We start from the raw sequence: 110,699 nt of genomic DNA, 5'->3' as shown, positions 1-110,699 counted from the left end.
GTGATGACCACGGCGTTCAGGATATGGGGCGCCGCAGGGATGCCGAGGCCGCTGAAGATCTGGACAAACGGGCTGCCGTTGCTGCCGATCTCGTTCCAGGGGAAGAGGCTCATCAGGACGCCGAGGGTCAGGACATAGAAGAGCAGTACGCGGACCGGTACGGTGTTCACCGCTTTGGGGATGACCCTCTTGGGATCGGCGGCCTCCCCGGCGGTGATGCCGAGCGTCTCGATCCCACCGAAGGCGAACATCACGACGGCGAACGAGGCCAACAGCCCCTCGAAGCCGTGGGGGAACAACCCTCCGTGCTCCACGAGGTTGCCCAGTCCGGGCGCCACGGTTGAACCGCCCGCCTGGAAGCCGAAGGCGATGATGGCGGCGCCGCCGGCGATCATGGCGATGATGGCGACCACTTTGATCAATGAGAACCAGAATTCCAGCTCACCGAAGACCTTGACGCTGAGCAGGTTCAGCGCAGCCAGGAAGCAGATGATCGCCAGGATCCAGATCCAGCGGTCCACTTGGGGAAACCAGAAGCCCATGTAGATGCTGAAGGCCGTCACGTCTGCGATGGCCACAATCGCCATCTCAAAGACGTAGGTCCAGCCGGTGACAAATCCTGCCAATGGGCCGAGGTAGCGGCTGGCGTATTGGCCAAAGGAGCCCGAGACGGGGTGCCGGACTGCCATTTCGCCCAGGGCCCGCATCACCATAAATACCGCGGCACCGCCGATGATGTACGCGAGCAGGACCGCCGGGCCCGCCTTCTGGATTGCCGAGGCGGAGCCATAGAACAGGCCGGTGCCAATCGCAGAACCGAGCGCCATAAAGCGGATATGGCGGACGTTCAATCCCCGGTTCAGAACACTTGCGACAGCGGCGCCCGGCACACCCTTCCCGGGTGGGCTTGGCTCTTGCGCGCCTGCGTCGTGCCTGGCTGTTTGTTTCGGGACGGCTGATTGCTGCATAACAAGTACCTTCTCGTCATTGGGAGGGGATCGCTAACCAGCAGACCATCCTGGCGCCCGGAGTGATGAGCCTCACGGGAGCTTGGTGTCTTTCATCTCAGACTGAGCCGGACGGGTGTTGGATTCGTCAACCACTGAGTCTAGAACCCTTGACATGGTGTCTGGTTTTCTTTACATTCGGAATGTCAGGTTTGTTTTACATTCTTTGGGAACGGCGGAAACGGAATGTCCTTCGAAGAGAAGAGCGCGTGGATCATGGGGGTGGTGGCCGTGGGTTCCTACGGCGCTTACCTGGCCATCGTCCTTGGCCTGGCCGGGACCATGCCACTTGTTGATGTTCCGTATGTCGCGCCGCTGCTGTGGACCGTCGGCGCCTCCATTGCAGTGTCCATCGCCCTGCACGCCTTGATGGGCATTTTTTCGCCCAGGGACGCCGGGAAGAAGGACCAGCGCGACCGCGAAATCTACCGCTTCGGCGAGTACATCGGCCAGTCGTTTGTGGTCATCGGGGGAGTGGCAGCACTGCTGATGGCCATGACGGAGACGGACCACTTCTGGATCGCGAACGTCATCTACCTGACGTTTGTCCTGTCGGCGATCTTGGGTTCCATTGCAAAGATTGTTGCCTACCGCAGGGGGTTCCAGCCGTGGTGAAACCAACGCGGGTAACCAACTCAATCCGCCGGCTGCGGTTCGAACGGGGCGAGATGACCCAGGCGGAGCTCGCCGAGCGCGTGGGCGTCACCCGCCAGACAGTCATCGCCATCGAGCAAGGCCGTTATTCGCCGTCGTTGGAGATGGCCTTCCAGATTGCCCACGTGCTCAGCGTGCCGCTCGAGGACGTTTTCCAGTACCCGCACCGTGAAGGAGACGCATCGTGAAAGCTATTGTGCAGGACGTTTATGGAAGTGCGGACGTGCTTCAGCTCAGGGACATCCCGACGCCGGCGCCTGCCGAAGGAGAGGTGCTCATCCGGGTCCGCGCCGCCGGCGTCGACCAGGGGGTCTGGCACCTCATGACCGGGATGCCGTACCTGGTCCGGCTTTTCGGCTTCGGGTTGAAAAAGCCCAAGGTGCCGGTCCGCGGGCGGGAAGTTGCCGGCGTCGTGGAGGCAGTGGGGGCGGGTGTGACCCGGTTTCAGCCCGGCGATGAAGTGTTCGGCACCTGTGAGGGGTCTTTCGCGGAATTTGTCTGCGCCAAAGAGAAGCTTGTGGCGCGCAAACCCGCGAACCTGACCTTCGAAGAGACAGCGGCCGCCCCCATTTCTGCCGTGACAGCCCTGCAGGCCGTCCGCGACGCCGGTCGGGTCGCTCCTGGACAGAAGGTGCTGGTCATCGGGGCAGGCGGGGGAGTGGGGTCCTTCGCCGTCCAGTTGGCCAAGGCGTTCGGCGCTGAGGTCACCGGCGTCTGCAGCACCGGCAAGATGGATTTGGTCCGGTCGCTTGGAGCTAGCCATGTCATCGACTACACACGCGACGACTTTTCCCGTGCCGGCGTGCTGTACGACGTCATTGTCGATACCGCCGGCAACCGGCCCCTCTCTGTTTCGCGGAAGGCGCTCGCTCCAAAGGGAACACTCGTGATTGTAGGAGGCGAAGGCGGCGGGAACCTGACCGGCGGATTTGAACGCTCCCTCGGTGCGCCGTTCGCCTCGCTGTTCTCCGGGCAGAAGTTCAAGGGACTGGTCTCAACGGAAAAATATCAGGACCTTGAGGCCCTGACTTCCATGATCGAGGCTGGCAGCGTGAAGCCCGCCATCGAGAAGGTCTATCCCCTTGCGGAAGCTCCGGCGGCCGTCGCCTCCCTGCACGAGGGGCGGGTGCGCGGCAAGGTCGTGGTCCGTATTTGAAACGACTGCCGGCTGCACGCCCCTACCCGGATCGCGGGGTCAGGCATCGCTCCGGGCTGCCCCTTCCTGGGTCCTCCCGGAGGCTTCCCGCGCGGCGGCCTCTATGGCGGCACGGTGGGTGGCCCAGTCCTCGGTGCTTCGCGAGGTGAGGTTGGGATCACCGGGACGCTGGCCGGCGGTCCTGTCGATGAGTTCGCGCAGGATGTCGGCGTGGCCCAGATGCTGGGACGTTTCAGCCAGCATGTGGACAAGGATCTGGTGCAGTGTGACGTCGCGCCGCTCCTCCGGCCACCATGGAACAACTCCGGGGGAGTCCAGCGGCAGCGCCTCGATGGTCGCGTCGGTGTGCGCCGCGGCGAACAGATGCAGACCGACAATGTCTTCACGGCTTTCGTCGGCTGTGGCCCAGAGGTCTGCATCGGGGCTCGCGTCGTCGTCGAACCATGGGAGATGCCGCCCGCTGGGACGGCCGAAGACCTCACCAAAGTAGCCAAGCTCCATACTCGCCACGTGCTTGACCAGGCCCAGCAGGTTGGTGCCAGTGGGCGTGAGCGGCCGGCGGACATCGTAGCCACCCAAGCCCTCCAGCTTGCCCGGGAGGTTCTCCCGCCTGACACGAAGATAGTGGTGGAGTGTCTCTTTTTCGTCCATAGCGGGCACTCTACCCAACCGGCGGAGCGTCAGCCGTCAAGGTAGAACCTGGGGCCGAGAGTCGTTCCCGCAGCCAGTGAATGACGGCTTCGCCCTGCTGCTGCTGGAAAGACCGGAGGCTAGGTAGGCCTGGCGGAGGCGGTTGCCGGGCGGCATCGGTGAAGTAGCCAGCAAGGCCAGCCAGGAAGCCGTCGACGTTGGCCGCGTTGGCAGTCGTGAAGACGCTGTGGGAATGCAGGAACGCGTCGGTATCGAAGGCAGGATCGAAGACGCGAACGTTAATGAGAACCGTGAGGGCATCCACCCACGGCGCACCGATGGCAGCCCACGGCCAGTCCACCAGGACGGCTCCGTTGGTGGCCGTGATGATGATGTTGTCAGCACGGACGTCGGTGTGGGCCAGCGATGCACCGGCCACATCTTTCAGGCCCTGCTCCGCCAGATCCTCCAGCGTGTCCAGGTTCTGGAGGATCCAAGGAGCGCAGTCCTCTGGCGGATTGCGCCGGATGCGGGTCCACCCTCCAAACGGATCCGCGAGTTCCGTTTGAAGAGGGGGCAACCGGGTGAGTTTCGGCGGGAGCGGTGTCCCGGCTATCGCCAGCAGGGCGTCAAGGACCAGGTGAACCTCGACGGCGTTCCACGGCGTGTGGGGATGCCTGCCTTCCACATCGCTGAGCACCAGCGCGACCCATTCGCCGTCGTCATAGGTGCCGATCAGGGTCGGCGCTGGAAGCCCGGCGGGAAGTGCGGCTGCAACGGCCGCCTCCTTCCGATGGATTCCGGGCGAGTGCTCGTTCAGTTGCGGACTGACGGCTTTAACGAAGGCGCGCCGGCCGGCGGCGGTGAGGACCCGGTCCGCAGTGCCGGGAGAAAAGCCTCCCCGCTGGCCCATTGCCTCAACAACGGGGGAGCCGAGAACCCGTTCGATGCCGGCGCGCACGTGGCCGGGAAGCTCGGCCCAGCCGATCCTGGGACTCCACTCAGGCTGCACGGGAATGGCCACCTTCGCCGGGCGTCCACACAAAAGGCGTGGTGGTGGGGATTGCCCGGAATCCCAGGCGTCGAAGGACCGGCTCGCTGGCGGCGGAGGCATCCACCTGCAGGAAGGCGGTAAGGATGTCGGCGGTTGAGACCATACGCTTCAGCCTAGGGTCTTTGTCCGCACACAGGGCACTTCCCGCGGCATCTGTCTGGCATCCCGGACAGATGCCTTGCCTTCATTGCCTTCCAGGGGCCAGCTAAGGGCGCAAGCTTAAGTACGGGATCCCGGACATGCCTGAAGGATCCCGCAAGAAATACGGAGGATACGGTGGCGGTAAGCATGGAAGCAAGGGCGCAGAGCGGGCGCGAGCCAAAGGCGACTTCCAAGGTCCCCGCTGCCGAGAACACACTGCGCATCCTCAAACTGCTGGCTTCAAAGCGTGGCCCCATGGCGGCGTCGAGCATTGCCACATCCCTCGGATTGCCGCGTTCGAGCGTCTACCACCTTCTGGGGGTGATGGAGGCCAACGGCTTTGTCCTCCACCTCCACGAGGAACAGCGCTACGGATTGGGCATCAGTGCTTTCGAGCTGAGTTCGGCCTACTCTCGGCAGGAACCGCTCTCCCGCTTGGGCCGGCCGCTGCTGGCGTCGCTGGTGGACGTGATCGGCGAAAGTGCCCACCTGGCCGTCCTTCATGGGCGTGACGTGCTCTACATCGTGGAAGAGCGGGCCAAAAACCGCCCGTCGCTGGTGACCGACGTCGGCGTCCGGCTCCCCAGCCACCTCACCGCCAGCGGACGCGCTATCCTCGCGGCATTGCCGAAGTCGCAGGTCCGCGCGCTGTACCCGAACGCTGCGGCTTTCACCGCCCGGCATGAGGTGGAGGGCGCCATCATGAAGTACTCGGCGCTTTCCTCCCACCTGGACCAGGTTCGGCAGCGCGGCTATGCCACCGAACACGGGGAGGTAACGCCCGGTTTCGGCTCGATTGCTGCCGCCGTCACGGATCACGTGGGATGGCCGACGGCGGCAGTAGCCGTTACGTTCCTCGAAGACAAACTGCCGGCGGACCAATGGCCGGCCCTCGCGGCCCGGGTCCAGAAAGTAGCCGACGAGCTTTCGGTCCGAATCCACGGCCGCCCCGCCAAGTAGAACCGGTCCCGACTTTTCCCTACCCGCCTCCGCACAAAATAAGTAGCAGCAGATGTCGTTATGAGCGCTCAAAACGACATCTGCTGCTACTCAGTTGGGGGTGAAGGGGTGCGTCTGGAATCCCGGACAGTACCCCTTCGAAGGCCCTGTCAGGGCTCGCCGGGAGGGGCTTTAGTAGATATAGAACCTCTTCCAAGAACCGCGACCCCAACACTCGCCCAGAACACGAAGGAGCCCCTCATGGCACCCGCCGATTTCACTACCGGTGCCCGCCCGGTTAAAGCAGCCCGCGGCACTGAGCTGACCGCTAAGAGCTGGCAGACGGAAGCTCCGCTGCGGATGCTGATGAACAACCTGGACCCGGAGGTGGCCGAACGCCCTGATGATCTGGTGGTTTATGGCGGCACGGGACGGGCTGTCCGGTCTTGGGCTGCGTTCGATGCGATCACCCGGACGCTGGAGACCATGGAGAAGGACGAGACCCTGCTGGTGCAGTCCGGCAAGCCGGTGGGGGTGTTCCGGACGAACGAGTGGGCGCCGCGGGTGCTGTTGGCGAACTCCAACCTCGTGGGTGATTGGGCGAACTGGCCTGAGTTCCGCCGGCTCGAGGCCGAAGGCCTGATGATGTACGGGCAGATGACGGCCGGGTCCTGGATCTACATCGGTACCCAGGGCATCCTGCAGGGCACTTTTGAGACGTTCGCCGCGATTGCGCGGAAGCTGACCGGGGATGAGAACGGCACCCTTGCCGGGACGTTGACGCTGACCGGCGGGTGTGGGGGCATGGGCGGGGCGCAGCCGCTGGCGGTGACCCTGAACGATGGTGCCTGCCTGATTGTCGACGTCGACGAGACCCGGCTGCGCCGCCGGGCGGGCAAGCGTTACCTCGATGAGGTGGAAACCGATCTCGATGCCGCCATCGCCAAGGTCCTGAAGGCCAAGGAAGAGGGCCGCGGCTGGTCGGTGGGCTATGTGGGCAACGCTGCCGAGGTCTTCCCGGAGATCCTGCGCCGCCACACCGCCGGTGAACTCACCGTTGATATCGTCACGGACCAGACCAGTGCCCATGATCCGCTGTCTTACCTTCCGGAGGGTATTTCGGTGGAGGAATGGCAGCGTGAAGCGGAGGCTGATCCGGAGGGGTTCACCAAGAAGGCCCAGGCCTCGATGGCCCGGCATGTCCAGGCGATGGTGGAGTTCCAGGACGCCGGCGCCGAGGTGTTCGATTACGGCAATTCCATCCGCGATGAGGCACGCAAGGGCGGCTACGCCCGGGCGTTCGAGTTCCCCGGCTTCGTTCCGGCCTACATCCGGCCGCTGTTCTGCGAGGGCCTGGGCCCGTTCCGCTGGGTGGCGCTGTCCGGGGATCCGGAAGATATCCGCGTCACCGATGAGGCCATCAAGGAACTGTTCCCGGAGAACAAGCACCTGCACCGCTGGATCGACGCCGCCGCCGAGCGCGTCGAGTTCGAAGGCCTGCCCGCCCGGATCTGCTGGCTCGGGTACGGAGAGCGTGCCAAGGCCGGCCTGCTGTTCAACCAGCTGGTCAAGGAAGGCAAGGTCAAGGCACCCATCGTGATCGGCCGCGACCACCTGGACTCGGGCTCTGTCGCCTCCCCGTACCGGGAAACCGAGGCCATGGCTGACGGCTCCGACGCGATCGCGGACTGGCCCCTGCTCAACGCCCTGCTCAACACCGCCTCCGGCGCGACCTGGGTGTCCCTGCACCACGGCGGCGGTGTCGGCATCGGCCGCTCCATCCACGCCGGCCAGGTCTCCGTGGCCGACGGCACGGACCTTGCCGCCCAGAAACTCGAACGCCTCCTCACCAACGACCCCGGCATGGGCGTCATCCGCCACGCCGACGCCGGCTACGACCGCGCCCTCGACGTCGCCAAAGAACGCGGCGTGCGCATCCCCATGAACGAGACAAACTAACCAGGCCTCAACCCCCATCGGTTGCTCCGTAACCGCCCTTAAGGACTCTCAAAAGGGCCCTTGCGGAGCAATCGATCCCCAGAAGTAGGAATCATGACTGTCACAACGCAAGCACCGCTCACCGTCACCCTCGGCTCCAGCGGCGTCACTCCCGAGGACGTCGTCGCCGTCGCGCGCCACAACGCCCAGGTGACCATCTCCCAGGACGCACTGGACACCGTGGCCAAGGTGCGCGCCCACATCGATGACCTCGCCCACAGCGAAACCCCCGCTTACGGCATCTCCACCGGCTTCGGCGCCCTGGCCAACCGGCACATCCCCAATGACCTCCGCACCCAGCTGCAGAAGTCGCTCATCCGCAGCCATGCAGCCGGCATGGGCCCGGCCGTGGAGCGCGAAGTTGTCCGCGGCATCATGTTCCTGCGTGCCAAGACCCTCGCCTCCGGCCGCACGGGCGTCCGTCCCATAGTCCTGCAGACGATGGTGGACGTCCTTAACGCGGGCATCACGCCAGTGGTCCGGGAATTCGGCTCGCTCGGCTGCTCCGGCGACCTCGCCCCGCTTTCCCACTGCGCGCTGGTGCTGATGGGCGAAGGGCAGGCTGAAGGGCCCGACGGCGTGACGTACGGCGGGCGCGGGGAACAGACTGTCGCCGTGCTGCTTGCTGAGCACGGCATCGAGCCGGTTACCCTGGCCGAGAAGGAAGGCCTGGCGCTGGTCAACGGGACCGAAGGCATGCTGGGCATGCTCCTGATGGCCATCGCGGACCTCCGCCAGCTGCTGACGACGGCGGATATCACCGCAGCACTCAGCGTCGAGGCCCTGCTGGGCACGGACCAGGTGTTCCTGCCTGAGCTGCACGCGGCCCTGCGCCCGCACCCGGGCCAGGCGGCGAGTGCGGACAACATGCTGCGGGTCCTGTCGAACTCCCCAATTGTGGCGTCCCACCGTGTGGGCGATTCGAAGGTCCAGGACGCCTATTCGCTGCGCTGCGCCCCTCAGGTGGCCGGCGCCGCCCGGGACACTGTGGACTACGCCGCCCTGGTGGCGTCGCGCGAACTCGCGGCCGCCATCGATAACCCGGTGGTCCTGCCGGACGGGCGGGTCAGTTCAAACGGCAACTTCCACGGCGCACCCGTGGCCTACGTGCTGGACTTCCTGGCCATCGCTGTGGCGGACCTGAGCTCCATCGCCGAGCGCCGCACGGACCGGATGCTTGACCCGGCCCGTTCGCACGGGCTGCCGGCCTTCCTAGCCTCAGATCCGGGCGTCGATTCCGGCCTGATGATCGCCCAATACACCCAGGCGGGGCTGGTCTCCGACAACAAGCGGCTGGCAGTTCCGGCTTCGGTGGATTCCATTCCCAGTTCCGCCATGCAGGAGGACCACGTCTCGATGGGCTGGCACGCGGCCCGGAAGCTTCGCAAGGCGGTGGAGAACCTCCGCCGCGTTCTGGCGATCGAACTCGTGACGTCAGCCCGGGCCCTCGATATCCGCACCCAGCTATCCGGCGGGGAACTGGTTCCAGGCCCTGCGGGCAGCGCGGTCCTCAGAGCCTTGAGGGCCGTCGTCGAAGGCCCTGGCACCGACAGGTTCCTTTCTCCGGAACTTGAGCTGGCGGACCTTCTGGTCGCCTCCGGCGATGTCATTTCAGCGGCCGAATCCGCCGTCGGAAATCTAGCCTGACGGGGAATATTGTTCAGTCTGGCTTAGCTTCCCGTGCGCGTAGCGAAATATGTGGCGACACGTACATTTGAGCCGCGGGAAGTGTAGTAGAACTGAAGATGTAGTGAAAGTCACATCAAAGAGGCTGTGGCAGCAGAACGCATACAAAGGGGTAGAAGTTCACATGAAAGCACGTGGGGCAGTCCTAACGAGGCGCAATGCCCATTCGGCCACCATCTCGGACTGGAGAACACTCCGGCCTGGGGTTCGGGTGGAAATACTCAAGCATGCACATGTCATTGCGACCGGCGAAGTCGAGGAAGTGTCGGAGAGCGGAAACGTCCTGTGGCTGGTGCAAGCCGGTCCGTCCGAAAAACAGCTCTTCCTGAAGTCTGACGGAGTGCAGGTCCGCCGGAGCTAAACCCCCATACGCGGGCAAGTCCCCGCCGTTTGGCGGCCCCTGAACAGGGGCAGGCCGGAGGGCGGGGACTTTCTGTGTTTCGGGGCTTCTGTCTTTAAGGAATGCAGTACTGCAGAGCTAGGCTGCGATGTTCTCGTAGGTCTCACCGAAGGGAACGGACTCGTCGAGGGCTACGGTGTAGCGGCCGGGGTGCAGGCGGGTGACGAGTATGCCGCAGGCGGCATCTTTTGCCGCAGTCTCGATCAGCGTGGCTACAGCGGTGTCGAGTCCTGCGTGGACTTCGTCGGCCGTTGAGAACTCGAGGTCAATAGAGCGGAATTCCGCTGTTTCGACGGCTGGGAACTCGGCCAGGCGGCGTTCGAGGGTGGCGGTAGTCATGTGCGTGTCTTTCTGTGGTTCGTGCCGGGGAGCGCAGTCCATTCTACCGGCGGCCCCCGAAAATGTCAGATGACTGGTGTTTTCTACGCTGGATAGCGCTTTCCCCGAGGGCTAATTCTGCCATGGAGCAGCTGCTACGGCCAAAATTCCATTCGGAAGGGCCCAGGGGCAATGCAAAAATCCGAGGCTTGTCCGCAGGACCGCGCCACGAAGGCGGGAACTGCGGACAAGCCCCGGATCAATCGGAGCTTCGGCCAAACCGGCCCTAACTGGCCTTGACCGCCAATACCGGGCAGTCCGCCTCCAGCAAAATGCGCTGGGACGTGCTGCCCATGATCAGCTTGCCCACCGGAGTGCGGCGGCGAAGGCCGATCACAATCAGATCGGCATTGTGCTCCTCCGCGGCATCGAGGACCTCCGCTGCCGCGTCATGCCCACGGACCGGCTGCTTGATCACGTGGTCTATTCCCTGGGTGGCCAGACGGTCCTCGATGCTCTGGATCTCCGGCTCCTGGGCGTATCGGTTGTCCACCAGGGCATCGCCCTTGGAGGAGTTGATCACCAGCAGCGTGGTGTTGTTCTTACGGGCTTCGAGGATGGCTTGCGTCAGCGCCGCTTCGCCCTCGGGTGTCGGGACGTATCCCACAACGATCGTCATGGTGGCTCCTTGTGGTCAGTTGTCTGTGTCTTGGTTGGTGCTTGGTGGTCTTTGCTGATGGTCCTGCGGCAGTGGCCGGCGAATCAGCCGTCTGCGTCTGCTGGTTCGTTTCCGCGGGTGGCGTTTGGGGACAGGAGGCTGGTGGCCGGACGGTTGCGGCGGTACAGCTTGTACAGCAATGGCCAGAGCAGGATGATCGCGATGAGGATGTAGGTGCCCACGGCGATCGGTTCGCTCCAGAGACCGGCGGGGTCGCCCGCGCTGAGCTGCAGGCTCTTGCGCAGCTGGCCCTCGATCCGCGGCCCAAGGATCACGCCGAGGATGAGCGGCAGCACGGGGAGCCCGAAGCGGCGCATCATGAATCCCAACGCACCCAGGGCCAGCAGGAGCACCAGGTCGAACGCCTGCAGGTTCACCGAATAGGCGCCCAGCGTGGCGAAGAACAGGATGCCGGCATAAAGGTAGGGCCGGGGGAGCTGCAGGAGCTTGGCCCACAATGGTGCCAGCGGCAGGTTGATGAGCAGGAGAAGGAAGTTGCCGATGAAGAGGCTCGCGATCAATGCCCACACCAGCGGTCCCTCGTTGGAGAACAGCAGGGGTCCCGGCTGGATGCCGTAGGAGGTAAAAGCGGCCAACATCACGGCAGCCGTGGCGTTGGTGGGCAGGCCCAGGGCAAGGAGCGGGGTCATGGTGCCGGCGGCCGCCGCGTTGTTGGCTGCTTCGGGTCCGGCCACGCCCTCGATGGCGCCCTTGCCGAATTCCTCGGGGTGCTTGCTGAGGCGTTTCTCGGTGACGTAGGACAGGAACGTGGGGATTTCGGCGCCGCCGGCCGGGAGTGCCCCGAACGGGAAGCCGTACGCCGTTCCACGGAGCCAGGGCTTCCAGGACCGCTTCCAGTCCTGCTTGCCCATCCATGGACGTCCAACCGGAATGATCTGCAGCGGGTTACGGCGCAGGTGAGCGGCTACCCACAATGCCTCGCCCACCGCGAAGATGGCCACGGCCACCACCACGATGTCCAGGCCGTCAGCCAGCAAGGGCTGGCCGAAGGTGAGGCGGCGCTGACCCGTCACGGAATCGATTCCCACCAGGCCGATCGCCAGCCCAAGGCCCAGCGAAGCAAAGCCCCTGAGGCGGGATGAGCCAAGGACGGCAGTCACCGCCAGGAGGGCCAGCAGCATGATGGCGAAATAACTGGGTGCTCCGAGGCTGACGGCAAAATCCACCACAATGGGGGCACAGACGGCCAGCAATGCGGTGCCGATGGTGCCGGCCACGAAGGAGCCGATGGCCGCCGTCGCCAGCGCCTGGGCGGCCCTGCCCGCTTTTGCCATCTTGTTGCCTTCGATGGCCGTCACCACCGACGACGATTCCCCCGGCGTATTGAGCAGGATAGAGGTGGTGGAGCCGCCATACATGCCGCCGTAGTAAATGCCGGCAAACATAATGAAGGCGCTGGTTGGTTCCAGGGCATAGGTGACCGGGAGCAACAGGGCCACGGTCATGGCCGGTCCCAGGCCCGGGAGGACGCCGACGGCGGTGCCCAGGAGCACACCGATCACGGCGTAGAGGAAATTCATCGGGGTCAGGGCGGTGGCGAAACCGTCCATCAGGGAGGAGAAGACATCCATCAGAGAATCCCTTTCAGGAGGCCTGCGGGCAGCGGAATACCGAGGCCCAGGTAGAAGCCGTAAAAGGTGATCACTGAAAGGACCACGGAAATGATGCCGTCTCGCACATAGTGCCGGCTTCCCAGGGCCCAGGCGCTGCCCCAGAACAGGACAGTTCCGGAGATGACCCAGCCCGCCCAGTCGATCAGCAGGATGTTGGCCACGAAGGCTCCCACCAGCGGAAGGACTGTCTTCCAGTCCGCGGGGTGGGTGAGGTCAACGTCCTCGCCGCCTTCAGCCTCGCCCTGCCCGCCACGCAGCACGTTGATGGCCAACAGCACTGCGCACACGAGGAGGACGGCGGCCACGATCAAGGGCAAAGTCTTCGGCCCTACGGGGTCGGACTGGGAGTACGGAGTTGCCAGGGCAAGGGCGTCGACGAGGACGATGACGCCCACCGCCCCGAGCAGGAGGGCTACCCCCAGCTCGGAGCGGCCTTTGAGCCTGGCGGCCAAAGTTGGTGAGGAACTCACGCCAGGCCTAGCTTCGTGAGGACGTCCGCCACCCGCTTATCCTGCTCTGCCAGGAAGGTTTCGAATTCTTCGCCCGTAATGAAGGCGTCAGTCCAGCTGTGCGTCTTCAGCGCTTCCTTCCAGGCGTCGGTGCCGTGCATCTTTTCCAGGGCGCCGATCAGCTTGGCCTTGTCGTCATCGGTGATGCCCGGAGGAGCCACGATCCCGCGCCAGTTGGTGAACACCAGGTCGATGCCGGATTCCTTCAGCGTGGGGGCATCCACGCCTTCGAGCCGCTTCTCACCGCTGGTGGCCAGGACGCGGACCTCACCGGACTGGATCTGCTGCAGGTACTCACCGGCACCGGATGCTGCGAAGCCCACTTTGTTGCCGAGGATGGCAGGAAGGAGGTCACCGCCGCCGTCGTAGGAGACGAAGTTGACCTTGGTGGCGTCGATGCCCACCGCTCCCGCGAGCTGCATGGGCAGCAGGTGGTCAGGGCCGCCGGGCGAGGAACCGCCGCCGACGCTGATGGAACCGGGATCAGCCTTCCACGCGGTGACCAGGTCATTGATCGTTTTGTACGGCGAATTCTTGTTGACCATGATGGCCCCGGGCTCTTCGATGAGCTTGGCCAGCGGCGTTGTGGCGGTCAGCTTGGACTCGGACTTGTTGGTGTAGCTTGCGCCCACCACCCCAAGGCCCATGAGCATGGTGAGGTCGCCGTTGCCCTTTTCGTTGACGATGCGGGCCAGGCCCACGGTGCCGCCAGCGCCGGCGAGGTTGAAGACTTCGGTGTTCGTGGCGACCTTTTCGTCGTCGAGCACCTTTGCTGCGACGCGGGCGGTGGTGTCGTAGCCGCCACCGGGCGTGTTGGGGACCATGATCTTAAGATCTGTTACCGGGCCGGCTGCGGCGCCGGGGCTGGAAGTGCTGGTGGAGCTGCCGCCGGTGGCACCGCAGCCGGTGGCCATCAGGGCGATGCCGGCGGCGACGGCGGCGATTCGCAATGCGCGGATCTGGCGCATGGTGTTCCTCTTCTCATGAAAACTGATCAGCAGGGGCTGACTTGTAATTCCGATGCTAGGCCCGGGCGTGACGGGGGTCACTCTTGTGTACGCAGAGAACGTTAAGTTCATTGCGTTCACGTTTCGGACTTCCCTCCGTTGTCCCTCCCTTGTCCCTCCGGGGGCCATCAGAACTCTGCAGCGGGCATTGTTCAGGTAGCCTGACCTGCAGAAGACCCACCACCAGAGGAAAGAACCACAGTGACTCGACGAAGAGGAATGTCCCTCGCGGGGCAGTACCTGGTTCTGCAGTTGCTGATCGTCCTCGCTGTCCTCGTTGCCGTGGTGGCCATCTCGCTGGCCCAGTCGGCCGCGGCTTTCGAACGCACCGAAGGGCGCCGTGCGCTGTCCGCCGCCGAAGCGCTCGCTGCCAGCCCGACGGTCCGCGAACTGCTTCCTGCCGCGGAGCCACGGGCGGGGTCAGCCCTTCCCGCCGTGGTCGAGTCGGTGCGTACTGTGTCCGGCTCCTCGCACGTAGTGCTCGCAAAGCTGGACCGCACCGTCGTCGCTTCCTCCGATCCCAGCCTGCTGGGCCGGCAGATGGAGCTCGGCCCGAGCCGGGTCATGGACGGCCGCTCGTGGACAGGTGTTGTGTCCGGGTCCGGTACCCAATCCCTGTCCGCGCACGTGCCGGTCCTCGATGACGCCGGGAAGATGATCGGCATCGCCTCCGTCAGCCGCGACTATCCCTCCACACTGGAGCGGCTGGGGGACGCCGTCCCAAATCTCCTCACGTATCTGGGGGTTGCCAGCGTCCTGGGGGTGGCCGGTTCGTTGCTCCTGTCCCGCCGGGTGAAACGGCAGACCCTGGGCATGGAGCCCAGCGAAATTACCGGGCTGGTGGAAAACCGCGAGGCCATGCTCCATGGCTTGAAGGAAGGGGTGGTCGCCCTGGACCCGCACGAGCGCATCACCGTGGCCAATGACAGCGCCCGGGCGCTGCTCGGCCTGCCAGCGGACTGCGTTGGAAAGAGGGTGACGAGCCTTGCCGTGGAGCCGGCACTGAAGGAAGTCCTCACCCGCGAGCAGCCCGGAGCGGACCAGCTGGTGCTCGTCGGTGACCGCCTGGTGGTGCTGAACCGCGTTCCCATCAAGTCCCGCGGCCGGGACATCGGATCCGTCACCACGCTCCGTGACCGCACGGAGCTTTCCTCGCTGGAACAGGAACTGGGCGCCACGAGGACCGCCACGGACACGCTCCGCGCGCAGGCCCACGAATTCGCCAACCAGCTGCACGTGATCTCCGGGCTGATCCAGATCGGTGAATATGACTCGGTGGTGCAGTTCGTCAACGGCGCCACGCTGGACCGGACCCGGCTCAACGACGAGGTCACCAGCCGGATCCAGGACCCGGCGCTCGCTGCCCTGCTTATTGCCAAGTCCAGTCTCGCCACCGAACGCGGTGTCTCACTGCAGCTAGACCCGGAATCCGGCCTTGCCCGCGTTGACGACGAGCTTTCGCGCGATCTCACCACCGTCGTCGGGAACCTCGTGGACAACGCGTTCGACGCCGTCGCCGGGCTTCCGGAGGCAGCCGTCAGCGTGCACGTGGAGGACACAGCCGACGGCGTCACGGTCACCGTACGGGACACCGGCCCCGGTGTTCCCGGCCGGGACAGGGACGAGATCTTCCGCCAGGGGTTCACTACCAAAACACCCGGCCCGGGCGGCAGCCGCGGCTTCGGACTGGCGCTCTCGCGGGTGGTTTGCCGTCGCAGCGGCGGCGACCTCACCGTGGACAATGACAAGGGGGCAGTTTTCACCGCACGCCTGTTGCGGGCGCACGCGAGAGGTACACAGCCATGATCAAAGTCCTGATCGTCGACGACGACTTTATGGTGGCCAAGGTCCACGCGGGCTTCATCCAGCGCACTCCCGGGTTCGCCGTCGTCGGGGTCGCCCACACCGGTGCGCAGGCAGTGACCGAAACCGAACGCCTCCAACCTGACCTGGTCCTGCTGGATATCCACCTGCCGGACATCAACGGCCTGGACCTGATGCATCAGCTGCGCGACGTGGCTCCGGAGCTGGACGTGCTGGTGATCAGTGCCGCCCGCGAGGTGGACACTGTGCGCAAAGCCCTCCGCGGCGGAATTGTGCACTACCTCATCAAGCCGTTTTCGCAGACCGACCTGCAGGAACGGCTGGAGCACTACCGCAGCGCGTATCACGGCCTGGACTTGTCCAAGGATGTGGCGGAGCAGTCGGACGTCAACCGCGTGTTCGGCCTGGACCGGACCGAGCGGCCGCTGCCGAAGGGGTGCAGCGTCGAAACACTCAAGCTGGTGGAGGCGGCGCTGAAAGAGGCCGACGGCGACCTGTCCGCCGCGGAAGTGGCAGTCCAGCTGGGCACATCGCGCGTCAGCGCGCGACGTTACCTGGAATACCTTCACGACGAAGGCGTGTTGGAAGTCCGGCTCAAATACGGCGTGGGCCGGCCGGAGCGCAGGTATGTGCTGAAGGCCTGAGTGGTTGGGCCTAGCGCTCGCCGCCGGACGTCCGGCCCGGAAGGAATTCCGAGGGGAGCTCCGCCACGGGGATGATCACCATGTCCTGGACCTTCCAGTCCAGGCCAATGCAGGCCTCCCGGGCAGCCTCCAGCTGTTCCAGGCTTGGCATGCGGCCCCTGGCGGGGACCACAAACGATTCCACGTGGAACACGTGGCCCTCATCCCGAATCCGCGACTCAGCCGTCTCCGTCCAGTCCAGGCCACGGAGGTACTCGTCCAGCCGGTGCCCGAGCGGGTGCGGTTCGGCGTCGTCGTACGTCCTGGCCCGCTTGTCCATCAGGGCCGAGATGGCTGCCCGCGTGTTGCGGACGCCGTCATGCAGGATGCTGAAGGAGATAACCAGGGCTGCGGCGTAGTCGGCCCACCACAGGCCAAAGCCGATGCCCGCCACGCCCACGGCGGCGGCGGCCGCGGTCATCCAGTCCGCCTTGTTCATGTCAGCATCGGCAAAGAGGACTTTGTCGTGGAGTTTTTCGGCGAGCTTCATTTTGACCCGCCCGAGGAAAACCGGCGGGACCGCGGTGAGGATCATGGCGCCGATCATCATCCATCCCAGCCAAATGGTCTGGCCGAAGAAGTCGAAACCGCCGATGGTGGGGTGCTCGGCGCTGAGGAGTCCCATTCCGGAATCCACGATCAGGTAGGCGCCCATGACGGTCAGTGCCACGGCGGCCACCACATGGGCGATGCCCACCGCACGGTGGAATCCGTAGGGGTGCTCTTCGTTGGGCTTCCTGCGGATCACCTGCGCCGCCACCAGGAAGGAGATGGGTGGCAGGAAGGACAGGACATCTTCCACCCAGGCGGCCTTCATGGCCTGCGAGTTGCCCAGGACGGCGAAGACCAGCGCCGTGGACGCGGCCAGGAAGCCGATGGTGATCCACTCGAACTTCACGGCCTTGCGCAGGGCTTCCCTCTGCTCCTCGGGCAGTTCCGTGTGTCCGAAGCGCACGGGGGCGCCCTTGACCATGGTCATCGCTGCTCCTTCGCTTCCATCAGGAACTTGTCGAGTTCCAGCAGGAACGCATTCTCGCCCAACGGCACCAGCATCACGTGCTTATGAAGGGAGTCGCGGCTGTCACGGGATTCCGCGTAGACCCGGGTCAGCCCGCCGTGCTGGGCCCACGGGGTCTTGTCGTCGAGGCCACCGATGACCAGGTCCAGCTGCCCATGCTTGAGTTCCTCGGCCAAAACGTGTTCGGTTCCGGGCACCCAGTCAATGTCCGCACCGAGCCTGGCGGCGAAGTCCCGGACCAGGTCCGCGTCCGTGCCCTGCACGTCTTCGCCTGAAATTTCCACCCATTCGCCGTTTTCGCTGGCACCCACGCGCAGGGTGCCGTCCACCACACGCTCCAGCGTTCCGGCGGGATCCGCCGGATACGTTCCGCAGCCTGCCAGTGCCAGCGCGGAGGCCAGTACCAAGGCAACTTTGCTTCCCAATCGTCGCATGCGGGCTCCTCAGATAGGCGTCGTCAACTCCATTAGACAGCCTACTTACCTTTCTGTGCCACGGAACCGTTTTGCCACAGCACGACGGGCAGCCGTGCGCTGGGCCGCAGTGCATTGGGCCGCAGTGCTTTAGGCCGCAGGGGAGGTCAGCGAAGCAGCGTGTTCACTAACCTGGCGGCAACTTTCGCAGTCCGGCCGTCGACGTCGAAACCCGGGTTCAGCTCGGCCACGTCGAAATGCAGGAGCTTTCCGCTGTCCGCCACCTGCCGGCACACCGCGCTGATCACCGGCAGGGGCACTCCATAGGCGGCGGGCGCGCTCACGCCGGGAGCCACCGACGCCGGCAGCACGTCAAGGTCGATGGTCAGGTACAGCACGTCCACGCTGTCCAGGAACTGCGCAACGAAAGCCCCTACCCGTTCGCCGGAGCAGTCCTCATCCAGCAGGTACTCCACACCCAACCGCTCCGCCGTGCCGAAAAGCGCCCGGGTGTTGTTCGGCTCGGAGATCCCGACGACGGCATAGCGGAAGTCGCGCCCCGCGGCAGCTTCCGTCCGGGCCATTTGGAGGAACGGCGTGCCGGAGCTGGGCAGCGGTTCGTCCCGGAGGTCGAAGTGGGCGTCCAGGTTCAGGACGCCCAGACGCCGGCCGCCACGCACCGCATCGGAGCCGGTCACCCCCAGATAGCTTGCAAAGGCGGTCTCGTGCCCGCCGCCCAGCACCACAGTGAGCCTGCCGGCGTCGATCATGGCGGCAATAGCTCGCCCGGCACGGGCCTGGCCCGCCTCCAGCGCGCCGTCCGCAACCACCACGTCCCCGGCATCGGACACCGCACGGTCCACGTGGAAGGCCAACGGTGCCAAGGCAGTTCGGATTGCTGCGGGGGCGAGGGCTGCGCCGGTCCTGCCCTTGTTGCGCAGCACGCCTTCATCGCTCGCGAATCCGAGGAAGACGGCGGGTCGCGGGGCATCAGCCGGCCCCCGGAGCTCTGCTGGCGTAAGCGAGGCCGCACGGTTAACCGAACCATCGGCGTCGCCCTGCATATACGGCGACACCGCCTGCCACCACCGCCGATGTTCGCCGCCATCGCCGTCGAACCGCCCTGTCCAGGGCTGCGGGGGAACGTCGATGGTGAGTGCGGGGAGTGCCATGTTTCAAGCTCATCGCATGCCAACTGCGAAAGCGAGCCGGACCGCCGTCGTAATGTCTGTAATTCCGGAATTGAGGTTTACCGGGGCACCGGACCCAGCGACGCCGGCTGCTGTGGCGGCGGGGTGTGGCGGCGGGGGTGCGGCGGCACTGGGGCTAGAGTGGAGCAATCCCTCACATGGGTGCCCCTGTCCGCGGGCAGGGGCCGTGGCAGTTACACCGAGTGCAATGAAGCAGGCCGGAACACCATGTTTGAAGCGCCCAGCATCCTCTTCGCCGTGGCAGGCGCCGCGGTTTTTGTTGCCGCAATCCTCCCCAAGCTCCTGCGCAACGCGCCTTTCTCCATGCCCATGGTGTTCCTCGGCGCCGGGATGGCGGCCTTCTCCCTGATACCGGGCCTGCCCGATCCGGATCCGATCGTGCACAGCGATCTTGCCCTGCACCTCTCGGAGATCTGCGTCATCATTTCCCTGATGGGCGCGGGCCTGGCCCTGGACCGGCCCGTAGGGCGCCGGAACTGGTCCACCACCTGGCGGCTCCTCGGGATAGCCATGCCGTTGTGCATCATTGCCCTGACCTTGCTGGGGCTGTGGTTCCTGGGGCTGGGACTGGGCGCTGCCCTGCTGGTGGCATCAGCCCTGGCACCCACGGATCCGGTGCTGGCCTCCGAAGTGCAGGTGGGTGAGCCGGCTGACGTACAGGAAGAAGCGGACCAGGAGGACGAAGTCCGCTTCGGGCTGACGTCCGAGGCCGGCCTGAACGACGGGCTAGCGTTCCCGTTTGTGTACCTCGCCATCGCCATCAGCGTGGTGGGCGCGTCGCCGTCGGCCTGGTTCCCGCAGTGGATTGGCGTGGATGTGGCCTGGCGGCTGGGCGTGGGGGTCCTCATGGGTTTTCTCATCGGGAAAGTGCTGGCCCTGCTGTTTTTCTCGGCCAGCAAGGAAAGCATGCGGCTGGCAAACCACTCCGAAGGGTTCGTGGCCCTGGCGGCAACGTTCCTGGCCTACGGCTTGACCGAGATGGTTGAGGGTTATGGTTTCATCGCCGTCTTTGTCTGTGCTGTGACCATCCGGTCCGCGGAGCATACCCACGGCTACCACCGCGTGCTTCACTCCTATGTGGAGCAGCTCGAACGGCTCATGACCGTGGTGATCCTTGTCCTGCTCGGCGGTGCGATTGCCCGCGGACTCCTGGCGGGCATCGGCTGGACGGAGTTCCTGGTCGCGTTGGCGTTCCTGCTCTTGGTGCGGCCGGCAGCCGGCTGGGTCGGGTTGCTGGGCGGAAAGACCGGCCCGCGGGAGCGCATTGCCCTTTCCTTCTTCGGGATCCGGGGCATCGGCTCCCTGTACTACCTCGCGTATGCCCTGGGCAAAGGGCAGTTCTCGGAGCAGGCCGAGTGGCTGTGGTCCTTTGTGGGGCTGGTGGTGGCCCTGTCCATCGTGATCCATGGGGCCACCACCTCGCCGCTCATGAACCGGCTGGACCGTCTCCGCGAGCGAAAGGCCGTCGCGGAGTCCGGCGATGAAGGCAAGGCCCCTACTACGCCGGTGTGAGCCTTGGCTGCCTATGAGCCCGCCGTGAAGCCGCGTTGAACTACATTCCCAGCGCGGCCTCAATCGGTCCTACCGCGAAGAACAGCAGGAAGGCACCGGCCACCGCCCACATGAGCGGGTGGACATCCTTGACCCGTCCCTGCACGACGCGGATCAGGACGTAACCAATGAATCCGGCGCCCAAACCGTTGGCGATCGAGTACGTGAACGGCATCAGGGTGATCGTCAGGAAGGCCGGGAGGGCAATGCCCCAGTCCTGCCAGTCGATCTTTCCCACCTGGGACACCATCATGAAGCCAACAACCACCAGGGCCGGAGCCACGGCTTCGAAAGGCACCAGGTTGATCAAGGGCGTGAAGAACATGGCCACCAGGAACAGCAGGCCGGTGACGATGGAAGCAATGCCGGTTCGCGCGCCTTCACCAATGCCTGCGCCGGCCTCCACGAAGATCTGGTTCGAGGAGACCGAAGCGCCGCCGCCGACGATGGCGCCGAGGGCGTCCACCTGCAGGACACGGTCGACGTCGGGGATGTTGCCGTGTTCGTCCACCGTGCCGGCCTCGTTGGCCAGGCCCACCATGGTGCCCATCGCGTCGAAGAAGATGCTGAGCAGGATCACGAAGGCCAGGAGGGTGGCGGCCACGAAGCCCAAGTGCTCAAAGGCGCCGAACGGGTTGGCCTTGCCAATCAGCGAGAGGTCCGGGGCGGCCCATCCCGAGAAAGCGGGAGCAACCAGGGACCAGCCCTGAGGGTTGAACGGCTTGTCCGGGGCGACGCTGGGTCCGATGTGCAGTGTCAGCTCCAGGATTACGGAGATGACGGTGGAGGCGATGATGCCGATCAGGATGGCCCCCTTGACCTTCCGCACCACCAGGGCGATGGTGAGGACCAGGCCGAACACAAACACTGCAGTTGGCCAGCCCAGGAGCTTGCCGTCGAAGCCCAGGCCCACGGGGACCGTGGTTCCGGCGACGTCGGGGATACGGCGGACAAAGCCGGCGTTCACCAGGCCAATCAGGGCAATGAACAGGCCGATGCCCACCACAATGGCGGTTTTGATGCCGTCCGGAACGGCCTTGAACACAGCGGTCCGGAAGCCGGTGAGGACCAGGATCAGCATGGTGACGCCGGAAAGCACCACCAGGCCCATCATGTCCGGCCAGGTCAGGCCCGGGTTGGTGGCCACGGTGACGGCCACGAAGGCGTTCACGCCCAGGCCGGTGGCTAAGGCGAACGGGTGCTTTGCCCAGGCCCCCATGAGGATGGTGAGGATGCCGGCCACAAAGGCGGTCACGGCAGCCACGGCAGGGAAGCCGAGGGAGTTGCCGCTGGAGTCGGCGCCGGAGAGGATCAGCGGGTTCAGCACCACGATGTAGCTCATGGCGAAGAAGGTGGCGAACCCGCCGCGGATCTCGCGGGAGAGGTTGGACCCCCGCTCGGTGATCTTGAAGTACCGGTCCAGTGCAGAGCCTTGCTTAAGCATTAGTCCTCCGGGGGAGTCGTGGGGATAGTTGAATCCTATGGGCCGTCAGGGCGGCCGGCCGGCAAATTCGCCTAGTCTGTAAGGAAGCCAACACAAGGGAGCAGTCCAAGCATGCGTTCCATCCGCCGCCAGTTTCTGAGCGCCGTGCTCGGTTCGTTCGTCCTCGCCGCCCTGATTCTGGGACTGGCCGGACCTGCCTCAGCCCACGACGCCGCTGAATCCAGCAGCCCCGCCCAAGGCGCTACCGTGGCCACGCCACCGGAAACCGTTTCGGTCACCTTCAACAACAATCCCCTGGGCATTGGCTCGCAGTTCTCCGTGAAGGACGCGGCAGGTGCTGAGTGGGCGGACGGCGGCGTCGAGATCGTCGACAACGTGGCCTCCCAAAAGCTCAAGGCCGGCGCTCCTGCCGGAGCCTACACGGTGAGCTGGAGGGTGGTCAGTTCGGATTCCCACCCCATTGAGGGGACGTTCGGGTTCACCGCCACGGCGGCTGCCGCCGGTGCGGCACCCGGAGCAGGATCGACGTCGGGCCCTGCCGTCCCCGGCATGGCTTCAGCGCAGCCGGGCATCACCGCGAACCCGTTGCCCGCCCAGGACGCATCCCAGCCGTTCCCCTGGAGCCTGGTGATCTTCGCGGCCGTGGCCGTGGGCCTTCTGGCGGCCATCGGCATCCTCGCCAAACGGCGCCTGGCCGCGGGCGGCGACGAAGAAGACAGCCCATAGCAAGGGCGGATTGCCGCCGTCCCGGCAGGCGGGACTCCCGGCAGGCGGGACTCCCCGCGGGGGTGAGTCAGCGCAGGCCCTACGCGGGGAGGACGGCGAAAGTGCTGGTGAGCATGGTGGGTGCGTTCTCCGGGTGGACTTTCGAGGAGATCGCTTGGCCCACGGTCTTAGCCTGGCGCAGGACTTCCTTGGGCGATGGCGTGATCAGGTCGCCCACCCCCACCAGGTAGATGCCGATAGCCCGCATCGCGGCCACCAGGTTGCGTCCCACGGCAATGCCGAAATCGCTCAGCATGCGGCGCAGTTGGCTGTGGGCGCAGCGGGTGAGGACGATGTGGTCGGCAAGCAGGACGCCGGTGGGCGTGCGCACCTCCCACATGTGCGATGCCGCCCCTTCGGCCGTTGCCCCGTCGGCCATGGCCCCCTGGACCGGCGCCGGGCGGACCATGCTCAGCTGGATGGCGCGGGTGGTGTTGCGGACGTCCACCTGGTGGCTGGCCGCATAATTGCGCAGGTGGCGGAGGATTTCGTTCCGCTCCCGGAGGGAAACGGAGTCGGCTGCGTCGCAGCGTTGCAGCGAAGCGGTATTGGCCGGTTGTCCGGCGCCCAGGATGTCGAGCCCGTCCACCACGATTGAGTGCACACCCCTGCGGCGCAGTTCGGCGGCCACGGCCAAGCCTGAGAGGCCTGTGCCGATAATCACCGTGGTGGTCTGTTCGGTCCCGCCATTCACAGGCATGCTTGACACTACAGTTTCCTCCTTCGAAGGTGTGGGCAAACGCAGGCATCATCGCCATGCTCTCGCTCCGTTACCCCCAAAGTCCGGTCGCAATAGCTGGCCCGGGACGTTCTGACATAGAGCATCCCGGACCAGCAGTGCCTCGAAGACTACAGAACAAAAAGGTCCATGGATAGCCCAACCGCAAACATTCTTTTCGCGTCGAACCAGGTTTTGAATACGCTTTCCGCCGGCAGCGAAACCGGGTGTGGATAACTTCCCGTTGCAGCCCTGCACATGCTTGCTAAGAGCCTGTGGACCGAGAATAGTGAGAAGTGGAGGCAGGCTTTCCGGATCGGGTGCGTCGCTGTCCGGCAGGTGCACGCGGAACGGCCTGCTTCTGGCAGAATAGCCGCAACATCAGGCAGTATCGCGAGGAGGCGGCCCCCATGGGCGCACAAGAGATGCATCCGGACCCGGCACGGGACAACGGCGAGAGTTCCACCGCTCCTTTGGGAATCGTGGTGGGCGTTGACGGATCGGATCATGGCCAGTGTGCCCTTGTCTGGGCGGCCCGCGAGGCTGAGCGCCGTCGCCGCCCCCTGCATATCGTCACCGCATACTCCGTGCCGATCTTCGCTGCGTCCGGACTGGACGGCGGTTACGCCACCGTGGACGATTCGGTGATCCGTGAAGGGGCTGAAGCGATCGTCAAGCAGGCCTTGGACAAGGTGTCCGGCTACAACATCGATGTTGATGCCTCGGTTGAAAACGGCGACGCTTCCGGCGTGCTGCTGGAGATGTCCGAGTCTGCTGAGCTGTTGGTTTTCGGGACCCGCGGCCGGGGCGGCTTTGTGGGCCGCCTTCTCGGGTCCGTGAGCAGCGCGCTTCCGGCGCACGCCAAGTGCCCCACCGTGACGGTTCCGCTGATCTGCTCCGACCGGCTGGGGGAGACCACCGAGGACAAAAGGATCAAAGCCGAACAGGCCAAGTCCGGCCACCAGCCCGTGGAGAACGTGGTGGTGGTGGGCGTTGACGGGTCCGAGCAGGCACGTGTCGCCGTTTTGGAAGCCGCGTCCCAGGCCGAACGCCTCGGCGCAACGCTGCGTGTGGTGTGCGCGGTTCCCCAGTACAGCGGCTCGCTCGCCTGGGTCCCGGCACCGATGGACCGCAAGGCCCTCTTCGCCGATATCCGGGTCCAGCTGGATGCCGGGATGGCGTGGCTCAAGAGCCACTACCCACACCTGCCCGTGGAATCCGAACTGAAGGACGGCTCGCCCGTGGATGTCCTCGTGGAAGCCAGCAGGCACGTGGAACTTATCGTGGTGGGAACCCGCGGACGCGGCGGCTTTGCCGGCATGCTCCTGGGCTCAACCTCCGACGGCGTACTGCACCACGCGAAGGGGCCCGTCCTTGTTGTCCCGGACCGGGAGGATCCGCGGCTCGCTGACAGGGCAAGCTTCGGTCCCATCCTCGGCGCAGCCTGACGCCTGCCCCACCGCCCAAGTCAGCCGCCAGGTCAGCGGCCTAAGCCAGCGTTCTAAAGCACCGCGCTAAGCCATAGTCCAAAGACACCGCTCGAAAGCTCCGTCTCCAGACTCACGTGCAGGCCTCACGATCAGGAGGCATGGAAATGCCAGACCCCCTTGGCCCGGTCCTGGGACTGGAGCATGTTCGTTCCGCGATGGTGGCACTTGTCGGTGGAAAGGCCGCAAACCTTGGTGAGCTGATGTCCGCCGGGCTGCCCGTACCGGACGGCTTCTGCCTCACCACCGAGGCGTACCGCCTGGCAACGGCCCGCGGCGGGCAGGGCCTGCAGGGGGACGGGCAACAGGAACAGTCCGCCGGGCGGTCCCTGGCCAGCGTCCACCAGGCGCTGAACGAGCAGGCTCGGAACCGCCGTGCACGGAACGGCCAGGCTGGGAACGGCACAGCCCATGGCGACCTGCCGGTACTCGCCGCGCTGGCAGGGCGTGCACGGGACCTGATTGGAGAAAACCCGGTGCCCCGTGACATAGCCGCCGCCATTGGGGAGGCGTACGCGGCGCTGGGAGAGAACGTGCCTGTTGCAGTCAGGTCCTCGGCCACAGCCGAGGACCTTCCTTCCGCCAGCTTTGCCGGCCAGCAGGACACCTACCTCAACGTGGTGGGGGCCGCCGCCGTCGTGGAAGCCGTCCGGAACTGCTGGGCCTCGCTCTGGACCGACCGCGCCGTCAGCTACCGCGCCGAACTGGGCATAGACGCCTCCACCGTTGCGCTCGCCGTGGTGGTGCAGCGGATGGTGGACGCCACCACGGCAGGGGTGATGTTTACCGCCAACCCACTGACGGGCCGGCGGCAGCAAGCAGTCATCGATGCCAGCCCGGGCCTCGGCGAAGCCGTGGTCTCCGGCTCGGTCAACCCGGACCACTTTGTGGTGGACCCCAGCACGGGGCAGGTCCTCGAGCGGCGCCTGGGGGACAAACGCCTGGTGGTGCGCCCGCTGCCCGGCGGCGGAACTGAAACCCTGGACGTGCCCAACGCGGAAACGGACGCCTGCCTGACCGACAGCCAGGCGGCCGACCTTGCCCGGCTAGGCCTGCGGGTCGAGCAGCATTTCGGCTTCCCGCAGGACACGGAGTGGGCCATCGACCACGATGGCAGGCTGTGGCTCACGCAGTCGCGGCCCATCACCACCCTTTATCCGCTGCCGGAGAGGGCAGCTGCCCGGGCCGGAACCCGCGTGTACCTGTGCTTCAGCCTGGCCCAGGGCCTCACCCGCCCCATCACGCCCATGGGGCTGGCCGCTTTCAGGCTGATCGCCTCGTCGGTGGCGCGGGCCGCCCGCTTTGACGTGCCGGATCCCCGCAACGGTCCGCCACCGTATGTGGAAGCCGGGCAACGCATTTACTTCGACCTGACCACGGTGGCCCGCAGCACCACTGGCCGGCGGATCGTTCCCCGGGTGTTTGACGTGATGGAGGCCCGATCAGCCGCGGTGCTACGGCGCGTGTTCGAGGACCCTAGGTTTTCGGTGACCAACAGGACACCGATCGGCCTGCTCCGGCACGTGGTTCCGGCGGCAGTGCACGCCCGGGCACCTGAGACGCTCCTCCGTGCCCTGTTCAGGCCAGAAGCCGCACTCCGGCGGGTGAACCGTTTTTCCCGCGAGTTCGGGAAATCCCTGGAGCTCGGGCCCGGGGCCACGCCTGCGGAGCGACTCGAACACGCCGAATTCCTCCTCGGCAACCGCCTCTTCCCGATTGTGCCGGCAGTGCTTCCCCTCCCGGCCCTGGGGTTCGCCATGCTGGGACTGACGGGAAAGCTGCTGGGCGGCCACCGGTGGGACGATCTCCAGAAGGTGCTGCGGGGGCTGCCCAACAACGTGACCACCGAGATGGACCTGGAATTATGGCGGCTCGCCACAGTAGTCAGGGACGACGGCAGATCCTCCGCCGTGGTCAGGAACCAGGCGCCTGCGGCGCTGGCAGAACAATACAGCGCCGGCCAGCTGCCGGCCGTCCTGCAAACCGGCCTTGCCCGTTTTATGGACAGATACGGCCAACGGGCGGTGGCGGAGATCGATGTCGGTATGCCGCGTTGGTCCGATGACCCCACGCACATCCTTGGGGTGCTGGCCAACTACCTCCGGCTGGAGGATTCCTCGCTGGCACCGGACGTGCAGTTCAGCACAGCCGAGGAGCAGGCGAAGGAAACCGTGGAGCGCCTGGTGGCAGAAGCCCGGAGCCGCGGCCGGCTCCGCGGCATGGTGGTGCGTGCAGCGCTGCGGCGCGCCAGGCTTTTCGCTGGCCTGCGCGAACTGCCGAAGTACCAGATCGTGGTAGGCCTCGCCGAGGTGCGCCACCAGCTTCAGCAGGTGGGGGCGGCACTCGCCGCAGCCGGAAGCATCGCCGATCCGGACGACATTTTCTTCCTGGATTTCAGCGAGGCACGCCAGGGGCTCAACGGACGAAAGACAGGGGCGCCTGGCGGTGACAACGCTGCCGACGGGCAGGACCTGCGCAGCCTCGTGAGACGGCGGAGGGAAGCTTACGCCCTCGAACTGGAACGCCGCCACGTGCCCCGGGTGCTCCTTTCGGACGGTACTGAACCGGAGGCCGTGCCGTCGGGCGGTCAGGGCGCCGCACCAGCGGTGCCCGGGACGCTCAGCGGCAGCCCGGCGTCCGCGGGCACCGTCAGCTCGACCGCGCGGGTCATCCTGGACCCGGTGGGCGCCCATCTGGAACCGGGGGAGATCCTCGTGGCGCCGTCCACGGACCCCGGCTGGACGCCCTTGTTCCTGACCGCGGGCGGCCTGGTGATGGAAATGGGCGGCCCCAATTCGCACGGTGCCGTGGTGGCGCGGGAGTATGGGATCCCGGCCGTGGTGGGTGTCCCGGACGCCACCATCCTGCTGTCCAATGGGCAAAAAATCACGGTTGATGGCGCTGCCGGAACCGTGGTCCCCGGGTAGCCATTGCGCCAAAGACGGGTAGTGTACGGCGCCGTTGGCAGGCGTAACCTGAACCTATGGGCTCCAAGGATGGGGTGTGGTTTGAATGAACCGCGCATGGTTGCGGTGGGTTCCCGCCGCCGCAGTACCGGCCGTCATTGCCGCCGGAGTGCTGGCGGGTTCTATCCCCGCACGCGCAGGGGACCCGCTGCCTGAGAAAACTGCGGCGCAGGTGCTGGCCCTGCTCGGCGAACACCAGACAAAAACCCTCTCCGGCACCGTAGAGCAAACCTCCGAGCTCGGCTTGCCGGAACTGCCGGAGACCGGTCCGTCGTCCGGACCGGCGGCGGCCGGGGGAGTAGCCTCGATCGCCGAACTACTGACCGGCCAGCACACCGCGAGGGTATACCTGGACGGTCCGGCGAAGGTCAGGATCCAACTCGTGGACCGACTCGCGGAGCGCGACGTCATCCGCAGGGACAGCGAGGTCTGGTTCTACAACTCAAGGGACAACTCGGCCGCGCACCTGACGCTTCCGGCCTTCGCCCGGGACCTGCCCCTGCCGGCACCGCCGCCTGAACCGAAGCCGTTGCCCGAACCGCAGGTTGACCCTGCACCGCCGGCCCAGGACCCCGCCGCCCCGAAGCCACCCAGCCCACCGGACAGCGGCACTGCACCTGACATGCCTGTGCCGATGCCGGAGTACTCCGTTCCGACGCCGGAGGAGATAGCTACCAGGCTGCTTGCCGCTGTGGACAGCACTACCCAGGTCACCGTAGGAACGGACGTCGAAGTCGCCGGACGGGCGGCCTACAACCTAGTGCTCGAGCCCCGGACGCAGGGGACCCTCGTGGGACAGGTTGCGATCGCCGTCGATGGTGAAACGGGACTGCCGCTGAAGGTATCGGTGACGGCACGTGGCCACGCGGAACCTGCCTTCCAAGCCGGATTCACCAGCCTGTCCCTGGCCGCACCAGAGGATTCGCTCTTCAACTTCGCCCCGCCGCCCGGTGCCACGGTCAAGGAACTTCAGCTGCCGCTTCCCGGCGCCCGGCCCTGGCCGTTCACCTCGGGATTCCCGGGATCACCTGGCACGGTTATCACCCCTGATGCGCTTCTGGAGGCCGCGCCTACCCATGCCATGCCTGACGTGGCCCGGCCCACCCTGACCGGCACCGGCTGGGAGACCGTGATCGGGTTCCCGGCGCCACCAACCGGGCAAGGATCCGCGTTGACCGAATCCTTGCTGGCGGATCCGTTCCTGTCCCAGGCCGCCGTCGTCGTTCCCGGTGGACGGCTGCTGTCCACCACTTTGGTCAACGTGCTGATTACCGACGACGGGCGCATCTTCGTGGGTATGGTTCCGCCGGAGCGGCTGCAGGCCGCAGCGGGCGCCGTGGCCAAGTGACAGCCGCTGAGGGCGGCACCGCAACAGGGGCAGGGACAACCGGGGCGGGGGCCGGAAAAGGCACAGCCGGGTTGACCATCGAAACGCAGGGCCTGACCAAGCGGTTCGGCCACCAGGTCGCCGTCGACGGCGTCAATCTGGCGGTGCCCCAAGGTTCAGTGTTTGGTTTCCTGGGGCCGAATGGTTCCGGAAAAACCACCACCATCCGCATGATGCTCGGCCTCGCGGCGGCGTCGGCCGGCACCGTCAGCGTCCTGGGGCTCGACATGCCGAACCGGCTCCATGAAGTCCTGCCGCGCGTGGGAGCCCTCGTGGAGGGGCCGGCGTTTTATCCGTTCCTGTCCGGGGCCGCCAACCTGCACCGGCTGGACGCCGCGAGCCGCCACGCGCGCCCTGCCACGCGCAGGGCCCGGGTGGGTGAGGCGCTGGAGCGGGTTGGCCTGTCACATGCTGCCGGCAAGCGCGTCCATGCCTACTCGCTGGGCATGAAGCAGCGCCTCGGGATAGCAAACGCGTTGCTGTCCCCGCGCGAACTCCTTGTTTTGGACGAGCCCACCAACGGGCTGGATCCGCAGGGCACCCGGGAAGTGCGGAACCTGGTCCGCTCGCTGGCCGCCGACGGCGCCACCGTGTTCGTTTCCAGCCACCTCCTGGCCGAGGTGGAACAGATTTGTACGCACGCCGCCATCATGAGTACCGGCCGCCTCGTTGCCCAAGGCCCGCTCTCGGAACTTCGGCAGGCTGGCGAAGCCAGGATCCGCCTGTTAACACCCGACGCCGGGACCGCCTTTGGTGTCCTGGCTCGGCTGGGGATGACTCCCGTGGCTGGCAGCCCCGAAGCCGACGGGGAGGTGGTCACCGCAACGACGGCGGTCACGGCAGGCCGAACGTTCACGGCAGGGCCCGGTGGTGACGGGCCCAGTGCAGAAGTGTCCGGTGCTGAGCTGTCCGGGGCGCTGTCCGGTACTGAGCTGTCCGGTGCGCTGGCACCGGAGGAGATCGTTGCCCGGCTGGTGGAGGCCGGGGTGCGGGTGCGCGGATTTTCGGTTGAGCGCGAGAGCCTCGAAGACCGTTTCGTGGCGCTGACGGGGGAGGGGTTCGACGTTGCCCAGTAGCGTGCCCGGCGAGTTGCCCAACAGGCTTCCGCGGCGACAGTCGGGCGGTCAGGCCCGCGGAGTCTCCGAGGGCCTCACCGCACCGGACCGCGCCGCGTCCAGCATCCCACTCCTGGGTTCCGAACTGGGCGTCCTCTTCAGGCGCCGCCGAACCTGGGCCATGCTCCTGGCGCTGGCCGCGATTCCGGTGCTGATCGCCGTCGCAGTCCGGGTCTCATCCAGCGTCCCGGCGGGCCGGGGGCCCGCCTTCCTGGACCGGATTGCCCAGAACGGACTCTTTGTGGCGGTCACCGCGATGCTGGTGTCCGTCCCGTTGTTCCTTCCCCTCACCGTGGGGGTGGTTGCCGGGGATACCATCGCCGGGGAGGCGAGCCTGGGCACGCTCCGGTACCTGCTGGTGGCACCCGCCGGCCGAGTGAGGCTTTTGCTGGTGAAGTATGCCGGCGCGCTGGCTTTTTGCCTGGCGGCGCCTGTCACGGTTGCCTTGGCTGGGGCCGCCATCGGCGCGTCGCTGTTTCCCATAGGGCCAGTCACCCTGCTGTCCGGCGACGTGGTCCAGCCGCCGGAAGCTGCCCTCCGCCTGGTACTGATCGCGGCATACCTGGCGGTGTCGCTGGCAGGGCTGTCAGCGATCGGCCTTTTCCTGTCCACGCTGACGGTTGTCCCGGTGGGGGCGATGGCCGCCACGGTGGTCCTGTCAGTGGTGTCCCAGGTCCTGGACCAGCTGCCCCAGCTGGAATGGCTGCATCCATGGCTGTTCAGCCATTACTGGCTTGGATTTGGGGACCTGCTGCGGCAGCCGGTGCTGTGGGATTCCTTTGCCAGCAATGCGCTGCTGCAGGCAGGCTACGTGGCCGTGTTCGGTGCGCTCGCCTACGGCAGGTTCGTCACCAAGGACGTCCTGTCCTGAGGTTCGCTGCCCAGTGTGCCAAGCCGGTGCGGCCAGCACATGTCGCGTCGGTAACCCGTGGCGTCAGTAGCGGGCTGCGTACGGGTACAACTGCATGGCGGCCATACTGCTCAGTGAGGTGACGCCGATCCCTTCCTGGGGGTTGAGCGCCTGCACCACCTGGCCGTTTCCGAGGTAGATGGCTACGTGATAGAAGTTCGGCGCGGAGCCCCACACGAGCAGGTCACCGCGCTGGGCCTGCGAAATCGGGACATGGACCGGCGCCGAAGCGTACTGCTGCGCGGCCGTGCGTGGGAGGTACTTGCCGGCCGCGGCGAAAGACGTCTGGACCAGGCCTGAGCAGTCAAAGCCGTACGGGCCGGTGCCGCCCCACTGGTAGTAGAACGGTGCACCAACCTTGGTCATGGCCACCGAGATGGCGGTTTCGTTGGAGCCGCCTTGTGAGGGCGCTGGTGCTGGTGCTGGGGCGGGCGCTGGTGCGGGAGCAGGTGCCGGCGCTGGAGCGGGCGCTGGTGCTGGTGCGGGAGCAGGTGCCGGCGCTGGAGCTGGAGCTGGCGCCGGCGCTGCGGGCGCTGGAGCAGGTGCGGGCGCTGCGGGTGCGGCCGGTATGTTGCCTGCTGAGGCCTGTCGGGCAGGAGCCTGCTCAGCCGCAGCCTGTTCGGCGGCAGCCCGGTCGGCCTCGGCGCTGAGGGCAGCGAGCCTTGCCTCCTCACGCTGCCGGTCCAGTGCGTCAACCCGGGCCGATTCGAGGGCCACCGTAGTGTTTCGCAACTGGGCAAGCTGGTCCACCAGGACCGTCCGCTGTGCGGCTGCATCGGCCACAGTCTTGGCTTGGGCGGCGTTGGCCTGTTCGGCCTCGGTCTTGCGGGCCTCGGCGTTCCGGGCGGCATCGTCTGCTGCCCTGTTGGCGTCCTGGGCCGCTTCCGTCAGCGACGTGGCTGCCGACGCCGCGTTCGCCGCGGATTCGAACGCACGGCTCCGGCTTGCCGAGATGGCTTCAAGGGTCGCAGCCTGCCCCAGGACGTCCCCGCCGCCCGTGACGAAGGTGGTCAGGGCCGGGTTCATGCCGCCGTTGCGGTAGAGGTCCCCGGCCAGTTGCCCCACCTGCTTGCGGGTCTTGTCTTGCTCCAGCCCTGCGGATTTCGCCCGGGCGGTGGCGGCTTCGGCGGTTGCTTGCCGCGACTGAAGTTCCACGAGCGCGTCGCTGTAGGTGTTGTTTGCCTGCATCGCCGCCGCGAAAGTGAGCGCCTGGGCACGGGCGGCGTCGGCCAGGAGGCGTTCAATGGCGGTGACCTGGTCCGCCGTCGCGCTTTCACTGGCTTTTGCCGCAGCGATGTCTTCAGGAGAGGGGACCTCCGGCGTTCCCGGCACCCGGGCAGCCGGCAACGCGGCTGCAGGCAGCGCAACTGCCTGGGCCGGCGGTGCAGGGACAGCATGGGCCGGAGCCGGGATGCCTGCAAGAAGTACGACGGCGAGGCCAAGCAGGGCGGTCTTCGGACCGGATCCGGGTGAAGCCATTCGCAGAACCTCGCAGCATCGTTGGGCTGGGGAGCGAGGCCTGGTGGACGGCACTCAGTGCCCGTCTGCCGATCCCTCAGCATTCAGAGGCTACGTGAGCCATTGCACTTTGGCAACACTGGTCACATCAATAACATAAACAACACGCGCGGCCTGCGAGTGCATTTCGTGGCGGCGTGTCGTGGATGATGCCGGTTGTCCACATGGGGAGTTCACGCCATGTCCTACCGCGGCACCGGGACCGTAGCATTGGTGGCAGGACGAGTAACGGGGGGAACTGGGCATGGAACCGACATGGGGAATCGAGGGTCCTGACTTTTTGGGGTGGTACCTGACGGCGGGGTGTTTGCTGGCAGCGTCCGTCTTTCTGCTTCGGCTGTTCACCGGCGGGCTTCTTCCCCTCTACCGGAAGGTCGATCCGCATTCCCTCGCGCCGCTGGATCTGGCCTACCTTAGCGGCGGTCCGTTCCATGCTGTCTCCGTCAGCCATTGGGTCTGGACCCACCAAAGCAGCGGGCAGCCTTCAACGGAGGAACGCCGCTTCCTGGACGCCAACTGGCAAGACCCCCTGCTCCAGGCTGTCGCCGGGACGGCCAGGTACCCCGGGTCCACGCCCAAGTCATGCATGGCAGATCCGTCTGTCCAGGGCCGGCTTCGCGACCGCCACCGGCGTCTTGCCCGGCTCGGGCTGGTCCGCGGCCGCGGAGTGATGCTCGTCCTGAAGGCCCTGAAATGGGCCATCATGCTGCTTTTGGGGCTGGGAGTGGTGCGCATCATCGCCGGTATGCTCAACGGCCGGGACTTCGTCAACCTGGTGGGCGCAGTCATGGCAGGAATTTTCGCCTTTGTTGTCCTCACGGCGAAGATCCCCGCCATCACCCAGCCGGGGATCCAAGTTCTCCGTGAACTGCGGCGGGAGAACCAGGACCTCCGGCCGGACAAGACGGCCGGTTACGCCGGTGTTGCCCCCTTCCGGCTTGCCCTGGGGGCAGCGCTCTTTGGCGCCGCCGGCCTGTGGACGGCCGCGCCCGCCTACGCTTCGGCCATGGGCGTTCCCGCCGCCGGGGCTGGTGCCAGCGGCGGAACGTACTATGGGGATCCGGTCTCTACGTCTTCATCCTCATCGTCGGGCAGCGGCGGCAGCTCCTCCTGCAGCGGTGGCGGAAGCTGCGGCGGCGGCGGTTGTGGTGGGTAGCGGTGGCCTGCTTTCGCCTGGCCTGGGCATCGGCTGGCGGCCGGGGCTGGCCGAACCCATTGCGCGCCTGGCCGGCCTTTCCTTTGCCGAGGTAGTGGCCGAAAACCTGCACGATCATGGCCACGGCATTGACGTCCCGGCACCCCTGCAGGAGCTGATCGACGGTGGCCTGACCGCCGTCGCACACGGAATCTCGCTGTCCCTTGGGTCAGCCGCCGAGGTGGACCAGACCCGGCTCGCGCACCTGAGGTCGGCGGGCGAAGCAATCAATGCCCCCCTTGTCAGTGAACACATTGCCTTTGTTCGGTCCGGCGGCGAGGTCCCTGCCGGCGCACCGCACGCAGACCTCCTCGAAGCCGGACACCTGCTTCCCGTACCGCGGAACCAGGACTCACTGCTCGTGCTGGCCGCGAATGTCCGCCAAGCGCAGGCCGGCCTTGGCGTTCCGCTGGCCCTCGAGCCCATCGCGGCGCTGGCGGAATGGCCGGATAACTCCATGACCGAAGGCCAGTTCCTGTCAGAGTTGCTGGACCGCACCAGTGCGCTCCTGGTGCTCGATGTGGCCAACGTCTACGCCAACGCTATAAACAATGGGCGCGAGCCTTTGGCCGCACTCCTTGAATTTCCGCTCGAGCGGATTGCCTACTGCCACATTGCCGGGGGACAGGTGCTGGATGGGCTCTACCAGGACACCCACCAGGAACCGGTGCCCGTGGAAGTGCTGGAGCTGGCCGCAGAACTCGTTCGCGTGGCAGGTCCGCTGCCACTCATGCTGGAGCGCGACGGCAACTTCCCGCCCGAACCGGCCTTCTTTGCCGAGCTGGACTCGATCGCGGATGCCGCGGGCATGCCACGCGTCACGCCTGGGGCTGCAGCACGGGGCGCCGGCTAATGGGACCGGCGGAATCCATGGCAGGCGACGCTCCCGACGCCGAACCCGGGCTGTCCGTGGCACGTTCCGTGCTTGCCGCGCGGCAACAGGAGCTGGTGGCCGCGCTGGTGGCCCACGGTCCTGTTCCCGACGGATTTGATCCCCAACGGTTGGCCGCTGTCAGGCTGGGCCTGGCCAGGAAACGGCTCGGCGGCATCGGGCAGCATTTTCCGGCACTGGCGGCCGAAGTCCGCTCAGACCCCACGCTTTGGGAGCTGTATTTCAACTGGCATCTTTCGCACCCGCCCCGGCCGCGGGTTGGCTCCTTTGCCGACGGCGCCGCGCTGGTTGATTTCCTGGATCATGAAGGCCGGCTGCCCACGGCGGCCACTCGTGAAGCATTGATGCTGCGGATGGACACCTCGCCTGCGCCGGACGGCCGCCGGATCCCGGCCCGCTGGTTCGGTGTAAGGCAGGTGCGGGTGGGTGCAGGCCGCTGGTGGGCTGCCGGAAGCCACCGTCGCTGGGTCTGGGTGCGCGGCCCCCGCTGACCATCTGCACAGGCGCCGGATGTCCATGAGCCGTGTGTTTTCCTGCATCGCGATGCCGTCTGCCACCGGCCCGGGCCCCGCGCCGCCGGGAAGCTAGGCGTGCTGCTGCGACTCGTGCTCGGAATGGCTGGCAGGTTCAAGTTGGAACGTGCAGTGCTCGGTATCGAAGTGGGAACCAAGGCATGTGGTCAGCTTGTCCAGCAGTTGGTCCGCGCCGCGGGCGTTGAGAACCCCGTCCTCCACCACAACGTGCGCCGAAAATACCGGCACCCCCGAGGTGATGGTCCAGATGTGGATGTCGTGGACGTCGGACACGCCGTCAACCGAAAGAATGTGCTCGCGGATCATTTTCACCTCAACGCCTTTCGGGGTTGCTTCAAGGAGGACATCCACCACGTCACGCAGCAGGGTCCATGCTCGGGGCAGGATCATCAGGGCGATCACCACTGAGGCTATGGTGTCGGCGGCTTGATAACCGGTGAGCAGGATGACCACTGCCGCGACGATGACGGCGATGGACCCGAGCAGGTCCCCGAGCACCTCCAGGTAGGCGCCCCGGACGTTCAGGCTTTCCTTGTGCCCACCTTGCAGGATCACCAGGGACACCACGTTGGCCACCATGCCCAGGATTGCAGCGAAGAGCATGATTCCGGTTTGGACCTCGGGCGTCGATCCAATACGCCTGATGGCTTCGGAGAAGATGACGACGGAAATCACAATCAGGATCAGGGCATTTGCCAGCGCTGCCAGGACTTCGGCGCGCTGGTAGCCATAGGTCCGCTGGTCGCTCGCGGGGCGGCCCGCAATCCAGGCGGCCAGCAGCGCGATAGTCACCCCTGCCGCGTCAGAGAGCATGTGGCCGGCATCTGCCAGCAGCGCCAGCGATCCGGACAGGGCCGCACCCACCACCTGAACCATTACCACAGCCAACGTTATGGCCAAGACAGCAATCAGCCGTTTGCGGTGCCGGCCTGTTGCGGTCATCCCGTGCGAATGGTGGTGGTCGTGTCCCATGCCTACAAGGCTAGTCCGTGGGCTACTCAAACATGGGACCGCTAATCCCACCCGAGTTCATGCAGCCGCTCGTCGTCGATGCCGAAGTGGTGGGCAATTTCGTGGATGACGGTCACAGCCACCTCTTCGACCACCTCGTCTCGCGACTCACAGATGTCCAGGATGGGCTGGCGGAAGATCGTGATCCGGTCCGGCAGGGAACCGGCGTCCCACCAGGAGTCACGCTCCGTCAGGGGGACTCCCTCGTAGAGTCCCAGCAGGACGGTGTCCGGATCCTCATCGGGCCCGGGAACGTAGTCGTCGTCGATGAAGACCGCCACGTTGTCCATGGCCTGGGCGATTTTGGGCGGGATCCGGTTCAGGGCGTCGCTGACCGCTGACTCAAATTCGTCGTCGGACATTGAGAACGGAGGGGTCTCCTGCGGGCCGTCCGGGATGATGGGAAGTCCGGGCGGGAGGTGTGCGGGCATACTCCGACTCTAGCGGGAAACCCCTAGGCAGCGTTTCGGCGTCCGCGGGACCGACGCCTCGTGAGGCCCACGCCCACCAGGCAGACCACGCCTCCCACGAGCCCCCAGATCGTGGGGATTTCGCTGAGCACCAGCCACGAGATCAGGATCGTGGCCCCCGGCACCAGGTAGGTAGTGGCGGCGAGTTTGCCGGCGTCGATCAGCGACAGCGCATACGCCCAGGTGGTGAAGGCGATGGCTGTGGGGAAAACGCCCAGGTAGAGCAGCCCCAGGGTTGCCGGCAGCGGGGCTGACTGCAGCTCTGAGACGAGCTGACCGGTGAACGGCAGGCAGCAAACGGCTCCCACCAGGATTCCGAACAACGTGGCCTGGCCGGCCGGGAATTTCCGGAGCACCGGCTTCTGGATGATGACGCTGACGGCGGCGAGCACGGCGGCCAGGAGGCAGAGCAGCACTCCGGCAACGTCCGTCGTCGAACCGTCCCCTGAACCCGAACCTGAACCTGAACCCGAGCCAAACGCGATCAGCGCCACGCCGCAGAACGCCACGAGACTGCCGATAATCAGCCACCGCGGGAAGCCTTCCTTGAGGAAGACGCCGGCGAGAACGGCAATGAGAATGGGAGAGACGTTGATCAGCATGGCGCTGGTGCCGGCGTCCAGCAGGTGCTCGGCGGCGTTCAGGGCAACGTTGTAGCCGCCGAACCACATCACGCCGTAGGCCAGGATCGGCCACCACTCCCGCCCTTGCGGCAGCTTCCTGGACTTCAGCAGCTGCGGCAGCACAACGGCGCCAAGCACGACGGCGGCAACCGCCAGCCTGCCCAGCGTCAGGGAGCCGGGGGAAAATGTGGGGCCGATCGCGCGGATGCCCACGAACGCCGACGCCCAAAGCACCACGGTGACGGCCACGGCCGCGATGCCGAGGGCGTTGATGCGGCTGGGGGAGGCAGAAGGCGTCGCTGAGGTCGCAGAGTTGGTGCGGGAGGTGGTTGCCATGCTGCCCAATCTAGCCGCGTCACGATAACCGCGGCTGGCGGAAATCGGCCACGTCTAGTCGAGTTCCTGCCAAAGGCGCGCGCGGGGATGGCTGGGGCCTCGATTAGGATGCGTTTCATGGTCTCAGCTGCAACATCGTCGCCGAACACCGCTAAGCGAATACGCCTCGTCATCTGGATCCTGCTGGCCGTCATCGTGGTTGGAGGCGCGGCCTGGTATGCGGTGCTGACAACGAACAAGCCGTCGCAGGATCCGCCGGTGGCCGGCAACGGGGAGGCCGGCAGCGAACAGCTTGTCCGGACTGACAGCCACCGGCTCACCACTCCGGCGGCGGAAAAGGCGCAGCTCGTGGAGTTCCTGGACTTCGAGTGCGAGGCCTGCCGCTCCATCCATCCCTTCGTGGAAGAACTTAAAGAGGAATTCGGCGACAGGATCACCTTCGTCAACCGGTACTTTCCCTTGTCATCGCACCCGAACTCAGGACAAGCTGCCCTCGCAGTTGAAGCCGCGGCACAGCAGGGCAAGTTCGCAGCGATGCAGGCCAAGTTGTTCGAAACCCAGGACCAGTGGCATGGAAATCCCGAATCCCAGGCGCCCCTTTTCAGGACGTTCGCCGCGGAACTGGGACTGGACCTGGCCGCATTCGATGCCGCCGTCGCGGACGACAAAACCAAGCAACGCATCCGGGCTGACATCACGGACGGGACTGCCTTAGGCGTGACCGGTACGCCCACGTTTTTCCTCGACGGCGAAAAGCTCGCCCTTAGCACCAAGCAGGAGTTCCGGCAGAAACTTGCCGACGCCGTGAAGTAGCGGAGTGGCTGCCTTTTCAGGCCGTCCGGGCCCACTCCAGAACCCGGTCCAGCGGCCAGGTGGTAATGATGCGCTCGGCTGGAACGCCGTTGCTGGCCGCCCGAGCCGCGCCGTACTGCAGGAAGTCCAGCTGCCCGGGGGCGTGCGCGTCGCTGTCAATGGAGAACAGGCAACCAGCGTCGAGGGCGAGCTGGATCAGGTCGTCCGGCGGATCCTGCCGCTCCGGCCGCGAGTTGATTTCCACGGCCACGTTGTTTTCCGCGCAGGCGGCGAACACCTTCTTGGCGTCGAACTCTGACTGCGGACGTGTCCCGCGCGATCCTTCCACCAGGCGGCCGGTGCAGTGGCCCAACACGTTCGTGTGTGGATCGCGAATGCCCGCCAGCATGCGCCGGGTCATGGTGCTCCGGTCCGACCGCAGTTTTGAATGGACACTGGCCACCACAATGTCCAGCCGGTCCAGCATTTCGGGAGCCTGGTCCAGCTCACCATTCTCCAGGATGTCCACCTCGATTCCGGCGAGGAGGGTGAAGCCGTTTTTGCCCGTGCCGGCGTTGATCCCGGCCACCACGTCGAGTTGCTCAGTGAGGCGTTCAGCACTGAGCCCGTTGGCAACCTTGAGGTTGGGGGAGTGGTCAGTGAGCGCCAGGTACTCGCGACCCAGCACCTGCGCGGCCTCCGCCATCAGCGAGATGGGGGATCCGCCGTCGGACCAGTCGCTGTGGCTGTGGAGATCACCGCGGAGGGATGAGAGAAGTTCGTTGCCGCCCTCCGCCAGCGTTCCTGTGCTGCGCTGGCGCAGGTCCTCCAGGTAGTCCGGCACTTCGCCATTCACGGCCTGGCGGATCACTTCGTACGTCCGGTCGCCGATTCCCTTCATGCGCTTGAGCCTGCCATCGTGCGCCCGCGCTTCCAGTTCGGCGGGCTCCAGGTCAGCGATGATGCCCGCTGCCTTCCGGAAAGCTTGGACCTTGAACGTGGCGGCGCGTTCGCGCTCCAGCCAGAAAGCAATTTCGTTGAGCGCGGCGACGGCATCCATCTGTACATCTTCGCCGCTTCCGGGTGCTTTGGTCAGGTGTGCGGGGGCCGATTTTGGATTATCCCGGCTGAGGCCCTATAGTTTTAGAGTCCAGTTCGGAGGAACTGCGAAGGACAAAGACTGACAGCCTCGGCTCGAAGCCTTTTCTTTTTGCTCCGAACGGGTTCTGGCCCCCATCGTCTAGCGGCCTAGGACACCGCCCTTTCACGGCGGCGGCACGGGTTCGAATCCCGTTGGGGGTACGCAAGGAACTGGTCAAGCAGGCATAAAAAGTCTGGTAGGCTGGAAGCCTTGAAAAAACGCGGTAGCGATACTGCGGAAGCAAGAAATGCAAGGCCCTGTAGCGCAGTTGGTTAGCGCGCCGCCCTGTCACGGCGGAGGTCGCGGGTTCAAGTCCCGTCAGGGTCGCTCTGATTGCCAGAAGAAATTCCGGCGGTCATGGTGACATGTCACCTAGGCTCTGTAGCTCAGTTGGTAGAGCGTTCGACTGAAAATCGAAAGGTCACCGGATCGACGCCGGTCGGAGCCACCACTGGGAAGCATCAGTTCTTCGGAACTGGTGCTTTTCTTCTTTAACGGCTGCGCTCCTTGGTGGCGCCACGGCCCCGAGTACTCGCTCCCCGCAGCTTCTCCCCGACGCTTGGACAATTCCCCCTGGAGTTTCAAGGGGATTAGTCCGTCTCGAGGGGAGTGGCCAAAATTAGCCGTTGACATGACCCAACTAACGCGCGTAACCTAAATCACACGGCGCAAGTAACGCGCGTTAGTAACTCAAGTTGCCGGTCACTGAACCGGCCCCAGACAGAAATTCCGGAGCATTCAATGGCGAACAGCACCCCACCCGCACCCGCTGCGGAGGCAGGCGCAGCCACGCGAACGACGACGGCGGTCCCCATCAACCGCGGTGTCACCATGGCGGACGTCGCCAAGGCCGCCGGAGTGTCCCGAACCGCCGTTTCCTTCGTCCTCAGCAACCGGGAAAACTCCAGCATCTCCGAAGACACCAAGCACCGCATCCTCGAAGCTGTCCAGACGCTGGGCTACCGGCCCAACGCCGGCGCGCGGGCCCTGGCTTCGCAGCGGAGTGACTGGTACGGACTGGTGACTGAGATCGTCACGGCACCCTTCGCCGTCGACATCATCAAGGGCGCCCAGGACCAGGCCTGGCTGGACCGCAGGTTCCTGCTCATCGCCCCCTCCGACCAGGCCGATGCCGTAGGACCCAACCAGGGCATGGAAGATGCCGCCGTTGAAAAGCTGCTGGAACAAAGAGTGGAAGGGCTTCTCTACGCGGCTACCTACCACAGGGCCGTGCACGTTCCCCAAAGCGCCCACGAGGTGCCCACCGTCCTCATCAACTGCTTCGACGCGGATGGGAAGCTGCCCTCGATCGTCCCGGACGAACGCGCCGGCGGCCGTGTCGCCGTCGAACGTTTGCTCCGGGCCGGACACTCCCGGATCGGTGTCGTCAACCTGGATCCTGACATCCCCGCCGCTGTCGGGCGCTTGGAGGGATGCCGCGAAGCACTCGCCGAAGCAGGGTTGGAACTCGATCCTGAACTCATCGTGTCGGGCCACGCGACGGCGGATGGCGGCTACGAGGCCGCCTGCGAAATCCTTGACAAATTTGAAGCGGGGGCAGGCAGGCCAACTGCCCTGTTCTGCCTCAACGACCGGATGGCCATGGGCGCCTATGACGCCATTAAGGAGCGCGGGCTCGCCATCCCCCAAGACATCGCCGTGATCGGCTTCGACAACCAGGAACTCATTGCGGCCTACCTTAGGCCAAAACTGACCACGGTTGCGTTGCCCTTCGAGGAGATGGGTGCGCTGGGTGTCCAGACACTCGCAAGCCTTACAGCCGGACAGCCGATCACTGCACATCAGCAAATGGTCGACTGTCCGCTGCTAGAACGCTATTCAGTCTGACGGCAAATCAACTACTGAACAGCAAACCCCAACCACACCTTCACCTTCAGCGATGAAGAGAGGAAAGAGAACTCCATCATGACACAACAGCGATTCTTCCGGCCTGCCCGGATCACGGCGGCCACCCTGGCAATAGGTGCCCTCCTGCTCACGGGCTGCTCGGCCAACCAGGGCAGTACAGGCGCCAGCGGCGGCTCGTCAGAGAGCGCACTACTCACGATCCCGCGTGAGGACATGGGCACGTTCGTCCAGAACTTCAACCCGTTCGCACCCACGTTGAACCCCATGGTGCAGCAGTCGATCTACGAGTCCCTGCTGATCTTCAACCCGGCCAATGGCGAAACCACTCCGTGGCTCGCCACGGAGTGGCAAGCAGCAGAGGACGGCAAGTCCATCACCTTCACACTGCGCGACGGTGTGAAGTGGTCCGACGGGCAGCCGCTGGTGGCCGACGACATCGCTTACACCTTCGAACTCCAAAAGAAGATCAAGGGCGGCTACGACTACCTCGAAAACGTGGCCCCCGAGGGCACCAACAAGGTGAAGTTCAACTTCAGCAAACCGTGGTCACCGGCCCTCTACGACCTGGGCCAGCTCACCATCCTGCCCAAGCACATCTGGTCCGCGCTGGCCGATCCGGAGAAGGACGCCAACGCCAAACCGGTCGGCACCGGCCCCTACACGGAGGTGGACAGCTTCCAGGCCCAGTCCTTCGTGCTGAAGAAGAACCCCAACTACTGGCAGCCGGAAAAGCAGAAAATCGCTGGCATCAAGATGCTCGCCTTCGCGGGGAACGACGGCGCCAACCTCGCCGCCGCGAACGGCGACGTGGACTGGGCCCCGCAGTACATGCCCAACATCGAGAAGACTTTCGTTTCGAAGGACCCAGATCACCGCCAGTACTGGTTCCCGGCCACGGGCGCGATGATCAACTGGCAGCTGAATACCGCCAAGGCACCCTTCAACGACGTTGACGTCCGCAAGGCCCTCAGCATGGCCGTGGACCGCGACCAGGTGACCAAGATCGGCATGAGCGGCTACGCCAAACCGGCCGACTGCACGGGTCTTTCCGGCAACTATGAAAAGTGGAAGAGCGCCGACGTCAAGGACAGCTGCACCTGGACCAAACTGGACGTGGACGCTGCCAACGCGCTGCTGGACAAAGCCGGCTACGCCACGGGAGCCGACGGCAAACGCACGCTGAAAGACGGCAAGCCTTTCGAGTTCAAGATCTCCGTAGGAGCTTCCTCGTCCGACTGGCTGTCGGTGGCCAACGTCATTTCCCAGAACCTGGCTGAGATCGGCGTGACGGCCAAGGTTGATTCCCCGGACTGGGCCGCGGTGGTAGCCAGCTATGAGACGGGGGACTTCGACTCGGGCATCGTCTGGAGCGCCAACGATCCCAGCCCTTACAAGTACTTCAACACCTCCATGGGCACCGCAACGGTCAAGCCGGTGGGGACCAAAACCTTCGACAACTACCACCGCTTCGGGGACGCCGAGGCAGACGCGCTGCTCGCCGAGTTCGCGGCGGAGGCCGACGAGTCCAAGCAGAAGGACATCGCCGTCAAACTCCAGGAGGAGTACAACGACGCCGCGCCCTTGGTGCCACTGTTTTCCGGACCGGTCTGGGGCGCCTTCAACGACACCCGTTTCACGGGCTGGCCCACGGAGGACAACCCTTACGCGACGCTCTCGGAACGCTCACCCACCACGGTCCTGGTCCTGACCTCGCTGGAACCGCGCAAGTAAGCGCGTACTAAACCGCGTACCCCCAAGAGGCCCGCGCTGCTCCTATCAACGCAGCAGCGCGGGCCCGCCATCAAACTTTCCGCAATTCCCGAATGGAGGGAAACCGTGCGCTTTATCCTGCGCCGCCTGGGTTTCTACCTGATTGCCTTCTGGGTGTCCATCACCCTGAATTTCCTGCTCCCGCGCTTTATGCCCGGCGATCCCGTCTCCCGGATGTTCGCCCGGACCCAGGACCGGATGCAGCCTGAACAGATCGAGCAGCTGCGAAAGCTGCTCGGCGTGGACGACCGGCCGCTCTGGGAGCAGTACATCGGCTACCTCCAGAACATGCTGACCGGACAGATGGGGGTTTCCATCTCCCGCTTCCCGGCCCCTGTCACCGAGGTGATCGGCTCACAGGTGGGCTGGACGCTCCTGCTGGGCGGAACCGCGCTGGTGATTGCCGCCGTCGTGGGTAACCTGCTGGGAATCCTGGCAGCGTGGCGGCGCGGAGGAGCTGTTGACTCGGCACTCCCGCCGCTGCTGATCTTCATCGGCTCCTTCCCCTACTTCTGGCTCGCCATGGGCGCCCTCTACCTGTTCGGCGTCACGCTGGGCTGGTTCCCGATCCGGCACGCCTTCAGCGACACGATCACCCCGGGCTTCAGCTGGGAGTTTGTGTCCGACGTCGGCATGCACCTGGTGCTTCCGGCCCTCACCATTGTGCTGGTCTCCCTTGGCGGCTGGATGCTGGGCATGCGCAACACCATGATCGCCACGAACGCGGAGGACTACATCACCATGGCCGAGGCGAAGGGCCTGCGTCCGGGCCGGATCATGTTCCGCTACGCCGCCCGCAACGCCATGCTGCCATCCGTCACAGCCTTTGGCATGAGCCTGGGCTTCGTAGTGGGCGGGGCACTCCTGACAGAGGTGGTGTTCGCCTACCCCGGCGTCGGCTACCAGCTGCTGGCCGCCGTACAGGGCCTGGACTACCCGCTCATGCAGGGCCTGTTCCTGACCATCACGGCCGCCGTGCTGCTGGCCAATTTCCTGGTGGACATCCTCTACGTCCGCCTCGACCCGCGCGTGCGCAGCAACTAGGACTTATCATGACCACTTCCATCGAAAACACCGCTTCCAGCCTGCCGGGCGAGACCCGCGCGGCGGATCCGCTGACCGGCAAAATGCCCGACGGCGGCACCGGACTTCCGTCCGGTGGCTCGGCCCGCAGGCCCAACCAGGGCCTGCTCCACGGCCTGCTGACCAACAAAAAGGCCATGACCGGCGCTGCCATCCTCCTGGTGTTCATCGCCTTGGCGCTCCTGGCACCGGTGCTTTACCCGGACAACCCCTCCAAGATCACCGGAATGGCGTCCCAGGAACCGGACGCTGAGTTCTGGCTCGGGACCACGGCGAAGGGCCAGGACGTCCTGGCACTCACTATCCACGGTGCCCGCAGTTCCCTTTTTGTGGGCCTGACAGTGGGGTTCGCCTCCACGTTTATCGGCATCCTGGTGGGTCTCGCTTCGGCGTACTTCGGCAAGTTCATCGACGAAGCCCTGTCCCTGACCACCAACGTCTTCCTCCTGCTGCCAGGCCTGCCATTGCTGGTGATCCTGGCCGCGTTCCTTCCCCCCGGGCTTGGCACCGTCATCCTGGTCCTGGTGGTCACCGGCTGGGCCGGCTCCGCCCGGGTGTTGCGTTCGCAGGCGCTGTCCATCCGGTCCAAGGACTTCGTGGCGGCGGCTGTGGTCACGGGTGAGCGGCCGCTGCGGATCATGTTCGGAGAGATCCTGCCCAACATGGCCTCGATCGTGATGGGCACACTCCTGGCGTGCATCATCTACGGCATCGGCGCGCAGGCCGGCCTCGAGTTCCTCGGGCTGGGTGACGTCAGCACTGTCTCCTGGGGAAACAACCTCTACTGGGCGGGAAATGAAGGGGCCCTGCTGACGGGCAGCTGGTGGGTTTTTGTCCCATCGGGCCTGTGCATCGCCCTGGTGGCGTTCTCGCTGGCGCTGATTAATTACGCGGTGGACGAGGTTACCAACCCCCGCTTGCGGAAAATCAAGAAAACCAAGCCCCTCCCCACCGGAAAGCGAGCAGCGGAATGACCGTTTCCCAGACCTCCCTTGGCTCGTCCCTGCCCGTCCTGGAAATCAAGGACCTCACCGTTAAGTACCGCAGCGACACCAGGTCCATTACCGCCGTCGACCGCGTCTCCTTCAGCATTGGCGCCGGCGAAATCTTCGGCCTGGCCGGCGAATCCGGCTGCGGCAAGTCCACCATCGCCAACACCATCATGCGGCTGCTGCGCGACCCCGCGGAGATCGCAGGCGGAAGCATCCGCTTTGGCGGCAGGGACGTACTGGCCATGGGCAAGGAGGAGTTGCGTCGTTTCCGCTGGCAGGACGTGGCCATGGTTTTCCAGTCGGCGATGAACTCGCTGAACCCGGTGATGACTATCGGCGACCAGATCGTGGATATCTACACTACCCACGCTGGCTATTCGCGTCAGGAGTCCCTGCGGAGGGCTGCCGAACTCCTTGAACTGGTCCGGATCGACCCGGCACGGCTGAAGGCGTACCCGCACCAGCTTTCGGGCGGGATGCGCCAGCGCGCGGTCATCGCGATGGCTGTGGCGCTGAAGCCCTCGCTCCTGATCCTTGACGAGCCCACCACGGCCCTGGACGTAGTGGTGCAGCAGGAGATCATGGCCCAGATCAAGGACCTGCAGCACCAGTTGGGTTTCTCCGTCCTGTTCATTACGCACGACATGTCCCTCATGGTGGAGCTATCCCACCGGATGGCGGTGATGTACGGAGGCAGGATCGTGGAAACGGCCAAGGCCAAGGACATCCACTCGGCCCCGCGCCACCCGTACACCCAAGCCCTCATGGGAGCTTTCCCACCCCTGACAGGGCCGCGGGTACCGCTGACCGGCCTGGCCGACGGCGTGAAGTTCAGCAACATCCCAGACCTCCAGGAAGAGGCGCCGGGACATTTCGTGGCCCCGGTTTCCCCGGACCAGATTGCCCAGAACCAGCCTGCCCTCGAAGGAGCACACCCGTGAGCAAGCACAGTGACACACCAGCCCCGGAGGTCCCAGCCCTTGAGGTAAGACGCCTGTCCAAGGATTTCCACAGCGGAGGCTTGTTCTCCCGTGCAACGGTGCGTGCCCTCGGCGGGGTGGACCTCAGCATCGGCAGGGGCGAAATCGTGGCCCTTGTGGGGGAGTCAGGCTCAGGAAAGAGTACCCTCGCCCGGTGCATTGCGCGGCTGGAAAAGCCGAGTGCCGGGCAGGTCCTCCTGGACGGAACGGACGTCCTAAAGCGGGACCGGTTCCAGGCGTCCAAGGAGTACCGGTCACGGGTACAAATGGTGTTCCAGGATCCGTTCGGCTCGCTCAACCCGGTCCACCGGATCGAACATTTCCTCACACGTTCCTTGACCCTTCACCGTAAGGCCGGGACGCCCGCGGGGCTTCAGACCCGGTTGGAGGAGCTGATGACCACGGTGGGGCTTACGCCGGACATGCTCAATTCCTACCCGCACGAACTCTCCGGCGGCCAGCGCCAGAGGGTGGCCATCGCCCGGGCACTGGCGGTCGAACCCGACGTAATCCTCGCCGACGAGCCCACCTCTATGCTGGACGTCTCGGTCCGGATCGGCATCCTCAACCTGCTGCGCGGACTCCGTGACCGGCAGGGCATCTCCATGCTGTACATCACCCACGACCTCGCCTCCGCGCGTTATCTCGCGGACCGCATCGCTGTGATGTTTGCCGGTGAACTGGTGGAGGAAGGCGAGTCCCTGGATTTGCTGGCGAATCCGGCCCACCCCTACACCCGGCTGCTGGTATCGGCAGTTCCGGACCCTGCCCGCACCGGATCCTACGATCCATCCGCCCGGGCGGCGCTTCGGGCGGCGGTGATGGAACCGGCGTCGTGCGAGTACGACGGCGACCCGCAGCAGCGGTGTTCAGCCTCCACGCCGGTGCGGCACCAGGTGGGCGATCCCGCCAATCGGCATTGGGTCCGATGCCACCTGTACCGGCCGACGGCCGCCGCAGCGGGCCACGCCCTGGCAACCGAACCCCTGGATGAAGTGGTTTCCGCATGACCGGCCTGTCCCACCCCCTTGCCATCGTGCCGCAGGACGAACTCGTGGCACGAGCCGAGGCGGATCCGCACAGGCCCCGCTTCCACTTTGTTTCGCCGGCGGGCTGGCTCAACGATCCCAACGGGGTGAGCCAATGGAACGGCACCTACCACCTCTTCTACCAATACAACCCCGAGGGCGCCTTCCACCACCGCATCCTCTGGGGCCATGCCACCAGTCCGGACCTGGTCAACTGGACGGACAAACCGGTGGCCCTGGAACCCTCCGATGGGCCGGACGCTGACGGCTGCTGGTCCGGGGTGCTCGTGAACGACGGCGGCACGCCCACCCTGGTGTATTCAGGCCGCCTGGGCGAACGTGAACTTCCCTGTGTGGCCGTCGGCTCACCTGACCTGCTCAGCTGGACCAAAGCCCCGGAAAACCCGGTGATTTCCGGCGCTCCCACCGGAGTGGACATCACCGCGTACCGGGACCATTGCGTGTGGCGTGAAGGCTCCGGCTGGCGCCAGCTGGTGGGCTCGGGCATCCGCGGCCGGGGCGGGACGGCCTTCCTCTATGAGTCCCATGACCTCCGGAGCTGGAACTACATTGGGCCGCTGTTCATCGGCGACGCCTCCGCCGGCGACCCCGCGGCAACGGACTGGGAAGGCACGATGTGGGAATGCGTGGACCTGTTCCGCGTGGGTCCCGGGGTGCTTGGAGATGCTGCAGGGCCGCTGGTGGAGGGGAATGCAGGACCTGACGTACTCGTCTTTTCCGCATGGGACGACGGCGACACGCGGCACCCGCTGTACTGGACCGGACGCTACGCGGGAGACTCGTACAGCCCTTGGCAGCTGCGCCGGCTGGATTATGGCGGCCGGTACTTCTACGCCCCCCAGTCATTCGCTGACGATGGGGGCCGCCGCGTGATGTTCGGGTGGCTGCAGGAGGGCCGGACGGATGGGGCCATGGTGGAGGCGGGCTGGTCCGGCGTGATGAGCCTGCCGCGGGTGGCCACTTTGGACGCCCAAGGGGAACTGGCGTTTGCGCCTGTGGCGGAGATCGAGTCACTTCGCCGGGACCACGTGCGGATCGGTCCGAGGGAGGTGGCCGGCAGCGAGGTCCTGGCCGGGGTTGGCGGGAACCAACTGGACCTGGAGCTTGACCTTGACGTGGAGACGGGGAGCGTATTCCGGCTCGGGATACTGGGCTCGGCTGCCTGTCCCGGTGGTGCCGGGACCGAGGAAACGGTTATCGAAATCCGGCGCCATGCCGGGATCAGTGGGGAATCGTTCCTGGCCTTGGACCGGTCCCGCAGCAGCCTGGACCTGTCGGTGGACAGTGAGGAAAAGTCCGGTCCGGTAACCCTGCCCGTTGGAAGGCTCCGGCTCCGCGTCCTGGTGGATCGCTCGGCCGTGGAGATCTTCGCGAATGGCAAACCTTTGACCGCCCGGGTGTATCCGACGCTCGGCGGGACCGCCGTGCGCCTGTCCGCCGAGGGAGCGGTCCGCCTTCGGCAGTTGGATGCCTGGCGGATGGAAGGGATCTTCAGCGGCCCGCGTCCGCTTTTCCCCTGACGCGCTCTCCACCCGGCCACACTCGAACATTGAGTGAACCTGGGGTGGCCGCGGCGTGACATTTCCCACGGTTGAGTATTTCGGACGAAACATTTGACTCGGCCAAACCGTTATGGCACGCGCGCGGTTGGATAGATGTAAGCGCTTGCATAAAATGTCTGACATGTGGCATTTGGGTGATGAAACACGGTTTGAAAAGCCCTCCCGGGGCTGCCTAGCGTAGAAGCAGCTCAGGAAAATAACGATTTGTCCTGCGCTACTTACGGGGCCCCACCCAAGTCCCGTTACCCCTCGATACAACGGCGTCCTCGATGACGCTGCGGTGTTGTTGGGCTCGCCGGATTATTCGAGGCACCAGGGCATACGCCCGTCTTCCACGAATAGTTTCAACTCCGCGAGAAGAGCAAAAATGCACAAGCACCCCCAAACTCCCCGGATGCTGCGGTGGCGTCCCGCTGCCGCAGCACTGGCGGCAGCTGTTGCGGCCTCGGCCTTCCTGGCCATCCCGTCAGCACAGGCCAACGAGCCGGCGGATCCGCCGGCAGCCGAGCAGATGCCAGCCCCGACCCCGGGCTTCCCCCTGCCCACCAAGCACAGCCAGCAGGCCCACGACCCGGCGTCGGACTTCACGTCCAAGTGGACCCGCGCGGATGCCAAGCAGATCATGGCGCAGAGCGACTCCACGGTCGCTCCCGGTGAAAACTCCATGAGCCCGGATGTCACCATGCCGGAAATCCCCGAGGATTTCCCCACCATGAATGACGACGTCTGGGTCTGGGACACCTGGTCCCTCACGGACGAAAACGCGAACCAGATCAGCTACAAGGGCTGGGACGTCATCTTCTCCCTCGTGGCCGACCGCCACGCCGGGTACGGCTTCGACCAGCGCCACTGGAACGCCCGGATCGGTTACTTCTTCCGCAAGACCAACGCCGATCCGGCCAAGGACAAGTGGAACTACGGCGGCCACGTCTTCGCCGACGGTGCCTCAATCGGCAACACTGAGTGGTCCGGCTCCACCCGCCTGATGCAGGGCAACCAGGTCAACGTGTTCTACACGGCCACCACCTTCTACGACGTGGCTGAGCGGAATGCGGGCGGCGGTGGAATCGCCCCGGATGCGGCCATTGCCAAGGCACTGGGCAAGATCCATGCAGATGAGAACGGCGTCACCTTCGACGGCTTCGAGCACACCAAGCTGCTGGAACCCGAGGGCAAGATGTACCAGACGAAGGAACAGAACCCGGGCTTCGCCTTCCGCGATCCGTACACCTTCGCTGACCCGGCGCACCCCGGCAAGACCTTTATGGTCTTCGAAGGCAACACCGGCGGCACCCGTGGCGAGTACCGCTGCGAGGAGGAGGACCTCGGCTACCAGCCAGGTGACCCGCACGCTGAGAACCTGAATGAAGTGAACAGCTCCGGAGCCTACTACCAGACCGCCAACGTGGGCCTGGCCGTAGCGGACAACAAGGACCTGACAAAATGGTCCTTCCTGCCCCCGATCCTGTCCGCCAACTGCGTCAACGACCAGACTGAGCGCCCGCAGATCTTCATCCAGAACGAAAACGGCAAGAACAAGTACTACCTGTTCACCATCAGCCACCAGTTCACTTACGCGGCAGGCATGCGCGGCCCCGACGGCGTCTACGGCTTCGTGGGCGACGGCGTCCGTTCCGACTACCAGCCGATGAACAACAGCGCCCTGGCCCTGGGTTCCCCGACGGACCTGAACATGCCGGCCAACGCTCCGGAAGGTCCCAACCCGCTCCAGAACGGCCGCCAGTTCCAGGCCTACTCGCACTACGTGCAGCCCGGTGGCCTGGTGCAGTCCTTCATCGACAACGTCAACGGCGTCCGAGGCGGATCCTTGTCGCCGACAGTGAAGATCAACTTCCAGAACGGCATCTCCCAGGTGGACCGCAGCTTCGGCCAGAACGGCCTCGGCCCGTTCGGCTACCTGCCCACCAACCTCCGCGTCGGCGGAGAGGGCCACTACAAGTGACCCGCGCCTAGCGGAAGCTGATCCAAAACCTTCCGCAGATGGAGGCGGGGATGTCCGGCATGGCCGGGCGTCCCCGCCTCCTGCCGTTAAGCCGCAGGCAGGGGATAGGGTTGGGAACAACAGAAGGGGGAGTGCCTGATGGAATACCAGAACCCACAACCCGATGCGGGCGTCCAAAACCATAGCGCCGGAAGTTTGGTGCCCGGCCACGGCCGGACCGTCATTTCTGAAACTGCCGTTGCGAAAGTTGCCGGCATCGCCGCCCGTGCTGTCCCGGGGGTCTATTCGCTCGGTTCCGTTCCATCGCGCGCCCTCGGCGCCATCCGGGACGCCGTCGGCAGTTCAGACCACGCGGCCGGAGTGCACGCCGAGGTTGGCGAGACCCAGGTGGCGGTGGACATCAGCCTCGTGGCAACCTACGGCACGCCCCTCCATTCACTGGCTGACCAGGTCCGGTCCTCCGTGTACCGGGCAGTCGAAGACCTGGTCGGGCTGCAGGTCATTGAAGTGAACGTCGAAATCACCGATGTCTATGTGGCTCCGCCTGTGAAATCGTCAGGTCCGGCCACCGCAGAAAGAGAGGCCCTCCTGTGAATCTGACCGTTGTGGGAATCGGTGTGGGCGCTTTCGTGGCGTTTATGTCCTTCCAGTTCGGGCTGTGGGGCTTCCTGGTGTCACTGCTGTTTATGGGTATCGGAGCCCTGCTGGGCCGCGCTGCGGAAGGAAAACTGGACCTGCGCGGCGTCCTGGATGCCATCATCGGCCGGCGCTCCTCGTCATGAGTTCGCCCGCACCGGCCCTTCGAGGCCAGGTATTTGCCGGCCACAACCGCATCAGCACGCAGGCCCTGACCAGCCTGGCGAAGGCCGCCGCAGCAGAAGCACTGGGCGTGCCTGCCCAGGACGTCCGTGCGGACTGGTCCGACGACGACGGTCTGCTGGCGTTGTCCCTCGTGGCGCCCATCAACGTTCCGCCGCTGAAGGCAGTTGCTGCCGACGCCGGTAAGGTGCCAGCCTTCGGCGGGTCCATCTGGGACCGGACCGTCGCCGCGAAGGCACGGATCCTGGCAACTGTGACGGCACTGAGCGGCGCCCGGCTGAGCCGCGTGGATATCCGGATCAGCGGGGTCCGGATCAGTGAAGGCGGGCGGGTGAAATGAGCCAACCGGACAAGCAGCCGGACCAACCGGACAAGCAGAGAATCCTCTACCGGGAGACCCACTCCTCCCGCGCTGTGGTGGCAACGCTCGTAGCAGTGCTCGTTGTGGTCCTGTGCGCTTATGGCCTCCTGGAATCAGCGGTCCACGCGATTGGCCAGCCTGCCTGGCTGATCGAACCGCAGAGGGCGGCGGAACGCATCGTGGCATTGCCTTCCGGAATTTCGCCGTTGCTGCTCGGCGCCCTGGGTGCCGTGCTTGCAATGATCGGCCTGTTTTTCCTTTTGAACGCTGTCCTTCCCGGCCGCCGTGCCCGGCATGTGCTCAATGGCCAGGGGGCTGACTGGAGCAGTCCTGCGGTGGTGGTGGACGATGAAGTCATAGCATCCGCACTGGCCCGCCGTGCCCGGCTCGCCGCCAACGTCACACCGGAACAGGTGATGGTTGTGGTGTCCCGGCGCCAGATCGTGGTGAATGTCCGCCCCACGTCCGGGGTGCCGGTGGATGAGGCGGCAGTCCTTGAGGCCGTGCAGTTCGAACTTGGCGAGATGGCGCTGGTTCCGGTTCCCGAGGTCCGGGTCAACCTGTCCTCGGCAGGGGTGATTGGCGCGTGACGAGCACCCCTGTACTGCTTAACAGGATCCTGGTGGGGATCTTGGGTATCAAGCTGTTCGTTGTTGGCCTCTTCCTGGTCCTGCTGGCCACCGTTCCGGCCGTCGCCTCGTGGTGGCAATCGTGGTCGGCGGACGCCTGGCAGGGAGTAAACCAGGCTTTCAACAACACCCGGTTTCCCGGCCGGCCCGAGAGTTGGCTCTGGATCGTGCTGGTCCTGGTGACCTTGTTGCTAATCGGACTGATGGTGGCCTGGGTGGCCCAGCAGGGCAAAGGACGCACCAATTTGCTGGTTTCAGACGACGACGCCGGAGACGTCGCCGGCGACGTGCGGATTGGGGGAGGGGTGGCCGAGCAGGCGCTCAAACACGCCCTCGCTGAACGGCCGGACCTCGCGGGCGCCACGGTGGCAACCTACGCGGTCAACGGCAGCCCGGCTTTGAAGATCCGGCTCCTCCCGCGCCAGGGAGTCGCCCCGCATCTACTGGCTGCCGAAGTGGCAAGCCTGGTTGAGGCCCTGAACGCGGTGGTTGGCAAACCCACCCCTGTGCTGATTCACATTGGCGCCGGTGCGCGGACGCGGTTCGGCCGGGCCGAACGCGTCCGCTGACACTCAGCGGGTCAGGTAAACGCTGCAGTTCGGCGGGACTTCTGGCACAGAACCTGCCGCTGGCGTTGACGTTGTCAGCGACACCGTGAACCCGGGGGGTACGGGGACTGCGGCTGACCCAAGGTTACAGAGAACCAGCACGTCGCCATTATGGAACGCCAGGACGCCATCCTGTGGCTGGTGGACGTCCGCCCACTGGAAGGACCCGGATCCAAGCCCCTGGGCGGACCGGAACGCCAGCGCCGAACGGTAGAGCTCCAGCGTGGAACCCGCGACGCCGTCCTGCCGGTCTGCGGCCAGCTCCCGGAATGACTCCGGCTGGGGCAGCCACGGTGCTACGGGCATGCGGCGGCCACTGCCGACGTCGGGCGTTGCGTTTGGGGTGCCCCCCAAGCCCGCGGTGAACGCCTCGGCGAAACCGTAACCCGGGTCATCCGCTTTCCACGGAAGCGGCACGCGGCAGCCGTCACGGCCGATCTCCGCGCCTTGAGTGCGGAAGAACGTCGGATCCTGCCGGGCTTCGTCCGGGAGCGTGGTGTGCTCGGGAAGTCCCAGTTCCTCACCCTGGTACAGGTAAACGGAGCCCGGCAGCGCCAACGCGACCAGTGTGGCGGCGCGCGCCCGCTGCAGTCCCAGGGCAGCGTCCGGCTGTTCGTCGCGGGCCCCGATGCCCTTGGGGAAGGTGGTGGGATCTTTGAGCCCGAACCGCGTGGTGTGGCGGACGGTGTCGTGGTTGCTCAGGACCCACGTGGATGGTGCCTCGACGGAAGCCGCGGCCAGGAGCGAGGCTTCAATGGCTTCCGCCATGCGCACGGCGTCCCAGCCGGCCAGGAGGAAATCGAAGTTGAACGCCTGCTGCATTTCGTCCTTGCGGACATACCGGGCCAGCCGTTCAGCGGGTTCCACCCACGCTTCGGCCACCATCATGCGATCGCCGTCGTAGGCGGCCAGCACACGGTTCCAGTCCCGGTAAATGTCGTGCACCCCCTCCTGGTCAAAGAACGGCGACGGCGGGTACACCGGCGATACGGCGCGGTGCGGTTCCTCCGCGTCGGTATGAGCGCCGGGAGCATCGCCGGGCGGGGTATGCCCGGAATCCGGCGCCGGTTCTACCGTGCCTTCCACCATTGCCGCCACGCCGTCCCAATCCGGCAGCCCGGCTTCCTTGACCATGCCGTGGGCAACATCCACACGGAATCCGTCCACGCCCCGGTCCAGCCAAAAGCGCATCACGGAGCGCATTTCCTCCTGGACCTCGGCATTCTCCCAGTTCAGGTCCGGCTGTTTGGTGTCGAAAAGGTGAAGGTACCACTCGCCGGGAGTGCCGTCCGCTTCGTCGATCCTGCTCCAGGCGGGGCCCCCGAAGATGGACCGCCAGTTGTTGGGGGCAAGGTTTCCGTCACCGGAACCAGGCACTTCGTCTTTGCCGGCCCGGAAAATGTAGCGGTTCCGCTCGCGGGAGCCGGGAGGGGAAGCCAAGGCTTCCTGGAACCACACATGTTCGTCCGAAGTGTGGTTCGGCACGAGGTCAACGATGACCTTCAGGCCGAGGTCGTGAGCAATTCGTAACATAGCGTCGAAATCGGCCAGCGTTCCGAAAAGCGGGTCAACCTGCCGGTAGTCAGCCACGTCATATCCGCCGTCCGCCTGCGGTGATTTATAGAACGGCGATAGCCAGACGGCGTCCACTCCGAGCCGTTGCAGGTAGGGCAAACGGGCTGTAATTCCGCGGAGATCACCCATTCCATCGCCATTGCCGTCGGCGAAGGAGCGCGGATAGACCTGATAGACGACGGCGCTTGCCCACCATGACTTTACCCTTGAGGCGGGGGTGGGAACGGGTGAGTGGTGCATTTGGTTCCTCTCAGGTAACTTTTTGATGTAAACGCTTGCATTTCTTCCGGCAACGTTACTAGTGTGATGGTCACCACATCAACCGCACTGCCGACTTACTTGTCACTCAGCGAGGAGCCTCAAGCATGAAAACCCGTAAATTCTTACTCCCGGCAGCAACTGCCGGCATTTTGGCCCTGACGCTCTCCGCCTGCGCCGGCGGTGGCGGCGGGGGCACCACAGGCGGCGGCGGAACCGACGCCGAAGCCAACCTCGACGGTCGCGGCCCCATTACCTACGTACAGGGCAAGGACAACAGCAACGTTGTCCGTCCGCTGATCGAAAAATGGAACGCTGCCCACCCCGACGAGAAGGTCACGTTCAAGGAGCAGACCGACCAGGCCGACCAGCAGCACGATGACCTGGTCCAGCACTACCAGGCCAAGGACCCCAACTACGACGTCGCAAGTGTCGACGTCGTGTGGACCGCGGAATTCGCCGCCAAGGGCTGGCTACAGCCGCTCAAGGACAAGATGGCTGTGGATACGGCCGGCATGCTTGAGCCCACCATCGAAGCTGGTTCCTACAAGGGCACGCTGTATGCTGCCCCGGTTTCTTCTGACGGTGGCATCCTCTACTACCGCAAGGACCTCGTCCCCACGCCGCCTAAGACGTGGGACGAAATGATGGAGATGTGCTCCATCGCCAAGGCCAACAACATCGGCTGCTACTCCGGCCAGTTCAAGCAGTATGAGGGCCTCACGGTCAACGCTTCCGAGGCCATCAACTCCTTTGGTGGCTCAGTCCTGGACAAGGACGGAAAGCCCAGCTTGAACACGGCAGATGCCAAGGCAGGCCTGGAGAACCTGGTCAAGGCTTTCGCGGACGGCAATATCCCGGCTGAAGCCATCACGTACCAGGAAGAGGAAAGCCGCCGTGCATTCCAGGACGGCAACCTGCTCTTCCTGCGCAACTGGCCCTACGTTTACAACCTGGCCACCACTGAAGGCTCCTCCAAGGTCAAGGACGTCCTGGGCATGACTGCCCTGCCGGGCAAGGATGGCCCGGGCGCCTCGTCACTGGGCGGCCACAGCGCTGCCGTCAGCGTGTACTCGAAGAACAAGGCCACTGCCCTGGACTTCGTGAAGTTCCTGGTTGAAGAGGAACAGCAGAAGTTCTTCGCCACGCAGGGTTCGCTGGCTCCGGTGCTTGGCGACCTCTACGAGGACCAGGAGCTTGTGACCAAGCTGCCGTACCTGCCGGTGCTGAAGACGTCCATCGAGAACGCCGTTCCGCGTCCCGTTACGCCGTTCTACCCGGCCGTCACCCAGGCGATCCAGGAAAACTCGTACTCCGCACTCAAGGGTGAGAAGTCCGTAGAGCAGGCTCTCTCCGATATGCAGAAGTCCATCGAGTCCGCCGGCGCAGGATCGTAGCTTAGCCATGGCAACCGAATTGGGCCCGACGCCGGCAACAAAGCCGGCGTCGGGCGGGACCCCGGTCCACCACGCGCCGAAGGGTGTGGGGGAGGACAATAAGATACTGAGCCAGGGCAAATGGGCCTCCTGGTTGCTCGCCCCCACCATCATTGCGCTGGGCATCGTTATCATTTACCCGATCATCAGCGCCGTCGTTATGTCCTTCCAGAAGGACGCCGGCCTTGACCCGGCCACCGGCCTTTTTACCGCCGGCGGCCCGGCCGGCATCCAGAACTACGTGAACTGGCTCGGCCAGCAGTGTGCCGCCCCCGGCGGCGGCACAGTTGCTTGCCCTCCCGGCACCCTGGGCGGCCAGTTCTGGAACGCTACAGCCACCACCTTCCTCTTCACTGTCATCACGGTGACGTTCGAGACCATCCTGGGCTTCTGGATGGCCATGATCATGGCCCGCACCTTCAAGGGACGCAGCCTGGTCCGGGCCGCCGTGTTGGTCCCGTGGGCCATCCCCACGGCCGTCACGGCTCAGCTGTGGCTCTTCATCTTCGATTTCCAAGGCATTGCCAACAAGCTGTTCAACGTCAGCATTCTCTGGACAGGCAGTGAATGGCCAGCCAAGTGGGCGGTCATCATCGCCGATACGTGGAAGACCACGCCGTTCATGGCGCTGCTCATCCTGGCTGGCCTGCAGATGATTCCGGCTGAGGTTTACGAAGCCGCGAAGGTGGATGGTGCCACGGCATGGCAGCGGTTCAGGATGATTACCCTACCGCTGGTCAAGCCGGCGCTGATGGTGGCAATCCTGTTCCGCACGCTGGATGCACTGCGTATGTTCGACCTTCCGTACATCCTGACGCAGGGTGCAAACAACACCACCACGTTGTCCATCCTGGTGATCAACCAGGTCAGGCAAGGGTTCAACGCGGCGGCAGCACTGTCCACCATTACGTTCATCATCATCTTCTTGGTCGCTTTCATCTTCGTCCGCTTCCTTGGAGCGAACGTTGTGGAGCAAAGCGGCGCCACAGGTAAGGGAAAGAAATGACCACGTCAACAGCGGCCACGGACCTGCGCGCGCGCCAGGATAAGGGGCGAAAGACGGCCCAGAACCGCGAGAAATGGGCACAGGGCCGTACGTACATCAGTGCCGCGGTCATCCTGATCTGGTGCCTCGCGCCTGCCTACTGGATGGTGGTGGTGGCATTCCGCGAGGTGGGCTTCACCTACGACACCTCGATCCTGCCCACGCACGTGACGCTGGACAACTTTGTCACGGCGTTCGATACCTCGTTCGGCAACCGCTTCGGCCAGGCACTCCTGAACAGTATTTTCATTGGCGTGGTTGTTACTGCCGTTTCGCTGCTCATTGGTGTGTTCGCCGCGTACGCCTTGGCGCGACTGACCTTCCGGTTCAAGTTCCTGGTGCTGGGCTTCATCCTCGGGGCGTCCATGTTCCCGGGCGTAGCCCTCATCACCCCGCTCTTCCAGCTCTTTACCAACATCGGCTGGATGGGCACGTACCAGGCACTGATCATTCCGAGCATCTCGTTCGTGCTGCCGCTGACCGTCTACACACTGACGTCCTTCTTCCGCGAAATGCCGTGGGAGTTGGAAGAATCAGCACGTGTGGACGGGTGCACGCAGGGGCAGGCTTTCCGCAAGGTCATCATGCCCTTGGCGGCCCCGGCGATCTTCACTACGGCCATCCTGGCGTTCATCTCCTCCTGGAATGAATTCCTGATTGCCAGTCAGCTCTCCAGCGATGCCACGCAGCCCGTGACCGTCGCGATCGCGAGCTTCGCCGGCGCCCAGCCGAACCAGATTCCGTATACGGCCATCATGGCTGCCGGCACCATCGTCACCATTCCCTTGGTGATCCTGGTGTTGGTCTTCCAGCGCAAGATCGTTGCCGGCCTGACGGCAGGTGCAGTCAAGTGACGGAAGGCGTTTCCCGCCCCGGCAAGTCCAAAGGGGCGGGAAACGAACGCCGGCTGGCACGCTCCGGCGAGGATTTTGACATCATCATCGGATTCCTGGGTTTCTGGGCTGTGGTCCTGGTAGTGGTCACGGTCTGGATGGAGGTGACCGGACAACCCGCACTGTGGTGGGCACTTGGCCTGCTGGCCACACTCCTGGCGATCTACGGAATGCTGCGGCTCCGCAGGAAGCTGCCGGACCGGAGGTAACGCCCCACTGTGATTCCGCGGCCGGCTGTCCCTTTTGCGCAGGTAACACTGCGAAGCAGGGCGGCGGTCAAAATACTATGGCGTGGGGGTATCGCACTAGAGCAGGGGCGTACTCCTGCAGGGAGTACATGAGGGGACACCGTGGCACGCACATCTGAAAGGTCCCAACGGGGCGGCCACAGTGGCGTCAGCATTGAGGATGTGGCAGCCGCAGCGGGAGTGTCTACAGCCACCGTCTCCAGGGCGGTGCGTGGACTGCCGCGGGTGTCACCCGCCACCCGCGAGAAGATCCTCGAGGTGGCCGGCGAACTCGGCTACGTGGCCTCATCTTCGGCATCCGGGCTCGCCACCGGACGCACCAAGACCATCGGGGTGCTGGCGCCCTTCGTGAGCAGGTGGTTCTTCTCCAAGGCCATTGAGGGCGCCGACCGGGAACTCCACGCCCGCAATTACAACCTCTCCCTCTTCAACCTGGGCGGCCACGGCAGCAATCGGGAGCGGCTTTTCAGCAAGACCATGGTCTACAAGCAGATCGATGCGCTGCTGGTGCTGTGTATGGCCCTCACCCATGAAGAACTGGACCATTTGCAAAAAATCGACATCCCGTTGGTGGTGGTGGGCGGCCACGTTGAGGAATGCGCCTATATCGGCATTGATGACTACGCCGCCGCCTCCACTGCCGTCCGGCACCTGATCGACCTGGGGCACCGTGACATTGCCCTGGTCCATGGCGACGACGAAACCGACCTGAACTTCGACGTTCCCCGGGTCCGCATCCTGGCTTTCAAGGACGTAATGCAGGGCGCCGGCCTGCCCACCCGCCCCGAATGGGATGAATGGGGGGACTTTACCGTCCGCAGCGGCCAGGAGGCTTTCCGCCGGCTGTGGGCCCGTCCCGGGGACAAACCCACTGCCATCTTCTGCGCCTCGGACGAAATGGCCATGGGTGTCATCTTCGAGGCGGCCCGGCTGGGGGTCCGCGTTCCTGAAGAGCTCTCCGTCGTGGGAATCGATAACCACGATTTCGCCGACGCAATGGGCCTGACCACGGTGGGCCAGCGCCCGGACGAGCAGGCTGAGCTTGCCACTAAGATGCTGCTGGATGAACTCGACGGCGTGACGGGGGCAGTGCGCTCCGCGGTGGCACCCCATGAACTCATCATCCGGAGAACCACGGCGCCGCCGCGGGACTAAGAAGCCCTGGCCAGCTGCCTGATGGGGATCCACCGCGACGCCAGCCGACGGTAAGCTGCCGCTGCGCCGGTCATGTCACCCTCGGCGAGGCACTCGATTCCCAGCCTGATATCCATCGGTGACTCGTCCGGATACACCTTGTCCGCCACGGCCCCATAATCCAGCTCCACCATGGAATTGACGTGAAACAGCTCAAGCCACTCCGTGAGCTGGGCGAGATCGTCCAGCATGTCCAGGTCCGGGGCCGCCAAGGCAAGGTTGGCCACAGCGTAGCGTGCCCGTTCCATGGCGTCGGTGATGGGGGCCCAGACGCGGACGGTGAGGATCCGCCCGCCGGACTCCACGACGTCCTTGCGGTCACCTTCCATAAACAGCGAGAACCAGCTGAACGGAATGCCCCAGGTTGAAGCGCGGGTATGGACCCGGATGGATCCGTCGCGGGCCTTGACGAGGTCGATGCGTTCCTGGTGCTTGTCCCGCTGTTCTTCCGGAATCAGCATTTCAGCGAGGGGGCCGTGGATGCCTTCCATCAGGGCGTTGGCTGCCAGGCCGGCCCGCAGCACCAGCTGGCTGGGGCAGTAGAGCAGCACGGGGTCCGCACCCGCACTTGACTGAGCGCCAGCTCCGCCGTCGGACGTTCCCGTTGCCGGGGCATCTTCGGGCAATGCCGGCGGCGGCACGCCGGGAGCTGTGGTGACCCGGACCAGGTCGGTGCGACCAGTGGGGAAAGGATCGCCGCCGGCCCGGGTGATCCGGCCAAGGGACGCGAGCAGCTCGGCGTTTTCCACCGCTGCGCGGGAGGCGGTGCGGGCGCCAGCCGCCCGGATGGCCTCGCGCTGGTCCTCGGGAAAGGCGTCCAGGGGTTCGTAGACGCGCAGGGTGGAGGAAAAGGGCAGGCCAGCCTGGCCACGGTAGAGGTTTCCGGTCATCGTTTCCCCCTTTCGGCGGTCCATGGCTGCAGCATCAGTCTGCCAGATCCACCAGCACGGGTGCGTGGTCCGAGGCGCCCTTGCCTTTACGTTCCTCGCGGTCGATCGAAGCGCCGGTCACCCTCGCGGCCAGTGCCGGGGAGGCCAGGATGAAGTCGATCCGCATGCCCTCCTTTTTGGGGAAACGCAGCTGGGTGTAGTCCCAGTACGTGTAGACGCCGGGACCGGGGGTGTAGGGGCGTACGACGTCGGTGAAGCCCGCCTCTTCAAAGGCATGGAAGGCCGCGCGCTCCGGCGGGCTGACATGGGTATACCTGTTGTTCACGAAGAGGTCGATGTCCCAGACGTCGTCGTCAAAGGGTGCGATGTTCCAGTCACCCATCAGGGCAACCTGTGCGTGGGGGTCGGCGGTGACGAGGCCCTGCGCGTGGGTCTTCAGGCTTTCGAGCCACTTGAGCTTGTACGGCATGTGCTCGTCGTCGAGCGACCGGCCGTTGGGGATATACAGGCTCCAAACCCGAACGCCGCCGCACGTGGCAGCCATGGCACGGGCCTCCTGGACGGGATCCTTTCCGGCCTTGCCGAATGCAGGCTGGTCCAGGAATGTCCGTTCCACGTCTTCGAGGCCAACCCGGGAGGCGATGGCCACGCCGTTCCACTGGTTCACGCCGAAGTGGGCCACCTCGTAGCCCATCCTCTCGAAAAGTTCCCACGGGAAGTTCTCGTCCTTGCACTTGGTTTCCTGGATGGCCAGGACATCGCAGTCAGTGCGCTGCAGCCACGCCTCCACGCGGTCGGCGCGGGCACGGAGAGAATTCACATTCCAGGTAGCAATCTTCACAGTCCTAACTTACCGAACTTGGGCGCCCGGCATAGCCCACGACGGCGGAGCGGTGCTGGCTATGCCGGGTCGGCTGCAAACTGCAAAGACGGGGCACTAGGGCGCGGACACGCCGTCGCCTTGCTCCTGGGTGGGCCACGTGCACGGCAAAGTGCCCCGCGACGGCGGTGCCACAGCGAATGACAGCGGGGCCGCGCGGCCTCCGGGCTTGCTCTGGAATTTAGTAGGAAGTCCGAGTATATTCGCTTGCAGAGATGACCTGGATCACAATGCGAAGGAGCATTCAGCCATGGTGCGCGAACTTTCCCATTACGTAGCCGGCCGTAGGATCGGAGGGACATCCGGCCGTTACAGCGACGTCTTTGATCCCTGCCAGGGCACAGTCCAGGCCCGCGTGCCACTGGCCAGCCGGGAGGAAGTGCAGAACGCGGTTGCCGCCGCAGAGAAGGCCCAGCCCGAATGGGGCGCCATGAACCCGCAGCGACGCGGCCGGATCCTGCTGAAGTTCGTGGACCTGGTGAACCAGAACCTGGACGAGCTCGCCACCCTGCTCTCCTCCGAGCACGGCAAGACCCTCGCCGACTCCAAGGGCGACATCCAGCGTGGCATCGAAGTGGTGGAGTTCGCGGCCGGTGCCCCGCACCTGATGAAGGGCGAATTTTCCGAGGCTGGCGGAGACATCGACGTCCACTCGCTTCGTCAGCCCCTGGGCGTCGTCGCGGGCATCACGCCCTTCAACTTCCCGGCCATGATTCCGCTGTGGAAGTCCGGACCGGCCCTCGCCGCCGGAAACGCCTTTATCCTCAAACCCTCCGAACGGGACCCCTCAGTGCCCCTGCGCCTGGCCGAACTGTATTCCGAAGCGGGCGTCCCGGACGGCGTGTTCAACGTCATCAACGGAGACAAGGAAGCCGTTGACGCCCTCCTTGAAGATCCACGGGTCAAAGCCATCGGCTTTGTGGGCTCCACACCCATCGCCCAGTACATCTACGCCACCGCCGCCGCCCGCGGGAAACGCGCCCAATGCTTCGGCGGGGCCAAGAACCACATGGTGATCATGCCGGACGCCGATCTGGACATGGCCGCCGACGCCCTGATCGGAGCCGGCTACGGCTCGGCCGGCGAACGCTGCATGGCCATTTCCGTGGCCGTCCCGGTGGGGGAGGAAACGGCCAACATGTTGGTGGCTAAACTCCAGGACCGCATCAAGGGGCTCAAAGTAGGCCACAGCTTGGCCAAGGACTCGGACTTCGGCCCGGTCGTGGCGCCGAGCGCCAAGGACAGGATTGAGGGCTACATCCGGTCAGGAGTTGAGGAAGGCGCCACCCTGCTGGCGGACGGACGCGGCCTCACCGTGGAAGGCTACGACGACGGGTTCTGGTTGGGCCCGACGCTCTTTGACCACGTCACCAAGGACATGAAGATCTACCAGGAGGAGATCTTCGGGCCGGTCCTGAGCGTGCTCCGCGCCACCGACTACGACGAAGCACTGCGCCTGTGCAGCGAGCACGAATTCGGCAACGGCGTGGCCATCTTTACCCGCGACGGTGATGCCGCGCGGGACTTCGCCAGCCGCGTGGAAGTGGGCATGGTGGGCATCAACGTCCCCATCCCGGTCCCGATCGCGTACTACACCTTCGGCGGCTGGAAGGCCTCCGGCTTCGGCGACCTCAACCAGCACGGCGCCGATGCCTTCCGTTTCTACACCAAGACCAAGACCGTCACCACGCGCTGGCCTTCCGGGATCCGCCAGGGCGCCAGCTTCGTGATGCCGGAAGGAAGCTGATGGCCGGTTTGCCAGGAGCGGAGCAGGGATCCGGTCACGAGGTCCTGTTCGAGAGGCGCGGCCATCTGGGCGTGGTCACCCTCAACCGCCCCAAGGCAGTCAACGCGCTGAACGCCGGCATGGTGGCCGCCATGCTGGATCAGCTCACCGCCTGGGCGGCCGACGACGGTGTGGCCGCCATCCTGGTGCAGGGCGCCGGGGAGCGGGGCCTCTGTGCCGGAGGCGACATCGTCGCCATCTACCGGGACATCCTCGCCGGAGGCACACAGACCGCCGCCTTTTGGCAGGACGAGTACCGCCTGAACTCCCTTATTGCCGGCTACCCGAAGCCCTATGTGGCCTTCATGGACGGGCTGGTGCTCGGTGGCGGTGTGGGGATCTCGGCCCACGGCTCCCTCCGCGTGGTCACCGAGCGGACCCGGACCGGCATGCCCGAGACCACCATTGGATTTGTGCCCGACGTCGGCGGGACGTGGCTGCTGGCGGAGTCACCGGGGGAAGGGGGTACCCATGCCGCGCTGACAGGCGCGCACCTCAGCGGCGCGGATGCCCTGTTTTTGGGCCTGGCGGACCATTATGTCCCCTCGGAGAACCTTTCCGGACTGGCGGTGGCGCTTGAAAGCGAAACCGCGGAAGCCGCCGTCGTGCGGTTCAGCCAGCCGGCCCCGCCCTCGGAACTGGAGGCACAGCGCAGCTGGATCGACCCCTGCTACGCCAGCAACGACGCAGAGGAGATCCTTCGCCGGCTCCGTACCCTGGGCGCGGATACCGGGGGAGAAGCGGCCGCGGCCACCATTGAGGCGAAGTCGCCCACTGCCGTGAAGGTGACTTTGGAGTCCCTCCGCAGGGCCAATGGATTGACGTTGGATGAAGCACTGGCACAGGAATACCGGGTGGGTCTCAGATGCCTCGCCGGTCCTGACTTCCGCGAGGGGATCCGGGCGCAGGTGGTGGATAAGGACCGCACCCCGCGCTGGAAGCCCGCCACGCTCGCGGAGGTGCGTGCGGCCGACGTCGAACGATTCTTTGCGCCCCTGGGCGACCTTGAGCTCAACCTTCAGCCAAAGGAGACCGACCATGTCTGAGAACCCCACCGTCGCCTTCCTGGGCCTGGGCCATATGGGCGGGCCAATGGCCGTGAACCTGGTCAAGGCCGGCTACGGCGTGGCCGGCTACGATGTGGTGCCCGCAGCGCTGGAGGCTGCGGCAGCCCATGGCGTCCCCACTGTGCCCGGCCCTTTGGACGCAGTGGCCGGAGCCGACGTCGTCCTGACCATGTTCCCCAGTGGCCAGCATGTCCTGGACGCCTACCGCGGGGTGGACGGACGGCCCGGACTGCTGGTGGCAGCCAAGCCGGGGACCCTGTTCCTGGACTGCTCCACCATTAACGTGGACGAGGCGCGGGAAGCCGCCTCGCTCGCCGTCGCCGCCGGCCACCGCTCGGTGGACGCCCCTGTCTCCGGCGGCGTGGTAGGCGCCGAGGCGGGCACGCTGACGTTCATGGTGGGCGGCGAAGCGGAAGACTTCGAAGCCGTGCGGCCGCTACTTGAGGTTATGGGCAAACGCGTGGTCCACTGTGGCGGACACGGCGGCGGCCAGGCCGCGAAAATCTGCAACAACCTCATCCTCGGGGTCTCCATGATCGCGGTGAGCGAGGCCTTTGTCCTGGGCGAGAAGCTGGGACTCACGCACCAGGCTCTGTTCGACGTCGCCTCCGCGGCGTCAGGACAGTGCTGGGCGCTGACCACCAACTGCCCGGTTCCCGGTCCGGTCCCCACGAGCCCCGCCAACCGCGATTACCAGCCAGGCTTCGCCGGGGCACTGATGGCGAAGGACCTCAAACTTGCACTGAATGCCTTGCAAAGCACGGGCGTGGCGGCCCGGCTGGGTCCACTCGCCTCGGAAATCTACGATACGTTTGCCGCTGAAGGCGGAGCAGGCCGGGACTTCTCCGGGATCATCACGGACATCCGCGACAAGTCCCAGGGAACCCCAAACGACGGGAGTCAGGCATGACGGAATACACGAACATCCTGGTGGAACAGCGGGGCCGCGTAGGCCTGGTCACGCTTAACAGGCCGGAGGCCCTCAACGCCCTGGACAAAGCCACCATGGAGGAGCTCGTGGCAGCAGCCACCGCCATGGACGCAGACCCCGGCATTGGAGCGGTGGTGATCACCGGCTCCGGCAAGGCCTTTGCCGCCGGCGCCGATATCAAGGAAATGGCCGCCCAAGGTTACATGGAGATGTTCGCCGCCGACTGGTTCCGCGGCTGGGAGGACTTCACGCGGCTGCGCATCCCCACTATTGCCGCAGTCTCCGGCTTTGCGCTGGGTGGCGGGTGCGAACTGGCCATGATGTGCGATCTCATCATTGCCGGTGACAACGCCAAGTTCGGCCAGCCGGAAATTAACCTCGGCGTACTGCCGGGCATGGGCGGCTCCCAACGCCTCACCCGCGCCGTGGGCAAGGCGAAGGCCATGGACATGATCCTGACCGGACGCTTCATCGGCGCGGAGGAGGCTGAACGCTGCGGACTCGTCTCACGCGTGGTTCCCGCCGAGAACGTAGTGGAGGAGGCCCTGAAAGCTGCCGAAGTCATTGCGTCCAAATCCAAGCCGGTGGCCATGCTGGCGAAGGAAGCGGTAAACGCCGCCTTTGAAACCGGCCTGGCCCAAGGTGTCCTGTTCGAACGCCGGATCTTCCACTCGCTGTTCGCCAGCGAGGACCAAAAAGAAGGCATGGCCGCCTTTACGGAGAAGCGCCAGCCCGACTTCAGCCACCGCTGACGGGCAGTTACGGAGCCACCGACAGGCATTCACGGTACGCGGCGACGTCGGCCGTCAGTTCCTCCGCCATGAGGTGGTTGTTGATCACGACGGCGGTCCATGCCCCTGCCGCCGCGGACGCCAGGACCTGGGCGCGCATGTCCGTCACGTTGCCCGCAGCCCACACGCCCGGGACGGCGGTGGCGCCGTCGGCGTCGGTCTCGAGGTAGTCGCCCACCCCCATCGGATGCGGTATCGCTGCCAGGCCCAGGCCGACAAAAGCGTTCAACCTTGCCCGGACCTGGGGTCCAACCACCACTGCGTCAACTCCGACCTCGGGCCCGCCGGCCAGGGCCACACCGCGTAGCTTGTCCTGCTCTATCCGAAGTGATTCGACGGCGCCGGCCACTACTTTGATGCCCCTGGCCGCCAGTTGCTCCAGCTCGTCCCCGGTTGGCTCGGTGAGGTCGTTCAGGAAAAGGGTGATGTTGCCGCTCCACTGCCGAAACAGCAGGGCCTGGTGGACGGACCACGGTCCGTTGCCCAGGATGCCGATGGCTTGGTCCTGCACCTCCCAGCCGTGGCAGAAGGGGCAGTGCAGCACATCCCTTCCCCAGCGCTCGCGGAGCCCGGGAATCTCCGGAAGTTCGTCCACCAGGCCGGTGGTAATCAGGAGGCGCCGGCCGCGGATCACCCTGCCATCGGCCAAGGTCACGTCGAAACCGTCTTCAGTGCTGCCTGCTGCCGCCACGGCTTGGTCCTGGAAGATGCGGACGCCGTAGTGCTCGGCTTCGGCACGTCCGATCTTCAGGAGTTCGGCCGGGCTGGCGCCGTCGCGGGACAAGAACCCGTGGACACCCTGGGCAGGGGCGTTACGCGGTTCACCGCCGTCGACCACAGCAACTGAGCGGCGTGAGCGGCCCAGCATCTGTGCGGCACTCAGGCCCGCCGCCCCGCCACCGATGATCAGGACGTCGTAGGCAGTGTCATTTTCTGTGCTCATGCCTCAATGCTCTGCGGTGGGCGAAAGAACTGGCAAGGGAATTTGCCGGAATGGCAAACTGGAGGCATGGAAGACCAATTGGACGATGTCCTTGCGGCCGTGGGTCCGCGGCTCAGGGCGCTCCGCCTCAGCAGCAACACCACGCTGGCAGTGCTCGCCGAAGCCACCGGGATTTCGGTCAGTACGCTGTCCAGGCTGGAATCAGGGCAGCGCCGCCCCAACCTTGAGCTGCTCCTGCCGCTGGCCAAAGCGCATCGTGTGCCGCTGGATGAGTTGGTGGGTGCTCCGGCCACCGGGGATCCGCGGCTGCACCTGCGCCCGATCGTCCGCCGGGGCATGACTATTATTCCGCTGACGAGGCGGCCCGGCGGTATCCAGGCCTACAAGCACATCCTGCCGGTCGGCCAGACGGAGGCGCCGAATCCCCAGGTCCACGAGGGGTACGAATGGTTGTATGTGCTCAACGGCAGGCTCAGGATGGTACTGGGCGGCCAGGACCTCGTGATGGAACCTGGCGAAGCAGCTGAATTCGATACCCGTGTTCCGCACTGGTTTGGCAGGGCGGATACGGGGGCGGTGGAGTTCCTCAGCCTTTTCGGAACCCAGGGGGAGCGCATGCACGTGAGGGCCCGGCCCGGTTCCTCCTAGACTCGTAGGAGGCGGGGATCCCCGCTTGGACAGATGGCTGCGCAGTGGAATGGGGAATTGGCATGTGGGGAACGGGCGTCGCTGACTCTGGCTCGACGGACAACCTGGGCGGCCTCGTGGGGTTCGCGGCGCGGGGGATCGAAACCCTTGGCGAATGGGGAGTGGGGCTCTTCACGCTCGCCGAAACAGTCCTTCCGCCCATTCCCAGTGAGGTCATCCTCCCGCTGGCCGGGTACCTTGCCAAACTGGGGTCCCTCAACCTGGTCCTTGTGTTCATCACCAGCACGCTGGGTGCCTACCTGGGTGCGCTTCTGCTGTACTGGCTCGGAGCCAAGCTGGGTCTTGAGCGGTCCATCCGGGGCCTGTCGAAGCTCCCGCTCGTGGACCGGGAGGATTTCGAGAACGCAGCGGTGTGGTTCCGCCGGCACGGCAGGTCGTCGATCTTCTTCGGCCGGCTGCTCCCAGGAATACGGAGCCTCATTTCCCTGCCAGCCGGAGCCTCCAACATGCGCCTGGCCACATTCAGCCTCTACACGCTTGCCGGGACCGGGCTGTGGAACGGTGCCCTGATAGGATTCGGCTGCGCGCTGGGCACGCAGTACCAGGTGATCGAGCAGTATTCGCGCTTCCTCAACTACGCCGTGTACGCCACGCTGGGCCTGACGGCGGCGTGGCTGGTGACCAGGAGCGTCCGGCGCAGCAAGGCTGCCAAACGCTAGGGCCCGTCAGTCCGTGAAATCCCCGGCGTTCCGACGGAAGCTGCCCAGGATCCGGATGAGCTGGTCCAGGTCCTCCTGGGCGAATCCCGACTGGCCGAACACTTCGGTGTTGAGCACCGCCGTCGCGCTTTTTGCCACGGTGCGGCCTTCCGCGGTGAGCTCGATCAGTGTGGTCCTGCCGTCGGTGGGATGCGGCGAGCGGGCTACCAGCCCGGCGCTTTCAAGGCGGTCGACGGCGTTGGTCACCGAGGTGGGATGGACCTGGAGCAAGGCGCTTGCCTTGTTCATGGGCAGCGCCCCGCTGCGGGCGAAGCTCAGCAGGGCCAACAATTCATAGCGTGCAAAGGTCAGTCCGAACGGTTTCAGGGCGCCTTCGATCCGGGCCAGCAGGATCTGCTGGGTCCGCATGATGGCCGTGATGGCTGCCATGGGCGCGGCGACATCGGCCCAGCCGTGTTCCTCCCAGTTGCGCTGGGCATCGGCGATGGGATCGCGCGGCAACGGGGCGATCATCCTTCAGCCTTTCGCCGGATGCGGTGACCGGCGTCGGAATGGCAGGCCAGCGCGTGCTGCGTGGAAGTCGACGGTGACTGTCATGGCGGCCCTTTCGTCAAGTGATGCGCATCACGGATATTCAACTCTGTGCAATATACTAGGACATCCAAGGGTTCGGAAGAGCGAAGGGACGTTAGCCCGTGCCGCCACAACGACGTGATGAAGGCGTTTTGGCCGCCCCGGTGGCGGCATCCACGGCCAAGCTGCCATTTCCGGACGCGGACCTGATGTACATCGTGGACCTGCTCCCCGAGACGGAGAAGGAACGCTACCTGGAAATGAGGGAGTTCCTCCAGGGCTCGGTGCGGCAGGCTTCCATCGAGTATTGGAACCGTGAGGAATTCCCGTTTGGCCTCCTTGCGCAGATGGGCAAGCGGGGCCTGGGCGGGCTGCAGACGGACGGCAGTTCCAAGCTGTTCAAGGGCCTGATGTATGTCGAAGTGGCCCGGGCAGATGTTTCCCTGTCGGCGCTCGTGGGCATCCACAACGAGCTCATCGTGGGGATGATCCACGAACTCGGCTCCGAGGAACAGAAGGACCGCTGGCTTCCGGGTCTGACGTCCTTTTCCCAGCTCGGGGCCTTTGCCCTGACCGAGCCGGATCACGGCTCGGACATTGCCGGCGGCCTGGCGACTTCTGCACGCCTGGAGGGTGACGAATGGGTCATTAACGGCGCGAAACGCTGGATTGGGGCGGGAACCATTGCCGACTTCGCGCTGGTCTGGGCCCGCGACGACGCCGACGGGCAGATCAAGGGCTTCATCGTGGAGACGGACCGGCCCGGGTACTCGGCCACCAAGATCTCCAATAAAATCGGGCTGCGGATCATGCAGAATGCTGACATCGTCCTGGAGAACGTGCGCATTCCGCAGTCCAACCTGTTGCCGGGCGCCACCGATTTCTCGAAAGCCAACGACCTCCTGCGGGATTCACGAGCCTGGGTGGGCTGGCAAGGTGCCGGCATCCAGTTGGCGACCTTCGACGTCGCCCGTTCCTACTCGCTGGCTCGGAAGCAGTTTGGCAAGGAACTGGCACGCTTCCAGCTGATCCAGCAACAACTGGCCGAAATCCTGGGCAACGCCTCCGCTGCGCTGGCCCTGATGGCACAGCTGGCCCGGATCCAGGAGGACGGCAAACTGGAAATGGTGCAGGCCGCCATGGCCAAGTCCACCTGTACCCGGCTGGCGCGCGCGTCGGTGGCCATGGGCCGCTCCATCCTGGGCGGCAACGGGATCAGCACGGATTTCGAGATGGGAAAGCTCTTCGGCGACGCTGAAATCCTCTATACCTACGAGGGCAGCTACGAAATCAACTCGCTGATTGTGGGCCGCGGTGTAACAGGAATGTCAGCCTTCGTTTAGCTGCACACGCGAAAACTCCCCCGTCAGTGCCCGAAAGCACCGAGGGGGAGTTCTCTTCAGACGTTACAGCGGGCGGATGTTCTCTGCCTGCGGGCCCTTGGGACCCTGGGTCACATCGAATTCGACTTTCTGGTTCTCATCCAGGGAGCGGTAGCCGCTGCTGGCAATTGCCGAGTAGTGCGCGAAAACGTCAGCGGATCCGTCATCCGGAGCGATGAAGCCAAAGCCTTTTTCGGCGTTGAACCATTTAACTGTGCCTGTTGCCATTGCTATTGCTACTTCCTTTGTAACCCTTTTCTGGTCCTGCTCCAACGGCAGGCAGAGACGGAGATTATCCCCCGCTGTTTCCAACCTAGGGGGCGGAGGGTGGGCGTGCAATAGCTGGAGTCATCAACTATTCAAGCTGTAACCTGCCGGAAACGGACGTTAAGGTCTCAGCAGCACCTTGATGGCCCGGCGTTCATCCATCGCTTTGTACGCTTCGGCCGCGTCCTCAAGCGGCATTTCGACGTCGAACACCCGGCCGGGGTTGATGCGTCCGGCCAGTACGTCCTCGAGCAATTCGGGGATATAGGTCCGCGCGGGCGCCATGCCGCCGGACACTGTGATGTTCTTGTCGAAGAGGTAGCGCAGCGGAATCTCGGCGCCGCCCGTGGGCACTCCCACAAAGCCCAAGGCGCCGCCGGGCCGGACCGAGTGCAGCGCCTGTTCCATGGATTCCTTGGTCCCCACACACTCAAGGACAGAGTCCGCGAGCACACCGCCCAGCAGGTCACGGACCATCGCCACGCCGTCATCCCCGCGTTCTTCCACTATGTCCGTGGCGCCGAATTCGAGGGCGAGGGCCTGCCGGTCCGCATGGCGGGACATGGCGATGATCCGCTCGGCGCCCAGCCGCCTGGCAGCCAGCACGCCACAAAGTCCCACGGCGCCGTCGCCCACCACCACAACGGTCCGGCCGGGGGAGACCTGGGCGGAGAGCGCTGCGTGGTGGCCCGTGGCCATCACGTCGGACAGGGTGAGCAGGTTCTTCCGGAGGGCGTCGTCAGGCTCTCCTGCCAGCGGCACTTTGACCAGGGTGGATTCGGCCAGGGGCACCCGGACGGCCTCGCCCTGGCCGCCGTCGATCTTTACTCCGGAGTCGTCCCGGCCACCCCAACCTGCCAGCCGGGCGCAGGCAACGGTCACGCCGTTGAGGCACTGAGGGCATTCACCGCAGCTGACCACAAACGGGGCGATGACAAAATCGCCTGCCTTCAGCGCTGTGACGTCGGCGCCGGTGTTCTCCACCACGCCGATGAACTCGTGGCCTATGGCCGAAGGACGGCGCGTGGGCTTGACGCCGCGGTAGGGCCACAGGTCCGAGCCGCAGACGCACGACGCCACCACTTTGACCACCACATCCGTGGGCAGTTGGACCGTTGGATAGTCTCGGTCTTCCACCCTGATATCACCGGGGCCGTGGATGATGGTGGCGCGCATGACTGCTCCTGTCGGGCATGGACAACGGGGATACCGAGTCTATCCCTGCGTGCTAGCGCATACCCTCCCGGCGGATGGCCGTCGCGATCGCCGCGGCACGGGTCTCCACCCCGAGCTTGGCGTAAATGTGAGCCAGATGCGTCTTGACGGTTGCCTCGGAGATGAAGAGCCGTTGGCCCAACTCCCGGTTGCTGAGCCCCTGGGTCAGGAGGCTGAGCAGCTCCGCTTCCCGGGGCGTCAGGACCTCGTCGGGATTCCTCAGTTGCTGGAAGAGCCTCGAGGCCACAGGCGCACTCATCACGCTTTTTCCCTGGACCGCACCGCGAAGGGCCGCAAAGATTTCGTCCGGCGCGGCGTCCTTGAGGAGGTAGCCCATGGCGCCGGCATCCACCGCCCGGACAATGTCCGCGTCCGAGTCGTAGGTGGTAAACACCAGGATGGGTTGCCTGCTGTTCCGCTGCCGCAACTGCCTGATGGCCTCGATCCCGTCCATTCCGGCCCCCATGGCAAGGTCCATTACCACCACCGCAGGTGCATGCAGGTCCACCAGCTCCAGGGCCTCCTCGCCGGAAGCTGCCTCGGCCACCACGTCAAAGTCAGGCTGCGTGCCCAGCAAGGCCTTCAGGCCGCTCCGGACCACTAAGTGGTCGTCCACCAGGAGGACGGTGATGGCACTCATGCGTCGTTCCGATCTGTCCTCTGCGGCAGGCGGGCCGGCACTTGTGCAGCCACGATGGTCCCCTCGCCGGGCGAACTTTCCACTGAGAATACGCCGCCCAACTGCTCCACCCGCTGGCGCATCGCCCTCAGGCCGTAACCGCCGGCGTCCGACGGCGGTGCTGCCGCCGACGGGTCGAAGCCCGCTCCGTCGTCGTAAATGTCCAGGGTGACGGAATCGGGAAGGAATCCGAGGGTCAACGATGTTGTGGCCGCGTCTGCGTGCTGCTGGATGTTCGCGGCGGCGCTCTGGACCACTCGCAGCAGGGTGTGCCGCACTTCTGCCGGGACGTCCCTCGGTTCGCCGGTGACCAGGAGTCGGGCGTGCGGGACGTACTGGGTGGCGGCTTGGTGGAGGGCCTCGGGCAGCGGCGCCGCGTCAAGTCCCGGGGACGCGAGCTCGTGGACCAGGCTGCGTGTCTCGGAGAGGTTTCGGCGCAGCAGGTCAGTGGCCTGGTTAAGGTCTCGCCGTGATTCCTGGCCGGGCCACGCACGGTCAGCGGCCTCCAGGAGCAGGAGGCTGCTGGCAAGGCCCTGTGTCACGGTGTCGTGGATCTCGCGCGAGACTCGCTCGCGTTCGGCGATGGTTCCGGCCCGGCGCTCGCTGGCCGCCAACTCTCCCTGCACGAGCGAAACCTCGGTATGAAGGCGGCGCTGCTGCGCGGCGTCGTGCTCGATCCGGTCGTAGATCAGCGTGAGCATTACGCCCACAGCCACTGGCCCCAGCAGCATCGCAAGATCCGTGCCGTCGCTGAGCCGGAAGAGCCCGACGGCGGTGGCGGCCGCCGTCGCGCCTGCCGCCACATAGCCCACGGCACCCGTGAAGGCCGTCCGGCACAGGAAGAAGATCGCGAATGAGCACCACGCAAAGCTCGGGGCGGCGATGACCAGGACTGCCCACACGCCCACCAGCACCAGCATCCATACCGCCCACGGGCGTCTCTGCCGGGCCAGCACGGCAATGACGGCGTAAAGGGCGCAGACCGCGCCCGCGAGTCCGAGGACCAGGAGGTTGTCCTGCATGCTGTGCCGCATGGCATAGCGGACGGCGGACGCCACCAGGAGTACCGCGAAGCCGAGGTGGACGGCGGTGTCGATCCGTCCGAGCCGGCCAGGCTCCGCCCCAGGTCCGGCAGGCAGGCCGGGGCCGGTGGTCAAGGTTTCACGGGGAGCATCTGGGGAAGGCATAGGGTCCGGTTCGGGTCAGGAGGGAGTTCCTATCCCATGCTATTGCCCGCGCCGTTGCTGGTCTCTCAACCTTTTGGCTGATGCTGCTGGCCTTCCGGGGGACCGGGGACCAGCCAAAGGCCCGATGCTTGTTCCGGCGTGGCTGGACAGGATGGATATGAGGCAACAGGCCCGCGGCCCAGCCAAGGTCCGGATCGAGCCACGCCAACCGAAATTCCATCTAAACCCAAGGAGAACACCGTGAAGAAGTCCACCACGTTTGCCGCCGCTGCGGCCGCAGGAGCCCTGCTGTTGACCGGAGGCCTGACCGCGGCAGCCAATGCCGGGACCAGCCAGGCGGCTGCGCCGGCTGCGGTGCCGGCCGTCGACATCCCGCAGGCACCGGAAACCGTGGTGGCGCAGAACCGCATCACGGTGGGCGCTTCTTCGAATGCCGTCAGCGCAGCCCTGGCCAAGTGCCAGGCGGACAAGCTGCCGTTCGTCACGGTGGCCCTGGTGGACAGGTTCGGAACCGTCCAGGCGCTCCTGCGCGGGGACAACGCAGCTGAGCACACCATCGAGGCGGCCAAGCAGAAGGCTTACACCGCCGCCGCCTTCGGTGCGCCCACCAGTGAGTTGGCCAAGCGCATCAACGGCACCGGACCCAGCATCGCGGACCTCCCCGGCACGCTGTTCCTCCCCGGCGGTGTGCCCCTCAAGGTCAACGGCGTCTCAGTGGCAGGCATCGGTGTGGGCGGAGCTCCTGATGGCAACCTGGACGAAGCCTGCGCCACCGCCGGCGCCGAGGCCATCGCCGCAGCGGCAGCCGCCCCGGCCAAGTAGGCTCGGCTTCATGAGGCGGTTCAGGATGTTCATTCTGGCTGGTGCTGTGGCCGGATGCCTGACTGCGTGCCAGGCCGGCCCGGGTGAGCCGCAGCGAGTGGAGGCGCCGTCGTCCGACCTGGAGAGTCCTGCGCCACCAGTTACGGCCCCCTCCACGCGGGCCGCAGCCCCGTCCGTTCCCAGCACGCAGGCCACCCCGCCAGCCCTATCTTCCGAGGCCCAGGCCCGGCTTGACCAAGAACTGATTGCCGCCGCGAAGGCCAACAACGCGGCACTGGTGCGGGAGCTGATCGGCCGGGGCGGAAACGTGAACGCCAAGGACGCCATCCAGGACTCCGCCTTCCTCTACGCCGGGGCTGAGGGATTCAACGAGGTGCTCCAGCTGACCCTGGCAGCAGGCGCGGACGTTGCGAGCACCAACCGCTTTGGCGGGACTGCGCTGATCCCCGCCAGCGAACACGGCCATGTGGAAACGGTCCGAATCCTCTTGGCCGCCGGCGTGCCCGTGAACCACGTGAACAACCTGGGCTGGACCGCCATGCAGGAAGCCATCCTGCTCAATGACGGCGGACCCAGGCAACAGGAGGTGGTCCGCCTGCTGCTGGAGGCCGGCGGGGATCCGAGCATCCGGGATCCGGAGGGCCGGACCGCCTTGGACAACGCCGAACGGCTGGGTTTTGTGGAGATCGCCAACCTGATCCGCGGCGGCGGTTGAAACAGCCCAGTTTTGGCCGGGTCGCCCGCAATTCACAGTACCTTGGCGTGCACCAGGGCCTCAAAACTGGGCTGTTTCGACGTCCGGCCTTTCTTAGACGGCCTCGAGCACGCTCACGTAGTTGGCAATACCCACTCCGCCCATGTTCTGTACCGCCGCCCGGCGCGGATTCGCCAGCTGCATGTCGCCGGCCGTGCCGGTGAGCTGCATAGCGGCGATCACATGCTGGGACACGCCCGTGGCGCCCACGGGGTGGCCCTTGGCCTTGAGTCCGCCTGAGACGTTGACCGGCAGCTTGCCGTCTTTGAAGACCCAGCCTTCTTCAAGGGCACGGGCGCCCTGGCCGGTTTCGGTGAGCCCCATGGCCTCGTACATGAGCAGTTCGGCGATAGTGAAACAGTCGTGGACCTCTGCGAAATCCAGGTCCTCAAGCCCGACGCCGGCCATCGCCAGGGCGCGCTGCCAAGACACACGCGTGGCTTCGAAGGCCGTGGGATCCCGCCGTTCGGCCGGGAAGAAGCCGTTGGCGTGGCCGAACCCCGCAAGCCGCACCGGCACAGTTGCCCCGCCGGTTGGTGACGTTGAGAGCACGACGGCGGCGGCACCGTCGGACACGGGCGAACAGTCGGTGCGGCGCAGGGGATCGGCCACCATGGGGTTCTTGTCCGAGACGGTGCGGCAGAAGTCCTCGCCAAGGTCCTTCCGAAGCTGGGCGTAGGGGTTGTCCACGCCGTTGCGGTGGTTCTTCGCGGCAATGCTGCCCAGGACGTCGCCCAGTTTTCCGTCCCCGCGTCCAAAGCGCTTGTCGTAGTGTTTCGCGACGTCGGCGAACAGGCCGGTGAAGCCTGTGGTGGAGGTCTGGCCGGCCATGTCGTAGTCCGCGCCAAGCAGCGCCGCACCCACCACGTCGGCGCCGGCATGGGTCATCTTCTCCGCGCCGATCACGAGGACCGTCTTCGCGGTGCCGGCGAGGAGGGCCTTGGTGCCCTGCTGGAACGCGGCCGAGCCGGAAGCGCAGGCGTTCTCGACGCGGGTGGCCGGGACGTTGGCCAGGTCCGGGGAGACCTGGAGCGCCAGGGATGACGGGAAGGCCAGCGGCATCATCCCGGAGTTGAACTGGCCGAGGTAGATCTCGTCTATCTGGCCCGCTTCAATGCCGGCGTTGGCGATGGCTTCGGTGGCCACCTGGACGATCAAGGACTCAAGGGTTTCGTCGGTGAGTTTGCCGAACCGGCTGTGGCCCCAGCCGGTGAGCAGGACATCCTTGCCGAACTGTTCCTTCAGGCTCATGCTGTGGCTCCTGCGTTTTCGAGCTGGACGTCGAATGCCGCCTCGGTCTTCGCACGGATTTCCTCCACGCTGACCCCCGGCGCAAGGCGCGTGAGCGTGAGTTGCCGCCCGCCGCCGTCGCCCGTTCCTCCTTCATTCTTCGGAAGGTCGAAGACGGCCAGGTCGCTGATGATCCGGTCCACGCAGCTGAGGCCCGTGAGCGGCAGCGTGCACTCCGTGACGATTTTGGCCGTGCCATCCTTGGCGTTGTGTTCGGTCAGGACCACCACCCGCGGGGTCCCGGCGACGAGATCCATGGCCCCGCCCATTCCTTTGACCATCTTGCCGGGGATGGTCCAGTTGGCGAGGTCGCCGTTGCCGGAGACCTGCATGGCCCCGAGGATGGCGACTTTCACGTGGCCGCCACGGATCATGCCGAAGGACGTGGCGGAATCGAAGATGCTGCCGCCCGGCAACACGGTGACGGTCTGCTTGCCGGCGTTGATGAGGTCCGCGTCCTCTTCGCCGTCGTAGGGGAATGGCCCCATGCCCAGCAGGCCGTTTTCACTCTGAAGGATCACGCGGACGCCGTGGGGCAGGTTGTTGGCCACCAGCGTGGGAATGCCGATCCCCAGGTTGACGTAGTCGCCGTCGTTCAGTTCCTCGGCCGCGATGGCAGCCATTTCATCCCTGGTCCAGGCCATGGGTTTCTCCTCGGGTTCAAAGTTTGGGGGCTTGAGTGTTCGTACGCGCCGGACTGCGCGGAGGGCTAGGCGGGGACGGGCTCGGAGGTCCGGGAGCGGACGGTGCGCTGTTCGATGTCCTTGACGCGCACCGAAGCCTGGACCAGCTGCTGGACGTAGACGCCGGGAGTGACAACGTGGTTGGGATCCAGCGCCCCCGGCTCCACGATCACTTCTGCCTCCGCGATGGTGACCGCACCGGCCGTAGCGACAACCGGGTTGAAGTTTCGGGCGGTGAAGCGGTAAATCAGGTTCCCGTCCGTGTCCGCGGTGTGGGCATGGACCAGTGCGACGTCGGCGCGGATGGCGCGCTCCTGAACGTACGTTTCGCCGTCGAACTCTGCCAGCGGCTTGCCCTCGGCCACGAGGGTTCCCACTCCTGTCTTGGTGTAGAAAGCGGGAATGCCTGCGCCGCCGGCGCGGAGCCGTTCGGCCAGCGTGCCCTGCGGCGTGAACTCCACCTCAAGCAGGCCAGCGAGGTACCGCTCGGCGAACAATTTGTTTTCGCCTACATAGGAGGCGATGACCTTGCGGACCTGGCCGGCTTCGATCAGGACCCCAAGGCCCTTGCCGTCCACGCCCATGTTGTTGGACACCACGGTCAGGTCCCGAACGCCCGAGTCACGGACAGCCTCGATCAGGTCAGCCGGGATGCCACTGAGGCCGAAGCCACCCACGGCGAGGGTGATCCCATCACGCAGGGCACCGTGCAGGGCGTCAGCGGCGCTTGAATTGAGTTTGGACATCTTTCTCCTCATTGAGAGTGCGTCTGCCAGGAATCCACTTTATGGACAACGGCTCTGGTTTCGAAGCGTACGGGGCTAAATCAGTGACTGTCAATGCACCAAAACCGGGAAAAATGCCGCGATTTTACAGTGTGGACTGTACGCTAGATGAAGTCCACAATATGGACGCGTTGCTGGCCGAAAGGACTTACATGAACCAGAATCCCGTGCAGGGCGCGCAGGTTGTCAGCCGCATCGCCGGGCTGCTGCGCATTGCCGGCCGCAAGCCCGAGGGCAGCCCGCTGGTGGAGTTGGTGAAGGAGTCCGCCCTCACCCGGCCCACTGTCCACCGCCTGCTGACCTCGTTGGCGGCTGAGGGGCTGCTGGACCACGATGCCCGTACCGGCAACTGGGTCCTCGGGCCCGAAATCCTGTTGATGGGGTCTGTGGCATCCGCGCGCTTCCCGCTTGAAGAGATCGCCCGGCCCAGCCTTCGCCGGCTGGCGGAAGAGACGGGGGAGAGTGCCTTCTTTTCCATCCGCCGAGGGGCGGAGACTGTATGCCTGCTCCGGGAGGAAGGCAGCTTCCCGGTGCGCTCCTTTGTGCTCCACGAAGGAGTCCGGTTCCCGCTGGGCGTCGCCTCGGCCGGAACCGCGATCATGGCATTCCTGCCGGAGAACGAGCAGGAGCAGGTGCTGGCGCGCTGGGCTGACCATGCCGGCCCGTTCGCCGAGGCACACACAGAGGAGGTTGTCCGTGCCAGCCTTGCCAGGACGCGCGAGACCGGTTATTCGGTGAATCCGGGCCTGGTCCTGGAAGGTAGCTGGGGGATGGGTGCCGCCGTCTTTGACCAGTCGGGACGTCCCGGGTGGGCGCTTTCGCTCACGGGTATCGAACCCCGCTTCCGCGAAGGCCGGCAGGAATTCCTCGGCCGGCTTTTGATGGAGGAAGCCCACCGCATCACCGGCAGGCTGGGTACGCCCGGGAAGGAACTGTTGTGACGGCCCCCGGGGCGTGCCTACGCTAGCGATAGAGTGCCGGACACCCCCTAAGGAGCCAGGGACATGAGCACCAATGTCTACTTCGAACACTACGGCGACCCGCAAGTCCTGAAAGTCGGGCCCCAGGAGCTACCGGACCCCGCCGACGGCGAGGTGCGTGTGGAGTTCCGGGCCATTGGCGTCAACCCGATGGACTGGAGGCTGGTGGCAGGACACCTCAGCAAAGTGGCGCCGCTGGAACTCCCCCAAGTGCCAGGCAGTGAAGCTGCCGGGGTGGTCACGGCGGTGGGCCCGGCGTTCGAAGGCTTCAGCGTGGGCGACGAAGTCATCTGGAACGGATTCACGGGCGGCTACCGGATGGAGGCCGTAGTGCCTGCCGAACAGCTCACACCGCTGCCCGCCGGCGTCGACTTTGAGCAGGCGGCCTGCATCCCGGTAGCCGGCGGCACCGCTTATTCGGCCTTGAAGCAGCTGGGTGTGGGCGAGGGCGATACTGTGCTGATCCACGCGGCGGCCGGGGGAGTGGGTTCCGCAGCAGTCCAGATTGCCCAAGCCTTCGGCGCGCGGGTGATAGGCACGGCGTCGGAAGCCAACCAGGACTACCTGCGCGAGCTGGGCGCGGAGGCCGTAACGTACGGTCCGGGACTGGTGGAGCGCGTGAGGTCAGCCGCCGAAGAGGCAGGTCCAGTCACTGCCGTGCTGGACGCTGTAGGGACAGAGGAATCCGTGGCTGCCACGGTTGAACTGCTTCCGGACCGGACCCGGGCGGTCATCACGGCGCCCGGCAAGCATTCACAGGAAGCCGGAATCGCCGCAGTGCAGCAACAGGAGGGGCGCATCATGGAAGTGGCGACGCTCGCAGCGGAAGGCCTGATCACGTTCACCATTGCGCACCGGTTGCCGCTGGTCGAGGCTGCCGACGCGCTGGAACTCAGCCGCACCGGCCACGGGCACGGCAAGATTGTCCTGCTGCCCTAGGGTTCCTGATCCTTGGAAACCCCGGCCGTTTAACGCGTTCCGGGTCCAACGTCATCATGGGCTTCGACCAGCCACGCCTCGATGTCGGCGTCCAGTTGGTCAGCCGCCGTGAAAGTGAACCGGTGCGTATAGACCTTCCTGGTGGTGGGAAAGCTCTGCAGCAAGGCTGGATGCTCCACTTGCCGCAGGAGATCGATGGCCACTTCCAGTCGCCCGGAGACGATGAATGCCGAGGCGAAGACGCGCCGGTCCGCCCACGCCACCTCCGTGCGGTGGACCCGCTCCTCGCACTCGCCGGCGGCAAGGACCATAGCCCGGAACCGGTGGAAAAGTTCGACGGCGGCCGGCGGCTTTCCCGCGAGGTAACGGTCGACGTCGTGGGTCATCGACGTCGTGCGCCAGGCCCGCCTAGAGGCCTGCCCGGGGTTCCTCGGGGCCCTCGTGCTTCCACCAGGTGTCGAAGATCGTGACGGGGACGGTGCGCTTGTGGCGGGTGCGCAGGTACTTTTCTTCGATCTTTTCGGCTACCTCGTCCGTCACGTCCCGGCCCTCGAGGTAGTCGTCGATCTGGTCGTAGCTGAGGCCCAGTTCGTCCTCGTCGGTGCGCCCGGGCTTGCCGTCCAGCAGGTCTGCGGTGGGCACTTTCTCCCAGACGCGGGCGGGAGCTCCGAGCTCGGCCAGAAGTTCACGGTTCTGGCGCTTGTTCAGGCCGAAAAGGGGCAGGATGTCCGCGCCGCCGTCGCCATACTTGGTGAAGAAGCCGGTGACTGATTCGGCGCCGTGGTCGGTGCCGATGACCAGGTAATTGTGCTCGCCGGCCAGCGCGTACTGGGCGATCATGCGGGTGCGGGCCTTGGTATTGCCCTTGTGGAAATCGGAAATCCCGTTGCCAACGGACTTCTCGAACTCGTCCTCGAAGCCGTCTACGGCAGCTGAGATGTTGAAGGTCCACTCGGTCTTGGCCTGGATGAAGTCCAATGCCGCCTGGGCGTCGTCCTCATCGTGCTGCACGCCGTATGGAAGGCGGACCGCCACGAAGTTCGCCTCTACGCCCTCGGCTTCCAGTTCCTCGACGGCCAGTTGGGCCAGGCGTCCGGCCAGCGATGAGTCCAGGCCCCCGGAGATACCCAGGACAAAGCCCTTGGTGTGGGTTGCCTTGAGGTAGTCCTTGAGGAAAGTCACGCGTTTGCGCACCTCCCCCACGGGATCGATCCGGGGCTGCACGCCCATTTCTTCAACGATTCTGGCCTGGAGTTCGCGCATGTGTCCCAGCCTAGCCAGCGGTGTCAATATGGCTCAACTGTGTCCGCCCCGGGCCACGCACGCGATTGACGCCCACTGCCGGTTCAGCACCCGCGTTACTGCGCCCCCGGCGCCGGTCCCGTGGAGCCACGGACCGTGAGGTGGGTAGGCATCACGGCAAGCCTCCTCGTCGTTCCACCTTGGAACGGATTCAGCTGGGACAGGAGCATCGAGACGGCAACGCGGCCTGCCTGCTCGATCGGCGAGGAAATTGTTGTCAGCGGCGGGTTGCAGAAATCTGCGCCGAAAATGTCATCGCATCCAATGATGCTCATGTCTTCAGGGACTCGGATGCCCCTTTCCCGCAGCCGTTGCAGCATGCCGATGGCCAGCAGGTCATTGAAGGCAATGCACGCCGTGGCACCCGTGCGCACCGCAGCGTCCGCGGCGGCTGCGCCGGAGGTAGTTTTCGGAATGTAAGGCCCGATCCTGTGGATCTCCAGTCCCCGCTGGGTTGAGTCCTCCTCAAAAACCTTCCAACGCCTTGAATTGGACCAGGATGTGGGCGGGCCGCTGACGTAGCAGACCCGCTGATGGCCAAGTGAGACAAGATGCTCCAAAGCCTGGATCATGGCGGATGGCGTATCGATGACCACGCTTGGCGCATCCGCTGACGCACGGTTGATAGTCACCAGTGGCTGGGATCCGGAGACCTCGGCAAGTTGCGCATCCGTTAGGCGTGAGGCCGCCAGGACGAAGCCGTCCGCCGACCGCCGCAGCTTGTGAAGTGCTTCGAGTTCCATCTCGTTGGACTCCTCCGTGTCCACCAGGAGTTGGGTGAGGCCTGCGGCCTTGAGCTGGTGCTGGGTCCCCCGGATGATGTCGAAGTAGAAGGGGTTGGTAATGTCCGGTACCAGGACAGCTACCGTGTTGGTGCGGCCCGAACTGAGGCCGCGTGCCTGCGAGCTGGGGACATAGTTGAGCCGGGAGGCGGCCTCTTCGATGCGCTCCCTGGTGTGTCGGTTGACGCGGTCCGGCTTGGACAGCGCGCGGGAGACGGTAGAGGTGGCAACGCCCGCGAGTTCGGCGACGTCCCTGATCGTGGGCATTTTCTCGGAAGTCTCCCGCCCTGGTGGTCGCTCTTCCGGGGAATCCCTGATTGCAGAGCCCATGGGGGTCCTTTCCTTGTTGCCTGCTCAAGAGTGCATGGGTTCCGATCTTGCAGGCTCTCCGTTGCTATGGCCGATGGCTCAATAAAAACATCATTGGCAAATTTTGGCAACCGCTTGCCGCAAGCGTTGCATGGTCCCTAGACTGAGGTTCGAATCGCCCGCAGTGATGTTCGCCACATGACGGTGTGGCCATGTGGGCGTCCCAGAGGAGAAAACAATGAGGTTTAGATCGTCTACCGGGATTGCGGCAGTCGCTGCGGCTGCAGCATTGGCCCTGACCGGCTGTGGGGCCGGCTCCGGAACCACATCCAGTTCAACAAACGCAGACGGAAAAGTGGATGGAACCGGGAAGACGCTCAATGTCCTCGTCGGTGTCCTGCCTCAGTACCCGGAACAGCAGAAACAATGGCAGAGCGATATCGCGGCCAAGTTCAAGGCCGAAACCGGGGCGGACGTGAAGTTTGAAACATTCGCCTCGGCCAACGATGAACTCACACGCATCCAGACTTCCGTGGTTTCGGGCCAGGGGCCGGACATCTACGGGCTTGGTACCACGTTCACGCCCACTGCTTTCGCCACCAAGGCCTTCGTGACCCTCTCCGATGACGACTGGAAGAAGGTGGGCGGCAAGGACCGCTTCAACCCTGCCACTCTCGGCATATCCGGCCCGGATGAGGACAATCAGGCAGGTATTCCGTTCGTCAGCCGCCCCTTCGTCATGGCGTACAACAAGGACTTGCTGGCGGCCGCCGGCATTGAAAAGCCCGCCACCACCTGGGACGAACTTGCTGAGCAGGCGAAGAAGATGACCAAGGACGGGACGTACGGGCTCGCCACCGGTTACAAGGACAACTTCGATCCCTGGAAGTTCATTTGGGCCATGTCCGTCCAGGCCGGCAACCCGATCGTTGACGGTGACAAGCTCAAACTGGACGATCCTGCTGTCAAGAAGGCCTACGAAACGTACTTTGGCTGGTTGACCAAGGACAAGATCGTGGACCCGGCTTCCGTTGGCTGGAGCAACAGCAATGCGGTGGCCGCCTTTGCCAGCGGCAAGGCCGGATATCTGATGATGACCACCTCAAGCTCCATTCCCACCCTTAACAACTCGGCCATCGCCGGGAAATTCGAGTACGCACTGATGCCCACCACCGCGCCGGGGAAATCAAGCCCCCAAGGCGATGGAGACGAGGCCGCGAGCATCCTCTCAGGAGACAACCTGGTGGTGGCGGACTACTCCAAGGAGAAGGACCTCGCTTTCGCGTACATCAAGCTGATCACCTCCAAAGAGGAGCAGCTGAATTACCAGAAGATCTTCGGCGACCTTCCGGCCAATGCCGAGGCCCTGGCCGCCCTGAGCGAACCGACCCTGAAGCCCATCGCCGATGCTGCTGCGAAATCCAAGGCGACGCCGTTCACAGGCGCTTGGGGAGACATCCAGCTTGGCCTGCTGAACGTTACAGTCCAGTCCATCCCGGATCTTGCAAGCGGCAAGCTCGACAGTTCAACGCTCGAGGCCCGCATCAAGGACGCCCAGACCAAGGGGCAGGCGTCCCTTGACCGGGCCGCCAAAGGATAACTCCCCATGTCTACTGACGCCTCCAACGAAGTCCGGCTTGTGGCGGAGTCCGCCGCAAGCCGGGCCTCCCGGACAGCCGCCTCCATCGCGGGTCCGCCACCTGCCGGCGAAAGCAAAGGCCGCCGCAAAGGCCTGAGTGAACGCAACCGCCCCCTGTGGATGCTGATTCCCGGCGGGACCCTGATGATCATCATCATCGTGGTGCCCCTCATTCTGGGCATCTACATGTCCACCCTCAACCTGGACCAGTACACGCTCCGCCGCTGGATCAGCTCACCGTTCATCGGCGTCGAGAACTTCGTCGAGGCGCTGACGTCCTCGCCCCTGCTTCACGCGACCTGGCTGAGCGTCAGCTACTCCCTGCTGGCCATGGTCATCACCCTGCCGCTTGGCATTGCCGCCGCAGTCGCCACGCAGAACGCCTTCAAGGGCCGCGCGGTGGTCCGGTCCATCTTCCTCATCCCGTACGTGCTTCCGTCCTTTGTGGTTGCCACGGTCTGGCGCACCATGTTCCAGCCGGACGGCATCGTGAACAAGGCCTTGGGAGCCGTGGGTATCGATGGTGGCCTGTGGCTGAACGGGCCCCAGACTTTCTGGACGCTGGTATTGGTCCAGATCTGGGCTTCCTGGCCCTTCATCTACCTGCTCGCCCTGTCAGGGCTGCAGGCTGTGGATCACGAGGTGCATGAGGCATCGGCCCTTGACGGGGCTCTGTGGTGGAACAAACTCCGCTACGTTATTTTCCCGTACCTGAAGGGACCACTCTCACTCGCGTTCCTGATCGGCATGCTGCACCACATCAACAACTTCACGCTTCCGTATGTGCTGTTCGGTGTTCCGGCTCCGGCCGACGTCGAGGTACTTCCGATCCTCACCTACGTCACCAGCTTCCAGAGCTTCCGCTTCGGGCTCAGCGCTGCCATGGCCTTCGTTTCCCTGGTGTTGATCGCCATTCCGCTGTTTGTCTACCTGCGTGCCGTCAAGCTCGACGACGCCGAGTCACCGGGAGCCAAGAAATGAGCACCTCCACCGCAACCAAGCGCCGCAATGCCGCCGCTGCAGCTGCAGTGTCCCGTCCGGGTTCCTTCCGCCAGCATGAAGTAACCCGGCTGCTGCCCGGCCCGATGCTCGCCATCATCCTGGTGTTCCTCGGTGCCTTGGTCCTGATCCCCGTGCTGTATATCTTCCTTGCCTCGGTCAACTCGGACATCGGTGTGGCCAACGGCGAATTCTGGCCCTCAAGCTTCACGCTTGAGAACTACTCGAAAATCTGGACCAGTGTGGGACTGGCCACCGGGCTCGCCAACAGTGTCCTCGTGGCAGGAGCAACAGCCGTTGTTTCTGCGGCTCTGTCCGTTTCCACCGCATTCGTCCTGGTCCGCTACAGTTTCCGGGGCCGCCTTACCATCCTGCGCGGGCTCCTGGCCCTTCAGTCGGTACCGGGAACCCTGATGGTGCTCCCCGTATTTGTGCTGTTCTCTTCGGCCGCAACGTACCTGGGCATCCAGGTCATCGGAACACAGTGGGGACTGTTCGTCACCTACCTGACATTCGCCATGCCGTTCTCCACTTGGGTCATGGTCACCTACCTTCGCGGGCTGCCCCGCGAACTGGAGGAAGCGGCGCGGATTGACGGTGCCAGCAACCTCGGCGTCTTGTTCAAGATCATCCTGCCGCTGAGTTGGCCCGGCATTGTGGTTTCCGGCATCTTCGCCTTCCTGCTGGGCTGGAACGACGTCCTGTTCGCATCCGTGATGACCAGGCCGGAAAGCCAGACCGCCGCCGTGGCACTGCAGATCTTCGGCGCTTCACAGGAAGGCGGCGCTATCCCGTTCTACGGCCAGATGATGGCGGCCGCCCTGGTCTGTGCCGCACCAGTAGTCATTCTTTACCTGATTTTCCAGCGTTATCTAGTTGGCGGGCTCACCGCCGGAGGAGTTAAGTAACCATGGTTCCAGCCACCCAGGCCCCGTGGGCCCTGTCGGGATTCGGCGATGAGATCGACGACGACCCGGCTGTGCAGATCGCAGTGTTGCAGGCCCTTGGGGCGAACCACATCGAGGTGCGAAGCGCGTGGGGCACCAACATCGTGGACCTTTCCGATGACCAGCTCGCGGCCCTGGCCAAGCTGCTTGAAGAGAAGGACATGCTGGTCTCCGCGATCGCGTCACCCATAGGCAAAGTGGACGTCAGCCTCCCGGTGGAACACGAAGTGACCCGCCTGCGCCGTGCCGCCAAAGCCGCCAAGGTCCTTCGGGCCAGGTACATCCGGATCTTTTCCTTCTACTACGGCGAATCCGTTCTGGTGGACAGCATCCGCGACGCCGTCATCGAACGGATGAGCGCACTGGCGGCGGTAGCCGAGGAAGAAGGCGTGATCCTGCTGCATGAAAACGAGAAGGACATCTTCGGTGACGTTCCGGACCGTGTGCTGGACATCATTGAAACCGTGAACTCACCCGCGCTGAAAGTCGCCTGGGACGCTGCCAACTTCGTGCAGGTCGGAGTAAAGCCGTTTGACGAGGCCTACGCAAAGCTTCGCCCCTACCTGGAGTACCTGCAGGTCAAAGATGCCTTGTTCGCCAACGGACACGTGGTTCCTGCCGGGGAGGGCGACGGCGATCTTCTACGCACCGTTGAGGCGCTCAAAGCTGACGGCTACACGGGCTTCGCATCCCTGGAGCCGCATCTGGCCGGCGCGCATGGCCTCGGAGGGTTCTCCGGTCCCACCGCTTTTGGCATCGCCGCCCGGGCGTTTGCCAAAGTCACGGCAGAAGCAGGAGTCCAGACAGCATGAACGACCCGTTGAAGATTGCCATCACCGGTTGCGGCGTCATCGGCCGCACGCACGCAGTTGCCCTGCAGGAATTTCCGGAGACGAGCATCGTGGCGTTGATCGACGCCCTCCCGGACGCAGCCGACTCGCTTGCGGACTATATCGAAGCCAGCGGGCGGCCCCGGCCGACCGTGCACACGTCCATCGAGGAGGCTTTGGGCGCAACCGACATCGACTTGGTGGCGCTGGCCACACCCAGCGGACTGCACATCCAGCAGAGCCTGGAAGTTTTGGCTGCCGGCAAGCATGTGGTCATTGAAAAGCCGCTGGACGTGGACCTGAGCCGCGCCCAGGAGATCGAAGCCGCGGCAAACGAAGCCGCACGCAGCGGCGTGGTCGCTTCCGTCATCAGCCAGCACCGTTTTGACCAGGCGAGCGTTGCCGTTGCCGACGCCGTCGCCAAGGGCCGGTTTGGCCGGCTCACGTCCGCGATCGCCTCGGTCGCGTGGTGGCGCGGGCAGAACTACTACGATTCCGGTGACTGGCGCGGCACGTGGTCCATGGACGGCGGTGGAGCCCTGATGAACCAGGGCGTACACACGGTCGACCTGCTGCTGTGGTTTATGGGAAGGCCGGTCGAGATCCATGCCCATACGGCCCGCCTGGCTCACGAACGAATCGAGGTCGAGGACACCGCAGTTGCCACTGTGACGTTTGAGAACGGCGGCCTTGCAGTCCTGCACGCCACTACTGCCGCCTACCCGGGACTGACAGTAAGGGTCCAGTTGATGGGTTCGGAAGGCTCCGCGGTGGTGGACAACGACCAGCTTCAGTACTTCCATGCCAAGGACGCTGGCGGAGCCTCGTCGGACATGGGGCTGCAAGGAGGAGGAAACCAGGCCCAGGAGGAGCTGGCCAAGTATCCCGAGGAGGACTATGAGGCCAAAGATCCGACGGTGTATCCGGCAGGGCACATCCGGCAGTACCGCGACATCCTTGGGGCCGTTGCCGAGGGCCGCCAGCCCGGAGTGACTGTCACTGACGCCGTCAATGCCCTGGCCACCGTGCGCGCCGTCTACATATCGGCCACGCTGAACCAGGCTGTCCTGTTTGAAGACGTCCTGGCGGGGAAATACAACGACCTAGAAGTCCGAACTGGCACCACGCCGACAGAAAGCGCCTGACCAGATGAAATTCTCAGTATTCACGGCCTCCACACCCGACTGGACTCCGGAAGTAGCCGCTGCCACCCTGGCTGCCCAGGGATGGGACGGCATCGAGTGGCGGATCACGGACCAGGCGGAGGCGTCTGTACCCGGTTTCTGGGCCGGCAATAACGCAACCATCCCGCTGACCGGCCTCGAAAACAACCTGGAGTGGGTTGCCGGCATCACCCGCGACGCCGGCCTGGAGTTCTCGGGCATCGGCGGCTACGCGCGATGCGACAACCACGACGACGTCGAACGTATGCTGGCGGCCACTGCCGCCTTGGGTGCCGGGCAGGTCCGCGTCACCACGTATCCGCTCGGAACCGCGGGCTGGGGGGACGAAGAGCCCAGCGGAATTCCTTATCCTGTCCTGTTTGAGGAAGCCCGGCGCGATTTCGAATGGATAGCCGAACGGGCAGCCCACCACGGCGTGAAGGCCTTGGTGGAACTCCACCATCGCACCATCACGGCGTCCGCATCATCAGCCCGCCGGCTGCTGGAGGGCCTGGACCCCAAGCATGTGGGGGTAATTCATGACTTGGGCAACCTGTTGATCGAAGGCCAGGAAGACTACCTTCCCGCCTTTGAGTTGCTGGGGGAATATCTGGCCCACATCCATGTCAAAAATGCCGTGTGGATTCGCCAGGATGCGCCTGACCCGTCCGGCGCCGCAGTCTTCCGGAATGAGTGGGCGCCGCTGCAGTCCGGACAGGGCAGCGTCTTGGAGTACTTCAAGGCACTGGCGGCACATGGCTACGACGGCTGGGTTACAGTGGAGGATTTCTCAACAGAGCTTCCACTGGCCGAACGTACTGCCGGCAACCTTGACTACGTGCGGCGCACTGCGGCGATCGCCGGGCTCACCGCCGGCGCCGGGGCACGTTGAGACCATGTCATATTCCATAGCAGCGCATCCCGACCGGCTCCTCCCTGCCGAACCCGGCGTAAGGGAGATAGCCCGGTCCCTCTATAACCGCGTGGCCGGCCTCCCCATCATCTCCCCCCACGGACATGTGGACGCAGTCACTATTGAAGAAAACCTGCCCTTCCCCGATCCCGCCGCTCTCCTGGTGACGCCGGACCACTACGTGACCCGCCTCATCCACGCCGGTGGAATCGCGATGGAAAAGTTAGGACTCGGCGGCCAGACCTCAGACTCCCGCGAGATTTGGCGCAGTTTCTCTGCCGCCTGGCCCCAGTTCGAGGGAACCGCGTCCGGCTACTGGCTCCGGCAGGAATTCGAGCACGTCTTCGGACTGCACGAGGAGCCCACCGAGGAGAACGCCGACAGGATCTACGACATGATCTCGGCCAAGCTAGGCGAACCAGGGTTCCGGCCGCGGGAGTTGTTCAAGGAGTTCAACATCGAGGTGCTGGCCACCACGGATGATCCGCTGGACTCGCTGGACAGCCATGCTGCATTGGCCGCCGACCCTGCCTTCGCTGGCCGCGTCCTGCCTACCTTCCGTCCCGACCAGTACCTCAACATCGCCCATCCAGCGTGGCAGGACAATGTGGAACGCCTCATGGCCGCGGGCTCCGGGGCTGCCGGATACACCGGATACATTGAGGCCCTGGAATCAAGGCGGCGGCACTTCGTGCAACACGGCGGGGTGTCCGCCGACCACGGCGTCCGTACCCCGGCCACCCTCAAGCTGGACCCCTCCGACGCGGGGCGTCTGTTCGAGCGCGCCCGTGCGGGGAAAGCCACACCGGAAGACTGCGAGGCCTTCGAAGCCCACATGATCTACCAGATGGCCAGGATGTCAGTGGAAGACGGGTTGGTCATGACCCTACATCCGGGTTCCTACCGCAACCACCACGGCCCCACGTTCGAGGCCTTCGGCGCGGACACGGGGCACGATATTCCGTTCGCTGTGAACTACACCGAGGCCATCCGGCCGCTGCTGCAGGACTTTGGCACCGCCAAGGACTTCCACCTGGTGCTGTTCACTTTGGACGAGACCGTGTTCTCCCGGGAATTGGCGCCGCTGGCAGGTTTCTATCCGTCTGTGTATATCGGAGCCCCCTGGTGGTTCCTGGACGCGCCCGATGCGATGCTGCGCTTCCGTTCCGCAGTGACGGAAACGGCCGGTTTCTCACGATCCTCCGGGTTCATCGACGATACTCGGGCGTTCTGCTCCATCCCGGCACGCCACGACACGTCGCGCCGGATCGAAGCCGCCTTCCTGGCGCGCCTGGTGGCCGAGCACCGGATCAGCGAAGAGCGCGCGCACGAACTTATCGTGGATATCGTGGATGCTTCCCCGCGAAGGGTGTTCAAGCTGTGAGCGCACTGCCCGTCCTTAACCGGGCGCTCACCGGCCTTCCCAAAGCGCCGGTGCGGATTGTCCATCTTGGCCTCGGGGCATTCCACCGGTCACACGAGGCGTGGTACACCCAGCACGCCGGTGACGGACCCGAATGGGGGATCGCCGCATTCACGGGGCGCAGGCCTGACGCAGCCCTGGCGCTTGCGGCGCAGGACGGCCTCTTCACCCTGATTGAGCGCTCAGGCAACGGGGACAGTTTCGAAATTATCGGCAGCGTTGCCGAAGCGGTGGACGGCGCCGACGTCGGGCGCCTCCGGGACATGGTCTCAGCGCCGGAAACCGCGATGGTCACGCTGACCATTACCGAAGCCGCGTACGGACTGGACTCCAACGGCCGCTTTGACGCAGGCGCTCCTGGGTTTGCCGGCGATCTCACGGTCCTGGCCGGCGATGCCGGTACCGGCGAAAGGCCGGCCACTCCGCTGGGCCGGCTCGTTTCAGCCCTCGCCGCCCGCAAGGAAGCTGCTGCCGGGCCGATCGCCGTTGTCAGTTGCGACAACCTGTCCGGCAACGGAGAAGTCGCCCGGCGCTCGATCATGGGACTCGCCGAGGCCTGGGACGGGGAGCTTGCCCAATGGATCGGTGCGAACGTCAGTTTCGTCAGCACTTCCGTCGACCGCATCACCCCCCGGACCACCGACGCCGATATTGCCCAGGTGCAGGATTCCTGTGGCTACAGGGACACCTCGCCTGTGGTCGCAGAGCCTTTCCGGGACTGGGTAATCAGCGGGAATTTCCCGAAGGGCAGGCCACGCTGGGAAGACGCCGGTGCCGTCCTGGTGGACGACATCGAACCGTACGAAAACCGCAAACTGTGGCTGCTGAACGGAGCGCACTCACTCCTGGCCTATGCCGGTCAGTTGCGTGGGCACACCACGGTGGCCGAAGCGCTGGAGGATCGGCTCTGCCGGGACGCGGTTGAGGCCTTCTGGGATGAGGCCGCACAACATCTGCCCGACGAAAACCTGCATATACCTGAATATCGGGAGGCACTGGTCGCCCGTTTCGGCAACGCACGGATCGCGCACCATCTGTCCCAGATCGCTGTGGATGGGTCCACCAAGCTTCGCATGAGGGCCTTGCCGGTCCTGGCAGCCGAAAGATCCCGGGGGCGCTCCGGTGCCGGCAGCGCCATGATGCTGGCGGCCTGGATCGACTATGCGGCCGCCAACGAAAAGCTCCAGGACCCGCTGTCCGAGGCCATCGGTGCGGCGAACGGGGCCCATGGCCTCGATCGGGTGGCCGCCCTCCTCAACCTCGTCAGCCATGGGCTCGGCGACGACGAACAGACCGTTGCCCTGGTAGCCGGCCTGTGCGGCACCTTCTCCAAGAACGCCACTACAACCACAACCGCCGCCCGCCTGATTTCTGGAAGGAACAGCTGAACTTCATGAAGATTGTCGCAGCAGAAGTATTCGTAACAAGCCCATCCCGTAACTTCGTAACCCTCCGGATCACCACGGAGGACGGGGTGACCGGCATCGGCGACGCCACCTTGAACGGGCGCGAGCTTGCCGTTGCCGCGTATCTGAAGGAGCACGTCGCGCAGCTGCTGATCGGCAAGGACCCGCACCGGATCGAAGATACTTGGCAGTTCCTGTACCGGTCCTCGTACTGGCGCCGCGGGCCGGTCACCATGGCCGCGATCGCCGCAGTGGACATGGCACTGTGGGACATCAAAGGCAAAATGGCGGGCATGCCGGTGTATCAGCTGCTGGGCGGGGCGTCCCGGAACGGGTTGCGCGCCTACGGCCACGCGTCCGGCGCCGACATCGAGTCGTTGTTCGATTCGGTCCGGGAGCACCTGGAGCTGGGCTACAAGTCCATCCGTATCCAGACCGCCGTTCCGGGCATCAAGGCCGTCTACGGGGTGGCCGCCCAGGCGCAGGCCTCCGGCGAGCGCTACGATTACGAGCCCGCCGGCCGCGGCGCGTTCCCGGTGGAGGAGGACTGGGACACCCGGGCCTACCTGCGCCACCTGCCCACCGTGTTCGAAGCAGTCCGGAACGAATTCGGCCCGGAAATCCCGTTGCTGCATGACGGCCACCACCGCATGACCCCCATCCAGGCCGCCAAGCTGGGAAAGGCCCTGGAACCGTATGACCTGTTCTGGCTTGAGGACTGCACCCCGGCCGAAAACCAGGAGGGCCTGCGGCTGGTCCGGCAGCACACCACGACCCCGCTGGCCATCGGGGAAATCTTCAACACCGTGTTCGACTACCAGACCCTGATCAAGGAACAGCTGATCGACTACGTCCGGGCGGCCTCCACGCACTTTGGCGGGATCTCCCCTTTGAAGAAGGTGATGGATTTCGCTGCGCAGTACCAGATCAAGTCCGGTTTCCACGGCCCCACCGACATCTCTCCGGTGGGTTTCGCCGCGCAGCTGCATGTGGGCCTGGCCATCCACAACTACGGCATCCAGGAGTACATGCAGCACTCGGACAAGACCAACGAGGTCTTCGAGCAGTCCATGACGTTCGTGGACGGCTACTTGCACCCGGGCGACAAGCCCGGCATCGGCGTCGAATTCAACGAAGAGGCAGCAGCGGCTTACCCGTACCAGCAGGCCTACCTGCCCTACAACCGCCTCGTTGACGGCACCGTCCATGACTGGTGAGGCAGTGGACATGACAAAGCATCGCATCGTCGTCATGGGCGTCTCGGGTTGCGGCAAGACCACGATAGGTGACCTGGTGGCCCGTGAGCTGGGCGTCCCGTTCCTCGACGGCGACTCGCTCCACCCGGTGGAGAACGTCGCCAAGATGGCTGCCGGAACGCCGCTCACGGACGAGGACCGGTGGCCGTGGCTCGCTACGGTGGGCAGTGAGCTCGCGGCCGCCGGGAACGGCGGACTGGTACTCGCCTGCTCGGCCCTGCGCCGCAGCTACCGCGACGCCATCCGCGCCCAGGCGCCGGACACCATCTTCCTGCACCTGCACGGCAGCAAAGAGGTGCTGGGGGCCCGGACAGAAGGGCGCACCGGCCACTTCATGCCCCCGGCCCTGCTCGATTCACAGCTGGCCACGTTGGAACCGCTCGACGCCGACGAAGCCGGCATCGTCGTCGACATCGCCTCCCCGGTGGACCAGGTGGTGGCCGACGCATTGGCGGGCATCGCAGCTGCGGAGCGTGCCGCCGTCGGAAGCTCGCCCCGCGGTGCCATTGGCACCGCGGGGCCACAACAGCAAGTGCCAGGGAAAACCGAACTTCCAGGCCAGGTGCTTGGTGGCTGAGGACACGCAAACGGGGATCCTCCCGTATCCGCCGTGACGCCCCCCGGCGTAGCGTTGGGGCATGGAACAGACGGGGTGCGCTGTTGTAGGCGGAGGGCCTGCGGGCATGATGCTGGGTCTGCTGCTGGCTCGGGCCGGGGTGGAGGTCACCGTACTCGAAAAGCACGGCGACTTCCTGCGGGATTTCCGCGGCGACACCGTGCATGCGTCCACCATCAGGCTGATTGACGAACTCGGGCTGGGCGACGCATTCCGCAGGCTCCCGCAAAGCCGGCTGAACAGCGTGGCTTTCCCCATCCCCGGCGCCGGCATGGTCACCATTGGCGATTTCGCATCACTGAAGCCCCCTTACAACTACATCGCCATGATGCCTCAGTGGGACTTCCTGAATTTCCTGGCCACCGAGGCGGCGCGCGAACCCTCGTTCACGCTCCTGATGGAGCATGAAGCAACGTCGTTAATGTTCGACGGCGGGCGCGTCGCCGGTGCCCGCTACCGGACGCGAGCCGGGACGGAAGGGGAACTGCACGCGGACCTCGTTGTGGCTACGGACGGGCGCCATTCCGTGCTGCGACGGGCCGCCGGCCTGCAGCCCAAGGAGTATCCGGTTCCTTTCGACACCTGGTGGTTCAAGCTCCCGCGCCACGCTTCGGAGAAAGGCGCAGTGGCGGGCATCGTTCCGGCCTTCCGGGACCGCGAAGCCATGATCGCGCTGTTCCGCGACGACTACTACCAAATGGGGTACCTCGCCCCCAAGGAAGACAGCGCCAGGATCCGCTCCGAGGGCGTGGACCGTTTCAGGGAACGCGTCGCCGCGTTGCGCCCGGACTTGGCGGATCGGGTGGACGCCATCCGTTCGCTCGATGACCTTCACTGGTTGGATGTGCGGCTGGACCGGCTGCGGCGCTGGTACGTGGACGGGCTGTTGTGCATTGGCGACGCCGCCCATGCGATGTCTCCGGTAGGTGGCGTGGGCATTAATCTGGCCATCCAGGATGCGGTGGCGGCGGCGGACCGGCTGGCTCCGGCACTCCTGGGCGGGCGCGTAACGGCGGAGGATCTGGCTGCCGTTCAATGGCGGCGCCGGATGCCCACCGTGATTGTCCAGACAGTCCAGCGCATCATGCACCGGGTAGTGTTCGTCCCGTTGTTCGCCGGAAGAACGCCCGGGCCGCCGCCGGCACTGCTGTTCGTTCTCCGGCATGTCCCGAGGATGCGGGGGCTCCTTCCCCGGCTCATAGCGTTCGGACCACGGCCTGAACACGCGCCCGGCTTTGCCCGCCGGCACCAGCCACGGGGCACGCACGGAAACCACTAAACTGGAGACCATGACTCCCCCTCTTGACGCCACTGCTGCACGCGCCCGCCTCCTTGAACTCATTAAGGAGCTCGCCGTCGTCCGCGGCAAGGTGATCCTTTCCAGCGGAGCGGAGGCCGACTACTACATCGACCTGCGCCGCATCACTTTGCACCACGAAGCCTCCAAGTTAGTGGGCCAGGTCATGCTGGCACTGGCGGACGACGCCGGCATCGACTTCGAGTGCGCCGGCGGACTGACCATGGGTGCTGACCCCGTGGGCACCGCGGTGATGCACGCCGCGGTTGACGCCGGCCGGACGGTTGACGCCTTTGTGGTCCGTAAGGCGCAGAAGTCCTACGGGATGGGCCGCCAGGTCGAGGGCCCGTCCGTCGACGGGCGGAAAGTGCTGGTACTGGAGGACACGTCCACCACCGGCGGCTCGGCGCTCACCGCAGTTGAGGGCGTCCGCAAGGCCGGCGGCAACGTTGTGGCTGTGGCTGTCATCGTGGACCGCGACACCGGAGCCAAGGAAAAAATCGAAGCCGAGACCGGCGTGCCGTACCTTTTTGCCTTCGGCAAGGACGAACTGGGTCTTTCCTAGTTCTAATCCGGCCGGCACCCGCCTAAACTGGTGCCGGTTGGACTGGCGCTGGGGGTCGTCCTAGTATTTGCTCAACCCTCTTCTGCAGCTATTGGAGAACGCGCCATGCTCCCACCGGAACTCCCTTTGAACACCACCGAGCAGGTCCAGAACCTCATCCTGGACAGCGCGGATTTTGAGCAGTTCCTCAACGAGCTGGCAAGGTTCTCTGCCCACCAGGTGGCAGGGGACGGCGACGACGCCCTGTGCGGCATCACCCTGCTGCGCGACCGCAAGGCCGCAACCATCGGCTGGAGCAGCGACTCCGCCCGTGAAGTGGATGAAATCCAGTACTCACTGTCGCAGGGCCCGTGCCTGACTGCCGCCGAAGAGGAACGCGAAGTGAACGTCCCTGACCTGTTCGAGGAGGACCGCTGGGGCCCGGACTACGCCAATGCCGTGGCATCCCACGGGCTGCGTTCCGTCCTCTCCCTGCCGTTCAACCTCCAGGGCGAAGCAAAGGCAGCACTGAACCTCTATTCGGACGTACCGCACAAGTTCGACGAACGCGCGGCGGCCAAAGCAAGGGGCTATACGAGGGAAATTTCGCAGGCCTTGCGCCTCGCCGTCAGGTTTTCCCTGCACACCGACAGCGCCGCCAATCTGCGCGCAACCCTGGAATCCCGCACCATCATCGACATCGCCGTAGGGATCGTGATGGCCCAGAACCGCTGCAGCCAGGACGCGGCCGTCCACATCCTCACTGAGGCGTCCAGCAACAGCAACACCAAGCTGCGCGATATCGCCAAGTCCTTGGTGGATTCCGTCGGCGGGTCCGGCACGCGCACGCATTACCAGGAACCGGGACAAGCCCAGGCGGGCTAGGCCCGCATGGCTTGTGCCGGGGTGGCTGGAAGGATACGCTTGCCAAGGTTGAGCCGTCGGCCATAGACACCCTTATTTGGAGTACCTATGGACCGCAAATTACACGCCCTCGCTACGCGTGACGTTCTCACCGACACCGTCCGGATCGATATCCGGGGCAGCCTCAATGAGGAATCCCGCCCAGCACTTGTGCAGATGATCCGACGCGTTCGGGATATGGGTATCCCTTCACATGTCCACGTTGACCTCTCCAGGGCCGCCTTCGTGGAATCATCAGCATTAGCTGGCCTCCGGAGCGATCTCAACGCCATCGACGGGGCCACGCTTCCGGGCCTGGCCAGTGGCGGTGTTTCGCTGGTTCTCACTCAGTCCGCCGACGCGGCCCCGCTGGAGGATGGCGTCAACGAGCTGTCGCTGGCCATTACCGACGAGCTCACTGAGGGCTTCGCTGACGGCGGCCAAGGGGAGGCTCCCGCGCCCATCGACGCACTGTTCGGCCGGCCCTTAGCCGAGTATTCCGACGACGAACTCCTCGCCGCCAGTGATTCGATCTTTGCGCTTCTTGATGAGCCGGAAGCATTCGCCGGCTCGGACCTGCTGGCCCGCTACAACGAAATCGGTTGCGAGTTGTCGCGGCGGAACCCGTTCGGAGGCCTGTACGACCCAGCCAGGGAGGGCCAGGCCGCCAGCTGACGCCGGAGGCCTTGCCCCGGGAGTTGCAGCAGCGGCTTCCGCTGTGCGTACGGTAGAGATGTGCCGTACAGGGGGGAAGCAGATCCGCAAGGACAGCCTGAACAGCCGGGAACTGACCATGCCCGGCTGCTGGCCGACGCCGCCAGGCTTAGGGAATTCTCCCGGCGGGGATTCCTTTGGGGCGCAGGAGCCTCCGCCTTGCTGGCCGGGGATATGCTGCTCACCCGCCGGGTCCAGTTGGAGCGGCGGGTCAACCGGATCCTGGAGGTGCCGGACGACTTCGCCGACGCCTACTACCCGGATGCCAGCTGGTTCCTGTTCCCGGGCTATAAGACCAGCTGGGAAGAGGCACAGTGGATCCTCAACGCCCTCCGCGGGGCGCTGAACAAGCGCGGCAAGCTGGCCGCCGTCGGGTATTCAAACCAAGGGCTGGACATCGACGAACTGGTCATTGCAGTCATTGAGCACGTCCGGGCGAAAAAGCTCACCAAGCTGTTTTTTTACGGCCACAGCTTCGGCGGCATGGTGGCCACGCAGGTCGCTGCAAGGCTCCGTGAACTCCACGGTGTGGAAGTGGCGTTCATCCTGCTCGACTCCAGCCCGTACAGCAAGCACGACGTCCTGGACCAGAGCTGGTTCGACGGCGTGGTGTTCCTCTATGAGCGGGGTTTCCGCGTGCCCTCCGTGCTGCGCGGCGGCTACGAGCTGGGGGAGCGGGTGATCCACAAGGACGAACGGAGCTGGCGCCAGATCCTGGACCAGACGTGGGAACAGCTGTCCCCGATCGCGCCGTCCAGTGTGCTCATCCAGTCGGAGTCCGCCTACATCTACCACTTCGACGGACTCCGGTTCGTGGAGAAGCTGGGCGGGACGAAGATGGCCTATATCGGCAACCCCCGGGACCAGACTGTGCGTTACCAGACGGCACTGGAAGCCTGGCAAGCGGCCTTCCGCTCCAACATGGTCTCCACCAACCTCCAAACGGAGGGCGCCCGGCCGGCTCACGCCAGTCCGGGCTGGAACCCCGCCGTATACAGGGCCGTTGTGGAACAACTCATGAACGAGTTCTTCCCCCTGCCCGGCGGGGGATCCCGCGTGTCGGTCTTCTAGATCTGGTTCTTCAGCTCCGCCACGGAGGTCAGGACCTGGTTCGGCCTGAACGGGTAGGAGGCGATGTCTTCCCGCTGGGTGATTCCGGTCAGCACCAGGACCGTGTGCAGGCCCGCCTCCATGCCCGCGATGATGTCGGTGTCCATCCGGTCACCGATCATGGCAGTGGTCTCGGAATGGGCGTCGATCTGGTTCATCGCCGACCGGAACATCATGGGATTCGGCTTGCCCACGACGTACGGTTCCCGGCCGGTGGCCTTGGTAATGAGGGCGGCGATGGCACCTGTCGCGGGCATGGGGCCGTCCTTGGACGGGCCGGTGGCGTCAGGGTTGGTGGCGATAAAGCGTGCACCGGCCAGGATCAGGCGGATGGCCATGGTGATGGCTTCGAATGAGTACGTCCGGGTTTCGCCGAGCACCACAAAGTCCGGGTCCTGGTCGGTGAGGATGAAGCCGGCCTCGTGCAGCGCCGTCGTCAGTCCAGCCTCGCCGATGGTGTAGGCCCGGTTTCCGGACCCGGAGCCGCGTACCTGGTCCTTCAGGAACTGCGCGGTGGCCAGCGCAGACGTCCAGATGTTCTCCTCCGGAACCTCCAGCCCGGACGCGCGGAGCCGCGCGGCAAGGTCGCGGGGAGTGAAGATGGAGTTGTTGGTCAGCACCAGGAACCGCTTGGAGGTGTCAACCCAGCGCTGGATCAGTTCAGCCGCGCCGGGGACAGCCTGGTTTTCATGGACCAGGACGCCGTCCATGTCCGTCAGCCAGCACTCGATCTCCTGCCCGCTTCGGTAAACCGCGGGTGATCCCTTGACCTCGTCTGTTTTTGCCATGCTTTTCCTCCAACGCCGATGTGCCTTGTCCGGGCTACAGTCTGTCATTCTTCAGGCCACGGAACACGTGAGGCCTGGGAAATGACGACGGCGGGCGAACGCTTTGGCCGTCCGGCCCATCGGCTAGGCTCGTAGAGGCGCCACGGTGCCCAACAGCTGCGGATCGGGGGATGTCCGCGGCAGTTGTTGTGCCGGCCTGCGCCGGCAGGTCCCCGACGTCGGAAATCACCGGGCACCGCGGGAACCGCAGGATGCCTGCCAGCACCTGAAAGGGACCGCCTTGAGCAACAACTACAGCGCGCCACCACCACCGCCCAGGGACGCCGAGGACAACCCCCAGGCTCCGCAGCCCGGCCAGCAGCATTCCCACGGTCCGTACCCGGGCCAGCAGTACCCGGGCAACGAAGACACCCAGGCACGGTACCCGGGCCAGCAGTACCCGGGCCAATACGCGCAGCCGTCGGCTCCGCAGCCGCCCCACAGCAACAAAAAGGCGCTGTTCATCATTCTGGGAGCTGTTGCCGCGGTCGTGATCGTGGCCCTCGTAGCAGTGTTTGCCTGGGTGATCCCCACTTTCGCAAAGCCCCAGTCCCAGGACACCCCGCCTCCCGTGGCGACGTCCCAGGCCGCGGAGGAAAGCGCCGCGCCGGAGGAGTCGGCCACGCCGTCGGACTCTGCCACCGCTGATGATGTTCCGGCCGGAGCCATTCCGCTGCCGCCAGGCTGGGCCGACCTGAAGGGGCCGGCGACTGTTCCGGCCGAGGGCGACGCGCTCTTCAGCCGCTTTGTCACGGGGGAATCATCCTTCCAGTACCCCACGTCGTGGACCCTCGATGACACCTTCGGGATCACTACGGACCCCACCACCGGCACGCCCATGCAGCAAAAAGCGCAGGGCACGGAGGAACGGGACGGGGACGGCATCGCCCTGGCCTACGCCTTCTTTGCGGAGGCCGAAGAGGGCAAGTACGGCAAGGAGCCCGAAAAGGTCCAGGGCGCCATCAAGGAGATCGAGGCGAAGTTCAAGGCCATGCCCGCGGCCGAATTGCCGCAGCATCTGGTGGGCCACCGGTGCACCAACAATTTTGAAACCACAACGCCTGAAATCCGGGAGTTCCGCCGGACTGCCGCCGTCGTGATCGGCTTTACCTGCCTGAACGCCCGCGGAGAAACCATCCAGGCCGTCAATCTGTTCAGTGTCACCCCGTGGGGCACGCCGCAGATGGTGGGCGTCAGCGGCCACTCGACGTACTGGGAAGCGAACCCTGACCAGCTGGAGCTGATCGCCAACTCCTACCGCGCCAACCGCTGGAAACTCGAGGGCTGACCCCCGCTAGAGTTGAAGCGTGACTGACCATCCCCAGAACCCGCCGCTGCCCGTTCCACCGCCTGAGGAGGAATCCGGGCAAAAGGCGGAGGTCGGCGTCGGGCCCTGGGAGGGCGAGGCGCCGGCGGGGGACCATTGGGATCCCCTACTGCTGGCTGACGGCGACCGGCGGAACGTCGTGGACCAGTACCGCTACTGGAAGCACGACGCCATCGTGGCGGACCTGGATTCCAAGCGGCACAACTTCCACATCGCGATCGAAAACTGGCAACACGACCTCAACATCGGCACCGTGGTGCGGACCGCAAACGCGTTCCTCGCCAAGGAAGTGCACATCATCGGACGACGCCGGTGGAACAGGCGTGGAGCCATGGTCACCGATCGCTACCAGCACGTCCGCCACCATCCCACCGTGGAGGACTTCGTGACGTGGGCGCAGGGGGAGGGGCTGGCCATCATCGGCATCGACATCTTCCCTGATTCCGTGCCGCTGGAGACCTACGAGCTGCCCAAGGACTGCGTGCTGGTCTTTGGCCAGGAGGGCCCGGGGCTCACCCCGGAAGTTCACGATGCCGCGCTGGCAACCCTTTCCATCGAGCAGTTCGGCTCCACCCGCTCCATCAACGCGGCGTCCGCCGCAGCCATTGCGATGCACGCGTGGGTGCGCCGGCACGTGTTCAACCAGCACGTGTCCTAGCCCTCTGCCCCCTGCGGGAGTGTTACCGGTCCGCGAGACGAAACACGGCGCCACGGCAGAAATGGCTAGGATGGTTCCTAGCCGACGAGGTTCACTCCAGGGCCAACCAGCCCGTAGACGAAATTCACTTTAGGAGTCAGCATGCCCATTGCAACCCCAGAGATCTACTCCGAGATGATCGACCGCGCAAAGACGGGCGGCTTTGCATTCCCTGCCGTCAACGTCACCTCTTCGCAGACGCTGAACGCGGCCCTGCGCGGCTTCGCCGAGGCAGAGTCCGATGGCATTGTCCAGGTGTCCACCGGTGGCGCTGCCTACTGGTCCGGCGCCTCCACGAAGGACATGGTGGCCGGTTCGCTGGGCTTCGCCGCGTTCGCACGCGAAGTGGCCAAGAACTACAACGTCAACATCGCCCTGCACACGGACCACTGCCCCAAGGACAAGCTGGACGGCTTTGTCCTTCCGCTGCTGGCAGCTTCCGAGGCTGAGGTCAAGGCCGGCCGGAACCCGATCTTCAACTCCCACATGTGGGACGGTTCGCACGAGCCGCTCAACGAGAACCTGAGCACTGCCCGCGAACTGCTGGCGCGCACCGCTGCCGCGAAGATGATCCTGGAAGTTGAAATCGGCATCGTCGGCGGCGAGGAAGACGGCGTCGAAAACGCCATCAACGACAAGCTGTACACCACGGTCGAGGACGCCCTGGCCACTATCGAAGCCCTCGGTGCCGGGGAGAACGGCCGCTACATCACCGCCCTGACCTTCGGCAACGTCCACGGCGTGTACAAGCCCGGTGGCGTGAAGCTGCGCCCGGAGATCCTCAAGGACATCCAGGCCCAGGTCGGTGCCAAGATTGGCAAGGACAGCCCGTTCGACCTCGTGTTCCACGGTGGCTCCGGCTCATCTGACCAGGAGATCGCCGACGCCGTTTCCTATGGCGTGATCAAGATGAACATCGACACCGACACGCAGTACGCCTACACGCGTCCGGTGGTGGACCACATGTTCAAGAACTACGACGGCGTGCTGAAGGTCGACGGCGAAGTTGGCAACAAGAAGCTCTACGATCCCCGCGTCTGGGGCGCCTCCGCCGAAGCCGGCCTGGCTGCCCGCGTGGTCGAAGCAACCAAGCAGCTCGGCTCGGCCGGAAAGACGTTCTAGGAATGTCCGATGAGTTCCGCAAGAACCTGATGGGTCCTGAGCCCACGCTCCTGCCTGCCGAGACAGAGGTCTACGCACAGCTGGACGCGGGACAGGAAGCGCTGGACCTCGTGGCCAAGCACCCTACGTCGTCGCTGTTGTGGGCTGTACTGGCGGAGGAGGCGTGGGCCGAAGGGCGCACCATCGATTCGTACGCCTACTCCCGCGTGGGATACCACCGCGGGCTGGATTCGCTGCGCCGCAACGGCTGGCGCGGCGTGGGTCCGATCCCGTGGGAGCACGAGCCGAACCAGGGCTTCCTGCGTGCACTCTACTCGCTGGGACGGGCGTCTTCAGCCATAGGTGAGGCGGACGAGCCGGAACGGATCGAGAAGTTCCTGAACGACTCGGATCCGGCAGCGAAGGCTGCCATCGAAGGCAAATAACAAGCAGTTAATGTTCGACGGCGGGCGGTCACCTTTCAGAAGAAGGTGGCCGCCCGCCGTCGTACAGCCGGTTGGGAGCAGCGTGTGCCTAGGCTTTTGCCAGGCCCGTGCGTGCCATGGCGTCCGTGTAGGCCACGCGCATTTCCTCGAGGTACTGTTCCTGCCGTGCGGGCGTGCCGGCGAAGGCGCGGCCACTTAGGGAGCGGACCTTGTAGGTCTTAAGTCCGCGGCGCCAGATCATGGGAACCTCGGTCTTGAGCAGCAGGTTGGCCAGGCGGTTGGCTTCGGTTCCGTGTGCCACGATGACCGAGGCGCGGGGGACCAGGGCAAGGAATTTGAGCAGCGGCTTGAGCCCTGCGGAAATCTGGTCAGGGGTGAACTTGCCGTTGACCTCGCCGGGAGTGTGCCACGGGTGGACGTTCCACGGCATCACGAACTCCGGACGCAGGCCCAGCTTCCACTGGATCCCCAGCATGCGGGTGGCGGCGTCGTCGTCGCCGGCGGTGATAAAGCCGGACTTGTCCGCTTCCCCGATGTTCGAGTACAGGCTGATGATGCGGCACTCGTCTACATCGTGCATCGGATCAACGTAAGGGACTTCGGTGTGGGGCTTAACGCTCTGCAGGGAATCGCACAGCTCGTTGACGGCGGCAACGTTGGGTTCGTAACGGCGGCTCAGAAGCTGCTCACGGAAAGATTCAGGTGCCAGGGCTGTCATGTAGTGCTATGTCTCCTGCGGGGCTCGGTGCTGCTGCCAATCCGGAAAATGGGCGCACTGGAGCACGCCGCAGATCCGGGATGGTTAGAAATGTGTGTGGACCGATTCCTGGTCGGTCTCTATCAGTCTAGCAAGCCCTGCGAAACGAAACGCCGGTGGGTCCTCCGGCAAATAGTGCTGGGGGACCCACCGGCGGGGTATAAGCGATCTGGTGGTGTGTCCCTTCATGCCGGCGGCGCGCGCTGACAAGGGATAATCGGGCCCCATCGGCTAAACTTGGGTGGTAAGAGCCCCGGAACTCTTGCATTGCCAGGCCGCATGTCGGGATGGCAACGCTGGTCCATTCGGGGCATTCTCATGAACGGCGCCGCACCAGCCTGCCACTTCGGTGGACGGACCGGCCGGCCCGAACGAATGGGGGAGGATCCCATGCCAGCAATCGTGATCGTAGGAGCCCAATGGGGCGACGAAGGAAAAGGCAAGGCCACTGACCTTTTGGGCGGCCGGGTCGACTACGTCGTTAAGCCGAACGGCGGCAACAACGCCGGGCACACCGTCGTCGTAGGCGGTGAGAAGTATGAGCTCAAGCTCCTTCCTGCCGGCATCCTTAGCCCCAACGCGGTCCCGATCATCGGCAACGGCTGCGTGGTGAACCTTGAGGCCCTGTTCCAGGAAATCGACGGACTCCAGGCCCGCGGCGCGGACACCTCCAAGCTCCGCGTTTCGGCCAACGCACACCTCGTCGCTCCCTACCACCAGGTGCTGGACAAGGTGACCGAGCGTTTCCTTGGCAGCCGCGCTATTGGCACCACCGGCCGCGGCATCGGCCCCGCCTACATGGACAAGGTGGCCCGCCTGGGCATCCGTGTCCAGGACGTTTTTGACGAATCGATCCTCCGCCAGAAGGTGGAAGGGTCCCTGCGCCAGAAGAACGATCTCCTGGTCAAGATCTACAACCGCCGCTCCGTTGTAGTGGAGGAGATCGTGGAGTACTTCCTGTCCTTCGCCGAGCGCCTCCGCCCGCTGGTGATCGACAGCACGCTGGTCCTTAACAACGCCCTGGATGAGGGCAAGGTGGTCCTGATGGAGGGCGGCCAGGCAACCTTCCTGGACGTTGACCACGGCACCTACCCGTTCGTCACCTCCTCGAACCCCACGGCTGGTGGTGCTTCGGTGGGCTCCGGTATCGGACCCACCCGCATCTCCCGCTCCATCGGCATCATCAAGGCCTACACCACCCGCGTTGGTGCCGGCCCGTTCCCCACCGAATTGTTCGATGAGATGGGTATGTACCTGCAGAAGACCGGCGGTGAGTTCGGCGTCAACACTGGCCGCCCCCGCCGCTGCGGCTGGTACGACGCCGTCCTGGCGCGCCACGCCTCGCGCGTCAACGGCTTCACGGACTACTTCGTCACCAAACTGGACGTCCTGACCGGCATCGAACAGATCCCGGTGTGCGTGGCTTATGACGTCGACGGCGTCCGCCACGACGAAATGCCCATGACGCAGACGGAATTCCACCACGCCGTGCCCATCTTCGAGTACTTCGAGGGCTGGACCGAGGACATCACCGGCGCACGTACCCTGGCGGACCTGCCGGAGAACGCCCGCAACTACGTGCTGGCCCTGGAGAAGCTGTCCGGAACGCGGTTCTCGGCGATCGGTGTCGGCCCGGACCGGGACCAGACGATCGTGGTCAACGACCTCATCAACGACTAGCTTTTACTTAATTACGACGACGGCGGGTCACCCTTCGTTCCAATGGAACCTGGAGGGTGGCCCGCCGCTTTGTCTTGCGCAGCGGTCAACCGCCTGCCGGGCTGTAAACCTCAGCGCTCTTCGGGGCGCCCACGGAACCGCGGCGAATCAGGCTCGCGGTCAGGGGCGGGCTCTCAGGGGAGGGTTTCCTGCCCTCAATTTGCCGGATCAACGCGGTTGCCGCGGCTTTCCCCATGTCGTACACAGGCTGGGCAATGACTGTGAGCGGGGGAGTGGTCAGGCGGGTCCACGCAAAATCGTCATACATCAGCAGCGAAACATCCCCAGGGATGGAGAGGCCTGATTCCTGGATAGCCTCCACAACGCTCAAAGCGATGAGGCCGTCCGAGGCGATGATGGCCGTGGCTGCGTCCGGACCCGCAAGCAGGTCCTTGGTAATACTCCTGATGGATTCCGCACCGCCTGCGTTGAGCCGGACCAGGTCCACGGGCTGGGTCAGGCCCTCTTCTTCGAACGCACGACGGATGCCCTCCAGCCGGTCCGAGATTTGCGAGGAGTCCAACACCATTCCGGGCACGTAGGGCCCATCGGTCCTGACTGTCGAGACGAATGCGATGCGGCGGTGCCCTGCCTCGATGAGGTACTTCGTGGACTCGAAGGAGATAGCGGCCATGTCCACGGCAAAGGTTTCAGCGTCCAAGCCCTCAGCAGCGCGATCCAGCAGAACCAGCGGGCGGCCGGAGTCCCGCACCCGCTGCAAATGCTGGCTCTCCACTGACGAGGCCGGCGCCACGATCAGGCCGTCCACGCGCTTGTCCAACAGTACTTGGACGGCCTCGACCTCCGCAGCCCTCTCCTCGTCGGTGTTGATCAGGATGACGTTGTAGCCGCCCTTCTTTGCGGCGTCGGTGATGCCCCTCGTAGCCAGGCCGAAGTGGGGGTTTTCGATATCACCCACCACCACCCCTATGGTGTTCGATTTCCCCGTATTCATGCTCCGGGCAAGCTCGTTGGGGCGATAGGACAATTCCTCCGCGGCGGCCAGGACCCGCTCGCGGACATCATCGCTGACTGCCCCGTAGTTACCGAGTGCGCGTGCGGCCTGGGCTTTGGATACGTTGGCCGCTTTGGCGACGTCGGCGACGGTGATGTCCCGACGCCTTGAACCAGTGGTGCTCATTGAGGCCTTTCGGAAGGGGGCTTGACGGCCCGTGTGGCTTGGGTTACATTTTTTACAACCCACTGTGAGTCCGGTCTCAATCGTAGCCGGTGAGACCGGACTCAGCAAGGGAATTACCCAAAGGCCTTAAGCCTCCTTCTGATTGGACAACTGCTGTGACTAAAGGACTGAACTACCGCCGCGGGGGGATCGTTGCCGCCGCCGTTGCGGCCCTCTTTGCATTTTCGGGCTGCGCCGGATCAACCCCGGCCTCCACAAGCCCGAGCGAAGAAAACCCCTACGGGCTGATTCAGCCCGGCACTATCCGGGTCGCCAGCCTGGGCGACTCGAAGCCGTACACCTTCGCCGACGCAAGCGGGAACTTCACCGGCTTTGACGTTGAACTCTTCAAGGATGTGGCTCACCGGGCAGGCGTTGACAATGTGGTCTTCACCGGTCAGGACTTCTCCGGCCTGCTTGCCGCGGTCGCCAACGGCCAGTTCGACGTTGGTGTGGCTGCTATTGGCATCACTGACAAGCGCAAGGAAACTGTCGATTTCTCTGACGGCTACCTCGCCGGTTACCTGACCGTCATCACCACCAAGGACTCCGGCATCAAAGATGCAGATGGCCTCGCTGGAAAGCGGCTCGGGGTAGTACAGGGAACACTCCAGGAAGCCTACGCAGTGAAGAACTTCACCTCCGCCAGCCTGGTTCGCTTCCCGGACAACAACACCGCCATCGCCGCCGTGAACAGCGGAACGGTGGACGCCCACTTCCTGGACTACGAGGCCGCAAAGGCTTACCAGGAGCAGCACGGCCTGGTCAGCGCCGCGGACATCCCCTCCTTCGACGCTCCGGCCGGTTTTGCCATCGCGAAGGACAAGCCGGCCTTCAAGGAGGCACTGAACGAGGGACTCGCAGAAGCTATGGAGGACGGCACCTGGAAGAAGCTTTACCAGAAGTGGTTCCCGGGATCTCCGATGCCCGAGCAGTACCTGCCCAAAGCAGAACAGACTGCTACTCCTGCCCCGAGCAAGTAGCCACAACACGCTGGCCGGACCGCCGGACTCATGGTCCGGCCGCCACCCACCGGGCGGACCGTAGTTCGCGGTCCGCCCGGGACTCACAAGCTAACTACGTCTGAGAGCAACCATGGACTGGCTTAACACCATCATCCGCACGTTTTTCGACTTCGGCGCAATGGCCGAAGTCCTGCCCCAACTCCTCGGTGTGGGGCTACTCAACACGCTCATCATCTCCATCGCCGCCACCGTCATCGGGCTGGTCCTTGGAATGATCGTCGCAGTCATGGGCATCTCACCGTCCAAATGGCTCCGGATCCCAGCCCGGATATATACGGATCTCTTCCGCGGCCTTCCGGCAATCCTTACAATCCTGCTGATCGGTCAGGGCTTCGCACGCTTCAGCCAGTCAATCTTTGGTCCTTCGCCGTACCCACTGGGAATCATTGCCTTGAGCCTGATCGCCAGCGCGTACATCGGCGAAATCTTCCGCGCCGGGATCCAAAGTGTGGACAAGGGCCAAGGTGAGGCCTGCCGCGCGCTGGGCATGAGTTACGCAAAGTCCATGGCGTTGGTAGTAGTTCCGCAGGGCATCCGACGTGTCCTGCCTGCCCTCGTAAACCAATTCATCGCCATCGTCAAGGATTCGTCCCTCGTCTACTTCCTGGGCTTACTTGTCAGCGAACGTGAGCTCTTCCGCGTGGGCCAGGACGCCGCCGTGTTGTCCGGAAACCTTTCCCCGCTGGTCCTGGCCGGCATCTTCTACCTTGTGATTACGGTCCCGCTGACACACCTGGTCAATTACTTCGACAACAGGTTCAGGACCGGTCGCCGCCGCCCGGCTGCCCCCAGCAGCGGCTTGAAAGAAGTCAAAGAACTCGACGCGGCCTCGCCGCTGATCACCGGGAGCAACACATGAGCCTCGCATCCAACACCGCAAACCCTGCCGCGTCCTCGAGCCACACCTTTCACGGCTCCAGCCTTGAACTGAAGAGCCTCACAATGGCCTACGGGGACATCGAAGTGCTCCGCAACGTCAGCCTCACCGTGGCCCCCGGTACCACAACGTGCATCATCGGGCCGTCCGGTTCGGGCAAGTCGACCCTGCTCCGCGGCGTCAACCGGCTCCACGAACCAAAGAGCGGCGACGTGCTTCTGGCCGGCGAAAGCGCCCTTAAGGTCAAACCGGACCTGCTGCGCGCCCGCATTGGCATGGTTTTCCAGCATTTCAACCTCTTCCCGGACCACACTGCCCTCGAAAACGTGGCCTTGGCCCTGTGGAGTGTCAAGGGAATGTCCAAGGCCGACGCGAGGGAGCGGGCCCGCCGCAGCCTCGCCGAAGTGGGTCTTGCTGAGCGGGCCGATCACCGCCCACGGGACCTCTCCGGCGGCCAGCAGCAGCGCGTCGCCATCGCGCGGGCCCTTGCCATGGAACCTGAGGTGATGCTGTTCGACGAAGCCACCAGCGCACTGGACCCTGAGCTGGTCAAGGGCGTGCTGAATCTCATGGCCGGGCTCGGAAAACGGGGCATGACCATGCTGGTGGTCACCCACGAGATGGGTTTCGCCCGAAAGGTGGCCGACCAAGTGGTCTTCATGGACGAAGGCGAAGTGGTGGAGGTTGGCACGCCGGCCGAACTTTTCGACAACCCACGCAGCGAACGACTGCAGCGGTTCCTTTCGGAAGTCCTGTGATGGGTAAGGTAACCGCGGCCCCACTCCGGACCGCCGTCGTTGGTTTCGGTGTCTCCGGCAAGATCTTCCACGCGCCGTTGATCGCCGCGGACCCGAAATACTCGCTGGACGTCATCGTGACGGCAAACCCGGCGCGTGCCGCCGAGGCCGCCCGGCTCTACCCGCAGGCACGAATCGTGCCCTCCCCGGAGGCGCTGTTCTCCCAGGCTTGGGACCTGGATTTGGTGGTGCTCGGCACGCCGCCGCTCACGCACCTGGAACTGGGCGCCACGGCCATCGCTTGTGGACTCAACGTTGTTGTGGACAAGCCTTTCGTCATCACAGTCGCCCACGGTGAGGAGCTAATTGCCAGGGCGTCCGACGCCGGTGTGCAGTTGACGGTTTTCCAGAACCGCCGGTGGGACGCTGACTTCTTGACGCTCCGGAAGTTGCTGCAGGAAGGAGCCCTCGGGGAGGTGCACACCTTCGAGTCACGCTTTGAATGGTGGCGGCCGGAGGGCTTCGGTAACTGGCGTGATTCATCCACGTTGGCCGAGGGCGGCGGAATCCTCCATGACCTCGGCGCCCACCTGATCGACCAAGCCATCCAACTCTTTGGGCCCGTGGAGGTGAGCTACGGGGAGACGGCGAACAACGGCCACTGTCCGCATGCTGCCGATACCGAGGCCTTCGTGTCGCTACTGCATGAATCGGGCGTCAGGTCCCGTCTGTGGATGAACGGCCTGGCCGCCCAGTCAGGACCCCGGTTTCATCTCCTCGGTTCGAAGGCCGGTTACACGAAGTGGGGCTTGGACAGCCAGGAACCGGCGCTCGCAGCCGGCATCACGCCGTCGGATCCTGCCTATGGCGTGGATCCCCAGGAGTCTTGGGGGCTTCTGGGAGTGGACGGCACAGCCGTCCCCGTTCCGGCGGAAAAGGGTCATTATCCGCGCTTCTATACCGAACTCGCAGCTTCCCTTCGGGGCGAAGGGCAAACTCCCGTGAACCCCGCCGAAGTGCTGGAAACCCTCAAAATCATCGAAAGTATTCACGCCTTCGCGTAAGCAAGGCGCGTCGCAAGCATCCGGAAACTAAAGAAAGGGAGAACTATGTCCTCCAGCGCTACCAAGCAGGTCGCCATCATCGGGGGCGGCATCATGGGCGTCTCCACCGCCGTCCACCTTCTCCGCCAAGGCGCCTCCGTGACGCTGTTGACTGAGCAAGGTCTGGCCAGTGAAGCCACGGGCCGGTCACTTTCATGGCTCAACTCAGCCGGCGAGCGTTCCACCCCCTATCACCAGCTGCGCGTTGCCGGCGTGGACAGGTACCGGACACTCTTCGCCGCCGACCCCCGCCGAGACTGGCTCCAGTTCGGCGGAGGACTTATGTGGAACGCCGCCGGGCAGGTCGAGGTCACGGAAGCCCGCCACGCCTACGAGCAGTCAATCGGCTAC

At 65.0% G+C, this 110,699-nt stretch carries 111 protein-coding genes and 3 tRNA genes (2 of these 114 running past the window's edge); 77 read left to right on the top strand and 37 right to left on the bottom strand.

Going from position 1 to position 110,699, the window contains the following annotated elements:
* Positions 1-968, bottom strand: the 5' portion of a protein-coding gene (locus ACFC25_RS08125; RefSeq protein ID WP_376044713.1) for an amino acid permease. 553 nt of this gene lie to the left of the window's left edge; 968 of the gene's 1,521 nt are visible here — the first part of the coding sequence; its start codon is at positions 966-968; its stop codon lies off the left edge, out of view.
* Between the two features lie 225 nt (positions 969-1,193).
* Here ACFC25_RS08125 and ACFC25_RS08120 point away from each other — a divergent pair, with 225 nt between their 5' ends.
* From ACFC25_RS08120 to ACFC25_RS08110, 3 genes are read left to right on the top strand one after another with little or no spacing between them, the layout of a single operon-like run.
* Complete coding sequence (locus ACFC25_RS08120; protein ID WP_337349073.1) at positions 1,194-1,622, top strand: hypothetical protein; 429 nt, start codon at positions 1,194-1,196, stop codon at positions 1,620-1,622.
* Positions 1,616-1,849: a helix-turn-helix transcriptional regulator gene (locus ACFC25_RS08115; protein ID WP_337349072.1), complete on the top strand. Its 234-nt coding sequence runs from the start codon at positions 1,616-1,618 to the stop codon at positions 1,847-1,849. The genes ACFC25_RS08120 and ACFC25_RS08115 overlap by 7 nt, the downstream gene beginning before the upstream one ends.
* On the top strand, positions 1,846-2,817 hold the full coding sequence (locus tag ACFC25_RS08110) for an NAD(P)-dependent alcohol dehydrogenase (protein ID WP_376044712.1): 972 nt from the start codon (positions 1,846-1,848) through the stop codon (positions 2,815-2,817). Before ACFC25_RS08115 ends, ACFC25_RS08110 begins: the two co-directional genes overlap by 4 nt.
* Before the next feature lie 39 nt (positions 2,818-2,856).
* Here ACFC25_RS08110 and ACFC25_RS08105 read toward each other — a convergent pair whose 3' ends face one another.
* From ACFC25_RS08105 to ACFC25_RS08095, 3 genes are read right to left on the bottom strand one after another with little or no spacing between them, the layout of a single operon-like run.
* Positions 2,857-3,468 carry a DinB family protein gene (locus tag ACFC25_RS08105; protein ID WP_376044711.1) on the bottom strand — a complete coding sequence of 204 codons (612 nt, stop codon included), beginning with the start codon at positions 3,466-3,468 and terminating at the stop codon, positions 2,857-2,859.
* A gap of 10 nt (positions 3,469-3,478) precedes the next feature.
* On the bottom strand, positions 3,479-4,459 hold the full coding sequence (locus tag ACFC25_RS08100) for a phosphotransferase family protein (RefSeq protein WP_376044710.1): 981 nt from the start codon (positions 4,457-4,459) through the stop codon (positions 3,479-3,481).
* On the bottom strand, positions 4,449-4,604 hold the full coding sequence (locus ACFC25_RS08095) for a hypothetical protein (RefSeq protein WP_376044709.1): 156 nt from the start codon (positions 4,602-4,604) through the stop codon (positions 4,449-4,451). The genes ACFC25_RS08100 and ACFC25_RS08095 overlap by 11 nt, the downstream gene beginning before the upstream one ends.
* A gap of 185 nt (positions 4,605-4,789) precedes the next feature.
* Here ACFC25_RS08095 and ACFC25_RS08090 point away from each other — a divergent pair, with 185 nt between their 5' ends.
* From ACFC25_RS08090 to ACFC25_RS08075, 4 genes are all read left to right on the top strand, one after another.
* On the top strand, positions 4,790-5,602 hold the full coding sequence (locus ACFC25_RS08090; protein WP_376044740.1) for an IclR family transcriptional regulator: 813 nt from the start codon (positions 4,790-4,792) through the stop codon (positions 5,600-5,602).
* A gap of 240 nt (positions 5,603-5,842) precedes the next feature.
* Entirely contained in the window at positions 5,843-7,540 is a 1,698-nt protein-coding gene (hutU, locus tag ACFC25_RS08085; RefSeq protein ID WP_376044708.1) for a urocanate hydratase, read from the top strand.
* Between the two features lie 93 nt (positions 7,541-7,633).
* The gene (gene hutH / locus ACFC25_RS08080) at positions 7,634-9,226 is read left to right on the top strand and encodes a histidine ammonia-lyase (protein WP_376044707.1); all 1,593 of its coding nucleotides are present in this window, start codon (positions 7,634-7,636) and stop codon (positions 9,224-9,226) included.
* 163 nt (positions 9,227-9,389) lie between these two features.
* Positions 9,390-9,626, top strand: a complete 237-nt coding sequence (locus tag ACFC25_RS08075) for a hypothetical protein (RefSeq protein ID WP_337347117.1) — start codon at positions 9,390-9,392, stop codon at positions 9,624-9,626.
* Between the two features lie 117 nt (positions 9,627-9,743).
* Here the strand turns inward: ACFC25_RS08075 and ACFC25_RS08070 are convergent, their stop codons facing one another.
* From ACFC25_RS08070 to ACFC25_RS08050, 5 genes are all read right to left on the bottom strand, one after another.
* Positions 9,744-10,004 (bottom strand): hypothetical protein, encoded by a 261-nt coding sequence (locus ACFC25_RS08070; RefSeq protein WP_376044706.1) that lies wholly within the window; start codon positions 10,002-10,004, stop codon positions 9,744-9,746.
* A gap of 265 nt (positions 10,005-10,269) precedes the next feature.
* Entirely contained in the window at positions 10,270-10,662 is a 393-nt protein-coding gene (locus ACFC25_RS08065) for a universal stress protein (protein WP_337347115.1), read from the bottom strand.
* A gap of 83 nt (positions 10,663-10,745) precedes the next feature.
* Positions 10,746-12,293 carry a tripartite tricarboxylate transporter permease gene (locus ACFC25_RS08060; protein WP_337347114.1) on the bottom strand — a complete coding sequence of 516 codons (1,548 nt, stop codon included), beginning with the start codon at positions 12,291-12,293 and terminating at the stop codon, positions 10,746-10,748.
* Positions 12,293-12,805, bottom strand: coding sequence for a tripartite tricarboxylate transporter TctB family protein (locus ACFC25_RS08055; RefSeq protein WP_337347113.1), 513 nt, complete (start codon positions 12,803-12,805; stop codon positions 12,293-12,295). The genes ACFC25_RS08060 and ACFC25_RS08055 overlap by 1 nt, the downstream gene beginning before the upstream one ends.
* Positions 12,802-13,812: a Bug family tripartite tricarboxylate transporter substrate binding protein gene (locus ACFC25_RS08050; RefSeq protein WP_376044705.1), complete on the bottom strand. Its 1,011-nt coding sequence runs from the start codon at positions 13,810-13,812 to the stop codon at positions 12,802-12,804. Before ACFC25_RS08050 ends, ACFC25_RS08055 begins: the two co-directional genes overlap by 4 nt.
* 258 nt (positions 13,813-14,070) lie before the next feature.
* Between ACFC25_RS08050 and ACFC25_RS08045 the strand changes: the two genes are divergently transcribed.
* Together ACFC25_RS08045 and ACFC25_RS08040 are read left to right on the top strand one after the other, a co-directional pair.
* The gene (locus ACFC25_RS08045; RefSeq protein WP_376044739.1) at positions 14,071-15,657 is read left to right on the top strand and encodes an ATP-binding protein; all 1,587 of its coding nucleotides are present in this window, start codon (positions 14,071-14,073) and stop codon (positions 15,655-15,657) included.
* Positions 15,654-16,319 carry a response regulator gene (locus ACFC25_RS08040; RefSeq protein WP_337347111.1) on the top strand — a complete coding sequence of 222 codons (666 nt, stop codon included), beginning with the start codon at positions 15,654-15,656 and terminating at the stop codon, positions 16,317-16,319. Before ACFC25_RS08045 ends, ACFC25_RS08040 begins: the two co-directional genes overlap by 4 nt.
* A gap of 10 nt (positions 16,320-16,329) precedes the next feature.
* Here ACFC25_RS08040 and ACFC25_RS08035 read toward each other — a convergent pair whose 3' ends face one another.
* The 3 genes from ACFC25_RS08035 to hutG form a co-directional block, all read right to left on the bottom strand.
* Positions 16,330-17,331 (bottom strand): cation transporter, encoded by a 1,002-nt coding sequence (locus ACFC25_RS08035; protein ID WP_376044738.1) that lies wholly within the window; start codon positions 17,329-17,331, stop codon positions 16,330-16,332.
* A 2-nt stretch (positions 17,332-17,333) separates the two neighbouring features.
* Complete coding sequence (locus ACFC25_RS08030) at positions 17,334-17,810, bottom strand: transporter substrate-binding domain-containing protein (RefSeq protein WP_376044704.1); 477 nt, start codon at positions 17,808-17,810, stop codon at positions 17,334-17,336.
* Positions 17,811-17,956: 146 nt separating this feature from the next.
* Positions 17,957-18,961 (bottom strand): formimidoylglutamase, encoded by a 1,005-nt coding sequence (hutG, locus tag ACFC25_RS08025; protein ID WP_376044703.1) that lies wholly within the window; start codon positions 18,959-18,961, stop codon positions 17,957-17,959.
* Positions 18,962-19,207: 246 nt separating this feature from the next.
* On the opposite strand from hutG, the gene ACFC25_RS08020 reads away from it, so the two are divergent.
* On the top strand, positions 19,208-20,512 hold the full coding sequence (locus ACFC25_RS08020; RefSeq protein ID WP_337347107.1) for a cation:proton antiporter: 1,305 nt from the start codon (positions 19,208-19,210) through the stop codon (positions 20,510-20,512).
* A gap of 40 nt (positions 20,513-20,552) precedes the next feature.
* Here ACFC25_RS08020 and ACFC25_RS08015 read toward each other — a convergent pair whose 3' ends face one another.
* Positions 20,553-21,995, bottom strand: a complete 1,443-nt coding sequence (locus tag ACFC25_RS08015; protein WP_376044702.1) for an NCS2 family permease — start codon at positions 21,993-21,995, stop codon at positions 20,553-20,555.
* A gap of 111 nt (positions 21,996-22,106) precedes the next feature.
* Between ACFC25_RS08015 and ACFC25_RS08010 the strand changes: the two genes are divergently transcribed.
* Complete coding sequence (locus ACFC25_RS08010; protein WP_376044701.1) at positions 22,107-22,721, top strand: copper resistance protein CopC; 615 nt, start codon at positions 22,107-22,109, stop codon at positions 22,719-22,721.
* 79 nt (positions 22,722-22,800) lie between these two features.
* Here the strand turns inward: ACFC25_RS08010 and ACFC25_RS08005 are convergent, their stop codons facing one another.
* Entirely contained in the window at positions 22,801-23,460 is a 660-nt protein-coding gene (locus tag ACFC25_RS08005) for an NAD(P)-binding protein (RefSeq protein WP_376044737.1), read from the bottom strand.
* 428 nt (positions 23,461-23,888) lie between these two features.
* Here ACFC25_RS08005 and ACFC25_RS08000 point away from each other — a divergent pair, with 428 nt between their 5' ends.
* The 5 genes from ACFC25_RS08000 to ACFC25_RS07980 all read left to right on the top strand — a co-directional run bounded on the left by ACFC25_RS08000 (position 23,889) and on the right by ACFC25_RS07980 (position 31,304).
* Positions 23,889-24,926, top strand: a complete 1,038-nt coding sequence (locus ACFC25_RS08000) for a universal stress protein (RefSeq protein WP_337347104.1) — start codon at positions 23,889-23,891, stop codon at positions 24,924-24,926.
* Positions 24,927-25,072: 146 nt separating this feature from the next.
* Positions 25,073-27,892, top strand: a complete 2,820-nt coding sequence (locus tag ACFC25_RS07995) for a PEP/pyruvate-binding domain-containing protein (RefSeq protein WP_376044700.1) — start codon at positions 25,073-25,075, stop codon at positions 27,890-27,892.
* Between the two features lie 85 nt (positions 27,893-27,977).
* Entirely contained in the window at positions 27,978-29,279 is a 1,302-nt protein-coding gene (locus ACFC25_RS07990; RefSeq protein ID WP_337347102.1) for a hypothetical protein, read from the top strand.
* A 71-nt stretch (positions 29,280-29,350) separates the two neighbouring features.
* On the top strand, positions 29,351-30,394 hold the full coding sequence (locus tag ACFC25_RS07985) for an ABC transporter ATP-binding protein (RefSeq protein WP_376044699.1): 1,044 nt from the start codon (positions 29,351-29,353) through the stop codon (positions 30,392-30,394).
* Positions 30,395-30,554: 160 nt separating this feature from the next.
* Entirely contained in the window at positions 30,555-31,304 is a 750-nt protein-coding gene (locus ACFC25_RS07980) for an ABC transporter permease (protein WP_376044736.1), read from the top strand.
* Positions 31,305-31,367: 63 nt separating this feature from the next.
* Here ACFC25_RS07980 and ACFC25_RS07975 read toward each other — a convergent pair whose 3' ends face one another.
* Positions 31,368-32,822, bottom strand: coding sequence for a C40 family peptidase (locus tag ACFC25_RS07975; RefSeq protein ID WP_376044698.1), 1,455 nt, complete (start codon positions 32,820-32,822; stop codon positions 31,368-31,370).
* A 283-nt stretch (positions 32,823-33,105) separates the two neighbouring features.
* On the opposite strand from ACFC25_RS07975, the gene ACFC25_RS07970 reads away from it, so the two are divergent.
* The 3 genes from ACFC25_RS07970 to ACFC25_RS07960 are packed head-to-tail and all read left to right on the top strand — an operon-like array spanning position 33,106 to position 35,439.
* A complete protein-coding gene (locus tag ACFC25_RS07970) occupies positions 33,106-34,017 on the top strand; it encodes a TIGR04222 domain-containing membrane protein (RefSeq protein ID WP_376044697.1) in 912 nt (303 codons plus the stop codon).
* Entirely contained in the window at positions 33,980-34,909 is a 930-nt protein-coding gene (locus ACFC25_RS07965) for a DUF692 domain-containing protein (protein WP_376044696.1), read from the top strand. The genes ACFC25_RS07970 and ACFC25_RS07965 overlap by 38 nt, the downstream gene beginning before the upstream one ends.
* Positions 34,909-35,439, top strand: a complete 531-nt coding sequence (locus tag ACFC25_RS07960) for a hypothetical protein (protein WP_376044695.1) — start codon at positions 34,909-34,911, stop codon at positions 35,437-35,439. The genes ACFC25_RS07965 and ACFC25_RS07960 overlap by 1 nt, the downstream gene beginning before the upstream one ends.
* A 93-nt stretch (positions 35,440-35,532) precedes the next feature.
* Here ACFC25_RS07960 and ACFC25_RS07955 read toward each other — a convergent pair whose 3' ends face one another.
* Genes ACFC25_RS07955 through ACFC25_RS07945 form a run of 3 tightly spaced genes read right to left on the bottom strand, consistent with a single transcriptional unit; the run spans position 35,533 to position 37,921 of the window.
* Positions 35,533-36,453 (bottom strand): cation diffusion facilitator family transporter, encoded by a 921-nt coding sequence (locus tag ACFC25_RS07955; RefSeq protein WP_337351795.1) that lies wholly within the window; start codon positions 36,451-36,453, stop codon positions 35,533-35,535.
* A gap of 41 nt (positions 36,454-36,494) precedes the next feature.
* Entirely contained in the window at positions 36,495-36,923 is a 429-nt protein-coding gene (locus tag ACFC25_RS07950) for a metallopeptidase family protein (protein ID WP_337347095.1), read from the bottom strand.
* Positions 36,924-36,946: 23 nt separating this feature from the next.
* Positions 36,947-37,921, bottom strand: coding sequence for a DMT family transporter (locus ACFC25_RS07945; protein WP_376044694.1), 975 nt, complete (start codon positions 37,919-37,921; stop codon positions 36,947-36,949).
* Between the two features lie 117 nt (positions 37,922-38,038).
* On the opposite strand from ACFC25_RS07945, the gene ACFC25_RS07940 reads away from it, so the two are divergent.
* Entirely contained in the window at positions 38,039-38,734 is a 696-nt protein-coding gene (locus ACFC25_RS07940) for a DsbA family protein (RefSeq protein ID WP_376044693.1), read from the top strand.
* A gap of 16 nt (positions 38,735-38,750) precedes the next feature.
* Here ACFC25_RS07940 and ACFC25_RS07935 read toward each other — a convergent pair whose 3' ends face one another.
* Positions 38,751-39,773 carry a PHP domain-containing protein gene (locus ACFC25_RS07935; protein ID WP_376044692.1) on the bottom strand — a complete coding sequence of 341 codons (1,023 nt, stop codon included), beginning with the start codon at positions 39,771-39,773 and terminating at the stop codon, positions 38,751-38,753.
* 169 nt (positions 39,774-39,942) lie between these two features.
* On the opposite strand from ACFC25_RS07935, the gene ACFC25_RS07930 reads away from it, so the two are divergent.
* The 16 genes from ACFC25_RS07930 (at position 39,943) to ACFC25_RS07855 (ending at position 53,500) form a co-directional block, all read left to right on the top strand.
* Positions 39,943-40,015, top strand: a tRNA-Glu gene (locus tag ACFC25_RS07930).
* Positions 40,016-40,107: 92 nt separating this feature from the next.
* Positions 40,108-40,181: transfer RNA gene (locus tag ACFC25_RS07925), tRNA-Asp, on the top strand.
* 48 nt (positions 40,182-40,229) lie between these two features.
* Positions 40,230-40,305 (top strand) — tRNA-Phe (locus tag ACFC25_RS07920).
* Between the two features lie 380 nt (positions 40,306-40,685).
* Complete coding sequence (locus tag ACFC25_RS07915; RefSeq protein ID WP_376044735.1) at positions 40,686-41,702, top strand: LacI family DNA-binding transcriptional regulator; 1,017 nt, start codon at positions 40,686-40,688, stop codon at positions 41,700-41,702.
* 78 nt (positions 41,703-41,780) lie between these two features.
* Positions 41,781-43,454, top strand: a complete 1,674-nt coding sequence (locus ACFC25_RS07910; protein WP_376044691.1) for an ABC transporter substrate-binding protein — start codon at positions 41,781-41,783, stop codon at positions 43,452-43,454.
* Between the two features lie 105 nt (positions 43,455-43,559).
* Positions 43,560-44,537, top strand: a complete 978-nt coding sequence (locus ACFC25_RS07905; protein ID WP_337347047.1) for an ABC transporter permease — start codon at positions 43,560-43,562, stop codon at positions 44,535-44,537.
* Between the two features lie 83 nt (positions 44,538-44,620).
* On the top strand, positions 44,621-45,550 hold the full coding sequence (locus ACFC25_RS07900) for an ABC transporter permease (protein WP_337347125.1): 930 nt from the start codon (positions 44,621-44,623) through the stop codon (positions 45,548-45,550).
* Positions 45,547-46,509 (top strand): ABC transporter ATP-binding protein, encoded by a 963-nt coding sequence (locus tag ACFC25_RS07895; RefSeq protein ID WP_376044690.1) that lies wholly within the window; start codon positions 45,547-45,549, stop codon positions 46,507-46,509. The genes ACFC25_RS07900 and ACFC25_RS07895 overlap by 4 nt, the downstream gene beginning before the upstream one ends.
* Positions 46,506-47,558: an ATP-binding cassette domain-containing protein gene (locus ACFC25_RS07890; protein WP_376044689.1), complete on the top strand. Its 1,053-nt coding sequence runs from the start codon at positions 46,506-46,508 to the stop codon at positions 47,556-47,558. Before ACFC25_RS07895 ends, ACFC25_RS07890 begins: the two co-directional genes overlap by 4 nt.
* Positions 47,555-49,117, top strand: coding sequence for a glycoside hydrolase family 32 protein (locus ACFC25_RS07885; RefSeq protein ID WP_376044688.1), 1,563 nt, complete (start codon positions 47,555-47,557; stop codon positions 49,115-49,117). The genes ACFC25_RS07890 and ACFC25_RS07885 overlap by 4 nt, the downstream gene beginning before the upstream one ends.
* Before the next feature lie 409 nt (positions 49,118-49,526).
* The gene (locus tag ACFC25_RS07880) at positions 49,527-51,122 is read left to right on the top strand and encodes a glycoside hydrolase family 68 protein (RefSeq protein ID WP_337347043.1); all 1,596 of its coding nucleotides are present in this window, start codon (positions 49,527-49,529) and stop codon (positions 51,120-51,122) included.
* Positions 51,123-51,260: 138 nt separating this feature from the next.
* Positions 51,261-51,716, top strand: coding sequence for an Asp23/Gls24 family envelope stress response protein (locus ACFC25_RS07875; RefSeq protein WP_337347042.1), 456 nt, complete (start codon positions 51,261-51,263; stop codon positions 51,714-51,716).
* Positions 51,713-51,904 carry a hypothetical protein gene (locus ACFC25_RS07870; RefSeq protein ID WP_337347041.1) on the top strand — a complete coding sequence of 64 codons (192 nt, stop codon included), beginning with the start codon at positions 51,713-51,715 and terminating at the stop codon, positions 51,902-51,904. Before ACFC25_RS07875 ends, ACFC25_RS07870 begins: the two co-directional genes overlap by 4 nt.
* On the top strand, positions 51,901-52,281 hold the full coding sequence (locus ACFC25_RS07865) for a hypothetical protein (RefSeq protein WP_337347040.1): 381 nt from the start codon (positions 51,901-51,903) through the stop codon (positions 52,279-52,281). The genes ACFC25_RS07870 and ACFC25_RS07865 overlap by 4 nt, the downstream gene beginning before the upstream one ends.
* Positions 52,278-52,892, top strand: a complete 615-nt coding sequence (locus tag ACFC25_RS07860; RefSeq protein ID WP_376044687.1) for a DUF6286 domain-containing protein — start codon at positions 52,278-52,280, stop codon at positions 52,890-52,892. Before ACFC25_RS07865 ends, ACFC25_RS07860 begins: the two co-directional genes overlap by 4 nt.
* Positions 52,889-53,500, top strand: a complete 612-nt coding sequence (locus ACFC25_RS07855; RefSeq protein ID WP_337347038.1) for a hypothetical protein — start codon at positions 52,889-52,891, stop codon at positions 53,498-53,500. The genes ACFC25_RS07860 and ACFC25_RS07855 overlap by 4 nt, the downstream gene beginning before the upstream one ends.
* Positions 53,501-53,503: 3 nt before the next feature.
* Here the strand turns inward: ACFC25_RS07855 and ACFC25_RS07850 are convergent, their stop codons facing one another.
* Positions 53,504-55,354, bottom strand: a complete 1,851-nt coding sequence (locus ACFC25_RS07850) for a glycoside hydrolase family 13 protein (protein ID WP_376044686.1) — start codon at positions 55,352-55,354, stop codon at positions 53,504-53,506.
* Between the two features lie 125 nt (positions 55,355-55,479).
* Between ACFC25_RS07850 and ACFC25_RS07845 the strand changes: the two genes are divergently transcribed.
* From ACFC25_RS07845 to ACFC25_RS07825, 5 genes are all read left to right on the top strand, one after another.
* Positions 55,480-56,769, top strand: coding sequence for an ABC transporter substrate-binding protein (locus ACFC25_RS07845; protein WP_337347036.1), 1,290 nt, complete (start codon positions 55,480-55,482; stop codon positions 56,767-56,769).
* A gap of 7 nt (positions 56,770-56,776) precedes the next feature.
* Positions 56,777-57,814: a sugar ABC transporter permease gene (locus tag ACFC25_RS07840; protein WP_337347035.1), complete on the top strand. Its 1,038-nt coding sequence runs from the start codon at positions 56,777-56,779 to the stop codon at positions 57,812-57,814.
* A complete protein-coding gene (locus ACFC25_RS07835; RefSeq protein WP_337347034.1) occupies positions 57,811-58,707 on the top strand; it encodes a carbohydrate ABC transporter permease in 897 nt (298 codons plus the stop codon). Before ACFC25_RS07840 ends, ACFC25_RS07835 begins: the two co-directional genes overlap by 4 nt.
* Entirely contained in the window at positions 58,704-58,955 is a 252-nt protein-coding gene (locus ACFC25_RS07830) for a hypothetical protein (protein WP_337347033.1), read from the top strand. The genes ACFC25_RS07835 and ACFC25_RS07830 overlap by 4 nt, the downstream gene beginning before the upstream one ends.
* Before the next feature lie 141 nt (positions 58,956-59,096).
* Positions 59,097-60,149 carry a LacI family DNA-binding transcriptional regulator gene (locus ACFC25_RS07825; RefSeq protein ID WP_337347032.1) on the top strand — a complete coding sequence of 351 codons (1,053 nt, stop codon included), beginning with the start codon at positions 59,097-59,099 and terminating at the stop codon, positions 60,147-60,149.
* Here the strand turns inward: ACFC25_RS07825 and ACFC25_RS07820 are convergent.
* Positions 60,146-61,078 carry a hypothetical protein gene (locus tag ACFC25_RS07820; RefSeq protein WP_337347124.1) on the bottom strand — a complete coding sequence of 311 codons (933 nt, stop codon included), beginning with the start codon at positions 61,076-61,078 and terminating at the stop codon, positions 60,146-60,148. The two genes, ACFC25_RS07825 and ACFC25_RS07820, sit on opposite strands and share 4 nt — an antisense overlap.
* A gap of 34 nt (positions 61,079-61,112) precedes the next feature.
* A complete protein-coding gene (locus tag ACFC25_RS07815; protein WP_337347031.1) occupies positions 61,113-61,919 on the bottom strand; it encodes an exodeoxyribonuclease III in 807 nt (268 codons plus the stop codon).
* 289 nt (positions 61,920-62,208) lie between these two features.
* Between ACFC25_RS07815 and ACFC25_RS07810 the strand changes: the two genes are divergently transcribed.
* From ACFC25_RS07810 to ACFC25_RS07795, 4 genes are read left to right on the top strand one after another with little or no spacing between them, the layout of a single operon-like run.
* Positions 62,209-63,705 carry a CoA-acylating methylmalonate-semialdehyde dehydrogenase gene (locus ACFC25_RS07810; protein ID WP_376044685.1) on the top strand — a complete coding sequence of 499 codons (1,497 nt, stop codon included), beginning with the start codon at positions 62,209-62,211 and terminating at the stop codon, positions 63,703-63,705.
* Positions 63,705-64,790 carry an enoyl-CoA hydratase/isomerase family protein gene (locus tag ACFC25_RS07805; RefSeq protein ID WP_376044684.1) on the top strand — a complete coding sequence of 362 codons (1,086 nt, stop codon included), beginning with the start codon at positions 63,705-63,707 and terminating at the stop codon, positions 64,788-64,790. Before ACFC25_RS07810 ends, ACFC25_RS07805 begins: the two co-directional genes overlap by 1 nt.
* Positions 64,783-65,721 carry a 3-hydroxyisobutyrate dehydrogenase gene (gene mmsB / locus ACFC25_RS07800; protein ID WP_337347028.1) on the top strand — a complete coding sequence of 313 codons (939 nt, stop codon included), beginning with the start codon at positions 64,783-64,785 and terminating at the stop codon, positions 65,719-65,721. The genes ACFC25_RS07805 and mmsB overlap by 8 nt, the downstream gene beginning before the upstream one ends.
* Positions 65,718-66,494 carry an enoyl-CoA hydratase gene (locus ACFC25_RS07795; protein WP_376044683.1) on the top strand — a complete coding sequence of 259 codons (777 nt, stop codon included), beginning with the start codon at positions 65,718-65,720 and terminating at the stop codon, positions 66,492-66,494. The genes mmsB and ACFC25_RS07795 overlap by 4 nt, the downstream gene beginning before the upstream one ends.
* A gap of 7 nt (positions 66,495-66,501) precedes the next feature.
* On the opposite strand, the gene ACFC25_RS07790 is transcribed toward ACFC25_RS07795, so the two are convergent.
* The gene (locus ACFC25_RS07790) at positions 66,502-67,476 is read right to left on the bottom strand and encodes an NAD(P)/FAD-dependent oxidoreductase (RefSeq protein WP_376044682.1); all 975 of its coding nucleotides are present in this window, start codon (positions 67,474-67,476) and stop codon (positions 66,502-66,504) included.
* 66 nt (positions 67,477-67,542) lie between these two features.
* Here ACFC25_RS07790 and ACFC25_RS07785 point away from each other — a divergent pair, with 66 nt between their 5' ends.
* Both ACFC25_RS07785 and ACFC25_RS07780 read left to right on the top strand, forming a co-directional pair.
* Positions 67,543-68,124: a helix-turn-helix domain-containing protein gene (locus ACFC25_RS07785; protein ID WP_376044681.1), complete on the top strand. Its 582-nt coding sequence runs from the start codon at positions 67,543-67,545 to the stop codon at positions 68,122-68,124.
* Positions 68,125-68,186: 62 nt separating this feature from the next.
* On the top strand, positions 68,187-68,843 hold the full coding sequence (locus ACFC25_RS07780) for a DedA family protein (RefSeq protein WP_376044734.1): 657 nt from the start codon (positions 68,187-68,189) through the stop codon (positions 68,841-68,843).
* A gap of 6 nt (positions 68,844-68,849) precedes the next feature.
* On the opposite strand, the gene ACFC25_RS07775 is transcribed toward ACFC25_RS07780, so the two are convergent.
* A complete protein-coding gene (locus ACFC25_RS07775) occupies positions 68,850-69,356 on the bottom strand; it encodes a MarR family transcriptional regulator (RefSeq protein WP_337347024.1) in 507 nt (168 codons plus the stop codon).
* 269 nt (positions 69,357-69,625) lie between these two features.
* Between ACFC25_RS07775 and ACFC25_RS07770 the strand changes: the two genes are divergently transcribed.
* Positions 69,626-70,759 carry an acyl-CoA dehydrogenase family protein gene (locus ACFC25_RS07770; RefSeq protein WP_376044733.1) on the top strand — a complete coding sequence of 378 codons (1,134 nt, stop codon included), beginning with the start codon at positions 69,626-69,628 and terminating at the stop codon, positions 70,757-70,759.
* Between the two features lie 63 nt (positions 70,760-70,822).
* Here ACFC25_RS07770 and ACFC25_RS07765 read toward each other — a convergent pair whose 3' ends face one another.
* The 4 genes from ACFC25_RS07765 to ACFC25_RS07750 form a co-directional block, all read right to left on the bottom strand.
* A complete protein-coding gene (locus tag ACFC25_RS07765) occupies positions 70,823-71,026 on the bottom strand; it encodes a cold-shock protein (RefSeq protein WP_013599688.1) in 204 nt (67 codons plus the stop codon).
* A 159-nt stretch (positions 71,027-71,185) separates the two neighbouring features.
* Positions 71,186-72,241, bottom strand: coding sequence for a zinc-dependent alcohol dehydrogenase family protein (locus ACFC25_RS07760; protein ID WP_376044680.1), 1,056 nt, complete (start codon positions 72,239-72,241; stop codon positions 71,186-71,188).
* A gap of 52 nt (positions 72,242-72,293) precedes the next feature.
* The gene (locus ACFC25_RS07755; RefSeq protein WP_376044679.1) at positions 72,294-72,920 is read right to left on the bottom strand and encodes a response regulator; all 627 of its coding nucleotides are present in this window, start codon (positions 72,918-72,920) and stop codon (positions 72,294-72,296) included.
* The gene (locus tag ACFC25_RS07750; protein WP_376044678.1) at positions 72,917-74,146 is read right to left on the bottom strand and encodes a sensor histidine kinase; all 1,230 of its coding nucleotides are present in this window, start codon (positions 74,144-74,146) and stop codon (positions 72,917-72,919) included. The genes ACFC25_RS07755 and ACFC25_RS07750 overlap by 4 nt, the downstream gene beginning before the upstream one ends.
* 240 nt (positions 74,147-74,386) lie before the next feature.
* Between ACFC25_RS07750 and ACFC25_RS07745 the strand changes: the two genes are divergently transcribed.
* Positions 74,387-74,968, top strand: coding sequence for a heme-binding protein (locus ACFC25_RS07745; RefSeq protein WP_376044677.1), 582 nt, complete (start codon positions 74,387-74,389; stop codon positions 74,966-74,968).
* A gap of 10 nt (positions 74,969-74,978) precedes the next feature.
* Positions 74,979-75,683, top strand: a complete 705-nt coding sequence (locus ACFC25_RS07740) for an ankyrin repeat domain-containing protein (protein ID WP_376044676.1) — start codon at positions 74,979-74,981, stop codon at positions 75,681-75,683.
* A gap of 93 nt (positions 75,684-75,776) precedes the next feature.
* Here the strand turns inward: ACFC25_RS07740 and ACFC25_RS07735 are convergent, their stop codons facing one another.
* The 3 genes from ACFC25_RS07735 to ACFC25_RS07725 all read right to left on the bottom strand — a co-directional run bounded on the left by ACFC25_RS07735 (position 75,777) and on the right by ACFC25_RS07725 (position 78,441).
* On the bottom strand, positions 75,777-76,973 hold the full coding sequence (locus tag ACFC25_RS07735; RefSeq protein WP_337347018.1) for an acetyl-CoA acetyltransferase: 1,197 nt from the start codon (positions 76,971-76,973) through the stop codon (positions 75,777-75,779).
* Positions 76,970-77,656 (bottom strand): CoA transferase subunit B, encoded by a 687-nt coding sequence (locus ACFC25_RS07730; RefSeq protein ID WP_337351822.1) that lies wholly within the window; start codon positions 77,654-77,656, stop codon positions 76,970-76,972. The genes ACFC25_RS07735 and ACFC25_RS07730 overlap by 4 nt, the downstream gene beginning before the upstream one ends.
* Positions 77,657-77,721: 65 nt before the next feature.
* On the bottom strand, positions 77,722-78,441 hold the full coding sequence (locus ACFC25_RS07725) for a CoA transferase subunit A (protein ID WP_376044675.1): 720 nt from the start codon (positions 78,439-78,441) through the stop codon (positions 77,722-77,724).
* Between the two features lie 191 nt (positions 78,442-78,632).
* Here ACFC25_RS07725 and ACFC25_RS07720 point away from each other — a divergent pair, with 191 nt between their 5' ends.
* Together ACFC25_RS07720 and ACFC25_RS07715 are read left to right on the top strand one after the other, a co-directional pair.
* Positions 78,633-79,421, top strand: a complete 789-nt coding sequence (locus ACFC25_RS07720; RefSeq protein ID WP_376044674.1) for an IclR family transcriptional regulator — start codon at positions 78,633-78,635, stop codon at positions 79,419-79,421.
* Between the two features lie 63 nt (positions 79,422-79,484).
* Positions 79,485-80,399, top strand: a complete 915-nt coding sequence (locus tag ACFC25_RS07715) for an NADP-dependent oxidoreductase (RefSeq protein WP_337351825.1) — start codon at positions 79,485-79,487, stop codon at positions 80,397-80,399.
* A 29-nt stretch (positions 80,400-80,428) separates the two neighbouring features.
* Here the strand turns inward: ACFC25_RS07715 and ACFC25_RS07710 are convergent, their stop codons facing one another.
* The 3 genes from ACFC25_RS07710 to ACFC25_RS07700 all read right to left on the bottom strand — a co-directional run bounded on the left by ACFC25_RS07710 (position 80,429) and on the right by ACFC25_RS07700 (position 82,750).
* A complete protein-coding gene (locus ACFC25_RS07710; protein ID WP_376044673.1) occupies positions 80,429-80,785 on the bottom strand; it encodes a DUF5655 domain-containing protein in 357 nt (118 codons plus the stop codon).
* Positions 80,786-80,807: 22 nt separating this feature from the next.
* Positions 80,808-81,662 (bottom strand): ammonia-dependent NAD(+) synthetase, encoded by an 855-nt coding sequence (gene nadE / locus ACFC25_RS07705; protein ID WP_337351826.1) that lies wholly within the window; start codon positions 81,660-81,662, stop codon positions 80,808-80,810.
* Positions 81,663-81,757: 95 nt separating this feature from the next.
* Entirely contained in the window at positions 81,758-82,750 is a 993-nt protein-coding gene (locus ACFC25_RS07700) for a LacI family DNA-binding transcriptional regulator (RefSeq protein WP_337351827.1), read from the bottom strand.
* A gap of 280 nt (positions 82,751-83,030) precedes the next feature.
* On the opposite strand from ACFC25_RS07700, the gene ACFC25_RS07695 reads away from it, so the two are divergent.
* From ACFC25_RS07695 to ACFC25_RS07625, 15 genes are all read left to right on the top strand, one after another.
* Positions 83,031-84,392, top strand: a complete 1,362-nt coding sequence (locus ACFC25_RS07695; RefSeq protein WP_337347010.1) for an extracellular solute-binding protein — start codon at positions 83,031-83,033, stop codon at positions 84,390-84,392.
* Between the two features lie 6 nt (positions 84,393-84,398).
* The gene (locus tag ACFC25_RS07690) at positions 84,399-85,412 is read left to right on the top strand and encodes a sugar ABC transporter permease (RefSeq protein ID WP_337347009.1); all 1,014 of its coding nucleotides are present in this window, start codon (positions 84,399-84,401) and stop codon (positions 85,410-85,412) included.
* Positions 85,409-86,338: a carbohydrate ABC transporter permease gene (locus tag ACFC25_RS07685; RefSeq protein WP_337347008.1), complete on the top strand. Its 930-nt coding sequence runs from the start codon at positions 85,409-85,411 to the stop codon at positions 86,336-86,338. Before ACFC25_RS07690 ends, ACFC25_RS07685 begins: the two co-directional genes overlap by 4 nt.
* A 2-nt stretch (positions 86,339-86,340) precedes the next feature.
* Entirely contained in the window at positions 86,341-87,189 is an 849-nt protein-coding gene (locus tag ACFC25_RS07680) for a sugar phosphate isomerase/epimerase family protein (RefSeq protein ID WP_376044672.1), read from the top strand.
* On the top strand, positions 87,186-88,352 hold the full coding sequence (locus tag ACFC25_RS07675; RefSeq protein ID WP_376044671.1) for a Gfo/Idh/MocA family protein: 1,167 nt from the start codon (positions 87,186-87,188) through the stop codon (positions 88,350-88,352). Before ACFC25_RS07680 ends, ACFC25_RS07675 begins: the two co-directional genes overlap by 4 nt.
* Positions 88,353-88,356: 4 nt before the next feature.
* Complete coding sequence (locus ACFC25_RS07670; RefSeq protein WP_376044670.1) at positions 88,357-89,262, top strand: sugar phosphate isomerase/epimerase family protein; 906 nt, start codon at positions 88,357-88,359, stop codon at positions 89,260-89,262.
* 4 nt (positions 89,263-89,266) lie between these two features.
* Positions 89,267-90,667, top strand: a complete 1,401-nt coding sequence (uxaC, locus tag ACFC25_RS07665) for a glucuronate isomerase (protein WP_376044669.1) — start codon at positions 89,267-89,269, stop codon at positions 90,665-90,667.
* Positions 90,664-92,094: a mannitol dehydrogenase family protein gene (locus ACFC25_RS07660; RefSeq protein WP_376044668.1), complete on the top strand. Its 1,431-nt coding sequence runs from the start codon at positions 90,664-90,666 to the stop codon at positions 92,092-92,094. Before uxaC ends, ACFC25_RS07660 begins: the two co-directional genes overlap by 4 nt.
* 5 nt (positions 92,095-92,099) lie before the next feature.
* Positions 92,100-93,329, top strand: a complete 1,230-nt coding sequence (gene manD, locus ACFC25_RS07655) for a D-mannonate dehydratase ManD (RefSeq protein WP_337351832.1) — start codon at positions 92,100-92,102, stop codon at positions 93,327-93,329.
* A 10-nt stretch (positions 93,330-93,339) separates the two neighbouring features.
* Positions 93,340-93,945: a gluconokinase gene (locus ACFC25_RS07650; RefSeq protein ID WP_376044667.1), complete on the top strand. Its 606-nt coding sequence runs from the start codon at positions 93,340-93,342 to the stop codon at positions 93,943-93,945.
* A gap of 61 nt (positions 93,946-94,006) precedes the next feature.
* Positions 94,007-95,263 (top strand): FAD-dependent oxidoreductase, encoded by a 1,257-nt coding sequence (locus ACFC25_RS07645; RefSeq protein WP_376044666.1) that lies wholly within the window; start codon positions 94,007-94,009, stop codon positions 95,261-95,263.
* A gap of 10 nt (positions 95,264-95,273) precedes the next feature.
* Positions 95,274-95,846: an orotate phosphoribosyltransferase gene (gene pyrE, locus ACFC25_RS07640; protein WP_337347000.1), complete on the top strand. Its 573-nt coding sequence runs from the start codon at positions 95,274-95,276 to the stop codon at positions 95,844-95,846.
* A 105-nt stretch (positions 95,847-95,951) separates the two neighbouring features.
* On the top strand, positions 95,952-96,710 hold the full coding sequence (locus ACFC25_RS07635; protein ID WP_337346999.1) for a GAF and ANTAR domain-containing protein: 759 nt from the start codon (positions 95,952-95,954) through the stop codon (positions 96,708-96,710).
* A gap of 87 nt (positions 96,711-96,797) precedes the next feature.
* A complete protein-coding gene (locus tag ACFC25_RS07630; RefSeq protein ID WP_376044665.1) occupies positions 96,798-97,403 on the top strand; it encodes a hypothetical protein in 606 nt (201 codons plus the stop codon).
* 60 nt (positions 97,404-97,463) lie between these two features.
* Entirely contained in the window at positions 97,464-98,513 is a 1,050-nt protein-coding gene (locus ACFC25_RS07625) for a thioesterase domain-containing protein (RefSeq protein ID WP_337346997.1), read from the top strand.
* Here the strand turns inward: ACFC25_RS07625 and ACFC25_RS07620 are convergent.
* A complete protein-coding gene (locus ACFC25_RS07620) occupies positions 98,510-99,340 on the bottom strand; it encodes an HAD-IIA family hydrolase (RefSeq protein ID WP_337346996.1) in 831 nt (276 codons plus the stop codon). The two genes, ACFC25_RS07625 and ACFC25_RS07620, sit on opposite strands and share 4 nt — an antisense overlap.
* Before the next feature lie 280 nt (positions 99,341-99,620).
* Between ACFC25_RS07620 and ACFC25_RS07615 the strand changes: the two genes are divergently transcribed.
* The 4 genes from ACFC25_RS07615 to ACFC25_RS07600 all read left to right on the top strand — a co-directional run bounded on the left by ACFC25_RS07615 (position 99,621) and on the right by ACFC25_RS07600 (position 102,950).
* The gene (locus tag ACFC25_RS07615) at positions 99,621-100,667 is read left to right on the top strand and encodes a hypothetical protein (protein WP_376044664.1); all 1,047 of its coding nucleotides are present in this window, start codon (positions 99,621-99,623) and stop codon (positions 100,665-100,667) included.
* Between the two features lie 19 nt (positions 100,668-100,686).
* The gene (locus tag ACFC25_RS07610; protein ID WP_376044663.1) at positions 100,687-101,364 is read left to right on the top strand and encodes a TrmH family RNA methyltransferase; all 678 of its coding nucleotides are present in this window, start codon (positions 100,687-100,689) and stop codon (positions 101,362-101,364) included.
* Between the two features lie 141 nt (positions 101,365-101,505).
* A complete protein-coding gene (gene fbaA, locus ACFC25_RS07605) occupies positions 101,506-102,525 on the top strand; it encodes a class II fructose-bisphosphate aldolase (RefSeq protein WP_337346994.1) in 1,020 nt (339 codons plus the stop codon).
* Between the two features lie 2 nt (positions 102,526-102,527).
* On the top strand, positions 102,528-102,950 hold the full coding sequence (locus ACFC25_RS07600) for a DUF3151 domain-containing protein (protein ID WP_337346993.1): 423 nt from the start codon (positions 102,528-102,530) through the stop codon (positions 102,948-102,950).
* An 88-nt stretch (positions 102,951-103,038) separates the two neighbouring features.
* Here the strand turns inward: ACFC25_RS07600 and ACFC25_RS07595 are convergent, their stop codons facing one another.
* Positions 103,039-103,668, bottom strand: coding sequence for a uracil-DNA glycosylase (locus ACFC25_RS07595; protein WP_337346992.1), 630 nt, complete (start codon positions 103,666-103,668; stop codon positions 103,039-103,041).
* Between the two features lie 429 nt (positions 103,669-104,097).
* On the opposite strand from ACFC25_RS07595, the gene ACFC25_RS07590 reads away from it, so the two are divergent.
* The gene (locus ACFC25_RS07590) at positions 104,098-105,387 is read left to right on the top strand and encodes an adenylosuccinate synthase (protein WP_337346991.1); all 1,290 of its coding nucleotides are present in this window, start codon (positions 104,098-104,100) and stop codon (positions 105,385-105,387) included.
* Positions 105,388-105,472: 85 nt separating this feature from the next.
* Here ACFC25_RS07590 and ACFC25_RS07585 read toward each other — a convergent pair whose 3' ends face one another.
* The gene (locus tag ACFC25_RS07585; protein WP_376044662.1) at positions 105,473-106,567 is read right to left on the bottom strand and encodes a LacI family DNA-binding transcriptional regulator; all 1,095 of its coding nucleotides are present in this window, start codon (positions 106,565-106,567) and stop codon (positions 105,473-105,475) included.
* A 155-nt stretch (positions 106,568-106,722) separates the two neighbouring features.
* On the opposite strand from ACFC25_RS07585, the gene ACFC25_RS07580 reads away from it, so the two are divergent.
* The 5 genes from ACFC25_RS07580 to ACFC25_RS07560 all read left to right on the top strand — a co-directional run.
* Positions 106,723-107,589, top strand: coding sequence for an ABC transporter substrate-binding protein (locus tag ACFC25_RS07580; protein ID WP_376044661.1), 867 nt, complete (start codon positions 106,723-106,725; stop codon positions 107,587-107,589).
* 112 nt (positions 107,590-107,701) lie between these two features.
* On the top strand, positions 107,702-108,490 hold the full coding sequence (locus ACFC25_RS07575; protein ID WP_337346988.1) for an amino acid ABC transporter permease: 789 nt from the start codon (positions 107,702-107,704) through the stop codon (positions 108,488-108,490).
* Positions 108,487-109,266, top strand: a complete 780-nt coding sequence (locus ACFC25_RS07570; RefSeq protein ID WP_376044660.1) for an amino acid ABC transporter ATP-binding protein — start codon at positions 108,487-108,489, stop codon at positions 109,264-109,266. Before ACFC25_RS07575 ends, ACFC25_RS07570 begins: the two co-directional genes overlap by 4 nt.
* Positions 109,266-110,309, top strand: a complete 1,044-nt coding sequence (locus tag ACFC25_RS07565; RefSeq protein WP_376044659.1) for a Gfo/Idh/MocA family oxidoreductase — start codon at positions 109,266-109,268, stop codon at positions 110,307-110,309. Before ACFC25_RS07570 ends, ACFC25_RS07565 begins: the two co-directional genes overlap by 1 nt.
* Before the next feature lie 45 nt (positions 110,310-110,354).
* A protein-coding gene (locus ACFC25_RS07560) for an FAD-binding oxidoreductase (RefSeq protein ID WP_337346985.1) crosses the window boundary here: on the top strand, positions 110,355-110,699 show its 5' end (the start). 780 nt of this gene lie beyond the right edge of the window; the window shows 345 of its 1,125 coding nt (coding positions 1-345); the start codon lies at positions 110,355-110,357; the stop codon falls past the right edge of the window.

Source organism: Pseudarthrobacter sp. NPDC055928, from assembly GCF_042270935.1.
Classification (GTDB): domain Bacteria; phylum Actinomycetota; class Actinomycetes; order Actinomycetales; family Micrococcaceae; genus Arthrobacter.
Note: the sequence above shows the minus strand (reverse complement) of the source record. Positions and strands in the feature narration are given on the sequence as shown.

What these genes read in the sequence shown, in the direction of transcription:
- ACFC25_RS08120 (WP_337349073.1), top strand. Translation starts at nt 1,194, where the DNA reads ATGTCCTTCGAAGAGAAGAGCGCGTGGATCATGGGGGTGGTGGCCGTG.
- ACFC25_RS08105 (WP_376044711.1), bottom strand. Translation starts at nt 3,468, where the DNA reads ATGGACGAAAAAGAGACACTCCACCACTATCTTCGTGTCAGGCGGGAG.
- ACFC25_RS08095 (WP_376044709.1), bottom strand. Translation starts at nt 4,604, where the DNA reads ATGGTCTCAACCGCCGACATCCTTACCGCCTTCCTGCAGGTGGATGCC.
- ACFC25_RS08090 (WP_376044740.1), top strand. Translation starts at nt 4,790, where the DNA reads ATGGAAGCAAGGGCGCAGAGCGGGCGCGAGCCAAAGGCGACTTCCAAG.
- hutU (WP_376044708.1), top strand. Translation starts at nt 5,843, where the DNA reads ATGGCACCCGCCGATTTCACTACCGGTGCCCGCCCGGTTAAAGCAGCC.
- hutH (WP_376044707.1), top strand. Translation starts at nt 7,634, where the DNA reads ATGACTGTCACAACGCAAGCACCGCTCACCGTCACCCTCGGCTCCAGC.
- ACFC25_RS08075 (WP_337347117.1), top strand. Translation starts at nt 9,390, where the DNA reads ATGAAAGCACGTGGGGCAGTCCTAACGAGGCGCAATGCCCATTCGGCC.
- ACFC25_RS08070 (WP_376044706.1), bottom strand. Translation starts at nt 10,004, where the DNA reads ATGACTACCGCCACCCTCGAACGCCGCCTGGCCGAGTTCCCAGCCGTC.
- ACFC25_RS08065 (WP_337347115.1), bottom strand. Translation starts at nt 10,662, where the DNA reads ATGACGATCGTTGTGGGATACGTCCCGACACCCGAGGGCGAAGCGGCG.
- ACFC25_RS08060 (WP_337347114.1), bottom strand. Translation starts at nt 12,293, where the DNA reads ATGGATGTCTTCTCCTCCCTGATGGACGGTTTCGCCACCGCCCTGACC.
- ACFC25_RS08050 (WP_376044705.1), bottom strand. Translation starts at nt 13,812, where the DNA reads ATGCGCCAGATCCGCGCATTGCGAATCGCCGCCGTCGCCGCCGGCATC.
- ACFC25_RS08045 (WP_376044739.1), top strand. Translation starts at nt 14,071, where the DNA reads ATGTCCCTCGCGGGGCAGTACCTGGTTCTGCAGTTGCTGATCGTCCTC.
- ACFC25_RS08040 (WP_337347111.1), top strand. Translation starts at nt 15,654, where the DNA reads ATGATCAAAGTCCTGATCGTCGACGACGACTTTATGGTGGCCAAGGTC.
- ACFC25_RS08035 (WP_376044738.1), bottom strand. Translation starts at nt 17,331, where the DNA reads ATGGTCAAGGGCGCCCCCGTGCGCTTCGGACACACGGAACTGCCCGAG.
- ACFC25_RS08030 (WP_376044704.1), bottom strand. Translation starts at nt 17,810, where the DNA reads ATGCGACGATTGGGAAGCAAAGTTGCCTTGGTACTGGCCTCCGCGCTG.
- hutG (WP_376044703.1), bottom strand. Translation starts at nt 18,961, where the DNA reads ATGGCACTCCCCGCACTCACCATCGACGTTCCCCCGCAGCCCTGGACA.
- ACFC25_RS08020 (WP_337347107.1), top strand. Translation starts at nt 19,208, where the DNA reads ATGTTTGAAGCGCCCAGCATCCTCTTCGCCGTGGCAGGCGCCGCGGTT.
- ACFC25_RS08015 (WP_376044702.1), bottom strand. Translation starts at nt 21,995, where the DNA reads ATGCTTAAGCAAGGCTCTGCACTGGACCGGTACTTCAAGATCACCGAG.
- ACFC25_RS08010 (WP_376044701.1), top strand. Translation starts at nt 22,107, where the DNA reads ATGCGTTCCATCCGCCGCCAGTTTCTGAGCGCCGTGCTCGGTTCGTTC.
- ACFC25_RS08005 (WP_376044737.1), bottom strand. Translation starts at nt 23,460, where the DNA reads ATGCCTGTGAATGGCGGGACCGAACAGACCACCACGGTGATTATCGGC.
- ACFC25_RS08000 (WP_337347104.1), top strand. Translation starts at nt 23,889, where the DNA reads ATGGGCGCACAAGAGATGCATCCGGACCCGGCACGGGACAACGGCGAG.
- ACFC25_RS07995 (WP_376044700.1), top strand. Translation starts at nt 25,073, where the DNA reads ATGCCAGACCCCCTTGGCCCGGTCCTGGGACTGGAGCATGTTCGTTCC.
- ACFC25_RS07990 (WP_337347102.1), top strand. Translation starts at nt 27,978, where the DNA reads ATGAACCGCGCATGGTTGCGGTGGGTTCCCGCCGCCGCAGTACCGGCC.
- ACFC25_RS07980 (WP_376044736.1), top strand. Translation starts at nt 30,555, where the DNA reads ATGCTCCTGGCGCTGGCCGCGATTCCGGTGCTGATCGCCGTCGCAGTC.
- ACFC25_RS07975 (WP_376044698.1), bottom strand. Translation starts at nt 32,822, where the DNA reads ATGGCTTCACCCGGATCCGGTCCGAAGACCGCCCTGCTTGGCCTCGCC.
- ACFC25_RS07970 (WP_376044697.1), top strand. Translation starts at nt 33,106, where the DNA reads ATGGAACCGACATGGGGAATCGAGGGTCCTGACTTTTTGGGGTGGTAC.
- ACFC25_RS07960 (WP_376044695.1), top strand. Translation starts at nt 34,909, where the DNA reads ATGGGACCGGCGGAATCCATGGCAGGCGACGCTCCCGACGCCGAACCC.
- ACFC25_RS07955 (WP_337351795.1), bottom strand. Translation starts at nt 36,453, where the DNA reads ATGGGACACGACCACCACCATTCGCACGGGATGACCGCAACAGGCCGG.
- ACFC25_RS07950 (WP_337347095.1), bottom strand. Translation starts at nt 36,923, where the DNA reads ATGCCCGCACACCTCCCGCCCGGACTTCCCATCATCCCGGACGGCCCG.
- ACFC25_RS07945 (WP_376044694.1), bottom strand. Translation starts at nt 37,921, where the DNA reads ATGGCAACCACCTCCCGCACCAACTCTGCGACCTCAGCGACGCCTTCT.
- ACFC25_RS07940 (WP_376044693.1), top strand. Translation starts at nt 38,039, where the DNA reads ATGGTCTCAGCTGCAACATCGTCGCCGAACACCGCTAAGCGAATACGC.
- ACFC25_RS07935 (WP_376044692.1), bottom strand. Translation starts at nt 39,773, where the DNA reads ATGGATGCCGTCGCCGCGCTCAACGAAATTGCTTTCTGGCTGGAGCGC.
- ACFC25_RS07915 (WP_376044735.1), top strand. Translation starts at nt 40,686, where the DNA reads ATGGCGGACGTCGCCAAGGCCGCCGGAGTGTCCCGAACCGCCGTTTCC.
- ACFC25_RS07910 (WP_376044691.1), top strand. Translation starts at nt 41,781, where the DNA reads ATGACACAACAGCGATTCTTCCGGCCTGCCCGGATCACGGCGGCCACC.
- ACFC25_RS07900 (WP_337347125.1), top strand. Translation starts at nt 44,621, where the DNA reads ATGCCCGACGGCGGCACCGGACTTCCGTCCGGTGGCTCGGCCCGCAGG.
- ACFC25_RS07895 (WP_376044690.1), top strand. Translation starts at nt 45,547, where the DNA reads ATGACCGTTTCCCAGACCTCCCTTGGCTCGTCCCTGCCCGTCCTGGAA.
- ACFC25_RS07885 (WP_376044688.1), top strand. Translation starts at nt 47,555, where the DNA reads ATGACCGGCCTGTCCCACCCCCTTGCCATCGTGCCGCAGGACGAACTC.
- ACFC25_RS07880 (WP_337347043.1), top strand. Translation starts at nt 49,527, where the DNA reads ATGCACAAGCACCCCCAAACTCCCCGGATGCTGCGGTGGCGTCCCGCT.
- ACFC25_RS07875 (WP_337347042.1), top strand. Translation starts at nt 51,261, where the DNA reads ATGGAATACCAGAACCCACAACCCGATGCGGGCGTCCAAAACCATAGC.
- ACFC25_RS07865 (WP_337347040.1), top strand. Translation starts at nt 51,901, where the DNA reads ATGAGTTCGCCCGCACCGGCCCTTCGAGGCCAGGTATTTGCCGGCCAC.
- ACFC25_RS07860 (WP_376044687.1), top strand. Translation starts at nt 52,278, where the DNA reads ATGAGCCAACCGGACAAGCAGCCGGACCAACCGGACAAGCAGAGAATC.
- ACFC25_RS07850 (WP_376044686.1), bottom strand. Translation starts at nt 55,354, where the DNA reads ATGCACCACTCACCCGTTCCCACCCCCGCCTCAAGGGTAAAGTCATGG.
- ACFC25_RS07845 (WP_337347036.1), top strand. Translation starts at nt 55,480, where the DNA reads ATGAAAACCCGTAAATTCTTACTCCCGGCAGCAACTGCCGGCATTTTG.
- ACFC25_RS07840 (WP_337347035.1), top strand. Translation starts at nt 56,777, where the DNA reads ATGGCAACCGAATTGGGCCCGACGCCGGCAACAAAGCCGGCGTCGGGC.
- ACFC25_RS07835 (WP_337347034.1), top strand. Translation starts at nt 57,811, where the DNA reads ATGACCACGTCAACAGCGGCCACGGACCTGCGCGCGCGCCAGGATAAG.
- ACFC25_RS07820 (WP_337347124.1), bottom strand. Translation starts at nt 61,078, where the DNA reads ATGACCGGAAACCTCTACCGTGGCCAGGCTGGCCTGCCCTTTTCCTCC.
- ACFC25_RS07810 (WP_376044685.1), top strand. Translation starts at nt 62,209, where the DNA reads ATGGTGCGCGAACTTTCCCATTACGTAGCCGGCCGTAGGATCGGAGGG.
- ACFC25_RS07805 (WP_376044684.1), top strand. Translation starts at nt 63,705, where the DNA reads ATGGCCGGTTTGCCAGGAGCGGAGCAGGGATCCGGTCACGAGGTCCTG.
- mmsB (WP_337347028.1), top strand. Translation starts at nt 64,783, where the DNA reads ATGTCTGAGAACCCCACCGTCGCCTTCCTGGGCCTGGGCCATATGGGC.
- ACFC25_RS07795 (WP_376044683.1), top strand. Translation starts at nt 65,718, where the DNA reads ATGACGGAATACACGAACATCCTGGTGGAACAGCGGGGCCGCGTAGGC.
- ACFC25_RS07790 (WP_376044682.1), bottom strand. Translation starts at nt 67,476, where the DNA reads ATGAGCACAGAAAATGACACTGCCTACGACGTCCTGATCATCGGTGGC.
- ACFC25_RS07785 (WP_376044681.1), top strand. Translation starts at nt 67,543, where the DNA reads ATGGAAGACCAATTGGACGATGTCCTTGCGGCCGTGGGTCCGCGGCTC.
- ACFC25_RS07780 (WP_376044734.1), top strand. Translation starts at nt 68,187, where the DNA reads ATGTGGGGAACGGGCGTCGCTGACTCTGGCTCGACGGACAACCTGGGC.
- ACFC25_RS07775 (WP_337347024.1), bottom strand. Translation starts at nt 69,356, where the DNA reads ATGATCGCCCCGTTGCCGCGCGATCCCATCGCCGATGCCCAGCGCAAC.
- ACFC25_RS07770 (WP_376044733.1), top strand. Translation starts at nt 69,626, where the DNA reads ATGTACATCGTGGACCTGCTCCCCGAGACGGAGAAGGAACGCTACCTG.
- ACFC25_RS07765 (WP_013599688.1), bottom strand. Translation starts at nt 71,026, where the DNA reads ATGGCAACAGGCACAGTTAAATGGTTCAACGCCGAAAAAGGCTTTGGC.
- ACFC25_RS07760 (WP_376044680.1), bottom strand. Translation starts at nt 72,241, where the DNA reads ATGCGCGCCACCATCATCCACGGCCCCGGTGATATCAGGGTGGAAGAC.
- ACFC25_RS07755 (WP_376044679.1), bottom strand. Translation starts at nt 72,920, where the DNA reads ATGAGTGCCATCACCGTCCTCCTGGTGGACGACCACTTAGTGGTCCGG.
- ACFC25_RS07750 (WP_376044678.1), bottom strand. Translation starts at nt 74,146, where the DNA reads ATGCCTTCCCCAGATGCTCCCCGTGAAACCTTGACCACCGGCCCCGGC.
- ACFC25_RS07740 (WP_376044676.1), top strand. Translation starts at nt 74,979, where the DNA reads ATGAGGCGGTTCAGGATGTTCATTCTGGCTGGTGCTGTGGCCGGATGC.
- ACFC25_RS07735 (WP_337347018.1), bottom strand. Translation starts at nt 76,973, where the DNA reads ATGAGCCTGAAGGAACAGTTCGGCAAGGATGTCCTGCTCACCGGCTGG.
- ACFC25_RS07730 (WP_337351822.1), bottom strand. Translation starts at nt 77,656, where the DNA reads ATGGCCTGGACCAGGGATGAAATGGCTGCCATCGCGGCCGAGGAACTG.
- ACFC25_RS07725 (WP_376044675.1), bottom strand. Translation starts at nt 78,441, where the DNA reads ATGTCCAAACTCAATTCAAGCGCCGCTGACGCCCTGCACGGTGCCCTG.
- ACFC25_RS07720 (WP_376044674.1), top strand. Translation starts at nt 78,633, where the DNA reads ATGAACCAGAATCCCGTGCAGGGCGCGCAGGTTGTCAGCCGCATCGCC.
- ACFC25_RS07715 (WP_337351825.1), top strand. Translation starts at nt 79,485, where the DNA reads ATGAGCACCAATGTCTACTTCGAACACTACGGCGACCCGCAAGTCCTG.
- ACFC25_RS07710 (WP_376044673.1), bottom strand. Translation starts at nt 80,785, where the DNA reads ATGACCCACGACGTCGACCGTTACCTCGCGGGAAAGCCGCCGGCCGCC.
- nadE (WP_337351826.1), bottom strand. Translation starts at nt 81,662, where the DNA reads ATGCGCGAACTCCAGGCCAGAATCGTTGAAGAAATGGGCGTGCAGCCC.
- ACFC25_RS07700 (WP_337351827.1), bottom strand. Translation starts at nt 82,750, where the DNA reads ATGCCCACGATCAGGGACGTCGCCGAACTCGCGGGCGTTGCCACCTCT.
- ACFC25_RS07695 (WP_337347010.1), top strand. Translation starts at nt 83,031, where the DNA reads ATGAGGTTTAGATCGTCTACCGGGATTGCGGCAGTCGCTGCGGCTGCA.
- ACFC25_RS07690 (WP_337347009.1), top strand. Translation starts at nt 84,399, where the DNA reads ATGTCTACTGACGCCTCCAACGAAGTCCGGCTTGTGGCGGAGTCCGCC.
- ACFC25_RS07685 (WP_337347008.1), top strand. Translation starts at nt 85,409, where the DNA reads ATGAGCACCTCCACCGCAACCAAGCGCCGCAATGCCGCCGCTGCAGCT.
- ACFC25_RS07680 (WP_376044672.1), top strand. Translation starts at nt 86,341, where the DNA reads ATGGTTCCAGCCACCCAGGCCCCGTGGGCCCTGTCGGGATTCGGCGAT.
- ACFC25_RS07675 (WP_376044671.1), top strand. Translation starts at nt 87,186, where the DNA reads ATGAACGACCCGTTGAAGATTGCCATCACCGGTTGCGGCGTCATCGGC.
- ACFC25_RS07670 (WP_376044670.1), top strand. Translation starts at nt 88,357, where the DNA reads ATGAAATTCTCAGTATTCACGGCCTCCACACCCGACTGGACTCCGGAA.
- uxaC (WP_376044669.1), top strand. Translation starts at nt 89,267, where the DNA reads ATGTCATATTCCATAGCAGCGCATCCCGACCGGCTCCTCCCTGCCGAA.
- manD (WP_337351832.1), top strand. Translation starts at nt 92,100, where the DNA reads ATGAAGATTGTCGCAGCAGAAGTATTCGTAACAAGCCCATCCCGTAAC.
- ACFC25_RS07650 (WP_376044667.1), top strand. Translation starts at nt 93,340, where the DNA reads ATGACAAAGCATCGCATCGTCGTCATGGGCGTCTCGGGTTGCGGCAAG.
- ACFC25_RS07645 (WP_376044666.1), top strand. Translation starts at nt 94,007, where the DNA reads ATGGAACAGACGGGGTGCGCTGTTGTAGGCGGAGGGCCTGCGGGCATG.
- pyrE (WP_337347000.1), top strand. Translation starts at nt 95,274, where the DNA reads ATGACTCCCCCTCTTGACGCCACTGCTGCACGCGCCCGCCTCCTTGAA.
- ACFC25_RS07635 (WP_337346999.1), top strand. Translation starts at nt 95,952, where the DNA reads ATGCTCCCACCGGAACTCCCTTTGAACACCACCGAGCAGGTCCAGAAC.
- ACFC25_RS07630 (WP_376044665.1), top strand. Translation starts at nt 96,798, where the DNA reads ATGGACCGCAAATTACACGCCCTCGCTACGCGTGACGTTCTCACCGAC.
- ACFC25_RS07620 (WP_337346996.1), bottom strand. Translation starts at nt 99,340, where the DNA reads ATGGCAAAAACAGACGAGGTCAAGGGATCACCCGCGGTTTACCGAAGC.
- fbaA (WP_337346994.1), top strand. Translation starts at nt 101,506, where the DNA reads ATGCCCATTGCAACCCCAGAGATCTACTCCGAGATGATCGACCGCGCA.
- ACFC25_RS07600 (WP_337346993.1), top strand. Translation starts at nt 102,528, where the DNA reads ATGTCCGATGAGTTCCGCAAGAACCTGATGGGTCCTGAGCCCACGCTC.
- ACFC25_RS07595 (WP_337346992.1), bottom strand. Translation starts at nt 103,668, where the DNA reads ATGACAGCCCTGGCACCTGAATCTTTCCGTGAGCAGCTTCTGAGCCGC.
- ACFC25_RS07590 (WP_337346991.1), top strand. Translation starts at nt 104,098, where the DNA reads ATGCCAGCAATCGTGATCGTAGGAGCCCAATGGGGCGACGAAGGAAAA.
- ACFC25_RS07585 (WP_376044662.1), bottom strand. Translation starts at nt 106,567, where the DNA reads ATGAGCACCACTGGTTCAAGGCGTCGGGACATCACCGTCGCCGACGTC.
- ACFC25_RS07575 (WP_337346988.1), top strand. Translation starts at nt 107,702, where the DNA reads ATGGACTGGCTTAACACCATCATCCGCACGTTTTTCGACTTCGGCGCA.
- ACFC25_RS07570 (WP_376044660.1), top strand. Translation starts at nt 108,487, where the DNA reads ATGAGCCTCGCATCCAACACCGCAAACCCTGCCGCGTCCTCGAGCCAC.
- ACFC25_RS07565 (WP_376044659.1), top strand. Translation starts at nt 109,266, where the DNA reads ATGGGTAAGGTAACCGCGGCCCCACTCCGGACCGCCGTCGTTGGTTTC.